The organism is Leifsonia sp. 1010 (genome assembly GCF_031455295.1).
In the GTDB taxonomy this organism is placed as follows: Bacteria; Actinomycetota; Actinomycetes; order Actinomycetales; family Microbacteriaceae; genus Leifsonia.
In genome coordinates this window covers 110,895-226,237 of sequence record NZ_JAVDSL010000003.1, presented here as the reverse complement: position 1 = coordinate 226,237, position 115,343 = coordinate 110,895, and the positions used below count along the sequence as shown (strand labels likewise).

Here is a 115,343-nt window from a genome sequence, read left to right as displayed (position 1 = left end):
ACGGCCACACCCTCGGGCACGCCATCGAGCACGCCGAGCGGTACCAGTGGCGCCACGGGGCCGCCGTCTCCGTCGGGATGGTCTTCGCGGCGGAGCTCGCCCGGCTGAGCGGGCGGCTGAGCGACGAGGTCGTCGACCGGCACCGCCGCATCCTGGAGTCGCTGACCCTGCCGGTGTCGTATCCGCTGGGCCGCTGGCAGACTCTGCTGGCCACGATGCAGCGCGATAAGAAGGCGCGGGGCAGTATGCTGCGGTTCATCGTGCTCGACGACGTCGCCCGGCCCACCGTGCTGGCCGGTCCGGACCAGAGCCTGCTGTTCGCCGCATACCAGGAGGTGGGCTCGTGAGCGAGAAGACCGTGCTGCAGAGGTTCCAGGCGAAGCCCGGCGACGGGATCGCGCTGGTGGTCGCGGAGGACGGCGACCGCGCACTCCTCGGTGCGCTCCCGGACGGGGCGACCGAGGCGCCGGTGGAGTCCGCCGCGATCATCGCCACCGTGGTGCGGACGCGCGACGAGCTGCTGGCGCGCTATGCCGAGCAGCTGCCGGTGGCGTCCGGGGCGCGCGCCGTGTGGGTCGTGTACCCGAAAGGCGGGCGCGCCGACGTCAACCGCGATGTGGTCGCGGGCGAGGCCCGCGCCTACGGCTGGCGCGGCGTGAGCAACATCGCGGTCGACGACACCTGGTCGGCGGTGCGCGTGCGCCCGCTGAAGGACGGGGAGGACTGACATGACGAGCATCCTCGTCCTCAACGGAGCCAACCTCGGGCGCCTCGGAACCCGAGAGCCCGACGTCTACGGCTCGGGCACCCTCGGCGACCTGCGCGCCGTCCTCGCGGAGGACGCGGGCGACGACACGATCGACCTGCGCCAGACCGACGACGAAGGTCAGCTGCTGCGCTGGCTGCACGAGGCGGCCGACACGGGCGCGCCCGTCATCCTGAACGCCGGGGCGTGGACGCACTACTCCTACGCGGTTCGGGATGCGGTGTCGCTCGTGACGAAGGCGGGAGTCACCGTGATCGAGGTGCACCTGTCGAATCCGCACGCCCGCGAGGAGTTCCGCCACACCAGCGTGCTGAGCGCCGTGGCGACCGGCGTCATCGCCGGGTTCGGCTTCGAGTCGTACCGGCTGGCGCTCGCGTTCATTCGCCGAAACGCCCGCTGACGTCTAGAATCTCTGGGGGCCGCCGTGCGCGGCCGACCGTGGGCCGCCTCCCGTAGCGAGAGCGGCACCACCCGAATCTTCACACCGAGCGAACGGAAACATCCCCTTGGCCTCTACCGCTGACATCAAGAACGGCGTCGTCCTCAGCATCGACGGACAGCTCTGGAGCGTTATCGAGTTCCAGCACGTCAAGCCGGGCAAGGGCGGCGCGTTCGTCCGGACCAAGCTGAAGAACGTCACCACCGGCAAGACCGTCGACCGCACGTACAACGCCGGCGCCAAGGTGGAGATCACCAACGTCGACCGCCGCGACTACCAGTACCTGTACCAGGACGGCGCCGACTTCGTGTTCATGGACACCTCGGACTACGACCAGATCACCATCCCGGGCCCGGTCGTCGGCGAGGCCGCCAACTTCATGCTCGAGAACCAGAACGTCACGGTCGCGCTGCACGAGGGCTCGCCGCTCTACGTCGAGCTCCCTGCGTCTGTCGTGCTGGAGATCACCTACACCGAGCCGGGCCTCCAGGGCGACCGCTCTACCGGCGGCACCAAGCCCGCGACGGTCGAGACCGGCTACCAGATCCAGGTCCCGCTGTTCCTCGAGACCGGCACCAAGGTCAAGGTCGACACCCGCACGGGCGACTACCTCGGCCGCGTCAACGACTGAATGAGCGCTCGGACCAAGGCGCGCAAGCGCGCGCTCGACGTGCTCTACAGCGCCGACCTGCGGCAGACACCGCTGCGGCAGGCGCTGGCGACGGAGGCGGAGCGCGCGGCGAACGAGCCGGCGCGTGAGGCGTCCTGGCTGTATGCACGAGAAATCCTCGACGGGGTCATCGAGCACGAGGACGAGATCGACGAACTGATCGAGACGTACGCCCAAGGCTGGACGCTGGCGCGCATGCCCGCCGTCGACCGCGCGATCCTGCGCATCGGCGTGTGGGAGGTGCTGTTCAACGACGAGGTGCCCGAGGGCGTCGCGATCTCCGAGGCCGTCGAGGCGGCCACAGTGCTCTCGACCGACGACTCGGCCGGGTTCGTGAACGGGCTGCTCGCCAAGATCGCCCAAACGAGGTCGGTATGAGCGGCGTGCGGACGAGCCTCCGTCGCCGGATCGCCCGCGCGGCGGCTGCCGCCGTGCTGGCGGTCGGCATCGTCTCCGGCGTCGCGGCGTGCTCGCTGCTGGGCGGAGCATCCAATGTCCCGGTGGCCACCGACAAGCCTCCGACGGGCACGGAGGGCGCTGTCGACTTCGACGGCGGCTTCATCACCGCGGGCGACGGCGAGAAGAAGGTCGACATCTGGTTCGACGCGATGTGCCCGGTGTGCGGTGCGTTCGAGCAGACGAACGGCGAGACGCTGGCGAAGGCGGTCGACGACGGGTCGATCACGCTCCGGCTGCACCCGCTGACGTTCCTCGACCCCGCATCCAACGGCACCGGATACTCGACCAGGGCGGCCGCGGCGCTGACCTGCGTCGCGGTGACGGACCAGAGCGCGGTGCTGCCGTTCTACCAGGCGCTGTTCACCGACCAGCCGGAGGAGAACTCCGACGGGCTCACGGACAAGCAGCTCGCGAAGCGTGCGAGCGACGCCGGCGCGGGGGACATCACCTCCTGCCTGGCCGACAGCGGTCCGTACCAGGCGTGGGCGCAGGCCAACACGGCGAACTCGCAGAAGGGCCCGATCGAGGTCGACGGCACCAAGGTGCTCGACGCGATCAAGGGGACGCCGACCGTGCTCGTGAACGGGAAGCAGTATCCCGGCGGCATCACCGACAAGAAGGCGTTCACGGCGTTCCTCGCCGACCACTGACCGGGATCGTCGGGGCGCTGCTTGCGTCGGACGAAGTGCGCTGAATCTCCGACCGGCCGCGGCCGGGATGGAGATTCGGGCTGAAGTGGCGCAGATTTCCGACGTTCGGAGTGCGATCACCGACGGTACGGCGGCGCCGCGCTACGCCGAAGGAGTACGACCGGCTGATAGGGTGGTCGACGTAGGCATCCTTTAAGAGCCGTCCTGTGAGGCGGGGAAGGAGGTCGGCATGACAGCGCGCACCGTGCTGCAACAGGCTGACATCGCCCGGGCGTTGACTCGGATCTCTCACGAGATCCTGGAGTCCAACCGGGGAACGGACGACCTGGTGATCCTCGGGATCCCGACCCGCGGCGTCGTGCTCGCGCGGCGGATCGCCGAGAACATCCAGCGAATCGAACCGGCGGCCATCGCGTCGCCGGCGGACATCGTGGGCGCGCTCGACGTGACAATGTACCGCGACGACCTCTCGCGGCATCCCACCCGCACGCCGCAGCCCACCTCGCTGCCGGGGCCGATCGACGGGAAGACCGTCGTGCTGGTGGACGACGTGCTGTTCTCGGGCCGGACCATCCGGGCGGCCCTGGATGCCGTGAGCGACCTCGGCCGGCCCCGGGCCGTGCGCCTCGCCGTGCTGGTCGACCGCGGCCACCGCGAGCTGCCGATCCGCGCCGACTTCGTGGGCAAGAACCTGCCGTCGGCCGCGTCGGAGCGCATCTACGTGCGGCTCGCCGATGTCGACGGCGACGAGTCGGTCACCATCGAGGACCCGAACGCCGAACCGAACGCGACGCAGGGGGTCGACGCATGAGGCACCTGCTCTCCACCCGCGACCTCCCGCGTGAGGACGCCATCCGGCTGCTCGACATCGCCGAGGACATGGCGGATGTGCAGGACCGCGAGGTCAAGAAGCTCCCGACCCTGCGCGGCAAGACCGTCGTCAACCTGTTCTTCGAGGACTCCACGCGAACGCGCATCTCGTTCGAGGCCGCCGCGAAGCGCCTCTCGGCCGATGTGATCAACTTCTCGGCGAAGGGCTCCAGCGTCTCGAAGGGCGAGAGCCTCAAGGACACCGCCCAGACGCTGCAGGCGATGGGCGCGGACGCCGTGGTGATCCGCCATGGGTCGTCCGGCGCCCCGCAGACCCTCGCGGCGAGCGGCTGGATCGACGCGGGCATCGTCAACGCCGGCGACGGCACGCACGAGCACCCGACGCAGGCGCTGCTCGACGCGTTCACGATGCGCCGCCGCCTCCACGGCACCTCATCGCGCGGCAAGGACCTCGACGGCGTGAGCGTCGCGATCGTCGGCGACATCCTCCACTCGCGCGTCGCGCGCTCGAACGTGTGGCTGTTGCGCACGCTCGGCGCCCACGTCACGCTGGTCGCACCGCCGACCCTGCTGCCGGTGGATGTGTCCGGCTGGCCGGCCACGGTCGGCTACGACCTCGACGCGGCGATCGCGGAGGGACCCGACGTCGTGATGATGCTCCGCATCCAGGCCGAGAGGATGAACGCCGCGTTCTTCCCGACCACACGCGAATACACGCGACGCTGGGGGCTGGACGAGGAACGGTTGGGCCGGCTGCGGGCCGATAGCATTGTGATGCACCCTGGGCCGATGAACCGCGGGCTGGAGATCTCGGCCGCGGCCGCGGACTCCCCGCGCTCGACGGTCCGGGAGCAGGTCGCGAACGGCGTCTCCGTGCGGATGGCAGCCCTGTACCTGCTGCTGTCGGGTGCAGGTCCCGAACAGGTACGGCCCGGCGGTGTGAGGTGAGTGTGGACGAGAGATTCCTGATCGGCGGCGCGACGCTGGCCGACGGCACCCGAACGGACCTTCTGGTCGAGGGCGGCCGGATCGTGGAGACCGGCACCGGGCTGAGCGCTGCGGGTGCGACGGCGATCGACGCGGACGGGTTGCTGGCGCTGCCCGGGCTCGTCGATCTGCACACGCACCTGCGCGAGCCCGGCTACGAGCAGAGCGAGACCGTCCTGACCGGTACGCGCGCCGCCGCCGCGGGCGGTTTCACGGCGGTGTTCGCCATGGCGAACACGTCGCCGGTGGCCGACACCGCGGGCGTGGTGGAGCAGGTGCTGAGCCTCGGCGAGGCCGCCGGCTACGCGACCGTCCGCCCGATCGGCGCCGTGACGGTGGGCCTGGAGGGCGAGCGCCTCGCCGAGCTGGGCGCGATGGCGCAATCCCGTGCCCGCGTCCGGGTGTTCTCCGACGACGGCAAGTGCGTCTCCGACCCGCTGCTGATGCGCCGGGCGCTGGAGTACGTGAAGGCGTTCGACGGCGTCATCGCCCAGCACGCGCAGGAGCCGCGCCTGACCGAGGGCGCCCAGATGAACGAGGGCGCACTCTCGGGCGAGCTGGGTCTTGCCGGCTGGCCGGCGGTGGCCGAGGAGTCGATCATCGCCCGGGATGTGCTCCTCGCCGAGCACGTCGGCTCGCGCCTGCACGTCTGCCACGTCTCGACGGCCGGCAGCGTCGACGTGATCCGCTGGGCGAAGGCCCGCGGGATCGACGTGACCGCCGAGGTCACGCCGCACCACCTCGCTCTCACCGAGGAGCTGGCGACCGGCTACGACGCGCGCTACAAGGTGAACCCGCCGCTGCGCAGCCGGGAGGACGTCGAGGCGCTCCGCGCGGGCCTCGCCGACGGCACGATCGACATCGTCGCCACCGATCACGCTCCGCATCCCGTCGAGTCGAAGGACTGCGAGTGGGATGCCGCCGCGTTCGGCATGGTCGGCCTCGAGTCGGCGCTCTCGGTGGTGCAGGCATCGGTCGTGGACAACGGGATGCTCGGCTGGGCCGACATCGCGCGCGTCCTGTCCGCCACCCCGGCGAAGATCGGCCGGCTGGACGGCCACGGCGCGCCGCTGGCCGCCGGCGCTGCGGCGAACCTCTTCCTCTACGACCCGACCGCGTCGCGCACGTTCTCGACCGGCGACCTCGCGGGCAAGGGCGTCAACTCGCCCTACCTCGGGCTGACGCTGCCCGGACGTGTCGTGGCGACCTTCCACCAGGGCCGGGCGACCGTGCTCGACGGCACCGTGGTCGACGCCGAGCGGCTGGCCGCCGGAGCGGGGGTGACGGCGCATGGATAAGGTGCTCCCCACCCTCGGGATCCTCGCGGTCGTCGTCATCGTGCTCGCACTGGCGGTCGTCGGCTGGCGCCGGCGCGTGCGGCGCGACGCGGTATCCGGCGGCGGCTACTCGACACCGGGAACGCTGAGCGCGCCGACGGCCTCCACCGAGGTGCTGTACGTCGCGACGACCCGCGCCGGTCAGCCCCTGGAGCGGCTCACCCTGCCCGGGCTGGCGTTCCGCGGGACGGCGACCGTGACCGTCCGGCCGGAGGGAGTCGAGCTCGCGGTGACGGGGGAGCAGCCGGTGTTCATCCCGGCCGCCGTCGTCACCGGCGTCGGCGCCGCGAGTGTGGCCATCGACCGCGTCGTCGAGAAGGACGGTCTGCTCCGGCTCGGCTGGACCACCAGCGGCGGCACCGCCGCCGACAGCTACGTCCGGGTCGTCGACCCGGCCGGCCGCGCGCAGCTCGCCGCGGCCATCGAAGATCTCGTGCCGCGGTCGGACGCCGCAGGCACGGCCGGTGCGGAGACGCCCGGCGCCGACACGACGGGCGTCGACCGCCCGAACGACAAGGAGGTGTGACGTGCTCGCTGCAGAACCCGCAGTGCTCGTCCTCGAAGACGGAAAACGGTACGTCGGCCGGGCCTACGGCGCCCGCGGGCGCACGCTCGGCGAGGCCGTGTTCGCCACCGGGATGACCGGGTACCAGGAGACGCTAACCGACCCGTCGTACGCGGGCCAGATCGTCCTCATGACGGCGCCGCACATCGGCAACACCGGCACGAACGACGAGGACATGGAGTCGCGCCAGATCTGGGTCGCCGGCTACGTCGTGCGCGAGCCCAGCCGCGTCGTCTCCAACTTCCGCGCCCAGCGGAGCCTCGACGACGACCTCGTCGCCCAGGGCGTCGTCGGGATCAGCGGCATCGACACGCGCGCCGTGACCCGTCACATCCGCTCGGCCGGTGCCATGCGCGCCGGCGTCTTCTCGGGCGACGACTTCGCGCTGAGCGACAGCGAGCAGCTGGACCTGGTGCTCGCCGGAGCGCCCATGAAGGGCCGCAACCTGTCGGCCGAGGTGTCGACGATCGAGCCGTACACCGTCCCGGCCGTCGGCGAGAAGGTCGGCTCGGTGGCCGTCCTCGACCTCGGCGTGAAGAAGTCCACGCTGGAGAACCTCGCCGCCCGCGGGCTCGACGTCCACGTCCTCCCGCAGCAGGTGTCCGCGCAGGATGTGCTCGACCTCGGCGTCTCGGCACTGTTCTTCTCGAACGGCCCCGGCGACCCCCAGGCCTCCGACAAGCATGTCGCGCTCCTGCAGGAGACCCTGCGCGCCGGGCTGCCGTACTTCGGCATCTGCTTCGGCAACCAGCTGCTCGGCCGCGCGCTCGGCCTCGACACCTACAAGCTGCCGTTCGGTCACCGCGGGATCAACCAGCCGGTGCTCGACAAGCGCACCGGCCGTGTGGAGATCACCGCGCAGAACCACGGCTTCGCGGTGAAGGCACCGATCGACGCGTCCTTCGACTCGCCCGCCGGCTTCGGCCGCGTCGAGGTGAGCCACTTCTCCCTCAACGACAACGTCGTCGAGGGCCTGAACTGCCTCGACCTGAACGCCTTCAGCGTGCAGTACCACCCCGAGGCGGCCGCGGGCCCGCACGACGCCAACTACCTCTTCGACCGCTTCCTGGACATGGTGCGCGCTCAGCACGCCGACCAGTCCGCCAGCACCGAGAACCAGGAGAACGCCTGATGCCCAAACGCCAAGACATCCAGTCGGTCCTGGTCATCGGCTCCGGCCCGATCGTCATCGGCCAGGCGGTCGAGTTCGACTACTCCGGCACCCAGGCCTGCCGCGTGCTGAAGGCGGAGGGCGTCCGCGTCATCCTCGTCAACTCGAACCCGGCGACGATCATGACCGACCCCGACTTCGCCGACGCGACCTACGTCGAGCCGATCACCTGGCCGGTCATCGAGACGATCATCGCCAAGGAGCGCCCGGACGCGATCCTCCCGACCCTGGGCGGACAGACCGCGCTCAACGCGGCCATGCAGCTGCACGAGCACGGCATCCTCGAGAAGTACGGCGTCGAGCTGATCGGCGCGAAGTTCGAGGCGATCCAGAAGGGCGAGGACCGCCAGATCTTCAAGGAGCTCGTCGTGGAGGCGGGCGCCGAGGTCGCGCGCTCCCACATCGCGCACACGGTGGATGAGGCCCTCGAGTTCGCCGAGGACCTCGGCTACCCGCTCGTGGTCCGGCCCTCGTTCACGATGGGCGGACTCGGCTCGGGCTTCGCGCACACCCCGGAGGAGCTCCGCCGTATCGCCGGCGACGGCATCCACCAGAGCCCGACCAGCGAGGTGCTCCTGGAGGAGTCGATCCTCGGCTGGAAGGAGTACGAGCTCGAGCTCATGCGCGACACGGCCGACAACACGGTCGTCGTCTGCTCCATCGAGAACGTCGACCCGGTCGGCGTGCACACCGGTGACTCGATCACGGTCGCCCCGGCGCTCACCCTGACCGACCGCGAGTACCAGCGGATGCGCGACATCGGCATCGACATCATCCGAGCGGTTGGCGTCGACACCGGCGGCTGCAACATCCAGTTCGCGGTGAACCCGGAGAACGGCCGCATCATCGTCATCGAGATGAACCCGCGCGTCTCCCGCTCCTCGGCGCTCGCGTCGAAGGCGACCGGCTTCCCGATCGCGAAGATCGCGGCGAAGCTCGCTATCGGCTACCGGCTGGACGAGATCCCGAACGACATCACCAAGGTGACCCCGGCGAGCTTCGAGCCGACGCTCGACTACATCGTCGTCAAGGTCCCGCGGTTCGCGTTCGAGAAGTTCCCCGCCGCCGACCCGACGCTGACGACGACCATGAAGTCGGTCGGCGAGGCGATGGCCATCGGCCGCAGCTTCAGCTCGGCGCTGCAGAAGGCGCTCCGGTCGCTCGAGAAGCGCGGCTCGTCGTTCCACTGGGGGCCGCAGACGCGCACCGTGGACGAGCTGCTCGCCTCGATCGCGACGCCGACCGACGGCCGCATCGTCGACGTCCAGCAGGCGCTGCGCCTCGGCGCGACGCCGGAGCAGGTGTTCGAGGCCACGAAGATCGATCCCTGGTTCATCGACCAGATCGTCCTGATCAACGAGGTCGCCGACCAGATCCGCGACGCCCCGACGCTCGACACCGACACGCTGCGCTACGCCAAGGACCACGGGTTCTCGGACGCGCAGATCGGCGAGCTGCGCGGCTTCGGCGAGGCCGACGTGCGCGAGGTGCGTCACATCCTCGGCGTCCGGCCGGTGTACAAGACGGTGGACACCTGCGCTGGCGAGTTCCCGGCGCTCACGCCCTACCACTACTCCAGCTACGACCTGGAGACCGAGGTGGAGCCGAGCGACAAGCGCAAGGTCGTCATCCTGGGCTCCGGTCCGAACCGCATCGGGCAGGGCGTCGAGTTCGACTACTCGTGCGTGCACGCGTCGTTCGCGCTGCACGACGCCGGGTTCGAGACGATCATGATCAACTGCAACCCCGAGACGGTGTCGACCGACTACGACACCAGCGACCGGCTCTACTTCGAGCCGCTGACGCTGGAGGACGTGCTGGAGATCATCCACGCGGAGTCGCAGTCCGGCGAGCTCGTCGGCGTGGTCGTGCAGCTCGGCGGCCAGACGGCGCTGGGGCTCGCGAAGGGCCTCGAGGCCGCGGGCGTCCCGATCCTCGGCACCACGCCGGAGGCCATCGACCTGGCGGAGGAGCGCGGACTGTTCTCCGGGATCCTCGACGACGCCGGCCTGGTCGCGCCGCGCAACGGCACCGCCGTCGACTTCCCGAGCGCCTCGCACGTCGCCGAGCAGATCGGCTACCCGGTGCTGGTACGGCCGAGCTTCGTGCTCGGCGGTCGCGGCATGGAGATCGTCTACGACAGCGCATCGCTCGCCGACTACTTCGAGCGGGTCGCCGGTAAGGGGATCGTCGGCCCGTCGCATCCACTGCTGGTCGACCGCTTCCTCGACGACGCGATCGAGATCGACGTCGACGCGTTGTTCGACGGCGAGCGGCTGTACATCGGCGGCGTGATGGAGCACATCGAGGAGGCCGGCGTCCACTCCGGCGACTCGTCGTGCACCCTCCCGCCGATCACGCTCGGCCGCCGCGAGATCGACCGGGTGCGGGAGGCCACACGGAAGATCGCCGAGGGCATCGGCGTGCGCGGCCTGCTGAACGTGCAGTTCGCGATCGGCGCCGGCGTGCTCTACGTGCTCGAGGCCAACCCGCGCGCGTCGCGGACGGTGCCGTTCGTCTCGAAGGCGCTCGGCATCCCGCTCGCCAAGGCGGCCTCGCGCATCATGGTGGGCGAGACGATCGCCGATCTGGTCGCGGAAGGGCTGCTTCCCGATCAGGACGGCTCGCGCATCCCGATGGACTCGCCGGTCGCCGTGAAGGAGGCCGTGCTGCCGTTCAAGCGCTTCCGCACGAAGGAGGGCACGGTCGTCGACTCGGTGCTCGGCCCGGAGATGCGCTCGACCGGTGAGGTCATGGGCATCGACAAGGACTTCCCGACGGCGTTCGCGAAGAGCCAGTCGGCCGCGTACGGCGGCATGCCGCTCGGCGGGACGGCGTTCGTGTCGGTCTCCGACCGCGACAAGCGCGCGGTGGTGCTCCCGGTGCTCCGGCTGCACCAGCTCGGATTCGAGATCGTCGCGACCGAGGGAACGGCCGAGGTGCTGAACCGCAACGGCATCGCGGCCCGCATCGTGCGCAAGCACAGCGAGGCCCAGGAGAGCGGCGGCGACTCGATCGTCGACATCATCAACCGTGCCGAAGTGGATGTGGTGATCAACACCCCGAGCGGGCGGTCCGCCCGCGCCGACGGGTACGAGATCCGTGCCGCCGCCGTGGCCGCGGACAAGCCGCTGTTCACGACCATCGCCGAGCTGAGCGCGGCCGTCGCGTCGCTGGACGCCATCCGCGAGGGCTTCGACGTGAAGTCCCTCCAGGAGTACGCCGTCGAGAGGGCCGCCCGAGCATGACGAACCCCGCTCCCGCAGCCGACAGCTCCGGAGTTTTTCCGCACGACACGCCGCTGCCGGGCCGAAAAACTCAGGAGTCGTCGGCTGGGCGCGGGGCGCGGTTCGGGGAGCGCCTCGCAGGGGTGTTCGCCGAGGAGGGGCGGCTGTGCGTCGGCATCGACCCGCACGCGCACCTGCTCGAGGCGTGGGGGTTGCCGGCGTCGGCCGACGGCCTCCGCTCCTTCGGGCTGACGGTGGTGGAGGCCGCAGCAGGCCGGGCGGGGATCGTCAAGCCGCAGGTCGCCTTCTTCGAGCGCTTCGGCGCCGCGGGCTACGGCGCGCTGGAGGAGGTGCTGGCGGCCGCTCGTGCCGCCGGTCTCCTGGTGATCGCCGATGTCAAGCGCGGCGACATCGGCACGAGCGTCGCGGCATACGCGGAGGCGTGGCTGACTCCCGGATCCCCGCTGGAGGCCGACGCGATGACCGTCGCCGCCTACCAGGGTGTGGGTTCGCTCGCCGACGCGATGGCGCTGGGGGAGCGCGCGGGCAAGGGCCTGTTCGTGCTGGCCGCGACCTCCAACCCGGAGGCGGCGGATGTGCAGCAGGCGGTCGTGCGCTCCGGGCCGCGGGCGGGACAGTCCGTCGCTCGTGCGATCATCGAAGACGTGCATTCGTTCAATCAGGAGCAGCCGGGCGGCGCGCCCTTCGGATCCGTCGGGCTGGTGCTCGGCGCGACCGTCGAGCTCGCCCACTACGGGATCGATGTGGCCACGGCGGGGGAGCGGACGCCCGCACTGCCGGTGCTCGCGCCCGGATTCGGCCACCAGGGCGCCCGGGTCGAGGATGCGCCGCACCTGTTCGGCTCGCTCGCGACCGGCCTGATCGTCAGCGAGTCGCGCGGGCTCCTCACGGCAGGGCCCGCGGGTCTGGCCGGCGCGATCGCGCGTCGCGCCGAGGAGGTGCGGTCCGCGCATGTCTGAGGCCGCATCCACCCGGGAGGCTGCCTCCCTGCGCCCGGCACCGCCCGAGGTCGACCGTCAGGCGGCCTCGCAGGCCGCCGTCGCCGCGCGCCGCGCACGTGCCGCGGTGAAGGCGGCGATCGCGTCACGCGAGGTGTCGCCGCTCGTCGTGCTCGACCGCGCGACCGCCGACCCGGAGGGCGTCGAGGGGCGGCTGCGGGTAACCGAGTTCCTGCTCAGCGTGCCCGCCATCGGCACGACGAAGATGCAGGAGGCTCTGGACCGCCTCGCCATCTCGCCCGCGAAGCGCCTCGGCGGCCTGGGGCGCCACCAGCGGCTCCGGCTGCGCCAGTACCTCATCGAGCGCGAGAACCGCAGCGCGCGCCAGCGCAACCGGCTGGTCGTGCTGGCCGGTCCGACGGCGGTCGGCAAGGGCACCGTCTCCACCTATATCCGGGAGCACTATCCCGACGTGCTGCTGTCGGTCTCCGCGACCACGCGGGCACCGCGGCCCGGCGAGGTCGACGGGGTCAACTACTACTTCGTCGACGACGCCGAGTTCGACCGGATGATCGCCGCCGGCGAGCTGCTCGAGCACGCCACCGTGCACAACGCCTACCGCTACGGCACGCCGCGCGCCCCGATCGAGAAGGCCCTCGCCGCAGGACGCAGCGTGCTGCTGGAGATCGACCTCCAAGGCGCCCGCCAGGTGCGCGAGTCGATGCCGGAGGCCCGCCTGATCTTCCTCCTCCCGCCGACCTGGGAGGAGCTCGTGCGACGCCTCATCGGGCGCGGCACGGAGGATGCGGCCGAGCAGCAGCGGCGCCTGGAGACGGCGAAGGTCGAACTGGCCGCCCAGGACGAGTTCGACTACAAGGTCGTCAACCACGACGTCGCAGAGGCGGCCCGCGAGGTCGTAGACTTGATGAAGGTCCGTGCGGCGCCAGCGCGTCCATGACCTCTCTCCGCGCCGTCGCCGGCGCGCCCACCGTCCCCGGCCGCCTCTCGCGGTCGTCCGATCCGGCCCAGCGCCCGATCGCCCAGAGCAAGGAGCATCCATGGCCACCAGCAACAACGGCATCATCGACCCGCCCATCGACGACCTCCTGTCGCGCGTCGAGTCCAAGTACGCGCTCGTGATCTTCGCGTCCAAGCGGGCCCGTCAGATCAACGACTACTACGCCGACCTCCACGAGGGCAGCCTGTTCGACAACGTCGGCCCGCTGGTCGACTCCTCCGTCGACGACAAGCCGCTGTCGGTCGCGCTCCACGAGATCAACGAGGACAAGCTCGTCCTGAAGCCGATCGCCGCCGAGTAAGACAGAGGCAGAAGACAACACCGCAGGACGACCGCAGCCGGGAGGCCCCGGCCCAGGAGAGGTGCCGCCGTTGAGCCCACGATTGACCATCGTCGTCGGAGTGACCGGCGGCATCGCTGCGTATAAAGCCGTCGGTGTCATCCGCGCCCTGGTCCTCGAGGGTCACTCGGTGCACGTCGTCGCGACGGAGGCCGCTCTGCGGTTCGTCGGGCGGCCGACGCTCGAGGCCATCAGCCGCAATCCGGTCGCGACCGACCTGTACGAGGGCGTCGCCGAGGTCCGGCACGTGGCGATCGGCCAGTCCGCCGACCTGATCGTCATCGCCCCGGCGACGGCGAACACCATCGCCAAGCTCGCCGCCGGCCTGGCCGACGACCTGCTCGGCAACACCGTCCTCGCCTCCACCGCGCCGCTGGTCATCGCGCCCGCGATGCACACGGAGATGTGGCGGAACCCGGCCACGGTCGCCAACATCGCCACCCTGCGGAGCCGCGGCGTCACGGTCGTCGGGCCGGCCAGCGGTCAGCTGACCGGCGCCGACTCCGGTCCCGGCCGCATGGAGGAGCCGGAGGTCATCGTCCGGGCCGCCCTGCGCGCCGCCGGGGCGATGCCGCGCGCGGTCGAAGCTCCCGCTCACGCGCCCGCCGCCCTCCCCGCGGGGTCCGCGGCCGAGGCCCCCGCGGTGAACGACGTGGTGGTGCTCTCCGAGCGCCGCCGCGCCAACGAGGCCGCCCGGCGCCCGCGTGGCGGCGTGGACCTCGCCGGAAAGCGCGTGGTCATCACCGCCGGGGGGACGCGCGAGCCGCTCGACCCCGTCCGCTTCCTCGGCAACCGGTCGAGCGGTCGGCAGGGCGTCGCCATCGCCAGCGCCGCGCAGGCCCGCGGCGCCGATGTCGTGCTCATCGCCGCGCATCTCGAGGTCGAACCGCCGGAGGGTGTCGAGCTCATCGAGGTGCAGACGGCGCTCGATCTGCAGGAGGCGGTCGAGGAGGCCGCCCGCGCCGCCGACGTCGTCATCATGACGGCGGCCGTCGCCGACTACCGTCCGGCCGAGACCCGCGAGGCCAAGATCAAGAAGTCGGACCACGGCGACACCCTGACGCTGGAGCTGGTGGCCAACCCCGACATCCTCGCCGGGCTCTCCGCGCACAAGCGCGACGACCAGGTCGTCGTCGGGTTCGCGGCCGAGACCGAGCCGGACCCGCAGGCCCTCATCGAACTGGGCCGCACCAAGCTCGCCGCCAAGGGCAGCGACTTCCTCGTGCTCAATCAGGTGGGCTGGTCGCAGGGCTTCGCAACGGAGAGCAATGAGGTCGTGGTCCTGCGCAAGGGCGGCGATATAGTGATGGAGGCCTCGGGCAGCAAGCTGTCGGTGGCCGACCGTATCCTCGACGTCATCGCGTGAACAACGCTCGCGCCGGAGGAATCCGGTCGTGAGACAAGCGCCCCGTCGACCAGGGAGAACAATGGCAGATCTGCGTCTCTTCACGTCCGAGTCCGTCACGGAAGGGCACCCGGACAAGATCTGCGACCAGATCTCCGACAGCATCCTGGATGCGCTGCTCACCGTCGACCCGCACAGCCGCGCCGCCGTGGAGACCCTCGTCACCACCGGTCTCGTGCACGTCGCCGGCGAGGTGACCTCGAACGGCTACGTCGAGATCCCGGCTCTCGTGCGCAACAAGCTGGTCGAGATCGGGTACGACTCGTCCGACGTCAGCTTCGACGGCACCCAGTGCGGTGTCTCCGTGTCGATCGGCGCGCAGTCTCCCGACATCGCGCAGGGCGTGGACAACGCCCTCGAGACGCGCGCCGAGCAGAGCCACGACGACCTCGACCGCCAGGGCGCGGGCGACCAGGGCATCATGTTCGGCTACGCCACCACCGAGACCCCGCAGTACATGCCGCTGCCGATCTGGCTCGCGCACCGCCTGGCGGAGCGCCTCGCGTCCGTCCGCAAGGACGGGACGCTCGATTACCTGCGGCCCGACGGCAAGACCCAGGTGACGATCGGCTACGAGGGCGCGGTGCCGAAGTCGGTGCAGACGGTCGTGCTGTCGACGCAGCACGCCCCGCAGGTCTCCAACGAGCAGCTGCAGGCCGAGGTGATCGAGGAGGTCATCAACCCGGTGATGCACGCCGCCGGGCTCGAGACCTCGCACATCCGCACCCTCATCAACCCGACCGGACGCTTCGAGATCGGCGGCCCCAAGGGCGACGCGGGCCTCACCGGCCGCAAGATCATCGTCGACACCTACGGCGGGGCCTCCCGCCACGGCGGTGGCGCGTTCTCGGGCAAGGACCCGTCGAAGGTCGACCGTTCGGCGGCCTACGCCATGCGCTGGGTGGCGAAGAACGCCGTCGCCGCCGGCCTCGCCGACCGGCTCGAGGTGCAGATCGCCTACGCGATCGGCAAGGCGGCGCCCGTCGGGCTGTACGTCGAGACGTTCGGAACCGCGAAGGTTCCGGAGGAGCGCATCATCGGCGCGATCCGCGACGTCTTCGACCTGCGACCGGCCGCGATCATCCGCGACCTCGACCTGCTGCGTCCGATCTACGCCCGCACGGCCACCTACGGGCACTTCGGCCGCGAGCTCCCCGAGTTCACCTGGGAGCGGCTCGACCGCGTCGACGACCTGCGCTCGGCCGCGGGGATCTAGCGGTGGCGGCGGCCGGACGGGTCGCCCGGGTGGTCCTCGACTCGCCGCTCCCGCAGCTCGACCACCTCTTCGACTACAGCATCCCCGAGGAGCTCGCCGCCGACGCGCAGCCGGGCGTGCGTGTGCGCGTTCCGCTGCGCTCGGCCGGCCGTGTCGCCGACGGCTACCTGGTCGAGGTGGGCGAGCCGGACGACGGGTACGACGGGACATTGAGCCCGCTGGAGGCAGTCGTCTCGCCCGCCCAGGTGCTTACGCCCGGCGTGTGGCGACTGGCGCGGCGGCTCGCGGATCGGAGCGCCGGCACGGCGAGCGACATCCTGCGGCTGGCCGTCCCCGGCCGGATGGTACGTGTCGAGAAGGCGTGGCTCGCGGCCCGCGCCGCCGCCGCCGACGCCGACAGCTCCGGAGTTCTTCCTCCCGACACGCCGTCGCAGGGGCGAAAAACTCCGGAGCCGTCGGCGGCGGTCGTGGCGGTGCGCGGGTACGGAGAGCGGGTGCTGGAGGATGCGGTCGCGCGCGACGAGCGGATAGCGCTCCGCGCCATCCCGCGCCTCGTGCCGCTGCCCGACGGCACCTGGGTCGGCGAGTGGGCGGTCACCCTGGCGGCTCTGGCAGCCGACTGTTGGCGCGGCGGCCGCACCGCGATCGTCGCGGTGCCCGATCACCGCGACCTCGAGCAGCTGGCCGCAGCACTCGCGGTCACCGCTCCCGCGCACGCGGTCGTGCGCGCCGACGCCGGGCAGGCGAACCCCGACCGGTACCGTGGGTTCCTGGAGGCGCTCTCCGGCCCGCGCATCGTCATCGGCAACCGCTCGGTCGTCTACGCCCCCGCCGAGCGGCTCGGCCTGATCGCGGTGTGGGAGGACAGCGACCCTCTGCACGCCGAGCCGCTGAGCCCGTACGTGCACACGCGGGATGCCGCCCTCGTCCGGCAGGAGCTCGAGGGCTGCGCTCTGGTGCTGAGCGGCAACATCCGCAGCGTGGAGGCACAGCGCCTGGTGGAGCTCGGCTGGCTGCGCGACATCGCGCCGGAGCGCATCCAGACCCCGAAGGTGGTGCTCACCGCCAACCAGCAGGCGCCCGAGCCGATGGCCCGCGCCGCGCGCATCCCGTCGACGGCGTGGCGCGCCGCCCGCGAGGCGCTCAACGGCGAGAGCGGACGGCCGCGCGGCCCGGTGCTCGTGCAGGTCGGGCGGCCGGGATACGCTCCGGTGATCGCGTGCGCGAACTGCGGGCAGGCGGCGCGGTGCATGAACTGCAAGGGCGCGCTGCACCAGACGCGGGCGGGCTCGCCGCCGTCGTGCACCGTCTGCGGCCGGCTCGCGACCGACTGGCAGTGCGAGCACTGCGAGCACCGGCGGTTCCGGCTGGTCACGGTCGGCTCGGGCCGCACCGCCGAGGAGCTGGGGCGTGCGTTCCCCGGCACGCGCGTCATCCTCGCCGACGGCGACCACCCCGTGCAGCGTGTCGGGTCGGCGCCCGCGCTCGTCGTCGCGACCCGCGGCGCCGAGCCGATCGCCGAGGGCGGGTACCAGGCGGTGCTGCTGCTCGACGGCGAGCGGATGCTGGCGCGCGAGAGCCTGCACGTCGCCGAGGACTGTCTGCGCTGGTGGCAGAGTGCCGCCGGGCTCGCCGCTCCCGGCGCCCCGACGGTCCTGGTCGGCGTCGGGGGACCGTTGGCGCGCGACTTCGCGACCGGCCGCCTGGTCGAGTTCGCGCACGAGGAGCTGGTGGACCGCCGCGAGCTGCGCTTCCCGCCCGCGGTGCGTCTCGCCTCGGTCACCGGGTCGGAGGCTACCGTGACCGAAGTGCTGGATGCGGTGGATCGCTCCCTCCTCATCGACGTCCTGGGGCCCGCGCCGGTGGAGGCGGAGGGTCCGTCGGCCCGCGCCGCCCGCTCGGGACCCGACCTCGTGCGCGCCGTGCTGCGGTTCGAGTACGCGCATGGCGCCGACGTCGCGGCGTCCGTCCGTGCCGCCGTCGTGAAGAACGCGACGCGCCGTCGCCGCGCCCCGGCCGGACGGCCGGGCTACCGTCCGGCGCCGACGCTGCGGGTGCGCTTCGACGATCCCGAGATCCTCTAAGAGCACCCCCGGCTGCCGCCGCTCGCGGCCGTTCGTGAGCTGCGCAGAGTAGGCTGGGTCGCCGTCCCGAACCGAAAGAACCTTCTCCATGCGCATCGTCTTCGCCGGAACGCCGGCCGTCGCCCTCCCGTCCCTGGAGGCCGTCGCGGCGCGGCACGAGGTCGTCGCCGTCGTCACCCGTGAGGATGCGCCGCTCGGCCGCAAGCGCGTGCTGACGCCGTCGCCCGTCGCGCAGGCCGCAGAGCGTCTCGGGCTGCCGGTGATCAAGGCGAACCGGCTCGGCGACGACGTGACCGAGCGCATCGCCGCCCTTCAGCCCGACCTCGGCGTGGTGGTGGCGTACGGCGGCCTGGTGCGCGAGCCGCTGCTGTCGCTTCCGCGCCTGGGCTGGGTCAACCTCCACTTCTCCCTGCTCCCGCGCTGGCGGGGCGCCGCGCCCGTGCAGCGCGCCGTGATCGCCGGGGACGCCGAGACCGGCGCGGCGGTCTTCCATCTCGTGCCGGAGCTCGACGCGGGGGATGTGTACGCCGAGCTGCGGCGTGCCATCGGCCCGGATGAGACGGCCGGCGAGCTGCTCTCCGCCCTGGCCGAGGAGGGCGCGGCCCTGCTGGCCGACATCGCCGACGCGCTGGCCGCGGGCACGGCCGTCGCAACGCCCCAGGCGGGGGAGGTGACGCTCGCGCCGAAGCTGACGCTCGAGGACGCACGGCTCGACCTGACCGAACCGGCCGAGCGGGTCTACGCGCGGCTGCGTGGCGTGACGCCCGAGCCGGGCGCGTTCGTGCTGCTGGACGGCGAGCGGTTCAAGGTGCACGAAGCGCGGACGACCGACGGTGAGGAGCCCGTGGCGCCCGGCGCGGTCGAGCTGCGCGGCAAGCGGGTGCTCGTCGGGACGGGGACCGCTCCGCTGGAGCTCGTCACCGTCCAGCCGGCCGGCAAGCGCGCGATGCACGCCGCCGACTGGCTGCGCGGAGTCGCCTCCGCGTCCGCCTCCGCCGCTGCCGGATCGACCGGGGTGGTGTTCGCATGAACGCGCCGCGCGACGACCGCAATCGCGACCGCAGCCCGGGCCGCCGGGACGACCGGCGAGACGACCGCCGGCCCCGCCCCCGTTCGGGCCCGCCGCAGACCCGCGTCCAGCCCGCCCGCCAGGTCGCCCTCGACGTGCTGCAGGCCGTCAGCGACTCCGACGCCTACGCCAACCTCCTCCTTCCGACGCGCATCGCCCGCGCCGGGCTCTCCCCGGCAGATGCCGGCCTCGCCACCGAGCTGACCTACGGCACGCTGCGCATGCAGGGCTACTACGACCGGGTCATCGCCATCGCCGCAGGCCGCGAGGTCGACCGGATCGACCCGCCCCTCCTCGACGTGCTGCGGCTGGGCGCGCACCAGCTGCTGTCGATGCGCGTCCCGTCGCACGCGGCGGTCAACGAGTCGGTCGGGCTGGCGCGCACCGTCGGCAGCCGCTCGGGCACCGGCTTCGTGAACGGCGTGCTGCGCGAGATCGGCCGCCACACTCCCGACGAGTGGCGGGAGGAGGTGGCGTCGCGGGCGAAGAACGACGACGACCGCCTGTCGGCGCTGCACTCGCATCCCGTCTGGGTGGTCCGCGCGCTGCGCCGGTCGCTCGACGCCGAGGGCCGGGTGGAGGAGTTGGAGCAGCTCCTGGAGGCCGACAACACCGCGCCGCGGGTCAACCTCATCGCGCTGCCCGGGCTCGTCGACAAGCCGGACGACGCGCGCGACGACCGCTTCTCGCCTCCCGGCTTCACGGTCGGCGGCGGCGACCCGTTCGGGATCGTCGAGAAGACCGAGGGTCGCATCCGCGTGCAGGACGAAGGCTCGCAGCTGGCCGCCCTCGCGCTGACCCGCGCGGAGCCGGTGCGACCGGGGGAGCGCTGGCTCGACCTGTGCGCCGGTCCTGGCGGCAAGGCCGCGCTGCTCGCCGCCGAGGCGCTGAGCGGCGGCGCGAGCCTGGTCGCGAACGAGCTGGTCCCCGCCCGCGCCGAGCTGGTGCGGCGCGCGCTCGCTCCGGTGCCGCTGGAGGTGCCGGTCTGGGAGCTGGACGGCACGGTCGTCGGCGCCGAGCATCCCGAAGCGTTCGACCGCATCCTGCTCGACGCCCCGTGCACCGGGCTCGGCGCGCTGCGTCGTCGACCCGAGGCGCGCTGGCGCAAGAGCCCGCGGGATGTCAGCGAGCTGACCGCGCTGCAATCCGCCCTGCTCGACTCGGCGATCGCCGCGCTGAAGCCCGGCGGCCTGCTCGCCTACGTGACCTGCTCGCCGCACCTCGCCGAGACCCGCGGGGTCGTCGCCGACGCGCGCGAGCGTCATGGCGACCTGCTCGAACCGCAGGCGACCGCCGACACCCTGCAGTCCCTCGCCGTCGACCGGCTCGACCTGGCGAGCGACGGAGACACCGTCCAGCTGTGGCCGCACCGCCACCTCACCGACGGGATGTTCATCGCACTGCTCCGCAAGCGCTCCGCCTAGGCTGGAGCCATGGCTTCGACCCCTTCCGCCGACCGGATCGACCCGCGCGTCCGCATCAACCCCAGCATCCTGGCCGCGGACTTCGTCAACATGCAGAGCGAGGTGGAGCGTATCGCGACCGCCGACCTGGTGCATGTCGACGTGATGGACAACCACTTCGTCCCGAATTTGACGTTCGGGCCGCAGATGGTGGGCCGCATCCAGGATGTGAGCCCCATCCCGCTCGATGTGCACCTGATGATCGACGACCCGGACCGTTGGGCGCCCGGGTATGCGGAGCTCGGGGCGTACTCGGTGACCTTCCACGCCGAGGCCGCGCACGATCCCGTCGCGCTGGCGCGCCGCCTGCGGTCGATCGGCGCGCGGGCGGGCATCGCGGTCAAGCCGGGCACCGGCGTCGAGCCGTACCTCGACCTGCTGGAGGAGTTCGACCAGGTGCTGGTCATGACGGTGGAGCCGGGATTCGGCGGGCAGTCGTTCATGCCGGAGACCATGCCGAAGCTGAACGCGCTGCGGCAGGCCGTCGAGGCGCGCGGTCTCGACGTGTGGCTGCAGGTGGACGGCGGCATCACCGAGGAGACCATCGTCACGGCGGCCGCGGCCGGGGCGGACACGTTCGTGGCGGGCTCCAGCGTCTTCCACGGAGAGCCGGCGGACCGCATCGCGGCCCTCCGTGCCGCCGCGCTGCCGCACCTCCACTGACCCGAAGCCGCCGCGCATTCGTGCCGAATGTGCGGAATCAGCGCGGCATACCGCACATTCGGCACGAATGTCTGACCGGCTCGGGCGGACCGGTACGCTGGAGGGGTGAAAACCTTCGACGACCTCTTCGCCGAACTCGCGCAGAAGGCGCAGGACCGCCCGGAGGGCTCCGGCACCGTCCGCGAGCTCGACGCCGGCGTGCACGCCATCGGCAAGAAGATCGTCGAGGAGGCCGCCGAGGTCTGGATGGCCGCCGAGTACGAGTCCGACGAGGCCACCGCCGAGGAGATCTCGCAGTTGCTCTACCACCTGCAGGTCCTGCTGCTCGCGAAAGGCCTGACGCCGGCCGACGTGTACCGACATCTGTGATGGACCAGCCTTTCCGCCGTACCTAGGCCCATCCACTCGTCCGATCACGTCACGAAAGACCTGCGAATGCTGAAGATCGCCGTCCCCAACAAGGGCTCCCTCTCCGAGACCGCGGCGCAGATGCTGCACGAGGCCGGCTATGTCGGCCGCCGCGACCCGAAGGAGCTCATCGTCACCGACGCCCGCAACGGCGTCGAGTTCTTCTATCTGCGCCCGCGCGACATCGCCACCTACGTCGGCTCCGCCGCGCTCGACGTCGGCATCACCGGCCGTGACCTGCTGCTCGACTCGGGCTCACCCGCCGCCGAGATCAGCGCCCTCGACTTCGCCGCGTCGACGTTCCGGTTCGCCGGCCCCGCCGGCGTGTTCGCCGAGCTGGCCGACCTGGAGGGCAAGCGCGTCGCGACGAGCTACCCGGGCCTCGTCGGTGCGTTCCTTGGCGAGCACGGCGTCAGCACCTCCCTGATCAAGCTGGACGGCGCGGTCGAGTCGGCCGTGCGGCTCGGCGTCGCCGACGCGGTCGCCGATGTCGTCGAGACGGGTTCCACCCTCCGCAAGCAGGGGCTGGAGATCTTCGGACCGGTCATCCTCGAGTCGGAGGCCGTGCTCATCTCGTCCCCGTCGCCGGCCGCCGGGGTCGACACGCTGGTGCGCCGCTTGCAGGGCGTCATGGTCGCCCGGCAGTACGTGCTGATCGACTACAACCTCCCCGTCGCGCTGCTGGAGAAGGCGGTCGCCCTGACGCCGGGCGTCGAGTCGCCGACCGTCTCTCCGCTGGGAGAGCCGGAGTGGGTGGCCGTCCGCGTGATGATCAAGCGCGAGCAGACCAACCACATCATGGACGACCTGTACGAGCTGGGCGCCCGCGCCATCCTGGTCACCTCCATCCACGCTGCGCGGATCTGATGAGCGTCGCGGTCCGGGTGATCCCCTGTCTCGACGTGGCCGCGGGCCGCGTCGTGAAGGGCGTGAACTTCCAGAACCTGCGCGACCAGGGCGACCCGGTCGAGCTCGCCCGGCGGTACTTCGAGCAGGGCGCGGACGAGCTGACCTTCCTGGATGTGACGGCGACCGTCGACGACCGCGCCACCACGTACGACGTGGTGCGGGCGACGGCCGAGCAGGTCTTCATCCCGCTCACCGTCGGCGGCGGCGTGCGCAGCCCCGAGGACGTGGCGAAGCTCCTCGGCCACGGCGCCGACAAGGTGGGTGTCAACTCGGCCGCGATCGCGCGCCCGGAGCTGATCTCCGAGATCGCCGCCCGGTTCGGCGCGCAGGTGCTGGTGCTGTCGCTGGATGTGAAGCGCTCGGCCGCGACGCCGTCGGGTTTCGTGGTCACGACGCACGGCGGCCGAACGGAGACCGACCTCGACGCCCTGGAGTGGGCGGCGCGCGCGATCGAGCTGGGCGCGGGGGAGCTGCTGGTCAACTCCATCGACGCCGACGGCACCAAGGAGGGCTTCGACCTGGAGCTCATCCGCGAGATGCGCGCCCTGAGCAGTGTTCCCGTGATCGCCTCGGGCGGTGCGGGTGCGCTGGAGCATTTCGTTCCGGCCATCCAGGCGGGAGCCGACGCCGTGCTCGCGGCGAGCGTGTTCCACCAGGGTGAGCTGACGATCGAGCAGGTGAAGGACGAACTGGCCGCGGCCGGGATGGAGGTCCGCCGATGAACGCGATGACGACCGATGCGGTGCTGGAGCGCATCCGCTTCACCGACACCGGGCTGGTGCCGGCGATCATCCAGCAGTGGGACACCCGCGAGGTGCTGATGATGGGGTGGATGGACGCGGAGGCGTTCCGCCGCACCATGAGCGAGGGCCGGGTGACGTTCTGGTCGCGCTCCCGCAAGGAGTACTGGCGGAAGGGCGACACGTCCGGGCACGTGCAGTACGTGAAGGGCGCCGCGCTCGACTGCGACGGCGACACCCTGCTGGTCACGGTCGAGCAGGTCGGCGCGGCCTGCCACACCGGCACGCGCACCTGCTTCGACGCGGATGTTCTTGAGCCGGTCGTGGGCGCGAGCCCCGAGATCGAGGCGGCCGACCTGTGATCGACACCGTGGGCGGCACGACGACCCGGAGCGCCTTCGACGGACTCGTCGGCGACCACCGCGTCGTCCCGGTGATCCGCGAGCTGTTCGCCGACGGGGAGACCCCGGTGGGCATCTACCGGAAGCTCGCGGCAGGCCGCCCGGGCACCTTCCTGCTGGAGTCCGCCGAGCAGGGCGGCATCTGGTCGCGCTTCTCGTTCGTCGGCGCGTCGTCGTTCGGCGTGCTGACCCAGGACGGCGACGCCGTGAACTGGCTTGACTACGGCCTGCCCGCCGAGCGCGCGCTCGGCACGGCGGCCTCGCTCCGGCCGCTGGAGGCTCTCGCGGCGCTGCATGCGCGCTGGCAGACCGCCCGCATCCCGGGCCTCCCTCCGCTCACCGGCGGTCTCGTCGGGTTCATCGGCTGGGAGGCGATCCGGCAGATCGAGCGCCTGCCCGACGCCCCGCCTGCCGATGTCGACGTGCCCGGCCAGGCGCTCGCCTTCGTGGCCGACCTCGTCGTCGTGGACCACCGCACCGGCACCGTGAAGCTGGTCGCCAACGCGCTGGCCGACGGCGTCGCCGCCGCGGACGCGCTGTGGGCGGATGCGCAGGCGCGTCTCGACCGCATGCAGCGCGAGCTCGCGCAGCCCTCCGAGGCGTGGTTGGAGGACGTCGACCTCGGCATCCCGGCCGAGCCGATCTCCCGCACGCGCCGCGAGGACTTCCTCTCGTCGGTCGTCACGGCCAAGGAGCGCATCGTCGACGGCGACATCTTCCAGGTCGTCATCTCGCAGCGCTTCGAGTTGGAGTGCACGGCCCCCGCGCTCGACGTCTACCGCGTGCTCCGCGCGCTCAACCCGAGCCCGTACATGTACCTGCTTTCTCTCGAGAAGCCGAGCGGAGAGCCGTACCAGATCGTGGGCTCGTCGCCCGAGGCGCTGGTGAAGGTGCAGGAGGGACGCGCGTTCACGCATCCCATCGCCGGATCGCGTCCCCGCGGTGCGACGCCGGAGCAGGACCTCGACCTGGAGGCGTCGCTGCTCGCCGACGACAAGGAGCGCGCCGAGCACCTGATGCTCGTCGACCTCGCCCGCAACGACCTGCTCAAGGTGTGCGAGGCGGGTACCGTCGAGGTGACGGAGTTCATGCGCATCGAGCGGTTCAGCCACATCATGCACATCGTGTCGTCCGTCGAGGGCGACTTGTTGCCGGACGCGACGGCGATCGACGTGTTCCGCGCGACGTTCCCGGCCGGAACGCTCTCGGGCGCGCCGAAGCCGATGGCGCTGCGGATCATCGACGAGCTGGAGCCCATCCAGCGCGGTGTGTACGGCGGCGTGATCGGGTACTTCGACTTCGCCGGGGATGCGGACCTCGCCATCGCGATCCGCACCGCCACGATCATGGACGGCGTCGCGCGGGTGCAGGCCGGCGGGGGACTGGTGGCCGACTCGATCCCGGAGAACGAGTTCCAGGAGTCGCAGAACAAGGCGGCGGCCCCGCTGCGCGCCGTCGCCGTGGCGAACGCCATGAAGCGCGTGCTGTGAGGGTCGAGAGCGTGAACGGCCGCCGCGTCAAGTACTCCACGATGCTGCTCCTCCTCGTGGGGAGCGGTCTCGCGCTGCTGGCGGCGACCCAGACGTGGTTCACGATCACGCTGACCGACACGGCCGAGCACTCCACCACGATCAGCGTGGCGGGATCGGTCGCCGCTCCCGCGCTGACGGCCCTGTCGCTCGCGGGGCTGGCATTGACGGCCGCGCTGGCGATCGCCGGTCCGGTCTTCCGGATCGTGCTCGCGCTGCTCGGGCTGCTGCTCGGCGTCTCCGTGCTCATCTCGGCGATCAGCGCGGTGTCGGATGCGGTGGGCGCGTCGTCCTCCGCGATCACGACGGCGACCGGCGTGGCCGGCGACTCCTCGATCCGCCGCCTGGTGCACTCGTCCGCGATCGAGCTGTGGCCGTGGGTGGCCCTCGTCGCCGGCGTCGTCATCATCCTGGCGAGCGCAGCGGTCGTCGTCTTCTCGCGGCTCTGGCCCGGCCCGTCGCGCAAGTACCAGACCCGCTTCGCCGGGGAGGACGGGCGCCCCGCCGACGAGCTCTTCGCCGCTGACGAGGAGCCCACCGACGACGCCGAGGCCCGCGCCGCCGCCGAGGCGCCGCCCGCCGACGCGCCCGACTCCGCGACCCCCACCGCCCTCGACCGCGACGCCGCGATCGACAGCTGGGACGACCTCACCCGCGGCGACGACCCGACGCGCTGACATCGGCGGGGGAGGCGCGCCCACTAGACTGGGGGCGTTCCAAATTCCCGTGCGCGCCGGGCGGCGCGCACCCGACGTGCAGGAGTCCCATGAGCAGCGAGTCAGTCGAGCCAGGCCACGGTCACTCGCCGGCGGCGTGGACGGCCGTGATCATCATGCTGGTCGCGTTCACCATCGGCGCTATCGCCTTCTTCTTCGACGCCCCCATCATCGTCTGGGCGGCTGCGGGTCTCGCGGTGATCGGCCTCATCGTCGGCTGGGTCATGAAGCGCGCCGGGTACGGCGTCGGCGGCGACAAGTACACCCCGAAGGGGCACTGATCCGTGCTCGCCGACCTCGTCGCCGGCGCGCTCGAGGACGCTGAGCGGAGACGCGACGAGCGTCCCCTCGCCGAGGTGGAGGCCGCAGCCCTCGCTCGCCCCGCCGCGATCGATGCTCTCGCCGCGCTCGCCCCGGCGGAGCGCGTCAAGATCATCGCCGAGGTGAAGCGCGCCAGCCCGTCCCGCGGCTCGCTCGCCGCCATCCCGGATCCCGCAGCCCTCGCGGTCTCGTACGAGACCGGCGGCGCCAGCGCGATCAGCGTCCTGACCGAGGAGCGCCGCTTCCACGGCTCGCTCGCCGACCTGGAGGCGGTCCGCGAGGCCGTCTCGATCCCGGTGCTGCGCAAGGAGTTCGTCGCCGATCCGTACCAGGTGTTCGAGGCCCGCGCCGCGGGCGCCGACCTGGTGCTGCTGATCGTCGCCGCGCTCGATCAGAAGCGGCTCGTCGAGCTGCACGAGCTGATCACCGAGCTGGGCATGACCTCGCTGGTGGAGGCGCACTCGGCCGACGAGCTGAGCCGCGCCCTCGACACCGGCGCGGGCCTCGTGGGCGTCAACGCCCGCGACCTGACGACGTTCGAGCTGGATCGGGACCTGTTCGGCCGCCTGGCCGGCAGCATCCCCTCCGGCGTCATCCGCGTGGCGGAGTCGGCCGTGAAGACGGCCGACGATGTCGCGCATTACCGAGCGGCGGGCGCCGATGTGGTGCTCGTCGGCGAGGCGCTCGTCACGAGCGACCCCGTCGCGACGCTCGAAGAGTTCTTGGGAGTCTGATGTCCCTCCGCACTGAGCAGGGTCCGTATTTCGGCGACTTCGGCGGCCGGTTCGTCCCCGAGTCGCTGGTCGCAGCGCTCGACGAGCTGTCGGCGGCGTGGGAGGAGGCGAAGGCCGACCCCGCTTTCCATGCCGAGCTGGATGAGCTCCACCGCAGCTACACCGGCCGCCCGTCGATCATCACCGAGGTGCCCCGGTTCGCCGAGCACGCAGGCGGCGCCCGCATCATCCTGAAGCGCGAGGACCTCAACCACACCGGCTCGCACAAGATCAACAACGTGCTGGGCCAGGCCATCCTGACGAAGCGCATCGGCAAGACCCGCGTGATCGCCGAGACCGGCGCCGGCCAGCACGGCGTCGCCACGGCGACGGCCGCCGCCCTGTTCGGGCTCGAGTGCACGATCTACATGGGCGAGGTCGACACCGAGCGCCAGGCGCTGAACGTCGCCCGCATGCGACTCCTCGGCGCCGAGGTCGTCGCCGTCAAGACCGGCTCGCGCACGCTCAAGGACGCCATCAACGACGCCATGCGCGACTGGGTGACGAACGTCGAGCACACCAACTACATCTTCGGAACGGTCGCGGGCCCGCACCCGTTCCCGGCGATGGTGCGCGACCTCCAGAAGATCATCGGCGAGGAGGCGCGCGAGCAGGTGCAGGAACTCACCGGCCGCCTGCCGAACGCCGTCGTCGCGTGCGTCGGCGGAGGCTCGAACGCGATGGGCATCTTCCACGCCTTCCTGGACGACGAGGATGTGCGCCTGATCGGCTTCGAGGCGGGCGGCGAGGGTGCGGACACCCCGCGTCACGCCGCGACGATCACCAAGGGCCGCCCCGGCGTGCTGCACGGCGCGCGCTCCATGCTGCTGCAGGACGAGGACGGCCAGACCATCGAATCCCACTCGATCTCCGCCGGCCTCGACTACCCGGGCGTCGGCCCGGAGCACGCCTGGCTCGCGAAGATCGGCCGCGCCGAGTACCGGCCGGTGTCGGATGCGGACGCCATGGAGGCCCTGCGCCTCCTCAGCCGCACCGAGGGCATCATCCCCGCCATCGAGTCGTCCCACGCCCTGGCCGGCGCCCTGGTCCTCGGGCGCGAGCTCGGGCCGGAGGGCATCATCCTGGTGAACCTCAGCGGCCGCGGCGACAAGGACATGGAGACGGCCGGGCGGTACTTCGACCTGATCGACGCCGACGCGGTGCAGTCGTGAGCGGCGTGGTCACGAGCCGCGTCGCCGAGGCGATCGCCCGCCGCAACACCGAGGCGTCCGGCGCGCTGATCGGCTACCTCCCGGCGGGCTTCCCGGACCTCACGACCAGTGTGGATGCGGCTGTCGCGCTCGCGCAGAACGGGGTCGACGTCATCGAGCTCGGCCTGCCGTACTCCGACCCCGTGATGGACGGCACGGTCATTCAGGCGGCGACGCAGCAGGCGCTCAGCGCCGGCTTCCGCCTGCGTGACGGCTTCACGGCCGTCCGCGAGATCACCGCGCAGGTCGACATCCCCGTGCTCGTCATGACCTACTGGAACCCGGTGCTGCAGTACGGCGTCGACCGCTTCGCGGACGACCTCGCGGCGGCCGGGGGAGCAGGTCTCATCACGCCCGACCTCATCCCGGACGAGGGTGCCGACTGGCTCGCCGCATCCGACCGCGTCGGTCTCGACCGCGTGTTCCTCGCAGCGCCCAGCTCGACCGACGCCCGCCTGAAGCAGGCGGTGGAGGAGAGCCGCGGGTTCGTCTACGCCGTCTCGACCATGGGCATCACGGGCGCGCGCACCGATGTGGATGCGGCGGCGCGCACGCTCGTCGGCCGCCTCCGCGAGGCGGGCGCGACCAGCACGTGCGTCGGACTGGGCATCTCCTCGGCCGCGCAGGTGGCCGAGGTGCTCGAGTACGCGGACGGCGCGATCGTCGGCTCGGCGCTCGTCAAGGCGCTGGCCGACGGCGGCGTGGCGGAGGCCAGGCGCGTGGCGGCCGGGCTCGCCCGCGGCACAGCGGCCTAGCCGGGCGTTCTAGACTATGGTGGCCGCGCGCCTCTCTGCGCCGCGGCATGATCGACACGAAAGGTGAGTCATCGGGTGTTTGCGACGATGAGCGGCTGGATGGCCAGCATCCCGAGTCCTGGGCCCGAGTGGGCGCAGATCCCGCTGCCTTTCTGGCCGTACCGCATCCAGATGTACGCGCTGATCATCCTCGTGGGCATCGTCGTCGCGGCCATGTGGACCTCGCGCCGCCTCACCAAGCAGGGCGCAGAGCCGGGCGTCGTGCTCGACATCCTGCTGTGCGCCGTACCGCTCGGGATCATCGGCGCCCGGTTCTACCACGTCGTGACGCACCCGAAGGACTTCTTCTACCCGGGCGCGAACATCTGGAACCCCTTCCAGCCCGGCAGCATCTGGGCGATCTGGGAGGGCGGCGGCGCCATCTTCGGCGCCCTGATCGGTGGCGCCATCGGTGTGCTCATCGGCTGCCGCTGGACCGGGCTCCGGTTCTGGACGTTCGCGGACGCGCTCGCGCCGGCCCTCCTGCTCGCGCAGGCCATCGGCCGCCTCGGCAACTACTTCAACCAGGAGCTCTTCGGCCTTCCGACCGACCTGCCCTGGGGCCTCCAGATCGACGCGGGCAACAAGGCGATCCCGGTCGGCCTGCCCGCGGACACGCTGTTCCAGCCGCTCTTCCTCTACGAGATGATCTGGAACGTCATCGGCGTCGTCGTCATCGTCTGGCTGCAGCGCCGCTTCCGCCTGCAGTGGGGCAAGGTGTTCGCCGTCTACCTGATCTGGTACGGCGCCGGCCGCTCCTACCTGGAGTCGATCCGCATCGACCCGAGCGAGTTCACGCTGCTCGGCATCCCGAGCAACGTCTGGGCCGCTTTCGGCGCCGTGGTGCTCGGCCTCATCATCTTCCTCGTCCAGTCGCGCAGGCACCCCGGCCTCGAGCCGAGCCCGTACCGACCGGGTCGTGAATGGGTGAACCCGGATGCTGAGGTAGACTCGGACGACACGGACCTGGAGGACGAGGACGCCGCCGACGCAGACGGTGTGCCTGCCGGGTCCGCTTCGGCCAAGGCCACAAGCCCCACGAACGGATAAACCCGACGGCTCGAAGTACCAAAACCGTCGAGGCGATCCCACGCACCTGACCGCTCCACGATTCCGAGCCGCACACGGCCCGGAGGATGCGGCGGAACTCATACGCACCGGGCCGATGGCGTCCCTGCACCCAACATCCCCACATCCACGACACTGTGAGGACGGTCGACAGATGGCGCTCACGCCTCCCCATTCCCGCTTCGGGACCGTGCCTGGCCCGCAGGGCCTGTACGACCCTGCCCACGAGAAGGACGCCTGCGGTCTCGCCATGGTCGCGACCCTCCGAGGCACGGCCGGGCACGACATCATCGACGCCGCGCTCGAGGCGCTGCGTCACCTCGAGCACCGCGGCGCGGTCGGCTCGGACGCCGGCACCGGTGACGGTGCGGGCATCATCACCCAGGTGCCGGATGCGTTCCTGCGCGCCGTCGCCGGCTTCGAGCTCCCGGCGGCCGGTCGGTACGCGGTCGGCAACGCGTTCCTGCCGAGCGCGGAGGACGAGCGCGCCGAGGTCAAGGCGGCTCTCGAATCCATCGCGGCCGAGCACGAGCTGACCGTCCTCGGCTGGCGGTCCGTCCCTGTCCGCCCGGACGAGCTCGGCACGCTGGCCCGCCAGGCCATGCCGGTGATCGAGCAGCTCTATGTCGCGTCCACTCGCGTCGACGAGAACGGCGAGGGTGTCTCCGGCATCGCGCTCGACCGTCAGACCTTCTTCCTGCGGAAGCGGGCCGAGCGGGAGCTCGACCTGTACTTCTCGTCGCTGTCGAGCCGCACGCTCGTCTACAAGGGCATGGTCACCACGCTCCAGCTGGAGCCGTTCTACCCGGACCTGTCGGATGAGCGCTTCGCCTCGAAGCTCGCCCTGGTGCACTCGCGCTACTCGACGAACACCTTCCCGTCGTGGCCGCTCGCGCAGCCGTTCCGGATGATCGCGCACAACGGCGAGATCAACACCGTCCAGGGCAACCGCAACTGGATGCGCGCCCGCCAGTCGCAGCTCGAGAACGAGCTGCTCGGCGACCTGAAGCCGGTGTTCCCGATCGTCACGCCCGGCGCCTCCGACTCGGCCTCCTTCGATGAGGTCGTGGAGCTGCTGTCGCTGAGCGGCCGGTCGCTCCCGCACGCCGTCATGATGATGGTGCCGGAAGCGTGGGAGAACCAGACCGAGATCGACCCGGTCCGCCGCGCGTTCTACGAGTACCACTCGATGCTCATGGAGCCGTGGGACGGCCCGGCGGCGATCGTGTTCACCGACGGCTCGGTCGTCGGCGCGACCCTCGACCGCAACGGCCTGCGCCCCGGCCGGTACGTCGTCACGAACGACGGCCTCGTCGTGCTCGCCTCCGAGATCGGCGTGCTCGACTTCGAGCCCAGCCGCGTCGTCCGCAAGGGCCGCCTGCGCCCCGGCCGGATGTTCCTGGTCGACACGGTCGCCGGCCGCCTCATCGAGGACGAGGAGATCAAGTCCGAGCTCGCCGCCGGCGCGCCCTACGGGGAGTGGCTGGACGAGGGCCGGATCAACCTGAAGGACCTCCCGGAGCGCGAGCACATCGTCCACACCCCGGCGTCGATCACACGCCGCCAGCGGACGTTCGGCTACACGGAGGAGGAGGTCCGCATCCTCCTCCGCCCGATGGCGACCACCGGCGCGGAGCCGCTCGGCGCCATGGGATCGGACACGCCCGTCGCCGTGCTGTCGGAGCGCCCGCGCCTGCTGTTCGACTACTTCACGCAGCAGTTCGCGCAGGTCACCAACCCGCCGCTCGACTCGATCCGCGAGGAGGTCGTCACCTCCCTGAAGCTCGGTCTCGGCCCGGAGCGCAACCTGCTGTCGGCCGGCCCCGAGCACGCCAAGCAGGTCGTGCTCGACTTCCCGGTGATCGACAACGACGAGCTGGCGAAGATCCAGCACATCGACCCGCGGCCGGGCAGCACGCTGACCACGACCGTGCGCGGCCTGTACCGTTCGGACGCCGGCCCCGACGCCCTGGAGCGCCGTCTCGCCGAGATGTGCGACGAGGTCGACGAGGCCATCGCGGCCGGAGCGCAGTTCATCGTGCTCAGCGACCGCGACTCGACGAAGGACCTCGCGCCCATCCCGTCGCTGCTGATGCTCGCCGCCGTGCACCACCACCTCATCCGCTCGGAGACCCGCATGAAGGTGGGCCTGATCGTGGAGGCCGGGGATGTGCGCGAGGTGCACCACGTCGCCCTGCTCATCGGGTACGGCGCCTCGGCGATCAACCCGTACCTGGCGATGGAGACCTGCGAGGAGCTCGTCCGCAGCGGGATGATCACCGGCGTCAGCCCCGAGAAGGCGGTCAAGAACGTCATCAAGGCGCTCGGCAAGGGCGTGCTGAAGATCATGTCGAAGATGGGCATCTCGACGGTGTCCTCCTACGCGGGCGCTCAGGCGTTCGAGGCCGTCGGGCTCAGCCAGGAGTTCGTCGACCAGTACTTCACCGGCACGACGAGCAAGCTGGGCGGCGTCGGGATCGACGTCATCGCGGCCGAGAACCTCGCCCGTCACGAGAGCGCGTACCCCGCCGAGGGCGCCGCGCTCGCGCACGAGCGCCTCGCGACCGGCGGCGAGTACCAGTGGCGCCGCGACGGATCTCCGCACCTCTTCAACCCGGAGACGGTCTTCCGCCTGCAGCACTCCACGCGCACGCGGCGGTACGACGTGTTCCGCGAGTACACGAGGCTCGTCGACGACCAGTCCGAGTCGCTGATGACCCTGCGCGGGATGTTCTCGCTCAAGGAGGGCGAGCGTCCGCCGGTGCCGCTGGAGGAGGTCGAGCCCGTCTCGTCCATCGTCAAGCGCTTCTCCACGGGTGCGATGAGCTACGGCTCCATCTCCAAGGAGGCGCACGAGACGCTCGCAATCGCGATGAACCGGCTCGGCGCCAAGTCGAACACCGGTGAGGGCGGCGAAGACCTCGACCGTCTGCTCGACCCGGAGCGTCGCAGCGCCATCAAGCAGGTCGCCTCCGGCCGCTTCGGTGTGACGTCGATGTACCTGACGCACGCCGACGACATCCAGATCAAGCTGGCGCAGGGCGCGAAGCCCGGCGAGGGCGGGCAGCTGCCGCCGACCAAGGTGTACCCGTGGGTCGCGCGCACCCGTCACGCGACCGCCGGTGTCGGCCTCATCTCGCCGCCGCCGCACCACGACATCTACTCGATCGAAGACCTCAAGCAGCTCATCTTCGACCTGAAGCGCGCCAACCCGGGCGCCCGCGTGCACGTCAAGCTGGTTTCCGAGTCGGGTATCGGCGCGGTCGCGGCCGGCACCGCCAAGGCGCTGGCCGACGTCATCCTGGTCTCCGGCCACGACGGCGGCACGGGCGCATCCCCGGTCAACTCGCTGAAGCACGCCGGGACGCCGTGGGAGCTGGGCCTCGCCGAGACGCAGCAGACGCTGATGCTGAACGGGATGCGCGAGCGCGTCGTCGTGCAGGTCGACGGCCAGCTGAAGACCGGACGCGACGTCATCGTCGGTGCGCTGCTCGGGGCCGAGGAGTTCGGCTTCGCGACCGCGCCGCTGGTCGTCTCCGGCTGTGTCATGATGCGCGTCTGCCACCTGGACACCTGCCCCGTCGGCGTCGCCACGCAGAACCCCGAGCTCCGTGCTCGGTTCTCGGGCAAGCCCGAGTTCGTGGTCAACTTCTTCGAGTTCATCGCGGAGGAGGTGCGCGAGTACCTCGCTGCCCTCGGCTTCCGCACCCTCGACGAGGCGATCGGCCACGCCGAGCTGCTCGACGTCGACCGCGCCGTCGACCACTGGAAGGCGTCCGGTCTCGACCTCGCGCCCATCCTGCACGGTCCGGCCTTCGGTCCGGAGGCTCCTCGCCGCAACGGCCGCGCGCAGGACCACGAGCTGGAGCACCACTTCGACGTGCAGCTGATCGACGCGGCACGCGATGTGCTGGAGAACGGCGGCCGCATCGAGCTGAGCCTCCCGATCCGCAACACGGAGCGCGCCGTGGGCACGATGCTGGGCCACGAGGTGACCGTCCGCCACGGCGAGAACGGCCTCCCCGCCGGCTCCATCGACATCACGCTCACCGGTTCGGCCGGTCAGTCGCTCGGCGCGTTCCTCCCCGCGGGCATCACGCTGCGGCTGGAGGGCGACTCCAACGACTACGTCGGCAAGGGCCTGTCGGGCGGCCAGATCGTCGTGAAGCCCCCGCGCGACAGCGTGTTCGCCGCCGAGCGGAACGTGATCGCCGGCAACGTGATCGGCTACGGCGCGACGCAGGGCAGCATGTTCATCCGCGGGATCGTGGGCGAGCGCTTCCTGGTGCGCAACTCGGGTGCGACGGCGGTCGTCGAAGGCGTGGGCGACCACGCGCTCGAGTACATGACCGGTGGTCTCGCCGTCATCCTCGGCGGCACCGGACGCAACCTCGGTGCCGGAATGTCCGGCGGGACCGCGTACGTGTACGACCTGAAGCGGGAGCGCGTCAACCGCGACTCGCTCGCGACGGGCGAGCTCGAACTCCTGCCGCTCGGCAGCGCAGACATCGAGATCGTCCGCGACCTGCTCGAACAGCACGCCGCCGAGACGGGCTCCGAGCTCGCCGCGCGGATGCTGGAGGACTTCGACGAGACCGTCGCGAAGTTCGTCAAGGTGCTGCCGCGGGACTACGCCGCGGTGATGCAGATGCGCCAGGAAGCCGTCGACGAGGGTCTCGACCCCGACGGCGACATCGTGTGGAACAGAATTCTGGAGGTGACCGGTGGCTGACCCAAAGGGCTTTATGAAGGTGACCGAGCGGGAGCTGCCCAAGCGCCGCCCCGTCTCGGTCCGGCTCATGGACTGGAAAGAGGTCTACGAGGCCCAGGACCCGGCGCAGCTGCGCCGCCAGGCCGGACGCTGCATGGACTGCGGCGTGCCGTTCTGCCACTCGGGCTGCCCGCTCGGCAACCTCATCCCCGAGTGGAACGACCTCATGTGGCGCGGCGAGGGCCGCCAGGCGATCGACCGCCTCCACGCGACGAACAACTTCCCGGAGTTCACCGGGCGGCTGTGCCCCGCTCCCTGCGAGTCGTCGTGCGTGCTCGGCATCAACCAGCCGGCCGTCACGATCAAGCAGGTCGAGGTCTCGATCATCGACCAGGCGTGGCAGCACGGCTGGGTGCAGCCGCAGCCGCCGGAGCGCCTCACCGGCAAGACGGTCGCCGTGGTCGGCTCCGGCCCCGCCGGCCTCGCCGCGGCTCAGCAGCTGACGCGCGCCGGCCACACCGTCGCCGTCTACGAGCGGGACGACCGCATCGGCGGACTGCTGAGGTACGGCATCCCCGACTTCAAGATGGAGAAGAAGCACCTCGAGGCGCGTCTCAACCAGATGATGGCCGAGGGCACCCGGTTCCGCGCCGGTGTCGACATCGGCACGGACATCAGCTGGGACGACCTGCGCGCCCGGTACGACGCGGTCGTCGTCGCGACCGGCGCGATGGTGCCGCGCGACCTGCTCATCCCGGGCCGTGAGCTCTCCGGCGTGCACTTCGCCATGGAGTACCTGGTCCAGCAGAACAAGGCGGGCGCGGGCGACCAGATCGCCGACCAGATCACGGCGGACGGCAAGCACGTCGTCGTCCTCGGCGGCGGCGACACCGGCGCGGACTGCATCGGCACCGCCCACCGCCAGGGCGCCGCGAGCGTCACCAACCTCGCCATCGGCAAGCAGCCGCCTGCCGAGCGCCCCGACCACCAGCCGTGGCCGACCACGCCGACGCTGTTCGAGGTCCAGTCGGCCCACGAGGAGGGCGGGAAGCGCGAGTACCTCGCGTCGACCGTCGAGTTCCTCGCCAACGAGTTCGGAGAGGTGCGCGCCCTGCTCGTGGCCGAGACCGAGTTCCTCGACGGACGCCGGGTGCCGAAGGCCGGAACCGAGCGCGAGATCCCGGCCGACCTGGTGCTGCTGGCCCTCGGATTCACCGGCCCGGAGCAGCAGGACCTGTCCTCGCAGCTGGGCCTGCCGTTCGACGGCCGCGGCAACGTCGCGCGTGATTCCGACTACCAGACGGAGCAGGAGGGCGTGTTCGTCGCCGGCGACGCCGGCCGCGGTCAGTCCCTGATCGTGTGGGCTATCGCAGAGGGCCGGGCAGCGGCGGCCGCTGTTGACCGGTATCTTGAAGGGGAGACGCAGTTGCCGTCTCCGATCCGTCCCACCGACCGCGGCATCCTCGTCTGAGCGAGGCGATGCCCGCACGACCGGGCGCCACCACGAAATCACGCGCCGTCGGCGCAGAATCACGGAGCGAACAGAAAAGCATGAGAAGGGCCAAAATCGTCGCGACCCTCGGGCCGGCGACCTCCAGCTACGACAACATCCGCGCGATCATCGACGCGGGTGTGGACGTGGCCCGCATGAACCTGAGCCACGGCAGCTACGAGGTGCACGAGGGGGTCTACGCCAACGTGCGCAAGGCCGCCGACGACGCCGGGAAGCCGGTCGCCGTGCTCGTCGACCTCCAGGGCCCCAAGATCCGCCTCGGCAAGTTCGAGGCTGGGCCCTACGAGCTCGCCGAGGGCGACATCTTCAAGATCACCACCGAAGACATCATCGGCACGAAGGAGATCTCCTCGACGACGTTCAAGGGCCTGCCCAACGACGTCAAGCCGGGCGACTTCCTGCTGATCGACGACGGCAAGGTGCGCGTTCGCGTCGTCGAGGTCGACGGCCCGGTCGTCACGACCGAGGTGATCGTCGCCGGTCCCGTCTCGAACAACAAGGGCATCAACCTGCCGGGCGTCGCCGTGAACGTCCCGGCGCTCTCCGACAAGGACGAGGCCGACCTGCGCTGGGGCCTCAAGCTCGGCGCCGACCTGATCGCCCTCTCGTTCGTCCGGAACGCCAAGGACATCGAGCGCGTGCACGAGATCATGGCGGAGGAGGGCCGCAAGGTCCCCGTCGTCGCGAAGATCGAGAAGCCGCAGGCCGTGGATGCGCTCGAGGAGATCATCGAGGCGTTCGACGCCATCATGGTCGCCCGCGGCGACCTGGGCGTCGAGCTGCCGCTCGAGGCCGTGCCGATCGTGCAGAAGCGCGCTGTCGAGCTGGCCCGCCGCGCGGCGAAGCCGGTCATCGTGGCGACGCAGATGCTCGAGTCGATGATCTCCAGCCCGGTGCCGACCCGCGCCGAGACCTCGGACGTCGCGAACGCCGTCCTCGACGGCGCCGACGCGGTCATGCTCTCGGGCGAGACCAGCGTCGGGGAGTACCCGACGGTCACCGTGCAGACCATGGCGCGCATCGTCACCTCGACCGAGGAGCACGGCCTGGACCGAATCCAGCCGCTCGGCACCCGCCCCCGCACCCAGTCGGGCGCGATCACGCTCGCCGCGGTCGAGGTCGCCGACTTCGTCGAGGCGAAGTTCCTCTGCGTCTTCACCGAGTCGGGGGAGTCCGCCCGCCGCATGGCGCGTCTGCGCAACAAGATCCCGATCCTGGCGTTCACGCCGGAGGAGTCGGTTCGCCGCCGCATGTCGTTGTTCTGGGGCGTCGAGTCGTTCGTCGTCGGCCGTGTCACCCACACCGACCAGATGGTCGCGCAGGTGGATGAGGCCCTCAAGTCGACCGGCCGCGCCGTAGACGGCGACAAGGTGATCATCATCTCCGGTTCCCCTCCCGGGATCCCCGGAACCACCAACGACATCCGCGTGCACCGGGTCGGCGACGTCCTGTAGCACCGGTCGGAAGGGCCCCGCTTCGGCGGGGCCCTTCTGCGTTCCCGGGCGGCGTCGCTCGATGCGCGCGCACTCCCGCCGGGTCGCGGCGCGGGTTCGGAGGACTTCCGAGCCTTCGCGCCCGCATCCACCTCCCTTTCCCGCGTTCTGAGGCGCGTCGAGTCGGCTTCTCCTCCCTTTCCACCGCCGTGCGAGTCGAGGGGACGCGTCCATTCGGCGTCTCGGAGGCGGCCGGAAAGGGAGGCGATCCCGCGCGACACGCCGAGGATAGAACGGGAACGGAGGGGATCGGAGGGCCGGCCCTGACCGCGTCCTCCGTTCCTGTCGACCGGCGGTTCTGAGCGCGGCGACCGGGTCGGGCATCCGGGCGTCGTCCTCAGGGATGACGCGGGGTACGACCGGGGGATGAAGTCCGGCTTTGCCAGCCAATCCGGAGGGTCCGCGGCGCTCCGGCGCGCGTATCCTCAGGCTATGGAACACCGTTGGATGCGCTGGGCGCCCGCCGTCGTCGCCCCCGTGGCGATCGCCGCCGCCGTCATCGTCTCGCCCCTCGCCGCCGGAGCGTCGGATCTCCCCGTGAAGTCGCCCGCCGACGTGCTGCGGCTGGTCGCCGCGAGCGACACGCGGTCGTTCTCCGGCACGGTCGAGCAGAGCTCCGACCTCGGACTTCCCGAACTCCCCGCGACCACGTCGAAGGGCATGGACGACGGCGATGCCGCGAGCCTGCTCGAACTGGCTCTCGCCGACCACACCGCGAAGGTGTGGGTCGACGGCCCGACGCACGTGCGCGTCCAGGTGCTCGACAAGCTCGCCGAGCGGGATGCGATCCGCAACGGCGACGACCTCTGGCTGTACGAGTCCAACGGCAAGAAGGTCGCGCACGCGACCCTCCCTGACTCCGACGCGAAGGCGACGCCGACGCCGGACGCCACGGCGCTGACCCCGTCGCAGCTGGCACAGCGATTCCTTTCCGCGGTCGACCCGTCCACGAAGGTGACCCTCGGCGACGAGACGAAGGTGGCCGGTCGTGACGCGTACGACCTCGTGCTGACTCCGCGCACCGACGCGACCCTCATCGGCAGCGTCTCCATCGCCGTCGACGGCAAGACCGGCATCCCGCTGAAGGTCGCCGTCACCGCCCGGGGCGCGAGCGCGCCGGCGTTCGAGGCCGGCTTCACCGCGTTCAGCGATCAGAAGCCGGATGCCGGCGTCTTCTCGTTCACGCCGCCGAAGGGCGCCAGCGTGTCCGAGCAGAAGCTTCCGACCGGTGACGAGGCCAAGCAGGTCGCAGGCTCGCACCCGAAGCCCACCGTCTCGGGCGAGGGCTGGGCGACGGTCGTGTCCCTTCCCGCCGGCGCCGCGCCGGCCGGTGTGGCCGACGACCCGCTGTTCCAGCAGCTGACCCAGCCGGTCGACGAAGGCCGCGCTCTGAGCTCCTCGCTGGTGTCGGTGCTCATCACCGCGGACGGCCGTGTCCTGGCCGGGTCCGTCCCGGTCTCGGCTCTGCAGACCGCGGCGGCGCAGGCGTCCGCGCAGTGACCGACGCGGCGATCGCGACCAGCGGGCTCACCAAGCGCTTCCGGTCGCGAGCAGTCGTCGACGGTCTCGACCTGAACGTTCCGCGCGGTTCGGTGTTCGGCTTCCTCGGCCCGAACGGGTCGGGCAAGACCACGACCATCCGGATGCTGCTGGGCCTCGTCTCCCCGTCCGCCGGCTCGATCCGGGTGCTGGGCGAGGCGATGCCCGACCGCGGCGCACGTGTGCTCCCGCGGGTCGGTGCGCTGGTCGAGGGGCCGGCGTTCGCGCCGTACCTCTCGGGCACCGCGAACCTGATGCGACGCGACACCGCCGACCGCTACGCTCCGGGCGCCACCCGCCGCGCGCGGGTGGAGGCCGCGCTCGAACGCGTCGGCCTGTCGCACGCTGCGGGAAAGCACGTGCGCGCCTACTCGCTCGGGATGAAGCAGCGCCTCGGCATCGCCGGCGCGCTCCTGACCGACCGCGACCTCCTGGTGCTCGACGAGCCGACGAACGGACTGGACCCGCAGGGCACCCGCGAGGTGCGCGCGCTGGTGCGGTCGCTCGCCGACGAGGGGACGACGGTGTTCGTCTCCAGCCACCTGCTGGCCGAGATCGAGCAGGTCTGCACGCACGCGGCGATCATGCGCACGGGTCGCCTGGTCGCGCAGGGGTCGCTCGACCAGCTGCGGAGCGCGTCCGGTCCGCGGGTGGCGGTCGAAACGCCGGATGCGGCACAGGCAGTCGGTGTGCTGAGCCGGTTCGGTCTGGACCCCGTCGTGACGGGCAACGGAGTGGAGGCGTCCCTGGGCGACGCTGCTCCGGCGGCCGAAGAGCTGTCGGCGGCACTCGTCGGCGACGGCGTGCGGCTGCGCGGATTCGCTGTGCGCTCCTCCAGCCTGGAGGAGCGTTTCGTGGAGCTCACGGGGGAGGGCTTCGATGTCGAGCAATGAACTGCCGAGCAGTGAACTGCCGAGCAATGACCTGCGGAGTGCGGCGGCCCGTTCCGATGAGGTCGGCGCCGAGCAGGCGATCCAGCCGTCCGTCACGCGCCCGGCGGGCGGCGTCGCCGAACGCCGTGAGCGCCCGAGCGGCGGATGGGCGCTCCTGGGATCGGAGATCTCGGTCATGTTCCGCCGCTGGCGCACCTGGGCGATGCTGGGAGCTCTCGCGGCCATCCCGCTGCTGATCGCCATCGCGGTGCGGGTCACCGGCGGCAGTTCGCGCGGTCCGGCTTTCCTCAGTGAGATCACCTCCAATGGGCTGTTCGTCGCATTCACCGCCCTCGTCGTCTGCGTGCCGCTGTTTCTTCCGTTGACGATCGGCGTCGTCGCCGGTGACACGATCGCGGGCGAGGCGAGCCACGGCACCCTCCGCTATCTCGTCATCGCACCGGCCGGGCGGCTCCGGCTGCTCGCGGTCAAGTACGCCGGGAGCGCGGTGTTCTGCATCGCAGCCGCGTTGGTCGTCGGGCTGGCTGGAGCACTGATCGGCATGCTGCTCTTCCCGATCGGCCCGGTCACTCTGCTGTCCGGGATCCAGGTGAGCATGGGGGAGGCGTACTTCCGTCTGCTGCTGATCGCGCTCTACATCGTGGTGTCGCTGCTCGGACTGTGCGCGATCGGGCTGTTCCTGTCGACGCTGACAGACGTCCCGGTCGGCGCCATGGCAGCGACCGCCGTGCTGGCCGTCGTCTCGCAGGTGCTCGACCAGCTGCCGCAGCTGGAGGGGCTCCACCCCTGGCTGTTCAGCCACTACTGGCTGGGGTTCGGCGACTTCTTGCGCGATCCGATCTCGTGGGACTCCTTCGGCGACAACGCGCTGCTGCAGCTCGGCTACATCGTCGTCTTCGGGGCGCTGGCGGTCGGCCGCTTCACCACGAAGGACATCCTCAGCTGATCTGTGGGTCGCAACACGCCGTTATGCGGCGCGCATAACGGCGTGTCGCGTCCCACAGCGGTCGCGGGTCAGGGCACGGACTCGGCGGTCTGCTCCAGCTCGGAGCGGGGATGGTCGCGCTGCGTCGCGATGGTGATCCCGGCCGCGAGGCACACCACCACGATGCCGACCAGCTGGATGAGCGTGAAGTGCTCTCCCAGCACGATCACCCCGAACACGGTGGCGACCACCGGCCCGAAACTCGCGATGACGGCGTACAGCCGCGGTGTGATCCGGCGCAGGATGAACGTGTCCAGGCTGTACGGGACGGCCGACGACAGCACGCCGAGCGCCAGCAAGAGGAGCAGCACCCGCGCATCCACTCGGCTGTAGTCGATGACGACGAGTGCGATGGGCACGGTCAGGACCGTGGAGACGATGCTCGCCACGCTGAGGCCTTCGAGGCCCGGCAGCCGCATCGCGACCTGGCGGGTGAGCAGGATGTACGCCGCCCAGGCGGCGGCAGCGGTCAGCGCCAGCGCGACGCCGAGAGGGTCGACCGTCCCCTCGGTCGCCGTGAGGAGCAGGACACCCGCCGCTGCGGCCACCGCGCATCCCGCATCCAGCAGGCGCCGGGAGCCGGCCAGCGCGAGAGCGAACGGGCCCAGGAACTCGATGGTGGCGGCGATGCCCAGCCCGAGTCGCCCGACGGCCTCGTAGAAGCTGAGGTTCATGGCGGCGAGCACCACGCCCAGCGCGAGGGCGGGCCAGAGCCGCCGCCAGGTCAGTTCGGCGCGGCGCGGACGGTAGAACGGCAGCACGGCCGCGGCCGTCACGACCTGGCGGGCGGCGACGACGACGACGGATCCGACGATCGGGATGAGCAGGCCGGCCAGCGCCGAGCCGTAGTTGATGCTCACTTCCGTCGCCACCTGGGTGCTCGCGCCGACGAGGCGGTCGCGACGGGTGGAGCTCACCCGGTCGAGCCTACCCGCCGTCGGGGCTCAGACGGTCCGGCGCATGATGGCTCGCGTCGTGCTCGGACGGCGCACCACCTCGAACCCGCCGTCGCGGAACAGCGCGACGGTGCCGTGGTACCGCTCCGCCGCCGACAGCGACGGCCGCACCTCCGGGTCGACCGGGTACCCCTCGACCACCTCCGCGCCCTGGGCCCGGGCGTGCTCGACGGCGCCGTCCAGCAGCACGCGGGCGACGCCCTGACGGCGGAACTCCGAGCGAACCACGAAGCAGGTGACCGCCCAGGGATCGGCGGGGTCGCCCTCCCGCCGCTTGGTGATGGGGGAGCGCGCGAGCGTCGGATACGCCGAGTACGGCTCGACGGCCGCCCACCCGGCGGGCTCGCCGTCGATCCAGGCGATCACCCCTGGGGAGCCCTCCCGCACCTGGTCGTGCAGGAGCTCCCGCCTTTCGTCCACCGAGAGCCGGTCGTTCTGCGACCGCGGCACCTTGAACCACTGGCACCAGCATCCCGATGGGTCTCCCGGTGTGCTGAACACGGTCTCCAGATCGCCCCAGACGGCGTCGTCGACGGGACGGACCACGGTGTCGCTCATGCCTCGACGCTAGCGCGCACGGGTGACACGGACCAGGGGTGGTTCCTCACCGCCTGCCCCACCGGTCACGCCCAGGCAGAGCGCCGTGAGGAGCGAGGGATGCTCCACGTGCGCGAAATGCCCGGTGGCGGGGAGGATGCGCGTGCGCAGCCCCGGGACGACGGCCGCGAGCCCGGCGTCGTCCGCCGCCGTGACGAAGACGTCCCGATCGCCGTGCAGCGCGAGCACCGGGCACCGGATGCGCGCCCAGCGCTCGGCCGCCGGATACCGCCGCGCGCAGGCGACCGCGCGCACGAACGCCGCGGGCCGCAGGTCGCGCGCGAGCTCGTGGGCGGAGCCGGGGAGCGGCGACGAGAACAACGGAGCGATGAGCAGCGGCAGCAACCGCATCCGCTCCAGAGCTCGTACCAGTCGGTGCCCAGCTGGTCCGAGCGCGGCCAGCACGCGCATCCCGGCGAGCAGCAGCATCAAGGGCGCGTGACGGTACAGCAGGGATGCGGTGCTCTGCCCATCCGCCCGCCCGCCGAACGTCGTGGCCGACACCAGTACCACCGACTCCGTGGCGATCGGCTCACGCACCGCGAGCTCGAGCGCGACGAATCCGCCGAGCGAGTGCCCGACCACGCGCCACCGCTCGTACCCGAGCGCGCGGGCGACGATCGCGACGCTCGACGCGAGCACGGCGGCGTCGAGTGACGCCACCTCGGCGGGGGAGTCGCCCCAGCCCGGGAGGTCGGGGACGACCAGGTCGGGGACGGTCGCTCCGCGTTTAGCCTCGGCCGCGGCGATCAGCGGCTCCCACGTGGTCCACGAACCCGCCGCTCCGTGCAGCAGGATGGTCGCCACCGCGGATTCACGCGCCGTTCTGTGCACGGTCACCGGCCCGGCATCCGTCTCCACCATCGTCTGTTCCACTCCTGTTCTTCGGAGCGGACCGGCCGTAGGATTCGCGAGGAGCCCACCCTGCGCCGGGCCCCTCCGCGCGCGGGACACGTCACCGAGCAGGGAGCACCCGATGACCGAGACGACGACAGCCACCGACAGGCCCGCCGACCACCGCGTCCACGACCTCAGCGAGGAGACGCTCGACCGCATCGACGCCTGGTGGCGCGCGGCGAACTACCTCTCGGTCGGGCAGATCTACCTGCTCGACAACCCGCTGCTGCGACGCCCACTCTCGCGGGACGACATCAAGCCGCGGCTGCTCGGTCACTGGGGTACGACTCCCGGTCTCAACTTCATCTACGCGCACCTCAACCGGGTGATCCGGGAGCGCGACCTGAACACGCTCTTCGTCGCCGGCCCCGGCCACGGCGGACCGGGCGTCGTCGCCGGCGCCTACCTCGACGGCACCTACAGCGAGCTGTACAGCGCCATCGACCAGAGCGAGGACGGCCTGCGGCGACTGTTCCGCCAGTTCTCGTTCCCGGGCGGCATCCCGAGCCATGCAGCGCCGCAGACGCCCGGCTCCATCCACGAGGGCGGCGAGCTCGGCTACGCGTTGTCGCACGCGTACGGCGCAGCATTCGACAACCCCGACCTGCTGGTCGCGGCGGTCGTCGGCGACGGCGAGGCCGAGACCGGCCCGCTCGCCACCGCGTGGCACTCGAACAAGTTCCTCAATCCGAAGCAGGACGGCGTCGTGCTGCCGATCCTGCACCTCAACGGCTACAAGATCGCCAACCCGACGGTGCTCGCCCGCATCCCCGAGTCCGAACTGCTCGACCTCATGCGCGGCTACGGCTACACGCCGTACATCGTCTCGGGCGGGTTCGACGGCGAAGACCCGCGCGAGGTGCACAAGCGGATGGCGGCGACGCTGGACGAGATCCTCGACCGGATCGCGCAGATCAAGGCGGAGGCGGATGCCGACGAGCTGGACGGGCGCCCTGCCTGGCCGATGCTGATCCTCCGCACCCCGAAGGGATGGACCTGCCCCGCCGAGATCGACGGGCACCCTGCCGAGAACAACTGGCGCTCGCATCAGGTCCCGCTCGCCAACGCGCGCGACACCGAGGCGCACACGCGCCTGCTGGAGAGCTGGATGGCCTCCTACCGTCCGCACGAGCTGTTCGACGAGGAGGGACGGCCGGTCGAGTTGATCACCGGCCTCGCGCCGGAGGGCGAGCGGCGGATGAGCGCCAACCCGGTCGCGAACGGCGGCCTGCTGCGCCGCGACCTCCGGCTTCCCGACTTCCGCGATTACGCCGTCGACGTGCCGCAGCCCGGCGAGACGGTGGCCGAGGCGACCCGCGTGCTCGGCGAGTGGCTGCGGGATGTGATGATCGCCAACCCGCACGACTTCCGGCTGTTCGGCCCGGACGAGATCGCCTCCAACCGGCTCCAGGCGGTCTTCGACACCACCAGCAAGCAGTGGAACGCCGGCTACCTGCCGATCGACGACGACAACCACCTCGCGCCGACGGGCCGGGCGATGGAGGTGCTGAGCGAGCACCAGTGCCAGGGCTGGCTGGAGGGCTACCTCCTGACCGGCCGCCACGGCGTCTTCACCTCGTACGAGGCGTTCATCCACATCGTCGACTCGATGTTCAATCAGCACGCCAAGTGGCTGAAGTCGGCGAGCGAGGTGTCGTGGCGACGGCCGGTGGCCTCCCTCAACTACCTCCTCAGCTCGCACGTCTGGCGGCAGGACCACAACGGCGCCTCCCACCAGGACCCGGGGTTCATCGACCACGTCGTCAATAAGAAGGCCGACGTCGTGCGCGTGTATCTGCCGTTCGACGCGAACACCCTGCTGTCGACGTATGACCACTGCCTGCGCTCGGTCGACTACGTCAACGTCGTGGTCGCGGGCAAGCAGCCCGCGCCGAACTGGCTGACGATGGAGGAGGCCATCGCGCATTGCACGCGTGGCATCGGCATCTTCCCGTGGGCCGGCACCGAGGTGGAGGGCGAGGAGCCGGATGTGGTGCTCGGCTGCGCGGGCGACATCCCGACGCTCGAAACCCTCGCGGCCGCTGACATCCTGCGCCGCCGCCTGCCGGACCTCAAGGTGCGCGTGGTCAATGTCGTCGACCTGATGCGGCTGCAGAGCGAGGGAGAGCACCCGCACGGCCTCAACGATCGCGAGTACGACGCGCTGTTCACCGCCGACAAGCCGGTGATCTTCGCGTACCACGGCTACCCGTGGCTGATCCACCGCCTCACCTACCGTCGCAACGGCCACGCGAATCTCCACGTGCGCGGATACAAGGAGGAGGGCACCACCACGACGCCGTTCGACATGGTGATGCTCAACGACCTCGACCGCTACCACCTGGTGATCGACGTCATCGACCGGGTGCCCGGGCTGGCGTCGCGCGAGGCGGAGCTGCGGCAGGAGATGCAGGACGCCCGCCTGCGTGCGCGGCAGTACACGCGCGAGCACGGGGAGGACATCCCCGAGGTGGCCGAGTGGACGTGGGCCGGCGGCGAGCGCACCACCCGGTTCGACACGACCGGCGGCGACAACGACTGAGGCCCTGCCTCCCGCGCACTCGAGTTGACGCAACACGCCGTCCGCGCCGTCCGCCGGACGGCGTGTCGCGTCAAATCAGCGGCGGCGCGGGCGGAGAGCGTGGGTCAGAGCGGGTGGGCGGAGGTCGGGTCGACGGGGGTGAGGGTGGCGATCTTCGCCGCGCGGCCGTCGCCGGAGGACCGCCCGGTGAGCCGGCGGCCGATCCACGGCAGCACGAAGCGGCGGTAGTACTCGGCCGTACGGCGCGTGCTCTCGCCGGCAGGCGCGGCGGCGACCTCCTCCACACCCCATTCGCTCGGGACCGGGATACCGAGGGCGGTCAGCACGTTGCTCGCGACCCGCGCGTGACCGAGCGGACCGAGGTGCAGGCGATCCTCCGACCAGTAGCGGATGTCCTCCAGCCCTTGGTCGGCCCAGTTGTCGACGAACGTGATCCCCTCGCGCGGCAGCATCGCCCGCACGGCGGCAGCCAGCTCCTCGCCGCGGCGACGGATGAGACCGCCGAGGGGCAGGTGCGCGCTGGGGTTCGCGCCGCTCAGCAGGAGCATGTGGCTGCCGGATGCGACGACGCGGTCGGCCGCATCCATCAGCGTCCGCGCGACGCCCTCGATGGACACGCGCGGTCGCATGATGTCGTTGCCCCCGCCGTTGAGGCTGACCAGATCGGGATGCTGCGCGATCGCGGGCTCGACCTGCTCGGCCACGATCGGCCCGAGCTTGCGGCCGCGCACAGCGAGGTTCGCGTACCGGAAGGGCCCGTCGGACGCGGCGGCCATCCCGAGCGCGACGAAGTCGGCCCAGCCGCGCACCCGGCCGTCCGGCAGTTCGTCGCCGACCCCCTCCGTGAAGCTGTCCCCGATGGCGATGTAGCTGGCGAATGCAGTGCTCGACACGGGTGCAACGCTACTCCGCGCGGCTACCATGGGCCGCATCGGCACCGACGCCAGAAGGGGGACACCCATGCAGAAGGTCACGTCGTTCCTGTGGTTCGAGAGCGGGGTGGAGGAGGCGGCCCAGCTGTACACGTCCCTCATCCCGGATTCGGAAATCCTCGAGGTGCAGCGTTTCGGCGAGGGGATGCCGGACGGCCTGGTCGTGCTGCGCTTCACGCTCGCCGGCGTCGAGTACCAGGCGATGAACACCGGCCCCGCCGATGGCTTCACCGAGGCGTTCTCGCTGTCGGTGCTGTGCGACGACCAGGCCGAGGTCGACCGGCTGTGGGAGGCGCTCACGGCGGACGGCGGCGAGGAGAGCATGTGCGGCTGGCTGAAGGACCGCTGGGGCGTCAGCTGGCAGATCGTGCCGCGCCGGCTGATCGCGCTGCAGTCGGACCCGGATCGGGCGCGTGCGGCCCGGGCGAATCAGGCCATGCTCGGGATGCGCAAGCTCGACATCGCCGCGCTGGAGGCCGCCGCCGACGGCCGCTGACGCGCGTCGCATGCCCGCGAGGTGCACGTTGTTGCGCCCGCGCACGGCGTGTCGTCCGCAACGACGTGCACCTCGGCGGATGCGGTCAGCCCGCGATGAGGGTCTGCCAGGACAGCAGGTGCTCGACGGTGACGCCGCCGTAGCCGCGCAGGCCGCCGAGGGCCGTGCGCACCTTCGCCGTCTCCGATTCGAGCAGGGCGGCGCTGTCGTCGCCGAAGGTCGCGGCCGGGCCGCCGGCGACCTCGGGCGTGTCGGTCTCCACGCCGATGCTGAACGGGATGCGCTTGTTGGCGGCCGCGGTCGCCGCGGGCTTCGCGAGCGCCACGATCCCGTCGGTGCCCGCCGCGTGGTCGCTGAACGCCACGATCGCGACCGACTTCAGGTGGGGGAGCAGTGCGTCGAACGCGGTGCCGCCTCCCGGCTGCGGCTTGGCGGCGAGCCACCAGGGCAGGTCGGCGCCGATGGGGACGGTCCCGGCGGCCGCGCGGGCCGCGTCGTACATCGCCTGGAGCTGCGCGACGACGGCGGGAAGCTGGTCGTCGGAGGACACCACCCACGGCTCGACGTCGAACTGCACGGCGTCGAAGGGGGCGGCGCGGAGAGCTGCGGAGGTCCAGGTCGCCGCGAGCGACGGGTCGTCCGCCCACGCCGGATCGCCGCCCAGGGCCGCGACCTTGGTCACGCCGGCGGCGTGCAGAGCGTTGACCGCATCCGTGAGCCAGACCCCGAACGGTCCCTCGTCAGCCGCCCACGGCACGGAGAGGAAGACGGTACGGAGGTGGTGGGTCGCGGCGAAGTCGGCGAGCGCCTGCGGCTCGAACTGCGGCAGCCCTTCGCCGCGCGCATCCGCGGCCGGGTCGATGGGGTTGCCCCACGCCCACATGCCGGTGATCGCCGAGGTCGACGTGGTGGCGTCCACGCGCTGGGTCACGGCCGTGGCCGGCGCAGCGGCGACCAGGGAGCCGCCGATGACGACCGCGAGCGCGGCCGAGGTGATCGCTGAGCGGAGAGTCGGAGCTCGCATGGCACACCCTTGGATCGCGGAACGGTACGGTCACCGCAGATTCGGGTGTGCGGTACGACCATCATTGCAGTATCCCGGGATACGTCTATGCCGCATTCGGGGTACATCGTCCGCGCCGTGCGCCCCGCTTCGTCAGTCGCGCCAGCCCAGCGCCGGAGCGATCTGGGTGACGATCGTCTCCAGCAGGTGGGCGTTGTACTCGACGCCCAGCTGGTTCGGCACGGTCACCAGCAGGGTGTCCGCGTCGGCGACCGCCGCATCCTCGCGCAGCTCCTCCACGATCCGCTCGGGCTCGCCCACGTAGCTCTTGCCGAAGCGCGCCAGCCCGCCGTCGAGGTGGCCGACCTGGTCGTGACGGTCGGCGATCGCTGAGGCGCCGAAGTAGCGACGGTCGAGGTCGGTCGTGATCGGCAGGATGCTGCGGCTGACCGACACGCGCGGTTCGCGCTCCCAGCCCGCGGCCTTCCACGCGTCGCGATACTGCTGCAGCTGCTCCGCCTGGAGGTCGGAGAACGGCACACCGGTGTCCTCCGTCAGCAGCGTCGAGCTCATCAGGTTCATGCCCTGCTCGGCGGCCCACACGGCGGTAGCGCGGGTGCCGGCGCCCCACCAGATCCGGTCAGGGAGTCCGGGCGACTGCGGCTCGATCGCCAGCGCGCCGCGCTGTCCGCCCGTCATCGCCGGGTTCGCCTCGGCGACACCCGCGCCGGAGATGGCCGCGCGGAACAGCTCGGTGTGGCGCCGCGCCATGTCCGCATCCGACTCGCCCTCCGCGGGCACGTACCCGAAGGACTCGGAACCGCGCAGCGCGGTCTCAGGTGACCCGCGGCTGACGCCGAGCTGCAGCCGGCCGTCGGCGATCAGGTCGGCCGCGGCCGCATCCTCCGCCATGTAGAGCGGGTTCTCGTACCGCATGTCGATCACCGCCGTGCCGATCTCGATGCGCGACGTGCGCGCGCCGATAGCGGCGAGCAGCGGGAACGGCGACGCCAGCTGCGGCGCGAAGTGGTGCACGCGGAAGAAGGCGCCGTCGGCCCCCAGCTCATCCGCGGCGACGGCGAGGTCGATCGCCTGATGGAGGGCGTCCGCGGCGGTGCGCGACACGGAGCCGGGGATGGGCTGGTAGTGCCCGAAGCTGAGGAACCCGATGCGTTTCACATCCACTCCAATCGGTCCTGGTCGCAGCCTATTCCGTCGGGCTAGAGTCGCGGACGTGGCGGAGTGGCTGTGTGCGACCTGTGCCGTGGAGACGGTGCCCGTGATGACGGCGTCGGGGGAGGAGCCCCCGGAGCGCTGCCCGATCTGCGAGGACGAGCGGCAGTACGTGCCGCCGACCGGCCAGGAGTGGACGACGCTGCAGCGGTTGCAGCGCGAGGGCGAGCGCGTCGTGGTCGTCGAACTGGAGCCCGACCTGTACGGGCTGCGCAGCGAGCCGAAGGTCGGGATCGGGCAGCAGGGCATCCTGCTGCGCACCCCCGACGGCAACCTGCTCTGGGACCCGCCGGGCTACGTCGACGAGGCGGCGGCAGCCGCCGTGCAGGACCTGGGCGGGGTCGCCGTCATCGCGACCAGCCACCCGCACATGTTCGGCGCGCAGGTGACCTGGTCTCGGATGCTCGGCGACCCGCCGGTGCTGGTCAACGCGGCCGACCGCCACTGGGTGCAGCGGGAGGATCCGGCCATCCAGTCCTGGACCGGAGAGGAGGAGGTGCTCCCCGGCGTCCTGCTGCGGACGGTCGGCGGCCACTTCCCGGGGAGTGCGGTCGTGCACTGGGACCGCGGGGTCGTGCTCAGCGGCGACACGGTGTTCCCCGGGCCGTCGCAGCGGTGGGTGACCTTCCAGCGCAGCTTCCCCAACGACATCCCGCTGTCGGCAGCGGTCGTCCGACGGATCGCCGACATGCTCTGCGACCGGCCGTTCGAGCGGATGTACGGCAACCTCGGCAACGTCATCCCGCGGGATGCGCGCGACGCGGTGCTGCGATCGGCCGACCGCTACATCGGGTGGGTGAGCGGGGCGTTCGACCACCTCACCTGACGCTCCCGCACGCGGCGGTTGGCGTCAGGTCACAGGAACGGCGCGAGCTCCATCTCCATCGCAGGCTTCGGCTTCGCCCCGATGATCGTCTTCACCACCTCGCCGTCGCGGAACACCTTCATCACCGGCAGCGCGAGCGCCTTGTAGGCGACCGTGCTCTCCATGTTCTCGTCCGCGTTGATCTTGACGATGCGGATGCGGTCGGCGTGCTCCTCCTGCAGCTGCTGCAGGATCGGGCTCAGCGCCCGGCACGGACCGCACCATTCCGCCCAGAACTCGACGACGGTGGTGCCCGGGGCGGCGAGCACGGCCTCCTGGAAAGTGGCGTCGGTGACGCTCTCGATCGTGGTCATGCGAGCACGCTAAGCCCTGACCACGGGGGCAGGGTCAAGCGGTGCTTCCCCGATCCTGTGCGAGCATGGGAGGAGGAGGTGCGCATGGAGATCCTGAGCCCGCAGCAGATCCGCGAGTCGTTCGTCAACTGCTCCCGCAGCGAAGCAGAAGAGCTTCCGCTTCCCCCGGGGCTGCACGAGGTGGATTGGGCCAGACGCGAGTACCTCGGCTGGCGCGACCCGCGGCTCCCGCAGCGCGGGTTCGTGGTCATCCCGACGGCGGACGGACCGGTCGGCATCGTGCTCCGCGCTTCTGAGGCCTCCATGCGGTCACATGTGCCGTCGATGTGCGGCTGGTGCCAGGACGTGCACCTCACCAACGACGTCTGGTTCTGGTCGGCGCGCCGCGCCGGTCAGCCGGGCCGCAACGGCGACACCGTGGGGACGCACGTCTGCGGCGCCTTCGAGTGCAGCGCCAACGTGCGGCGCACCCCGCCGCCGTCGTACGTGGGATTCGACGCCGACCAGGTGGTCGAGGACCGCATCGCCGGCCTCGCCGAGCGCGCCCGGCGGTTCGCCGCGACCGTGGTCGGCGCCCGCATCTGAAGTCGTGCCGCTGGTGGGACTCGAACCCACACGCCCTTTCGGACAAAGCATTTTGAGTGCTCCGCGTCTGCCATTCCGCCACAGCGGCGCACAACAACCCCTGAAGAATACCGTAGGCTTTCGGACGTGACTGACCAGGAATCCACCACCACCGCACCCCGCCGCGTCGTCGTGGCGGAGGACGAATCGCTCATCCGCCTCGACATCGTCGAGATCCTGCGCGACAACGGTTTCGAGGTCGTCGGAGAGGCCGGAGACGGCGAGACGGCGGTCGCCCTCGCGACCGAGCTGCGGCCCGACCTGGTCATCATGGACGTCAAGATGCCGCAGCTCGACGGCATCTCCGCGGCCGAGCGCCTGTCGAAGGACCACATCGCGCCCGTCGTGCTGCTGACCGCGTTCAGCCAGAAGGAGCTCGTCGAGCGCGCGACCGAGGCCGGTGCGCTCGCCTACGTGGTGAAGCCGTTCACGCCGAACGACCTGCTGCCCGCCATCGAGATCGCTCTCGCGCGCTACCAGCAGATCATCGCGCTCGAGGCCGAGGTCTCCGACATGGTGCAGCGCTTCGAGACCCGTAAGCTGGTCGACCGCGCGAAGGGCCTCCTCAACGAGAAGATGGGCCTCAGCGAGCCGGAGGCGTTCCGCTGGATCCAGAAGGCGTCGATGGACCGCCGCCTCACCATGCACGATGTCGCACAGGCGATCATCGAGCAGCTCGCGCCCAAGAAGTAACGGCACGATTTGCGCCAAATCTCGGTTATGCGCAGTTCATAACGACGATTTGGCGCAAATCTTCAGCGGCGGGGTCCGCTAGAGGTCTTTGATCAGGTTCGTGATGCGGATCGTGGAGCAGCGGCGCCCGCGGTCATCGGTGACGGCGATCTCGTGCGTCGTCAGCGTCCGGCCCAGATGGATGGGCGTGCACACGCCGGTCACGTAGCCACTCGTCGCCGAGCGCGTGTGCGATGCGTTGATCTCGATCCCGACCGCCAGGCGTCCTTCGCCGGCGTAGAGGTTGGCCGACATCGAGCCGAGCGACTCGCCGAGGACGACGTACGCACCGCCGTGCAGGAGGTCCGCGGGCTGGGTGTTCCCCTCGACCGGCATGCGCGCGACGGAGCGCTCGATGCTGAACTCGACGATCTCGATCCCCATCTTCTCGGCCAGCCGGCCGAGCCCCCTCTGCTGCACGTACGCGAGCGCGTCTTCGGTCATCCTCGGCCTCTCTCGACGGGTCGTCTGGACTGTCACCGGCCCCTTGTAGGCTGTCCTGGTGTCAGACTCCGAAAAGCCTACCCTCCTCGTCGTCGACGGCCATTCGCTCGCTTTCCGGGCCTTCTACGCACTGCCGGTGGACAGCTTCGTCAACCGCGAGGGTCAGCACACCAACGCGATCCACGGCTTCATCGCGATGTTCATCAACCTGCTCCAGCAGCAGAAGCCGACCCACCTCGCGGTAGCGTTCGACATCTCCCGCTACTCGTTCCGCACGCGCGAATATCCGGAGTACAAGGGCACCCGCGGCGAGACGCCGTCGGAGTTCGCCGGCCAGGTCCCGCTGCTCGAAGAAGCCCTCCACGCGATGAACGTCACGACCATCGCGAAGGAGGATTACGAGGCCGACGACATCCTCGCCACGCTCGCCCGCCGCGGTGTGGAGGAGGGCTACAAGGTCCTCCTCGTCTCGGGCGACCGCGACACCATCCAGCTGGTCAACGACGACGTGACCCTGTTGTACCCGAACGTGCGGGGAGTCTCCGAGCTGAAGGTCTACGACCCCGCTGCCGTGCGCGAGAAGTACGGCATCGAGCCGAACCAGTACCCCGAGATCGCCGCCCTGGTGGGCGAGACGAGCGACAACCTCATCGGCATCGACAAGGTCGGCGAGAAGACCGCCGTCAAGTGGGTGCAGCAGTACGGCACGGTCGAGAACATCGTCGCGCACGCCGACGAGATCAAGGGCGTCGTCGGGCAGAACCTGCGCGACCAGAAGGAGAACGCTCTCCGCAACCGGAGGCTGAACCAGCTGCTCGACGACGTCGAGCTGCCGATCGCGCTCGACGACCTGGAGCGCAAGCCGCTCAACGAGAACGCCGTGCGCGACATCTTCGCGCGCCTGCAGTTCAAGACCCTCCTCGACCGTCTGATGAAGATCGCGGGGGAGGAGGGGATGCTCGACGGCGCCATGTCCGTCGCCGAGGTGGGCGACGCCGGTGCGGTCAGCGCCCCGGTCGTGCGCACGATGGTCGACGAGGAGCTCGCGAACTGGCTGGCGAAGGCGTCGGCGGACGACACGGCGGTCGCCGTCCAGCTCGAGGTCGGTCCGGCCGGCATCACGGGCTTCGGCCTCGCCGCGGCCGACGACACCGTGTACGTGCCGTGGGTCGCGGGCCGCAAGGACTACGAAGCGCTCGAGCAGTGGCTGGCGAGCAGCGCGCCCAAGTACTTCTTCCACGCGAAGCCGCAGTTCAAGGCGCTCAGCCGTGCCGGGTTCGTGGTCGACGGTCTGGCGTTCGACACGCGGATCGCGTCGTGGCTCGTGAAGCCGGGAGCCGCGCCGCAGTCGTTGGCCGAGCAGGTGTACGAGGTGCTCGGCGAGACGCTGCCGGTCTCGGACCCGAACCAGCTCGTCCCGATCAACGACGCCGTGAGCCCCGCGACCGAGGCGTGGTACATCCGCCGGGTCGCCGAGGGGCAGATGATCGCGCTCGACGAGGGCACCCGCGCAGTTCTCGACGACATCGAGTTGCCGCTCGTCGCCGTGCTCGCCGAGATGGAGCTCAACGGCGTCGCGATGGACTCCGAGGTGCTCGCGCGCCTTCGCGGGCAGCTGACCGACAAGGCCAACGACTACGCCGCGCAGGCATACGCGCAGATCGGCCACGAGATCAACCTCGGCTCGCCGAAGCAGCTCCAGCAGGTGCTCTTCGAGGAGCTCGGGATGCCGAAGACGCGGGCGACGAAGACCGGCTACTCGACCGACGCCGGCTCGCTGGCCGACCTGCAGGAGAAGAACCCGCATCCGTTCCTCGGGCTCCTGCTGCAGCACCGTGACGCCACGAAGCTCAAGCAGATCGTGGAGACGCTGGAGCGCTCGGTCGAGGTGGATGGACGCATCCACACCACCTACGACCAGACCGGGACGAGCACCGGCCGCATCTCCTCGAACGACCCCAACCTCCAGAACATCCCGATCCGCACGGAGGAGGGCCGCGAGATCCGCTCGGCGTTCCGCCACGGCGAGGGATTCGAGACGCTGCTCACCGCCGACTACTCGCAGATCGAGATGCGGATCATGGCGCACCTGTCGGAGGACCCGGGCCTCATCGAGGCCTTCAACGCGGGGGAGGACCTGCACCGCTTCGTCGGCGCGCGCGTCTTCGGCGTCGACCCGTCCGAGGTGACGTCCGCGATGCGCACGAAGGTCAAGGCGATGTCGTACGGCCTCGCGTACGGCCTCAGCGCGTTCGGCCTCTCCAAGCAGCTGCGCATCGAGACCTCCGAGGCGCGGCAGCTGATGACCGACTACTTCGAGCGCTTCGGCGCGGTGCGCGACTACCTGCGCAACGTCGTCGAGCAGGCGCGCGTCGACGGCTTCACCGAGACGATCTTCGGCCGTCGCCGTCCGTTCGCCGACCTCACCTCCACCAACCGGGTGCTCCGCGAGAACGCGGAACGGCAGGCGCTGAACGCGCCCATCCAGGGTTCCGCGGCCGACATCATGAAGGTCGCGATGCTCGGGATCGCCGGCGACATCATCGATCAGAGCCTCGAGTCGCGCATGCTGCTGCAGGTGCACGACGAGCTCATCTTCGAGGTGGCCCCCGGCGAGTGGGATGCGCTGGAGGCGATCGTGCGCGCCCGCATGGCCGGGGCGGCCGACCTCCGGGTGCCGCTCGACGTGCAGGTGGGCCGGGGTTCGAACTGGGACGCCGCCGCTCACTGATCCGGGGACGCACTGATCGCCGCGGGGCGTAGTCTCCGGGTGTGAGCGAGCTGGAGCCGCGGAAGCGCCGGAAGAAGGCGGTCGTTCCGCGGCGCATCCCGAGCGAGGTCCTTCCCGTGCCTCCGGCGCAGGCGCGCGACTTCGTCCGCGACGCGTTGAAGGGCACGAGTCTGCGGGATCCGTTCGCACAGCTGCTCTCGCTCGAGCTCGTCTTCGAGCAGCGTGTCCGCTTCGTGCCGGTGGACGAGACGCACACGCGGTTCGAGTTCGACGCGGTGGGCCAGATTCCCGGGGCGGATGTGCTGATGTACACGCGTCGTCTGGGCGAGATCGACCGCTTCTTCGTCGCCCTGCACGATGAGCTCGACCGTCGGGAGCGACATCGTCGCCCGGACTCAGGCGACAGGCCGATCGGCGAGGCTCACTGAACGCCGCCCGGTGGGATGTGCCCACAGGTCGCGGCGACGGCGAGTTGTCCCCAATCCCGGTCGCACCGTGCCGGGGTCGCCCCCTCCTGGGTAGGGTCGGATCATGACCAACGATCAGAAGCGCGAACCCACTCCGGTCGACACGATCGCCGAGGAGTGGGTCGACACCCAGCTCGAGTTGTACCCGGAGTTCCACGTGTGGCTCGGCCGCCCCGGCCGCGAGGGCGAGTACGCCGATTACTCGCCGGCCGGCGCCGAGCACGCCATCGGCAAAGTCCGCGAGACCCTCGCCCGCATCGAAGCGGCCGAGCCCGTCGACGACATCGACCGGGTGACGAAGATGGATCTCACGCGAGAACTGCAGCTCACCGTCGAGAAGCACGAGGCGGGTTTCGCCCAGCGCGACCTCAACGTGATCGCCTCGCCGCCGCAGGAGCTCCGCGACATCTTCGACCTGGTGCCGACCGACACCGAAGACGACTGGGCCAACGTCGCCAAGCGTCTCCACAACCTCCCGGCCGCAATGAACGGCTATATCGAGACCCTGCGCAGCGGCATCGCAGCCGGCAACGTGCCGGCGATCCGCCAGGTGCGCGAGGTGCTCGCCCAGGCGCGCAAGCAGGTGGCCGACACGGGCTTCTTCTACGAGTTCACCGCCGACGCGAAGCCGCTGAACGGCGCACTCCCCGAGTCGCTCAAGGGCGATCTGGCCGACGGCGCGAAGGAGGCCGCGCAGGCGTACGCCACGCTGGCCGACTTCTTCGAGAACGAGCTCGCGCAGCACGCCCCCGAGAAGGACGCCGTCGGGCGCGAGCTCTATGCGCTCGCCTCCCGCAGCTTCCTCGGCGCCACCGTCGACCTCGACGAGACATACGAGTGGGGCATCGAGGAGCTCGCCCGCATGCGTGCGGAGCAGGAGTCGATCGCGCGCGAGATCAAGCCGGGAGCGACCGTCCTCGAGGCCATCGAGTTCCTCGACGGCGACGCGAGCCGCAAGCTGCACGGGACCGACGCGCTGCAGCGCTGGATGCAGGAGACGAGCGACCGGGCCATCGAAGAGCTCGGCAAGTCGCACTTCGACATCCCCGCCGAGATCCGCCGTCTCGAGTGCATGATCGCGCCGACGCAGGAAGGCGGCATCTATTACACCGGTCCGAGCGACGACTTCTCGCGCGCGGGGCGGATGTGGTGGAGCGTCCCCGAGGGCGTTACCGAGTTCGACACCTGGCGCGAGCTGACGACCGTCTATCACGAGGGCGTTCCCGGCCACCACCTGCAGATCGCGCAGGCGACCTACAACAAGGCGCAGCTCAACTCGTGGCGTCGCATCGCCGGCACCTCGGGGCACGCGGAGGGCTGGGCGCTCTACGCCGAGCGGCTGATGGAGCAGCTGGGCTACCTCGACGACCCGGCGGACCGGCTCGGGATGCTCGACGGGCAGCGCATGCGCGCGGCGCGCGTCGTGCTCGACATCGGCGTGCACCTCGAGAAGCCGCTGCCGGACGGCTCGCGTCCGTGGACCGGAGAGGACGCCTTCCCGTTCCTCCGCGAGAACGTCAACATGAACGACGGGTTCGTCCGCTTCGAGGTCAACCGCTACCTGGGCTGGCCCGGGCAGGCTCCGTCGTACAAGATCGGTCAGCGCATCTGGGAGCAGCTGCGCGACGAGTACGCCCGCCGCGAGGGCGCCTCGTTCGACATCAAGGCGTTCCACAAGAAGGCCCTCGACATCGGCGGCGTCGGCCTCGACACGCTGAAGGCTGCGCTGCTCGACTGAGCGGCACGTCCTTCCACCGGTGACCTCCCCGTACCGTGCCGCGCTGGGCGCGGCGTTCGATGAGCTGCATCCGCGACTGCGGGCGTACTTCGACGCCATCCCGGCCGGCGCGGTCGGGCGGGGGAGCGGCGTGTTCGAGACGGTGGGCACGCCGCGCCGGTGGCTGTGGCCGGTACTGGCGGTGTTCGCCCGATCGCACGTCATGTTCCCCGTGTGGGAGCGCGAGGTGCCCTTCACCGTCGAGAACCGCGCGGTCACCGCGCCCGACGGTTCGCCCGCCGTCGCGGCCACGCGATGGTTCGCACTCCGGTCCGGTGCGGCGACCATGGTGGACGAGATCGGCGTCCGTCGAGGAGTGGTGATCGACCGGCTCGGCGATCCGGTGCGTGCAGAGGCGCGGTTCGCCGCCACCGTGCGGGACGGCGGACTCCGGCTCCGCTCCACCGCGGTCTGGCTGGTGCTCGGAGGGCGGCGCCTGCGCATCCCGAACCCGTTCGCTCCGGTCGTCGTCCTGACCGAGCGGTGGGACGACCAGCACGAGCACCAGCGGGTCTCGATCACCGTGCACGCGCCGCTGATCGGGCGGATCTACCAGTACCGCGGCCGGTTCCGCTACGCGATCGAGCCGGGCGGTCCGGCGGATGTTGCGGGGCGAGCAACGCAGACAGATACACCAGAGAAGAAAGAAGGGGGGGAGCGGTCGGAGTGAACGAACGCATCGTCATAGCCGGGGCATCCGGATTCGTCGGGCAGTACCTGGAGGAGCACTACCGCTCGGTGGGTTCGGAGGTCATCCTGGTCGGCCGCAGCGGGCCCGACGTGCGCTGGGACGACGCCGACGGCCTGCGCAGAGCGGTCACCGGTGCCGTCGCGGTGATCAACCTCGCGGGCAAGAGCGTGAATTGCCGCTACGGCGATGCCAACCGGGCCGAGATCTTCCGCTCCCGGCTCGCCACCACCCGGGCGATGCGGGAGGCGATCGCCGCGAGCGACGCACCGCCGCCGGTCTGGTTCAACGCCTCCACGGCGACCATCTACCGCCACGCGGAAGACCGCCCGATGACCGAGTCCACCGGCGAGCTCGGCTCCGGCTTCTCTGTCGAGGTCGCGAAGGCCTGGGAGCACGAGCTGTTCGAGGGCGACCTCCCGGGCACCCGTCGCGTCGCGCTGCGCATGGCCATCGTCCTCGGCGACGGCAGCGCACTCACGCCGCTCGTCAACCTCACCCGGTTCGGGCTGGGCGGCCCCCAGGTGGACGGCCGCTGGTTCGCCACGACCGCACGCCGGAACGCCGGAACGTTCCACGAGTTCCGGGCGCGCGGCGGACGGCAGCGGTTCAGCTGGGTGCACATCGCCGACGTGCTCGGCGCGATCGAGTTCCTGCGCGGCCGGCCCGACCTCGACGGGCCGGTCAACATCGCGGCGCCGCACCCCACCGACAACCGCACGCTGATGGCGGAGCTGCGCCGTCTGCTCGGCCGTCCCATCGGTCTCCCGGCCCACCGGTGGATGCTCGAACTCGGCTCGATCGCGATCCGCACGGAGACCGAACTGGTGCTGAAGAGCCGCTGGGTCGTGCCCGAACGGCTGCTCGACGCCGGCTACGAATTCGCCTACCCCGAGCTCGGGCGGGCCCTGCGCGACATCCTCTCCGACCGCGGCTTGCTGCACGCCTCCGCGGCCGGGTAGACTAGAACGTCACTTGTGTGACATCCCTATCCGCCTGCCGTTCGCGGAAACACATCAGAAGAACAACGCGACCGGCCTGATTCCTGTCCATTACGGAGCACCCACTACATGACAACCGCAACGACCGACAAGGCACCCAAGCAGGTCGCCGTCAACGACATCGGATCTGCTGAGGACTTTCTTGCCGCGGTCGAAAAGACGCTGAAGTTCTTCAACGACGGAGACCTCATCGAAGGCACCGTCGTCAAGATCGACCGCGACGAGGTCCTCCTCGACGTCGGTTACAAGACGGAGGGCGTCATCCCCTCCCGTGAGCTTTCCATCAAGCACGACGTCGACCCCAGCGAGGTCGTCGAGGTCGGCGACACCGTCGAGGCCCTCGTTCTCCAGAAGGAGGACAAGGAGGGTCGCCTCATCCTGTCCAAGAAGCGTGCGCAGTACGAGCGCGCCTGGGGCGATGTGGAGAAGATCAAGGAGGCCGACGGTGTCGTTACCGGTACGGTCATCGAGGTCGTCAAGGGCGGCCTGATCGTCGACATCGGCCTGCGCGGCTTCCTGCCCGCGTCGCTCATCGAGCTGCGCCGTGTCCGCGACCTCACCCCCTACCTGGGTCAGGAGATCGAGGCCAAGATCCTCGAGCTCGACAAGAACCGGAACAACGTGGTGCTCTCGCGCCGCGCGCTGCTGGAGCAGACCCAGTCGGAGTCCCGCACCACGTTCCTCAACAACCTGCACAAGGGCCAGGTCCGCAAGGGCGTCGTCTCGTCGATCGTCAACTTCGGTGCGTTCGTCGACCTCGGCGGCGTCGACGGTCTCGTCCACGTGTCGGAGCTCTCCTGGAAGCACATCGAGCACGCCTCCGAGGTCGTCGAGGTGGGCCAGGAGGTCACCGTCGAGATCCTCGAGGTCGACCTCGACCGCGAGCGCGTCTCGCTGTCGCTCAAGGCGACGCAGGAAGACCCGTGGCAGGTCTTCGCCCGCACCCACGCGATCGGTCAGGTCGCACCGGGCAAGGTCACCAAGCTGGTTCCGTTCGGTGCGTTCGTCCGCGTCGCCGATGGCATCGAGGGCCTCGTGCACATCTCGGAGCTGTCCGGCAAGCACGTCGAGCTGGCCGAGCAGGTCGTCTCGGTGGGCGACGAGGTGTTCGTCAAGGTCATCGACATCGACCTGGAGCGCCGCCGCATCTCGCTGTCGCTCAAGCAGGCGAACGAGGGCGTCGACCCCGAGGGCACCGAGTTCGACCCGGCGCTCTACGGCATGGTCACCGAGTACGACGAGCAGGGCAACTACAAGTACCCGGAGGGCTTCGACCCGGAGACCAACGAGTGGAAGGAAGGCTTCGAGTCGCAGCGCGACGAGTGGGAGCAGCAGTACGCTGCCGCCCAGGCTCGTTGGGAGGCGCACAAGCGCCAGGTTGCGAAGGGCCTCGAGGAGGCTGCCGCCGACAGCGGCACGTCGACCTACTCCTCCGACTCCGGTGCCGGCGGAACGCTCGCCGACGACGAGTCGCTCGCGGCACTGCGCGAGAAGCTCAGCTCCAACTCCTGAGTATCTGAGTACGAGCGGCCGGTCCTTCGGGGCCGGCCGCTTCGTCGTTTCCGGGAGGTCCCGCCTCGTGCCGCGGTTAGACAGCGTCGTGGCTAGGCTGGGCAGGTGCAGCTGATCGGACTCACGGGCGGGATCGCGTCCGGAAAATCGACCATCGCCTCCCGTCTCGCCTCCCACGGCGCCGTCGTGGTGGATGCCGACCGGATCGCCCGCGAGGTGGTGGAGCCGGGAACCCCGGCGCTGGCGGAGATCGCCCGCCGCTTCGGCGACGGCGTCATCGCCCCGGACGGCAGCCTCGACCGCCCAGCTCTCGGGGCGATCGTCTTCGGTGACCCGGAGGCACTGCAGGCTCTCAACGGAATCACCCACCCGGCCGTCCTCCGGGAGTCGACGGCCCGGTTCCGGGCGGCCGCCGAGCGCGACCCCGACGCCATCGTCGTCTACGACGTCCCGCTGCTGGTCGAGTCCGCCAACGAGTACCCGTTCGACCGCGTGGTCGTCGCCCACGCCGACGAGCAGACCCGCGTCTCCCGGCTGGTGGAGCTGCGCGGGATGGATCGTGCCGAGGCCGAGCGCCGCATCCACTCCCAGGCGTCCGATGCCGAGCGGCTGGCCGTCGCCGACGTCGTGATCGAGACCGGTGGCACCCTGGAGCACACGCTCGAGCAGGTCGACGCCCTCTGGGAGGAGCTGCGCGCGCGGCCGTGACCCGCGCCGTTCCGCTGTGAGCGAGAGCCCACCGCACTGTCGGTGGTCCTTCCTAGACTGGAGACATGCTTCCCACGCGCTCCGTCCGTCCCTTCGAGGTCGTCAGCGAATACAGTCCGAGCGGCGACCAGCCGCAGGCGATCGCCGAACTGTCCGCCCGCATCAACGCGGGTGAGACCGACGTGGTGCTGCTGGGTGCGACGGGTACCGGAAAATCCGCGACGACCGCCTGGCTGATCGAGCAGGTGCAGCGCCCGACGCTGGTGCTCGCGCACAATAAGACGCTCGCGGCGCAGCTGGCCAACGAGTTCCGCGAGCTTCTGCCCAACAACGCGGTCGAGTACTTCGTGTCGTACTACGACTACTACCAGCCGGAGGCGTACGTTCCGCAGACGGACACCTTCATCGAGAAGGACTCGTCGATCAACGCCGAGGTCGAGCGGCTGCGCCACTCCACCACCAACTCGCTGCTCAGCCGGCGCGACGTCGTCGTCGTCTCGACCGTCTCGTGCATCTACGGCCTCGGTGCCGCTGAAGAGTACCTGGAGGCCATGGTCGCCCTCCAGGTCGGCCAGAACGTCGGCCGCGACGCGCTGATCCGCCGCTTCGTCAACATGCAGTACGAGCGCAACGACGTCGACTTCTCGCGCGGCAAGTTCCGCGTGCGCGGCGACACGATCGAGATCATCCCCGTCTACGAAGAGAACGCGATCCGCATCGAGCTGTTCGGCGACGAGATCGAGGCGCTGTACTCCCTGCACCCGCTGACCGGCGACGTCATCAAGAAGATGGATGCCGTTTCGGTCTTCCCGGCGACGCACTACGCCGCGAGCCCCGCGACGATGCAGCGTGCGATCGGAACCATTCAGGAGGAGCTTCAGGAGCGCCTGCAGGAGCTGGAGCGTGAGGGCAAGCTGCTCGAGGCACAGCGGCTGCGGATGCGCACCCAGTTCGACCTCGAGATGATGGAGCAGATCGGTTTCTGCTCGGGCATCGAGAACTACTCGCGCCACATCGACGGTCGCGCGCCGGGGGAGGCCCCGAACTGCCTGCTCGACTACTTCCCCGACGACTTCCTGGTCGTGATCGACGAGTCGCACGTCACCGTTCCGCAGATCGGCGCCATGTACGAGGGCGACGCGTCGCGGAAGCGCACGCTGGTCGAGCACGGGTTCCGGTTGCCGAGCGCGCTGGACAACCGTCCGCTCAAGTGGAACGAGTTCAAGGACCGCGTCGGCCAGACCGTGTACCTCTCCGCCACCCCGGGCAAGTACGAGATGGGTATCGCGGACGGCGTGGTCGAGCAGATCATCCGACCGACCGGCCTCATCGACCCCGAGATCGTGGTCAAGCCCACCAAGGGGCAGATCGACGACCTGCTGGAGGAGATCCGCCTGCGGGTGGAGCGCGACGAGCGTGTGCTCGTCACCACGCTCACCAAGAAGATGGCGGAAGAGCTCACCGACTTCCTCGCGGAGGCGGGGGTGAAGGTGCGGTACCTCCACTCGGACGTCGACACGCTGCGCCGGGTGGAGCTGCTCAGCGAGCTCCGCGCGGGCGTCTACGACGTGCTGGTCGGCATCAACCTGCTGCGCGAGGGACTCGACCTTCCGGAGGTGTCGCTGGTCGCCATCCTCGACGCCGACAAGGAGGGCTTCCTGCGTTCGTCGACCTCACTGGTGCAGACGATCGGACGAGCGGCTCGAAACGTGTCCGGACAGGTCCACATGTATGCGGACGTGCTCACGGACTCCATGAAGAGCGCGATCGAGGAGACCGACCGGCGGCGCGAGAAGCAGATCGAGTACAACCGCGTCAACGGCATCGATCCGACGCCGCTCCGCAAGCGCATCGCCGACATCACCGACGTGCTGGCGCGTGAGGAGGCGGACACCGCGCGGATGCTCGCCGGGCGCGAGCAGAAGCGCAAGAGCCCGACGCCCAACTTGCGCAACGGCGGCATCGCGGCGCAGGGCGCGGCGGAACTCGAAGGACTCATCGCCGACCTCAATCAGCAGATGCTGGCGGCGGCGGGCGAGCTGAAGTTCGAGCTGGCGGCCCGCCTGCGCGACGAGCTCTCCGACCTGAAGCGCGATCTGCGGCAGATGGAGAAGGCCGGGCACCTGGGCTGACCGACGGCACCGCTGGGCGTCCGCGCGGGTTACGGTGGCAGGGTGACCACGAAGGCGGGCGGACGGCGGCGATGGACCCTCGCCGCGTGCGTCGTGCTCGCTGCGGTCGCCCTCGTCGCCGTGGCGTTCCAGGGAGCGCCGCAGTTCAGCGGGCCGCGGATGTTCCTGCCGCCCGGCCCCGTCCGGACGCAGGCGCCGGCGCCGCAGCAGTCGGGCAGCCCGGCGCCGCGCGGGACCGCGCACGAGGTCCGCATCGACCTCTCGTGGCTGCTGGTCGCGCTCGTCGTGCTCGCCGTCATCATCGGCCTGGCGCTGCTCTGGCGCCTGCGTCGCCGTCCGTCGCGGCCGCTCGAACTTCCTCCGCTCGACACGGTCGGCGTGGCGGATACCTCCGAGGTGCACGCCGACCAGGGGCCGGAGCCCGAGCCGGAGCAGGTGCGCCGCGGACTCGACCGCGCCGCTGAGGTTCTCGCAGAACCGCGCGAGCCGCGCGACGCGATCGAGGCCGCCTGGGTGGGGCTGGAGGAGGGCGCCGCCGATTCCGGCGTCCGTCGCCTCCCCGCCGAGACGCCCGCCGAGTTCGCCGCGCGCGTCGTCGCCCGCGTGGCGGCCGACCGCGACGCCGCAGCCCGGCTGCTCGCCCTGTACCTGCGCGCGCGGTTCAGCAGCGCGCCCGTGACCACCGACGACGTCGCAGCCGCCCGGGACGCGGTCGAGGCGCTGCGGGCATCCTGGAGCGTCGCGTCCGGCGGCCGGTCGAGCACCCGGGAAGGCGGCCGGCGATGAGCACACGAGACGGCCGCCGAACGCCCCACTCGGAGCGGCTTGCCCGGCGCGGCGACGGCCGGCAGCGGGTCGCGCCGCGCCCGAAGCGCCTCCCGCCGCGCCTACTGCGCCGTCTGATCCTGAGCGCCCTGCTGGGGGTCGCGGTCGGTCTGGCGGCCTGGTCGCTCGGGATGGACGAAGCCCACGCAACCGGCCTCGGGGCGGCGGCCCTGGCGTTCGCGGCCTGTCTGTCGGCCCTCGGCGAGGCGGCCGATCTGACCTGGGCGCCGGCCGCGCCGCCGCTCCGCCCCGGGTCGCGACGGGATGTCGTCGCCCTCGGCTGGTCGCTCAGCTCGCGCGGCGGCCGCGCGTCGCCGGAGGGGCTGCGCGCCCTCCGTTCGGTCGCCGAGCGCGCCCTCGCCCTGCGCGGGCTCGACCTGGAGGATCGCGCGGCGGATGCGCAGTTGGAAGCGCTCCTCGGCCCCGACATCCTCGCGCTCCTCCGTCGCGGGTCCGTCGTCACGTCGCCGCGGACCTCGCAGATCTCCGCCGTGCTCGACCGCCTCGAGCAGCTCGTGCCTCAACACAGTCTGTCCACCGCTCGTACCCCCACCGCCCACTCGCCCGAGGAGCCGACCCGTGCCCGCTGACCCCCGCACCGCATCCACCACCACCGCATCCCCGTCGGACGCATCCGCTTCGCTGCCGGTCGACGAGGTCGCCCGGCTCGGCGCGGCCGTGCTCGATCGGGTCGGGAGCGTCGTGGTCGGGATGCGCGAACCGCTGCGGATCGCCTTCGCCACGATCCTGGCGGGCGGCCACGTGCTGTTCGAAGACGTGCCCGGCCTCGGCAAGACCCTCGCCGCCCGCAGCATCGCGGCGGCCGTCGGACTCGACTTCCGCCGCCTCCAGTGCACGCCCGATCTGCTTCCGTCCGACATCACCGGGTCGTTCGTGTACGTGCCGAGCAGCGGCGACTTCGAGTTCCGGCCAGGACCGGTGTTCACGGGCCTGTTCCTCGCCGACGAGATCAACCGCACCTCGCCCAAGACGCAGTCCGCGCTGCTGGAGGCCATGGCCGAGGGGCAGGTGTCGGTCGAGGGCCGCAGCTTCCTCCTCCCGTCGCCCTTCCACGTCGTCGCGACGGCGAACCCGATCGAGTCGGAGGGCACGTACGCGCTTCCCGAGGCGCAGCTCGACCGGTTCATGGTGCGGCTCGGCGTCGGCTACCCGGACGAGGCGGGGGAGTCGCGCGTCCTGCTCTCCCGCGTGGCGCGGCGGCATGAGGTCGCCACGGTCGAGGCGGTCATCGACGCGGCGACGCTCGCGGCCATGCAGGCGGGCGTCGAGGCGGTGGATGTGGATGCGGACATCGCCGCGTACTGCGTCCGCCTCGCCGCAGCCACCCGCCGGCACCGGTCCGTCGAGGTCGGGGCGTCCCCGCGCGGTTCGCAGGGCCTCCTCCTCGTCGCGCGAGCACTGGCCGTGCTCGATGGGCGCGACTTCGTCATCCCCGACGACGTGAAGGCGGTCGCCATCCCGGTGCTCGCGCACCGGCTCACCTTGACGGTGCAGGCGTGGACGGGCGGCGTTCGTGCGGAGCAGGTCGTCATGGAGGTGGTCAACACCGTGCCGGGACCGCCCGCGGTCGGGACGGCGCAGCGCTCGGCGGCGGAGTCGCGCGCGTGACCGCCCCGGCACACGGCGCGAGGTTCCGGTGACCGAGCGAGCAGCGACCGCCACGCGGGTCCGGTGGATGCCCAGCCCGGCGCTGGCGGGCGCGATCGTGGTCGGAGTGATCGGCGTCGTCGCCGCCTTCGTCATGTCCCGGCTCGAACCGGCGCTGATCGGCATCCCGCTGCTGCTCTCCGCGGCGTGGGGATGGGACCGCCGGCCGGCCGGGTCCGTCGACCCGGTCGAGATCACCACGGCTGTGACCGTTGAGGAGGCCGCCCGCGGCGCCGTCGGCGACGCGACTCTCGGCGTCCACGTCGCCGTCTCCGCCGGCCAGCGTCCGGACGCCGCGCACCTCCGCCTGGGCCTGGGCGGCGCCACACCCGTCGAGGCGGTCGTCACCCCGCGGACGGCCGCCGACCTCCGGAGCGAGGTTCCCATCGTGCACTCCGGTCCGCAGCGCGTCGCCGCGGTCGAGGCGCGCGCCCTCGGCGCGGACGCGGCCTGGGCGAGCGCACCCACGGACGAGGCCGCGGTCGAACGGGTGGTGCGGCCCCGGCGCGCGCCCCTCCGCAGCCTCCCCCTGCCCGCGCGGCTGCTCGGGCTGACGGGGCAGCACATCTCCACGCGTCCGGGCGACGGCGGCGAGTTCCGCGACATCGACCTGTTCCATCCCGGCGACCGGCTGCGGCGCATCGACTGGAAGGCCACGGCGCGCGCCGGTCGCGGAGTCGACCTGTACGTCCGGCGCACGACGGCGACCTCGGACGCGGCCGTCCACCTCGTGCTCGACGCCCGCGATGATGTCAGCGCGGTCGTCGCCGACTGGTCGCGTGCGTACCCGCGGCCGGCCGTGTCGTCGCTCGACCTCGCGCGCGAGGCCGCTTCCTCGCTCGCCGCCGCCTACGCGGGCGCGGCCGACCGGATCGGGTTCGACGACCTGGGGGAGTCGCGCCGCGTGCTCCCTCCGCGGGCCGGCGCTCGGCACCGGGAGCGTGTGCTGCGGGCGATCGAGGCGACCGCCGCGAACGGGGCGCCGTTCACGCGGGTCCGTTCTCCGCGGCTCGCCCCCGGCTCGATCGTGTTCGTCCTGTCGACCTTCCTCGACGATCAGCCCGTGACGCTCGCGCTCACCTGGCGTGCCGCCGGCCACCGGGTGATCGCGGTCGATGTGCTCCCGGCTCGGGATGGGCGCGAGCTGCCCGCCCGCGACCGCCTGGCCCTGCGCACCATCGAGCTCGAGCGCTCCCTCCGCCTCGAGCAGCTGCAGTCGGGCGGTGTCGAGCTGCTCGTCTGGCAGGACGCTGCGCTGCGCGAGGCGGCGCTGCGGGTGCTGGCCTCCGCACGGGCCCGACGGTGAGCCGCGACGACGCGCGGCCGGTGAACAGGCCCGCGACCCTGGTCGGCACACCATCCGGGTCGTCGACGCCGGCGCCGGTGCTCGGCGTACGGACCGTCCCCGCCTGGTCGGTGCGCGTGCTCTTCGCCGCGATCGCGCTGGTGCTCGTGCTGGTGGGCGTGCCCGAGGGCCCGTGGACGGGCATCGCCGCCCTCCTGGTCGGGGTCTCGGTGTGGCGGCCGCGCTGGCTGACCGCCTGGGTGCTCATCGGGGTGCTGCTGCTGTCCTCCCTCGTCGAGCCGGGCACGCTGACTCCGCGAGTGCTGGGCCTGATCGCTGGTGCCCACGCCCTCCACCTGCTGGGCGGATGGATGCTGGCGCTGCCCGCCGCCGCCCGCCTCCAGCCCGCGGTGCTGCTTCCTTCTCTGCGTCGCTTCGTGCTCATTCAGGTGCCGGCCCAACTCGCCGCCGTCGTCCTGTTCGTGGTCCGTGGCGCGGGCACCGCGTCGAGCGTGCCTGTCCTCGCGGCCGTTTCCGGCATCGCCCTCGCCGCGCTGGTCGGCCTGCTGCTCCCCGTTCTGCTCCGCCGCGCGCCGCGCTGAGCAGCGTGAGCCCGCTCATCCAGCCGTCGAGGGTTGGAATGTCGGTGGTCGCGCCTAGGCTCGAGCCTGCACGGGATGACCGCGCCATCCAGGGTAGAATCGAACACACGTTCGACCTGGCGAACGGGTGCGCGGTGGGCGAACAGCCCCGATTTCCCAGCATGGATGGCGGAGAATAGAGCGAGTGAGCAGCGGGCGAGTGAACAGCGATCGGGTCGGCGAATCCGGCAACATCAGCAGGGTGACGGGGTCGCACCTCAGCGTGCGCGGGGCACGCGTGCACAACCTGCACAACGTCGACCTCGAGATCCCGCGCGACTCGATGGTGGTCTTCACGGGCCTGTCCGGATCCGGCAAGTCGTCGCTCGCGTTCGACACGATCTTCGCCGAGGGGCAGCGCCGTTACGTCGAGTCGCTGTCCGCCTACGCCCGGCAGTTCCTGGGCCAGGTGGACCGCCCGGACGTCGACTTCATCGAGGGCCTCAGCCCTGCCGTGTCGATCGACCAGAAGTCGACCAACCGCAACCCGCGGTCGACGGTCGGCACGATCACCGAGATCTACGACTACATGCGTCTGCTGTGGGCGCGCATCGGCGTCCCGCACTGTCCGATCTGCGGGGAGCGCATCCAGCGTCAGACCGTCCAGCAGATCGCCGACCAGCTCATGGAGCTCGAGCCCGGCACCCGCTACATGGTCGTCAGCCCGGTGGTGTCGCAGAAGAAGGGCGAGTTCGTCGACCTCTTCAAGGAGCTCGCGGCGAGCGGGTACTCCCGCGCCCTGGTCGACGGCGAGCAGATCCAGCTCTCCGACCCGCCGACGCTGAAGAAGCAGTACAAGCACGACATCTCGGTCGTCGTCGACCGCCTCGTCGCCGGCCCGGACATCCTCGGCCGGCTGACCGACTCCCTCGAGACGGCGCTGCGCCTGACCGACGGTCTCGTGCAGGTCAACTACGTCGATCGTGAGGGGCCCGCGGCCTGGCAGAACTTCAGCGAGAAGCTGTCGTGCCCCAACGGCCACCCGATCCAGCTGACCGAGATCGAGCCGCGCACCTTCTCGTTCAACGCCCCGTTCGGCGCGTGCCCCGAGTGCTCCGGCCTCGGCACGCGCATGTCGGTGGATGACGAGCTCCTGCTCGGCGACGACGAGCTCAGCATCGCCGAGGGCGTCATCGTGCCGTGGACCACGCAGGGCAAGGGTCTCTTCAACTACTACGAGAAGCTGCTCGACGGCCTCGCCCGCGACCTCAAGTTCTCGCTCAAGACGCCGTGGAAGAAGCTGCCCCAGAACGTCCGGGACGCGGTGCTGCACGGCGACAACTTCGAGGTCAAGGTGCGGTGGAAGAACCGCTACGGCCGCGAGATGTCGTACACCTCCGGCTTCGAGGGCGTCGTGCCGTACATCGAGCGCCAGTACCTGCAGGCCGAGACGGACACGCAGCGCGCCCGCTGGGCCGAGTACCTGCGCGAGGTGCCGTGCCCCGTCTGCGGCGGCAAGCGGCTCAAGCCCGAGGTGCTCGCCGTGCTGGTCCACGGCAAGAGCATCGCCGATGCGTCGCTGCTCAGCCTGAGCGACGCCCGCAACTTCATGGAGAAGCTGCACCTGACGGAGCGCGAGCAGAAGATCGGCGCCCAGGTCCTGCGCGAGATCAAGGTCCGGCTCGACTTCCTCATCCAGGTCGGCCTCAGCTACCTCGACCTGGCCCGCGCGGCGGGCACCCTCTCCGGCGGCGAGGCGCAGCGCATCCGCCTGGCGACCCAGATCGGCTCCGGCCTGACCGGCGTGCTGTACGTGCTCGACGAGCCCAGCATCGGCCTGCACCAGCGTGACAACCGGCGTCTCATCGACACGCTCGTCGCCCTGCGCGACCTCGGCAACACGCTGATCGTGGTCGAGCACGACGAGGACACCATCCGCACCGCCGACTGGATCGTCGACATCGGCCCCGGCGCCGGTGTCAACGGCGGCCACGTCGTGCACTCCGGCTCCTACGACGACCTGCTCACGAACACGGACTCGCTGACCGGCGACTACCTCGCGGGCCGGCGCGAGATCGCCATCCCGTCCAAGCGCCGCAAGGTCGACAAGAAGCGGATGATCCGCGTCGTGGATGCGGAGGCCAACAACCTGAAGAAGGTCACGGTCGACTTCCCGCTCGGCACGTTCGTAGCGGTGACCGGTGTCTCCGGTTCGGGCAAGTCGTCGCTGGTCAACGACATCCTGTACCGGGTGATGGCCAACAAGCTCAACGGCGCCCGCAAGGTGCCGGGGAAGCACCGGACCGTCACCGGTCTGGAGAACCTCGACAAGGTCGTCCACGTCGACCAGGCGCCCATCGGCCGCACCCCACGGTCGAACCCGGCGACCTACACCGGCGTCTTCGACCGCATCCGCAACCTGTTCGCCGAGACGCCGGAGGCGAAGACCCGCGGCTACCTGCCCGGCCGGTTCAGCTTCAACGTCAAGGGCGGACGCTGCGAGGCGTGCTCGGGTGACGGCACGATCAAGATCGAGATGAACTTCCTGCCCGACGTCTACGTCGCGTGCGAGGTGTGCGGGGGAGCGCGGTACAACCGCGACACCCTGTCCGTGCACTACAAGGGCAAGAACATCGCCGAGGTGCTCGACATGCCGATCAGCGAGGCGGCGGAGTTCTTCCGCCCGATCTCGGCCATCCACCGCTACCTTCAGACCCTCGTCGACGTGGGCCTCGGCTACGTCCGGCTCGGGCAGAGCGCGACGACCCTCTCCGGCGGCGAGGCGCAGCGCGTGAAGCTCGCGACCGAGCTGCAGCGCCGGTCGAACGGCCGCAGCGTGTACGTGCTCGACGAGCCGACGACGGGTCTCCACTTCGAGGATGTGCGCAAGCTGCTGCTGGTGCTGAACGGCCTGCTCGACAAGGGCAACACGGTGATCGTCATCGAGCACAACCTCGACGTCATCAAGTCGGCCGACTGGATCATCGACATGGGTCCGGAGGGCGGCGCCGGCGGCGGAGAGGTCATCGCGACCGGCACACCCGAGAAGGTCGCCGAGACCCCGGGCAGCCACACCGGCTTCTTCCTCAAGGAGATCCTGCAGGGCGAGTCCGCCCGGGGCGCCGCGTAAGAGGCGCGATGGCAGACACGGTCAGCTACCGGCCGAAGGCCGGCGAGATCCCCACGCAGCCGGGGGTGTACCGGTTCCGTGACAAGAACCGGCGCGTGCTCTACGTGGGCAAGGCGAAGAACCTGCGCGCGCGGCTGAGCAACTACTTCCAGCCGCTGCGCAGCCTCCACGAGCGGACCCGCCGCATGGTCACCACCGCGGCGAGCGTCGAGTGGACGGTCGTCGGCACCGAATACGAGGCGCTCCAGCTGGAGTACACCTGGATCAAGGAGTTCAACCCGCCCTTCAACGTCAAGTTCCGCGACGACAAGACGTACCCGTACCTGGCGGTGACGCTCGGCGACCGCATCCCGCGGGTCATGATCACGCGCAACCGCAACATCAAGGACGCGCGCTACTTCGGCCCGTACACGAAGGTCTGGGCGATCCGCGAGACGGTCGACCTGATGCTGAAAGCGTTCCCGATGCGGAGCTGCTCGGACGGCGTCTACCGTCGCGCGGAGCTCACCGGGCGTCCCTGCCTGCTCGGTGACATCGGCAAGTGCGCTGCGCCGTGTGTCGGCAGGATCTCGCCCGGCGACCACAAGTCGCTCGCGATCGACTTCGCCTCCTTCATGGCGGGCAACGACAGCGGCTACCTGCGCGACCTGAACGAGAAGATGAAGCAGGCGGCCAGCACGATGGACTACGAGTCCGCCGCGCGCCACCGCGATGCCATCCAGGCGCTCGAGGGAGTGCTCGGCAAGAGCGCCGTCGTGCTGCCGGAGACCATCGACGCCGACGTCTTCGGTATCGCCCACGACGAGCTGGCCGCGGCCGTGCAGCAGTTCATCGTGCGTGGCGGCCGTGTCCGCGGTGTGCGCAGCTGGGTGGTCGACAAGGAACTCGACATGGACCTCGGCGAACTGGTCGAGACGGTCGTGCAGAACGCGTACGACGGGCCCGACGCCCCGCCGCGCGAGATCATCGTGCCCGAGCTGCCGGACGACACGGCGGAGCTCGAGCAGTGGCTGACCCAGCGTCGCCGCGAGACGCCCGACCCGTCCGCCGCCCGCGGCCGCCTCACGGGGCGTGTCGAGCTGCGCACAGCGCAGCGCGGCGACAAGGCCGCCATCGCGCAGACGGTCGAGATGAACGCAAAGAACGCGCTCATCCTGTACAAGACCCGGCGGAGCTCGGACTTCGTCGCACGGTCGAAGGCGCTGAACGACATCCAGGACGCCCTCGGCATGGACGACGCCCCGCTCCGGATGGAGTGCTACGACGTCTCGCATCTCAGCGGCACGAACATCGTGGCGTCCATGGTGGTCTTCGAGGACGGCCTGCCGCGCAAGGACCAGTACCGCCGGTTCAGCATCCCTGAGTCGACCGATGACACGGAGTCGATCTACCAGGTCATCACGCGCCGTCTGGCGTACCTGAAGGATGCGCCCGCCGCGGCGGGCACCGCACCCGCCGTCGACGAGGAGACCGCCCTCGACGCAGAAGGTGCGGCCGGTGCGGATGAGATCGTGGATGCCGCCGAGAGCCGCCGCCGCAAGTTCTCGTACCCGCCGAACCTGCTGATCGTCGACGGTGGCCAGCCGCAGGTCGCCGCGGCGAAACGCGCGCTCGACGAGTCCGGCGTGACCGGCATCCAGCTCGCGGGCATCGCGAAGCGCCTGGAGGAGATCTGGCTGCCGGACTCCGACTTCCCGGTGATCCTTCCGCGCAACAGCGACGCGCTGTTCCTCATCCAGCGGCTCCGCGACGAGGCGCACCGGTTCGCGATCACGTACCAGCGGGCGCGCCGCAAGCGCGACATCGGGACGGTGCTGGGCGAGATCCCGGGCCTCGGCCCGTCGCGGGTGAAGGAGCTGCTCAAGCACTTCGGCTCGGTCGCCCAGCTGCGCAAGGCCACGCCCGAGCAGATCGCCGAGGTGCGCGGGGTCGGTCCGACCCTCGCGACGGCGATCTTCGAGCGGCTCGCGGAGGGCGGCAGTCGCTAGGCTGGGGGCACACCACAACGGAGGAGACCGGACGATGGCCACCGACGGCGACACAGTCGCGAAAAACGCCGAGCAGCAGGAAGTCCTCATCGTCACCGGGATGTCGGGCGCCGGCCGCTCGACGGTCGCCAATGCGCTGGAGGACCTCGACTGGTACGTCGTGGACAACCTCCCGCCGCAGATGCTGCGCCCGCTGATCGAGCTCGCCAACAGGGCCGAATCGGGGCTGCCGCGTATCGCCGCGGTCGTCGACGTCCGGGGGCGCAACTTCTTCGTCGATCTGCGCGACATGATCCAGAGCCTGCGCGAGGGCACCAAGGTGCGCGTGCTGTTCCTGGAGGCGTCCGATGCCGTGCTCGTCCGCCGGTTCGAGCAGGTGCGCAGGCCGCACCCGCTGCAGGGTGACGGCACGATCCTCGACGGCATCTCGGCGGAGCGTACGCGGCTGCGCGAGATCCGGGAGTCGAGCGACATCATCGTCGACACCACCGACCTCAACATCCACCAGCTCGCGACCAACATCACCGACACCTTCGCGGCCGAGGACGCGGCCGACGTGCAGGTGACGGTGATGAGCTTCGGGTTCAAGTACGGGCTCCCCGCCGACGCCGACATGGTCGCCGACGCGCGCTTCCTGCCCAACCCGTTCTGGAATCCCGAACTGCGGCCGCACACGGGCCTCGAGGAGATCGTCAGCGACTACGTGCTCGCGCAGGACGGCGCCGACGAGTTCATCCAGGGATACGTCTCGGCGCTCCGCCCGATCATGTCCGGCTACCAGCGCGAGAACAAACGGCACGCTCTGATCGCGATAGGCTGCACTGGCGGAAAGCACCGGTCCGTCGCGATTGCGGAAGAGCTCGCGGCGCGGTTGCGGAGTTTCCCCGGTCTGTCGGTCAACACCAAGCACCGCGACCTCGGCCGTGAATGATCCCGGCCGCCCCATCCACGGCATCACCCCCGCCTTGAGACAGTAAGGAATCCGATTGGCTCTCACCGCCGACGTCAAGGACGAGCTCACGAAGGTCGAGGTCAGCAAGACCACGGTCCGGGCAGCAGAACTGGCCACCATCCTCCGGTTCTCGGGCGGTCTGCACCTCATCGGCGGCCGGATCGCGGTCGAGAGCGAACTCGACACCCCGGAACTCGCCCGGCGGGTGCGGAAAGACCTCGCCGAGCTGTACGGCGTCCGCAGCGAGGTCTCCGTCATCTCCGCGTCCGGGCTGCGTCGCAGCAGCCAGTACCTCGTCCGCGTGCTCGAGGGCGGCGAGACGCTCGCCCGGCAGACCGGCCTGCTGGATGCGCGGCGCCGCCCGATCCGCGGCCTCCCGAACCGCCTGACCACCGGCTCCCGCGACGAGCTCGCCGCCGTCTGGCGTGGAGCATTCCTCGCCCACGGCTCGCTCACCGATCCGGGCCGCTCCGCCGCCCTCGAGGTGACCTGCCCCGGCAACGAGGCCGCCATGGCGCTCGTCGGCGCCGCCGGCCGCCTGGGCATCGCGGCCAAGGCCCGAGAGGTGCGCGGCGTGCACCGCGTCGTCATCCGCGACGGCGAGGCCATCAGCGCCATGCTCGTCGCGATGGGCGCCCTCCAGACCGTCACCAACTGGGAGGAGCTGCGGCAGCGCCGTGAGGTGCGCGCCAACGCCAACCGCCTGGTCAACTTCGACGACGCCAACCTGCGCCGCTCGGCCCAGGCCGCCGTCGCCGCGTGCGCGCGCGTGGAGCGGGCGCTCGAGATCCTCGGTCCCGACGTCCCGCAGCACCTGCGCTACGCGGGGGAGCTGCGTCTCGCCCACCGCGACTCCAGCCTGGACGAGCTGGGTCACCACGCCGACCCGCCCATGACCAAGGACGCGGTCGCCGGCCGCATCCGCCGCCTGCTCGCGATGGCGGACAAGCGCGCGAGCGACCTCGGCATCCCCGGCACGGAGGCGAGCCTCCCCGCCGATCTGGACGAGGTGTAAGTTTCGACGGGGAACGTGCGGCCGGAAGGAAGCATCCGACGGCCGCCCGGGTTGCCCTTACTAGACTCGACGAGTCGCTCGAATCACAACAACAGTGGAGATGAGTAATGGCTGACTACACGCTGCCGGACCTTCCGTACGACTACTCGGCTCTTGAGCCGAACATCAGCGGCCGGATCATGGAGCTGCACCACGACAAGCACCACAAGACGTACGTCGACGGCGCGAACACCGCCCTCGCGAAGCTGGCCGAGGCGCGCGACGCCGACGACCTGACCTACGTCAACAAGCTCGAGAAGGACCTCGCGTTCAACCTCGCCGGCCACGTCAACCACACCGTGTTCTGGAACAACCTCTCCCCGGACGGCGGCGACAAGCCGGTCGGCGAGCTGGCCGCAGCGATCGACGAGTTCTTCGGGTCGTTCGACAAGTTCCGCGCCCACTTCACGGCGTCGGCGCTCGGCATCCAGGGCTCCGGCTGGTCGATCCTGGCCTGGGACTCGCTCGGGCAGAAGCTCATCATCGAGCAGCTGTACGACCACCAGGGCAACCTCGCCGCGGCGACCGTCCCGCTCCTCATGCTCGACATGTGGGAGCACGCCTTCTACCTCGACTATGTCAACGTGAAGGCCGACTACGTGAAGGCGTTCTGGAACATCACCAACTGGGGCGATGTCAATGACCGCTTCGTCCGCGCGCGCGAGAAGACCGCGGGTCTGCTGCTACTGTCGTAGGCGGGTGGGCGTCCCGGGAGGGAGCCTCCCGGGACGCCGCCGTCCGCAATCAACACCTGACAAAGCGCGCCGTCCGGCGCCCATCGAGTAACTGGAGACATCTGTGTCCGTAAAGATCGGAATCAACGGGTTCGGTCGCATTGGTCGTAACTACCTGCGCGCCGCCCTGGCGAAGGGCAGCGACCTCGAGGTCGTCGCGGTGAACGACCTCACCGACAACAAGACGCTCGCACACCTGCTCAAGTACGACTCCATCACGGGCCGTCTCGACGCGACGGTGGAGCTCGACGGCGACAACATCGTCGTCAACGGCAACCCGATCAAGGTCCTCGCGGAGCGCGACCCCGCCAACCTCGGCTGGGGCGACCTGGGCGTCGACATCGTCATCGAGTCGACCGGCCGCTTCACCAAGGCCGACGACGCGCGCAAGCACATCGAGGCGGGCGCCAAGAAGGTCATCATCTCGGCTCCGGCCACCGGCGAGGACGCCACGTTCGTCATGGGCGTGAACGAGCACCTGTACGACCCGGCGTCGCACAACATCATCTCCAACGCGTCCTGCACCACGAACTGCCTCGCGCCGCTCGCCAAGGTGTTCAACGACGAGTTCGGCATCGAGCGCGGTCTGATGACCACGGTCCACGCCTACACCGCCGACCAGAACCTCCAGGACGGCCCGCACTCCGACCTGCGCCGCGCCCGCGCCGCCGCGATCAACATCGTCCCGACCTCCACTGGTGCGGCGAAGGCCATCGGCCTCGTCCTGCCGGAGCTCAAGGGCAAGCTCGACGGCTTCGCGCTCCGCGTCCCGGTCCCCACCGGCTCCATCACCGACCTCACGGTCACCGCTTCGCGTCCGGTCACGGTCGACGAGGTCAAGGCGGCCTACAAGAAGGCGGCGGAGGGCCCGCTGAAGGGCATCCTCAAGTACACGGAGGACGAGATCGTCTCCTCCGACATCGTCTCCGACCCGCACTCCTCGATCTTCGACTCGGGTCTGCTGCGCGTCATCGGAGACCAGGTGAAGCTCTCGAGCTGGTACGACAACGAGTGGGGCTACTCCAACCGTCTCGTCGACCTGACCGAGTACGTCGCCGAGCGCCTCTAAGCGCAGGGAACCGACGTGACGCTCCGCACTCTCGACTCACTCGGTTCGCTCGCCGGCAAGCGGGTCGTCGTCCGCTGTGATCTCAACGTGCCCCTCGATGGCTCGAAGATCACGGACGACGGTCGCGTGCGAGCGTCGATTCCCACGCTGAACGCCCTGATCAACCAGGGCGCGAAGGTGGTCGTGATCTCCCACCTGGGACGCCCCGAGGGCGCCCCGGATGCGAAGTACAGCCTGGCGCCGGTCGCCCAGCGGCTCTCGGAGCTGCTGGGCGCGCCGGTGACCTTCGCCAAGGACACCGTCGGCGGCGGTGCCGAGGAGGCCGTGAACGGCCTCGACGACGGCGACGTCGCCCTGCTGGAGAACCTCCGGTTCAACCCGGGGGAGACCTCGAAGGACGAGGCGGAGCGCCGTGCCTTCGCCGAGAAGCTGGCCGCCTTCGGCGACGCCTTCGTCTCGGACGGCTTCGGCGTCGTGCACCGCAAGCAGGCGAGCGTCTACGAGCTCGCCCAGCTGCTGCCGAGCGCGGCCGGGACGCTGATCCAGGCCGAGCTCGAGGTGCTCGACCGTCTGACCGAGAACCCGGAGCGTCCCTACGCGGTCGTCCTCGGCGGATCAAAGGTCTCGGACAAGCTCGGCGTCATCGGTCACCTGCTCCCCAAGGTGAACTCGCTGCTGATCGGCGGCGGGATGCTGTTCACCTTCCTGGCGGCCAAGGGCCTGAAGGTCGGGTCGAGCCTCCTCGAGGCCGACCAGATCGACACCGTGAAGGGCTACCTGGCGAAGGCCGAGGAGCTCGGCGTGGAGCTGGTCCTCCCGCGCGATGTCGTGGTGGCCTCGAAGTTCGGCGCCGACGCGGAGCACGTGGTGCGCCCGGTCGACGCGATCGAGGACACCGACTGGGGCGACAAGGGCCTGGGGCTCGACATCGGCCCGGAGACCGCCGAGCTGTTCTCGGAGTACGTCCGCGGAGCGCGCACGGTGTTCTGGAACGGCCCGATGGGCGTGTTCGAGCTGGCGCCGTTCGCGGCGGGCACGAAGGCGGTCGCGCAGGCTCTCACCGAGGTCGACGGCCTGAGCGTCGTCGGAGGTGGCGACTCCGCAGCGGCCGTGCGTGCGCTCGGATTCCGCGACGACCAGTTCGGTCACATCTCGACGGGCGGAGGCGCGAGCCTCGAGTTCCTCGAAGGCAAGCGACTCCCCGGACTGGAGGTCCTCGGATGGCAGCAGTGAGCCCCACGGTGCGGCGCGTCCCGCTCATCGCCGGCAACTGGAAGATGAACCTGGACCACCTCCAGGCGATCGCGTTCGTGCAGAAGCTCGCGTGGACGCTGAAGGACGCCAACCACGACTTCTCGGCGGTGGAGGTGGCGGTCTTCCCGCCGTTCACCGACCTGCGGAGCGTGCAGACGCTGGTGGCGGCCGACAAGCTGCCGCTCGCCTTCGGCGGACAGGACGTCTCGGAGCACGAGTCGGGTGCGTACACCGGCGAGATCTCGGCCGCGTTCCTCGCGGCCCTGGAGTCGCGGTACGTCATCATCGGTCACTCGGAGCGGCGCACGCTGCACGCCGAGACCGACGAGCAGGTCGCCGGAAAGGTGGCCGCCGCGCTGAAGCACAACATCGCCCCGATCATCTGCGTCGGCGAGACGGCGGAAGACCTCGAGACCCACGGCGCGAGCGCCGTGCCGGTCGCGCAGCTCCGCGCCGCGCTGTCGCGCGTCGACTCGGCCGCCGACTTCGTCGTGGCGTACGAGCCGGTCTGGGCCATCGGCTCCGGCCAGGCGGCGACGCCCGAGCAGGCGGAGCAGGTGGCGGCTGCGCTGCGTGCGGTCATCGCCGAGGTGCTGGGCGACGATGTCGCGGCCAAGACGCGCATCCTCTACGGTGGTTCGGTGAAGTCGGGCAACATCGCCGGCTTCATGCGCGAGCCGAATGTGGACGGCGCCCTGGTCGGCGGTGCGAGCCTCGACGTGAACGAGTTCGCCGCGATCGTCCGGTATCAGAAGCACGTCGGTCTCTGAGGGCTCCTGCCGGTTATACTGGTCGTTGGTCTTCCCGGGCACGGCCCGGACGCTTCCCGAAAGGTTCCACGTGCTGATTCTCCAGGTCGTCCTGCAGGTGCTGCTCGGCATCACCAGCCTCCTGCTGACGCTGCTCATCCTGCTGCACAAGGGTCGCGGCGGCGGTCTGTCCGACATGTTCGGCGGCGGCGTCACGTCCAACCTGGGTGCGTCGGGTGTCGCCGAGCGCAACCTGAACCGCATCACCGTGATCCTGGGTCTGATCTGGATCACCTGCATCGTCGTGCTCGGTCTGATCACGAAGTTCAGCGCGTAAGCGCACACTGAAGAAGGAGAGACTGCATGGCATCCGGAGGCAGTGCAATCCGCGGCTCGCGCGTCGGCGCGGGTCCCATGGGCGAGCAGGACCGCGGTTTCCACGCGGACCGCGTCGCGATCTCGTACTGGGACGCTCTCGGCAACGAGACGGTCCGCTACTTCGCGGCGAACCTCCCCGAGGAGGAGATCCCCGACATCATCGACTCGCCGTCGACCGGTCTCCCGGCCGGCCGCGACAAGGAGAACCCGCCGTCGGTCGCGAAGACGGAGCCCTACAAGACGCACCTCGCGTACGTGAAGGAGCGCCGCAGCGAAGAGGAGGCGGAGCAGCTGCTCGAGGACGCCCTCAACCAGCTGCGCGCCCGTCGGGGTCGTCCGACCACGAACTGAGCGTTCACGCACACGAAGGCCGCCCACCCTCACGGTGGGCGGCCTTCGTGCGTCACCCCCACCCCATCCCATCCCCACGATTTGCGCCAAATCTCGGTTATCGCCCTCCCATAACCACGATTTGGCGCAAATCTCGGTCATTGCGGGCGTACAGCGACGATGTGGGGCAGGCCCCGGGGCTACACTGCGGGCATGCGGGGAGCACGGGATGATCGGGCGGACACTCCGCGTGCGCTCGGCGACGAAGTCAGCCGGCTCAGCCTGCTCGCGTTGCTGGACGAGGCCGTCGGCGCTGCCGAGAAGGCGGACCTGCTGCTCGCGCGCTGCGACGACATCGATGTGACGACGGCGGCGGATGCTCGCCAGGCGCTCCGGCTCCGGGTGACGTTCGCCGAGCTGCAGCGCTGGGTGGACGAACTCGACCTCGACGCCCGGGAGGCGGAGGTGCGAGACGAAGCGGCTCGCCTGCTGGCGTTCTACCTGCACCTGCTGACGCACGCGTTCGACCGCCGCATCGCCGCGGCAGGGCACGACCGGCGTGCGATCCGCAGTCGCGGACCATTGACCGGCGCGCCCTGCGCGCGGCTGACGACGCTGCGGGAGCGGGTCAGTAGCTGGGTGCGATGAGGTTCTCGGGCACGTCGACCGCGGCATCCTTGTCCACGAAAAACACGGTGCGCTTACGGCCCTTGGCACCCGCGACCGGGACCTCGGTGTAGCTGGCGCCGGCGAGGGCGAGCCCGAGGGCGCTGGCCTTGTCGGTACCGGAAAGCACCAGCCAGATACGGTCGGACGAGTTGATCACCGGGCGGGTGAGGCTCAGCCGCTGCGGCGGCGGCTTCGGCGAGTCGCGCACGGCGATCACCGACGCCTTCTCCTCGCGGATGCCGGGGCGGTCGGGGAACAGCGACGCGATGTGGCCGTCGGGACCGACGCCGAGGAAGGTGATGTCGAACTTCGGCACCGGCCAGCCTTCGTGCGCGAACGCCTCGAGCTCGGCTGCGTACAGGCGGGCGGCCTCGTCGATGTCCGGCGTCTCGTCCGACGACGGGAAGGGGTGCACGTTCTCCGGCGGGACCGCGATGTGGTCGAGCAGGGCCTCGCGGGCCTGGCGCTCGTTGCGGTCGGGGTCGTCGCGCGGCACGAACCGCTCGTCTCCCCACCAGAAGTGCACCTTCGACCAGTCGATGGTGTCGCGGGCGGGGGAGGCGTTGACCGCCTCCAGCACCGCGATGCCCATCGTCCCTCCCGTGAGAGCGATGTTCGCCGCTCCCAGGTCGTCGACGATGTCGATCGTCTTGGTGAGGAAGCGTGCGGCCACCGACGCGGTCAGGGCCTCCTTGTCGGGGTGGACGAGCACCCGCCGTTCGTTCGTCATGCCCTGGCGCCTGCTCCTTCGTCGGAGGTCTCCAGCAGTGCGAGACCCTTGGTGATGACCTCGCCGTAGAGGTCGTCCGGGTCCAGCCTACGCAGTTCTTCCGCCAGGCAGTCACGAAGACTGCGGCGTGGCAGGGAGAGGTCGTGCGAGGGCTGACCCGGCTGCGACAGACGAGCGACGTTCGGGATCTCGCGCTGCAGCTCGATCACGCCGGACGCGCGCTCCATCTTGACACCGTGGATGCCGCCGGAACCGATCGCACGCGAGGCGAGGTCGTACTGCACAGGCACCTGCAGCTGGAGCCGCAGCCAGGCGGCGAGGAGCAGCGTGGACGGCGAGTCGGCCGCGCCGGCCACGTCGACGCCGGTGATCGGCTCGTACGGCGGCTGGTCGAGCACCGCGGCGAGCTGGGCGCGCCACAGCGTCAACCGGGTCCAGGCGAAGTCCGTGTCGCCGGGGGCGTACGTCTGCCCCAGGTGGAACAGGAACTCCTGCGGGTTCGGCTGCGCGGAGGCGTCCGTGATCCGACGGGTCGCGATGCGGCCCAGGGGAGAGGTGGATGCCTTCTCGGGCGCGATGCCCGGCCACCAGACCACGACGGGGGCGTCGGGGAGGAGGAGGCCGGTGACCAGTCCCTCCTCGTCGCTCGCCGTCTCGCCGTAGGCGCGGAGCACGATGACCTCGCTGGCCCCGGCGTCGCCGCCGACGCGGATCTGCGCGTCGAGGCGGCCGTCACCGTTGTGGGTGCGCTCCTCCTCGGTCGACACCACGATCACGCGCATCGGGTGCTCGCGGGAGGCGTCGTTGGCGGCCTCGATGGCCTCCTCCTCCTGCCCGAGGTGCGTCGCGATGATGAGCGTCAGGACGCGGCCGAGGGCGACGGCGCCGCCCTCCTCGCGGATCTTGACGAGCGCCTTCGAGATGTTGCTGACGGTCGTCGCGGGAAGGTCGACGATCATGGACGCCTCCAGACGCGGCCGTCGCGGGCGAGGAGCTCGTCGGCCGATTTCGGGCCCCAGGTTCCGGGGCGGTACTGCTCGGGCTGGCCCTGCGTGGCCCAGAAGTCCTCGATCGGGTCGAGGATCTTCCAGGAGAGCTCGACCTCCTCGTGGCGGGGGAACAGCGGCGGGTCGCCGAGGAGCACATCCAGGATGAGTCGCTCGTACGCCTCGGGGCTGGCCTCGGTGAAAGCGTGGCCGTAGCCGAAGTCCATGCTGACGTCGCGCACCTGCATGCCGGCGCCGGGGACCTTCGAGCCGAAGCGGATGGTCACACCTTCGTCCGGCTGGACGCGGATGACGAGCGCGTTCTGGCCGAGCGCACTCGTCTGCGACTCCGCGAAGAGCTGCTGCGGAGCGCGCTTGAAGACGACCGCGATCTCGGTCACGCGGCGGCCGAGGCGCTTGCCCGCGCGCAGGTAGAATGGGACGCCCGCCCAGCGGCGCGTGCCGATCTCCAGCTTGATGGCCGCGTAGGTCTCCGTGGTGGACTGGGGGTTCATCCCGTCCTCCTCCAGGAAGCCCGGGACCTTCTCGCCGCCCTGCCAGCCGCTGCCGTACTGTCCGCGGGCCGTCGACTTGGCGAGGTCCTTGGGCAGACGGACGGCGGCGAGGACCTTCTCCTTCTCGGCGCGCAGGTCTGCGGCGTTGAACGAGATGGGCTCCTCCATCGCCGTGAGGGCGAGGAGCTGCAGCAGGTGGTTCTGGATGACGTCGCGCGCCGCGCCGATGCCGTCGTAGTAACCGGCACGGCCGCCCACTCCGATGTCCTCGGCCATGGTGATCTGCACGTGGTCGACGTAGTTGGCGTTCCAGATCGGCTCGTACAGCTCGTTGGCGAAGCGCAGCGCCAGGATGTTCTGGACCGTCTCCTTGCCGAGGTAGTGGTCGATGCGGAACACCGAGTCCGGCGGGAAGACCGTCTCCACGACCGCGTTCAGCTCGCGAGCCGACTGCAGGTCGTGGCCGAACGGCTTCTCGATGACGACGCGCCGCCAGCCGTCGCCGGACTGGTCGGCGAGACCGGACCGCTTCAGCTGCTCGGTGACGATCGGGAACGCCTTCGGCGGGATGGACAGGTAGAACGCATGGTTGCCCATGGTCCCGCGCTCCTTGTCCAGGTCCTCGACGGTCTGCTTGAGGCGCTGGAACGCGTCGTCGTCGTCGAACTCGCCCGGAACGAAGCGGATGCCCTGTGCGAGCTGCTGCCACACGTCGTCGTCGAACGGCGTGCGGGCGTACTGCTTGACCGCGTCGTACACGACCTTCTCGAAGTCCTGGTCCTCCCAGTCACGCCGGGCGAACCCGACGAGCGAGAACCCGGGCGGCAGGAGGCCGCGGTTCGCGAGGTCGTACACCGCGGGCATCAGCTTCTTGCGCGACAGGTCGCCTGTCACGCCGAAGATGATGAGGCTGCTGGGCCCGGCGATGCGATTCAGACGGCGGTCGGAGGGCAACCGCAACGGGTTGAACTCCGGGGTGATTTCCACCGGTGACACGTGGGTGATCTCCTTTATCGACGGCTCAGTTGACGGCCTCGAACAGCGAGACGACATCCGCCTCGGGGTTCGTGAGCGTCAGCGTCAGCACCGGGCGGCCGTGCTCGCCGAGGACGCTGGCGTCGCCGGCGGCCTGGGCCTGGATGAGCTGCCCGAAGGTGAAGGGACGGCCGGGGATCTCGAGATCCTCGGAGGGCGTCGCCGTGATCTGCAGGAACACGCCGACCGCCGGACCGCCCTTGTGGAACTGACCCGTCGAGTGCAGGAAGCGCGGCCCCCAGCCGAAGGTGACCGGGCGGTTCGCCTTCGCCGCCAGCAGGTCGCGGATGCCCGCGAGCTGGGGGAGCGCGAGGCGGTCCACGTAGGCCTGGACCGCGACGTAGCCGTCGGGCCCGAGCTGGGCGAGCAGGGCATCCACGGCGGCGTCGAGCGTGTTCGCCTCGCCGAGGAAGGACCCGGTGCTGCGTACCTCGATGCCGCCCGCGGTGAACGCGGGGGTGACGGGCTCCGGCCGGTTGTCGAGCAGCGAGCGTGCGGCGACCTTGGCGGCCTCCACATCCGGCTGGTCGAACGGGTTGATGCCGAGCAGGCGTCCGGCGACGGCGACCGCGTACTCCCAGACGATGAGCTGGGCGCCGAGGCTGCCGGAGACCAGGATCTCGCCCTCGTGGCGGTCGGCCGGGAACAGGTGGTGCGCCTCGGCGTTGGCGACGAGGCGGACGACCTGCAGATCGGCCGGCTTCGACTCGAGCTCGGGGGCGAGCTTGTCGAGCACGACCGGCAGCAGGCCGGTGCCCTCCTTGCCGGTCGACTCGGCGATCAGCTGCTCCGCCCAGTCGGCGAAGCCCACGATGTGGGTTCCGTCGGCGACGATGCCCAGCTTGTCCTTCAGCGGGCTCGTGCCGGCGATGGCGGCGCCGAGCACGAGTCCCGGGTTCTGCTCGTTGTCGACGGCGAGCTCGATGGACGTGGCGTCGGCCTCGTCGAGGAGCTCGGAGATGTCGACGCCGGCGAGGCCGGAGGGGACGAGGCCGAACGCCGTGAGTGCCGAGTAGCGGCCGCCGACGTTCGGGTCGGCGTTGAACACGCGGTATCCGGCCTCACGGGCGGACTGGTCGAGCGGCGAGCCCGGGTCGGTGACGACGACGATCCGCTCGCGCGGGTCGATCCCGGCGTCCTCGAACCACTTCTCGTAGACGCGCTTCTGGCTGTCCGTCTCGAGCGTCGAGCCCGACTTGGACGAGATGACCACCGCGGTGGCCTCCAGCCGGTCGCGGAGCGCCGAGAGCACCTGGCCGGGGTCGGTGGAGTCGAGCACGGTCAGCTCGGCCTCCGCCGTCCGGGTGATGACCTCCGGCGCGAGCGACGAGCCGCCCATGCCGCCGAGGACGATGTGGTTCACGCCCTTGGCGCGCAGCTCGTCGCGCAGGGCGACGATCTCGGGGACCAGCGGGCGCGAGATGGCGACCGCTTCGGTCCAGCCGAGGCGCTTGCTCGCCTCGGCCTCGGCGGCGGGGCCCCAGAGGGCCGGGTCGAGCGCCGTGATGCCGGACGCCACCTTGTCGGCGACGAGCTGCGGCACCACGGTGCGGACGGCCTCCGCCGCCGGACCGGTGACGTGGATGCGGAACGTCACTTGGCGGCTCCCTCGAGGGCGTTCTTCACGGTCTCGACGAGCTCGCCCCACGAAACGTTGAACTTCTCGACGCCTTCGCGCTCGAGGGTCTCGGTCACGTCGTCGTAGCTGATGCCGAGGTCGGCCAGCTTGTTGAGCACGTCGTTCGACTCGGCGTAGGTGCCGGTGACGGTGTCGCCGGTGATGTGTCCGTGGTCGAAGGTCGCGTCGAGCGTCTTCTCGGGCATCGTGTTGACGACGTTCGGGGCGACGAGCGCCTCGACGTACAGCGTGTCGGGCAGGCTCGGGTCCTTCACGCCGGTGGAGGCCCACAGCGGGCGCTGCTCGTTGGCGCCGGCCTCGACGAGGAGCTTCGCACGCTCGGTGGCGAACTGCTGCTCGTACACCTCGTAGGCGAGGCGGGCGTTGGCGATGCCGGCCTTGCTCTTGAGGCCCTCGGCCTCGTCCGTGCCGATGGCGCTGAGGCGCTTGTCCACCTCGGTGTCCACGCGCGAGACGAAGAACGAGGCGACCGAGTGGATGCCGGAGAGGTCGATGCCCGCCGCCTTGGCCTTCTCGAGGCCGGTGAGGTACGCGTCGATGACCTGGCGGTAGCGCTCGAGGCTGAAGATCAGCGTCACGTTGACGCTGATGCCGGCCGCGATGGTCTCGGTGATGGCCTCGAGGCCCTCGACCGTCGCCGGGATCTTGATCATGACGTTCGGCTTCTGGATCTTGTCCGAAAGCTTCTTCGCGGCATCGATGGTGGCCTTCGTGTCGCGGGCGAGCGCCGGGGCGACCTCGATGGACACGCGGCCGTCGACGCCGTTCGAGCGCTCGTAGACGCTGTGGAAGATGTCGCTCGCCTTGGCGACGTCGTCGGTGGTGATCTCGAAGATCGCGTCGTCGACGTCCACGCCGGCGGCGGCCAGCTGGCGGACCTGCTCGTCGTAGGCCTCGCCCTTGGCGAGGGCGGCCGCGAAGATCGTCGGGTTCGTGGTCACGCCGACCACGTTCTTCTCGGCGATCAGCTTCTCGAGGTTGCCCGTGTTGATGCGCTCACGCGACAGGTCGTCCAGCCAGATGCTGACGCCCGCTGCGGACAGTGCGGCCGTGGGGGTCGCGGCGGTGGCGGTTGTGTCGGTCATTTTCTCTTATCTCCTCTTGTGCCCGCGCTCAGAGCGACGCGAGCGATTCCTTCGCTGCGGACACGGCGTGCTCGGTGGTCATACCGAACTCGCGGAACAGCGTCTTGTAGTCGGCCGATGCACCGAAGTGCTCGATCGAGACGCTCCGGCCGTGGTCGCCGACGATCTTGTCCCAGGCGAGCGCCAGGCCGGCCTCGATCGAGACGCGGGCCTTGACGGCCTCGGGGAGCACCTTCTCGCGGTACTCGGCGGGCTGCTCGGCGAACCACTCGAGGCTGGGGGCGGAGACGACGCGGGCGTTGATGCCCTCGCCGCGCAGCTCCTCGCGGGCCTCGAGCGCGATCTGGACCTCGGATCCGGTCGCGATGAAGATCACGTCCGGCGTGCCGCCCGGCGCCTCGGCCAGGATGTACGCGCCCTTCGCGACGTTCTTCGCCGACGCGAGGGTGTCGCCCTCGGCGTCGCCGTCTCCGCGCTCGAACACCGGGATGTTCTGGCGCGTCAGCGCGATGCCGGCGGGGCCGTTGCGGCGCTCGAGGATGGTCTTCCACGCCCAGGCAACCTCGTTGGCGTCACCCGGGCGGACGACGGCCAGGTTCGGGATGGCGCGCAGGGTCGAGAGCTGCTCGATCGGCTGGTGCGTCGGGCCGTCCTCGCCGAGCGCGACCGAGTCGTGCGTCCAGACGAAGATCGACGGGACGTTCATCAGCGCGGCGAGACGGATCGACGGACGCTGGTAGTCGCTGAAGATCAGGAACGTGCCGCCGAAGGGGCGCGTCGGGCCGTGCAGCACGATGCCGTTCAGGATCGCGGCCATGGCGTGCTCGCGGATGCCGAAGTGCAGGACGCGCCCGTACGGGTTGCCCGTCCACTCGTGGGTCGAGCGCTCGCTCGGCACGAAGGACGCGGCGCCCTCGATCGTGGTGTTGTTCGACTCGGCGAGGTCGGCCGAGCCGCCCCACAGCTCCGGCATGACCGGTGCGATGGCGTTGAGCACCTTGCCGCTCGCGGCGCGGGTCGAGACGTCCTTGCCCGGCTCGAAGACGGGGAGCACGCTCTCCAGCTCTTCCGGCGCGGCGCCGCTCAGCAGACGGTCGAGCAGCTGCTTGCGCTCGGGGTTCGCCTCGGCCCAGGCGTCGAAGCCCTTCTGCCACTCGGCGCGCTCCTCGGCACCGCGCTCGATGGCCTTGCGCGTGTGCTCGATGACCTCGTCGGCGACCTCGAAGGTCTGCTCGGGGTCGAAGCCGAGCACCTCCTTGACCGCGCGGAGCTCGTCGGCGCCCAGTGCCGAACCGTGGATCTTGCCGGTGTTCTGCTTCTTCGGCGCCGGCCAGCCGATGATCGTCTTCAGGATGATGAGCGACGGCTTGTCGGTCACCTCCTGGGCGTTCTGGATGGCCTGGAAAAGCTCCTGGACGTCCTCTTCGTAGACGCCGGTCTTCTTCCAGTCGACCACCTGCACGTGCCAGTGGTAGGCCTCGTAGCGGGCCTTCACGTCCTCCGTGAAGGCGATGTCGGTGTCGTCCTCGATCGAGATCTGGTTGCTGTCGTAGATCGCGATCAGGTTGCCGAGCTCCTGGTGGCCGGCGAGCGAGGACGCCTCGGAGCTGACGCCCTCCTCGAGGTCGCCGTCGGACGCGATCACGTACACGTGGTGGTCGAACGGGCTGGTGCCGGGAGCGGCGTCCGGGTCGAACAGTCCACGCTCGAAACGCTGCGCATAAGCGAAACCGACGGCGGAGGAGATGCCCTGGCCCAGGGGACCGGTGGTGATCTCCACGCCGTCGGTGTGTCCGTACTCGGGGTGGCCGGGGGTGAGGGAGCCCCACGTGCGCAGCTTCTTGAGGTCGTCGAGCTCGAGACCGTAGCCGCCCAGATACAGCTGGACGTACTGGGTCAGGGACGAGTGGCCCGCCGAGAGGATGAAGCGGTCGCGACCGAGCCAGTGCTGGTCGCGCGGGTCGCGGCGCATCACCTTCTGGAACAGCAGGTAGGCCGCGGGGGCGAGGCTCATGGCGGTGCCGGGATGCCCGTTGCCCACCTTCTCCACCGCGTCGGCCGCGAGAACGCGAGCCGTGTCTACTGCCTTGTTGTCAATGGGATCCCACTGCAGTGCTGCCACGTGAAAACTGACCCTTCGTCGATGTGGTGAGGGTCGTCGTGGAACCCGCACCGGTTGAGGTAGTGCGCGCCGTGGACGTCATCGGCGCCGAGCCATTCCTCCGTCACCGTCCTACAAAGAGTGCGGCCGGAACAGGGCTTCGGCTGGCGAGCACCTCCAAGTATAGGTAACGCGCAAGAAACATGGGGTGTTCCCCCAGACGGTTGTGTCATGGACGGTCACGGGGTAATCGGGAAGCCCCGTCCTCGACGTGACGTAGAATCGGATACCGTCTGAGTACATCGCCGACACATCACGAGGAGCAATGGACGTCGCTGTAGAGAGCCGTGTCGAACCGGGCCGCATCGGCGTCGCTCGCAAGGTGAAGGCGTACGTCGCCCTCACCAAACCGCGGGTGGTCGAGCTGCTGCTGGTCACCACGGTCCCGACGATGATCCTCGCGGCGAACGGCATCCCCAACCTGTGGCTTGTGCTGGCCACGGTCGTCGGCGGCTACATGAGCGCGGGCTCCGCAGGCGCCTTCAACTGCTACATCGACCGCGACATCGACCGCGTCATGCGGCGCACGAAGAACCGCCCGCTCGTCACCGGCGAGCTGTCCGACCGCGAGGCGCTGGTCTTCGCCTGGGCTCTCGGCATCGCCTCCGTGGTGGTGCTCGGCTTCTTCACCAACTGGCTCGCCGCCGCGCTGTCCGTCGCGGCCATCCTGCTGTACGTCGTCTTCTACACGCTCATCTTGAAGCGCCGCACCCCGCAGAACATCGTCTGGGGCGGCGTCGCCGGCTGCATGCCCGTGCTCATCGGCTGGGCGGCCGTGACCGGCTCGCTCGACTGGGCGCCGTTCATCCTGTTCGGCATCATCTTCCTGTGGACCCCGCCGCACTACTGGCCGCTGTCGATGAAGTACCGCTCCGACTACCAGGAGGCCGGCGTACCGATGCTCGCGGTCGTCCGCGGTCGCGCTGTCGTGGGCCTCCAGGTCGTCCTGTACGCGTGGGCCATGGTCGCGTGCTCGCTGCTCCTCATCCCGGTCGCGCACATGGGGCTGCTGTACACGGCGGTCTCGCTGGTGGCCGGCGGCTGGTTCATCTACGAGTCGCACCGCCTGTACAACCTCGCGATCCGTCACGAGACGGTGTCACCGATGCGCGTCTTCCACGGCTCGATCGCGTACCTGACGCTGATCTTCCTCGCCGTCGCGATCGACCCGCTGCTGCCGTTCTGATCCCGGGCCGGGCACAGGTTCCGGCCACGAAGTCGTGCCACGAGGCCCCCTGCGGCTCTACCATGTGCGCATGACGGCACCGGTGCTGACTCTGCGTCTCACGACGCCCCGCCTCGTGCTGGACGTGCCGACGGACGACGACATCCCGGACGTGCTGGAGGCCTGCCAGGACGCCGAGACGCGGCGCTGGGTTCCGCTCCCGTCTCCGTACACCCGCGAGAGCGCGGAGTTCTTCGTGCGCAGCTACTGCCCGCACGGCCTGGCGAGCCGCCGGTACACGGTCTGGGCGCTGCACGCGCGCGGCGGCGGCCGCCTCCTCGGAGCGCTGGAGGTCCGCAAGGACGAGCGCGCCGGGTCCGCCTCGCTGGGCTGCTGGTCGGGCCCCTGGGCGAGAGGCCAGGGCTACATGCGGGAGGCGCTCGGAGCCGTCGCCCGCTATGCGCTCGACCCGGAGGGGCTGGGATTCGACCGGCTGAACTGGGAGTACGTACACGGGAACGAGTCCAGCAGGCGTCTGGCCGAGGCTGCGGGTTTCGATTTCGGCGACGGGATGCGCACGGTCGTCAGCTTGCACGGCGAGACGCTCGAGGCGCGCGTCGGGCGGCTAGGCCGCGACGACGTCCGCGGCTGAGCCCTCGGTCTCGCGCGCGGCGGACACGGGGGAGTAGAGCGACAGCATGACCGCCGTCATCATGGCGGCGAGCAGTGCGGCGAGGGTCATGTGGATGCCCACGAGGACTCCCGGCAGGCCGGTGTTGGCCTGGATCAGCCCGACGACGATCTGCAGCAGCTCGACCGCGAGCAGGTACTGCGTGAAGCGGCGCACGGCCGGGCCGCCGACGCGGAACGCCGCCACGACCAGCACCAGCGTCAGCGCGAACGTGACATAGGCCGGGATGGCGTGCACGTGCTGCAGGATCTCGGGGTTCAGGCCGCTGCGGGGAGTGTGGTCGTCGCCCGCGTGCGGTCCCGCTCCTGTGGTGACGATCCCCACCAGGATCGTGATGAGCACGACGACGGCGGTCACCGCGGCGACGGCGCGGTACCAGGCCGGGACGGCCCGGTAGCGCGGGCCGGGGACGGCGTAGACGCGGACGAGGTACGAGGTGGTCAGCGTGACGAGCACGACGGAGGCGACGAAGTGCATCCCCACGACCCACCAGGTGAGACCGGTGAGCACCGTGATCCCGCCGAGGATCGCCTGGAACGGCACGCCGAGACCGGCGATCAGGGTCAGCCAGAACAGATCGCGGCGCGAGCGGTACAGCTTCACGACCTGCAGGAAGGCCACGATCGCGAGCACGGCGAGCACCCCGCCCAGCACCCGGTTGCCGAACTCGATGACGCCGTGGATGCCCATCTCGGGCGTGTTGACGAGGGAGTCCGCCGTGCACTTGGGCCAGGTGGGGCAGCCCAGTCCGCTGCCGGTGAGCCGCACAGCGCCGCCGGTCGCGACGAGCATGATCTGCGCGGCCAGGTAGATCCACGCGACGACGCGGGTGCGCCCGTCCACACGGTCCGGCAGCCAGGCGATGATGCGCTTCATGGTTCGGGGCTCTCTCGGTCGGATCGGCGGGGCCGGGTGCGGATACTCGGGCAATGCGCAGGCGCGCCTCTACTAATACCGCGCCGCACCTGTAGAATTGGTGGGTTCGAGGAACGCGCATCCCAGCGCGTGCGCGCGGCCGGTTTCTCCGTCCGTGGCCGGGGCATCGTGGCCCGTCTCCACGAACAGTCTAGGTACGCACGTGTTGGTACGCAGTCACCGCCACCCGCACAATCAGGACGCTCCGCAGCGACCGGCGAAAGCCGTGCTTGCGGAGGGGAATGAGCCGGACTGATATCCGGTTACGAGTGGAAGGAAACGAGGTAGATTATGTCAGACATCCTGATCGATCGGCCTGAGCTCGCCTCTTTGGGGCAGTACGAGTTCGGCTGGTCCGATTCCGACGCCGCGGGTTCCATCGCCCGCCGCGGTCTCTCGCCCGAGGTGGTGAAAGACATCTCGGCTCTGAAGAAGGAGCCCGAGTGGATGCTGCAACGCCGCCTCAAGGCCCTCCAGCTCTTCGAGCGCAAGCCGATGCCGACCTGGGGCGCCGACCTGTCGGAGATCGACTTCGACAACATCAAGTACTTCGTCCGCTCCACCGAGAAGCAGGCGCAGAGCTGGGAAGACCTGCCGGAGGACATCCGGAACACCTACGAGAAGCTCGGCATCCCGGAGGCGGAGCGCCAGCGTCTCGTCGCCGGCGTCGCCGCGCAGTACGAGTCCGAGGTCGTCTACCACCAGATCCGTGAAGACCTCGAGCAGCAGGGCGTCATCTTCCTCGACACCGACACCGCGCTCCGCGAGCACCCCGAGATCTTCGAGGAGTACTTCGGAACGGTGATCCCGGCCGGCGACAACAAGTTCGCCGCGCTGAACACCGCCGTGTGGTCGGGCGGATCGTTCGTCTACGTCCCGAAGGGCGTCCACGTCGAGATCCCGCTGCAGGCCTACTTCCGCATCAACACCGAGAACATGGGTCAGTTCGAGCGGACGCTGATCATCGCCGACGAGGGCAGCTACGTCCACTACATCGAGGGCTGCACCGCTCCGATCTACAAGTCGGACTCGCTCCACTCCGCGGTCGTCGAGATCATCGTGAAGAAGAACGCCCGCGTTCGCTACACGACCATCCAGAACTGGTCCAACAACGTCTACAACCTCGTCACGAAGCGGGCCACCGCGGCCGAGGGCGCGACGATGGAGTGGATCGACGGCAACATCGGCTCCAAGGTGACGATGAAGTACCCGTCGATCTACCTGATGGGGGAACACGCCAAGGGCGAGACCCTGTCCGTCGCCTTCGCCGGTCCTGGTCAGCACCAGGACGCGGGCGCCAAGATGATCCACATGGCGCCGTACACGCAGTCGTCGATCGTCTCCAAGTCGATCGCGCGCGGCGGCGGCCGTGCCGGCTACCGCGGCGAGGTGCGGATGGATGCGAACGCGCACCACTCCGCCAACACCGTCCGCTGCGACGCGCTGCTCGTCGACACGATTTCGAGATCCGACACGTATCCGGCGATCGACATCCGCGTCGACGACGTGCAGCTCGGCCACGAGGCGACCGTGTCGCGCGTGAGCGAGGAGCAGCTGTTCTACCTCATGTCGCGTGGGCTCCCGGAAGATGAGGCCATGGCGATGATCGTCCGCGGCTTCATCGAGCCGATCGCCCGCGAGCTCCCGATGGAGTACGCACTGGAACTCAACAAGCTCATCGAGATGGGCATGGAAGGCTCTGTCGGATGACGCAGATCGAGACGACGCAGACCACCGCGCCCGCCCCGACCCACATGCGAGCACCTGTCCCGGTGCAGAGCCGCGCCGAGCGGTTCACCTCGACCGAGGTGTCGGACTTCCCTGCGGTCACCGGCCGCGAGGCGATGTGGAAGTACACGCCGGTGACGCGCATCCAGGAGCTCATCACGGGCGACCTGGACGGCTCGCCGTACGTGTACGACGCCACGACGGCCCCCGGTGTGACCACCGCGTGGATCGGCCGTGACGACGCCCGCATCGGCGCTGCAGGAAAGCCCGAGGACCGCGCCTCCGCCAACGCCTGGACGGCCTTCGAGCAGGCGCTGCTCGTGACGATCGGCGCCGACCTCAGCGGTGACCGCCGCGAGGTCACGCTGACCCGCTCCGCCCTCGGCGGACCGGCGCGTGCCGCGCACACGGTCGTCGAGGTCGCCCCGGGAGCCGTGGCGACCCTCATCCTGCAGAACACCGGATCGGCGCACCTGACCGAGAACGTCGAGTTCCTCCTGGGTAAGGACGCCGACCTCACGGTCGTGTCGCTCCAAGAGTGGGACGACGACGCCCTCCACGTCGCCGCACACTTCGCCGAGCTCGGCGAGGGCGCGCGCATCAAGCACGTCGCCGTCACTCTCGGCGGCGGTGTCGTCCGGCTCAACCCGTCGGCCCACTTGGCCGGCGCGCGAGCGGACGCCGAGCTGCTCGGCGCCTACTTCGCCGACGCCAGCCAGCATCTCGAGCAGCAGGTGTACGTCCACCACGACGGCCCCGAGACCCGCAGCCGCGTGACCTACAAGGGCGCGCTGCAGGGCCAGGGCGCCCGCACGGTGTGGATCGGCGACGTGCTCATCGGCCCGAAGGCCGTCGGTACCGACACCTACGAGCAGAACCGCAACCTCGTCCTCACCGACGGGGCCCGCGCCGACTCCGTGCCGAACCTCGAGATCGAGACCGGCGACATCGTCGGCGCCGGTCACGCGAGCGCCACCGGCCGTTTCGACGACGAGCAGCTCTTCTACCTCCAGTCCCGCGGGATCCCGGAGGAGGAGGCGCGCCGCCTGGTCGTGCGCGGCTTCCTCGCCGAGATCGTCCAGCAGATCGGCTCGCCGGCGCTCCAGGAGCGCCTGCAGGCCAAGATCGAGGACGAGCTGGAATCGGCGTCGGTCACCGCGTCGGCGCCCTCCGCGCCGGCTGCCGGGGCCGAGAACTGATGGCGGGCCAGCGCGTCGCAGCCGTCGCGGAGCTGGTCGAGAACCAGGCCACCCGCGTCGTGCTCGACGGCGTCCCCATCGCCGTCGTCAAGGACTCGTCCGGTGCGGTGCACGCCATCGGCGACACCTGCACCCACGGCGAGATCTCGCTGTCCGAGGGTTTCGTCGAGGACGAGACCCTGGAGTGCTGGGCGCACGGCTCCCAGTTCTCCCTCGTGACCGGCAAGCCCCTCAACCTCCCGGCCTACGAGCCGGTCCCCGTGTTTCCCGTCGAGATCATCGACGGAGACGTCTTCATCGACCCCAGCGCCCCGAAAGTGAACAACTAACCATGTCAGTCCTCGAGATCCGCGACCTCCACGTCACCGTCGAGACGGACCAGGGCACGAAGCCCATCCTGAACGGCGTCGACCTCACCATCAACGAGGGTGAGATCCACGCGATCATGGGCCCGAACGGCTCCGGCAAGTCGACCCTCGCCTACACGATCGCCGGTCACCCGAAGTACACCGTGACCCAGGGCTCGATCACGCTCGACGGCGAGGACGTCCTCGCGATGACCGTCGACGAGCGTGCGCGTGCCGGCCTCTTCCTCGCGATGCAGTACCCGGTCGAGATCCCCGGTGTCACCAACACCAACTTCCTCCGCACCGCCAAGACGGCGATCGACGGCCAGGCGCCGTCCATCCGCACCTGGGTGAAGGATGTCCGCGAGTCGATGGGCGCCCTACGCATGGATTCGTCGTTCGCCGAGCGCAACGTCAACGAGGGCTTCTCGGGCGGCGAGAAGAAGCGCAACGAGATCCTCCAGCTCGAGCTGCTCAAGCCGAAGTTCGCCGTGCTCGACGAGACCGACTCGGGCCTCGACGTGGATGCGCTCAAGATCGTCTCCGAGGGCGTCAACCGGGCGAAGGCCAACACCGGTCTCGGCATCCTGCTGATCACGCACTACACGCGCATCCTCCGCTACATCAAGCCGGACTTCGTGCACGTGTTCGTCGCCGGCCGCGTGGCCGAGCAGGGCGGACCCGAGCTCGCCGACCGCCTGGAGGAGGAGGGCTACGACCGTTACGTCGACGCCCCCGAGCCCGCAGCGGCCTCGGCGGCCGAAGTCGCCGGATCCTGAGAGAGGTAGAATCCTCACATGCCCGCCACTTTGAGCCCAGCGCTCTTCGACCAGGTCGAGGAGGCGCTGAAGGACGTCATGGATCCCGAACTCGGGATCAACGTCGTCGACCTGGGCCTCATCTACGACCTGGCCTGGGATGACGAGAACAACGCGCTCATCATCTCGATGACGCTCACCAGTGCCGGCTGCCCGCTGACCGACGTGCTCGAAGAGCAGACCGCCGAGGCGCTCGACGGCATCGTCGAGGCATTCCGCATCAACTGGGTGTGGATGCCGCCGTGGGGTCCCGAGCGGATCACCGACGACGGCCGCGACATGATGCGCGCCCTCGGCTTCGCAATCTAAGACATCCCCTCCAACAGTTCCGGACTTTTTCGACCGCGCCGTGGCGTGTCGGGCCGAAAAAGTCCGGAACTGTTTGCTGAGAACCGAGTAGAGAAGAGATCGACGTGCTTGCCGTGCAGGGGCTGGAGCTGCGCGTTGGCGCACGCCTTCTGATGGAGGACGTGAGCTTTCGCGTCGCCGACGGGGACAAGATCGGACTCGTCGGCCGCAACGGCGCCGGCAAGACGACACTCACCAAGGTGCTCGCCGGCGACCTGCTCCCGACGGCCGGCAAGGTCGACCGCTCCGGCGACCTCGGTTACCTTCCGCAGGACCCGCGCTCCGGCAATCTCGACGACCTGGCGCGCACGCGCATCCTCGACGCCCGGGGCCTCGGCTCGATCGTGCTCGGGATGCAGCAGGCGACCGTCGACATGGCGAGCACCGACTCCGCCGTGTCCGAGGCCGCGATGAAGAAGTACGGCCGGCTGGAGGAGCGCTTCCATCTGCTCGGCGGGTACGCGGCCGAGGCCGAGGCCGCATCCATCGCGTCCAACCTCAACCTGCCGGATCGCATCCTCGACCAGCCGCTGAAGACCCTCTCGGGCGGTCAGCGCCGCCGGATCGAGCTGGCGCGCATCCTGTTCTCCGACGCCCGCACGATGATCCTCGACGAGCCGACGAACCACCTGGATGCGGACTCGGTCATCTGGCTGCGCGAGTTCCTGAAGAACTACACCGGCGGCTTCATCGTCATCTCGCACGACGTGGAGCTGGTCGGCGAGACGGTTAACCGCGTCTTCTACCTGGATGCGAACCGCCAGGTCATCGACATCTACAACATGGGCTGGAAGAACTACCAGCGCCAGCGCGCCGCCGACGAGGAGCGCCGCAAGAAGGAGCGCGCCAACGCCGAGAAGAAGGCGGGCGCCCTGCAGCTGCAGGCGGCGAAGTTCGGCGCGAAGGCGACGAAGGCGGCCGCGGCGCACCAGATGGTCGCGCGCGCCGAGAAGCTGCTCGCGGGCCTCGAAGAGGTGCGCCAGGTCGACCGGGTCGCGAAGCTGCGGTTCCCGACGCCGGCGCCGTGCGGTCGCACGCCGCTGCAGGCGAGCGACCTCTCCAAGAGCTACGGCTCGCTCGAGATCTTCACCGCCGTCGACCTCGCGATCGACCGCGGCTCGAAGGTCGTCGTGCTCGGACTGAACGGTGCGGGCAAGACCACGCTGCTGCGGATGCTCGCGGGCGTCGACAAGCCGGACACCGGCCAGGTCGAGCCCGGCCACGGCCTGCGCATCGGGTATTACGCGCAGGAGCACGAGACCATCGACGTCGAGCGCAGCGTGCTCCAGAACATGGTGTCGTCCTCGCCGTCACTGACCGAGACCGAGGCCCGCAGGGTGCTCGGCTCGTTCCTGTTCACGGGCGACGACGCGCACAAGCCGGCCGGCGTGCTCTCCGGCGGCGAGAAGACCCGGCTCGCACTGGCCATGATCGTCGTGTCGGGGGCGAACGTCCTGCTGCTCGACGAGCCGACCAACAACCTCGACCCGGCGAGCCGCGAGGAGATCCTGGATGCGCTGGCGCACTACGAGGGCGCCGTCGTGCTGGTCAGCCACGACGAGGGCGCGGTGGAGGCGCTGAATCCCGAGCGGGTCCTCATCCTCCCCGACGGCGTCGAGGACCACTGGTCGCGCGACTACCTCGACCTCATCTCCCTCGCCTAGCCCCTCCGCCCCCCGGCACGATTTGCGCCAAATCTCGGTTATGGGGCGCTCAGAACCGCGATTTGGCGCAAATCTCGCCGCGGACTGGGGGTTCGGCGCGAGGGGTCAGCGGGCGGCGTCGAGGAGTTCGTCCTCGACGTCGGCGTCGGTGCGCTTGGCGCGGCGGCGACGCTCGCGTGCGGCAGCGCGCTCGCGCTCGGCGGGGTCGTCCGAGTTGCGCTTGCGGTACTCCGTCACGAGCGCGTAGCCGAGGCCGAAGAAGCCGATCAGGGCGAAGATGATCCACTGGATCATGTACGACCAGTGCAGCCCCTCATCCTGCGTCGGCGGGCTGGTCACGGTCGGCGTGGGCGCGGTCGCGGGCGCCGGGTCCTCGCTGTCGAGCAGCCCGTACGCGCCCGTGTAGACGTCGGCGCCGCCGAGCTTCTGCTTCACCACCGACAGCTGGATGGTGCCCACCTGATCACCGGTCGCCGTACGCCCGGCGATGGCCGGTTCACTGGCCTTCAGCCGCGCGACCACCGTCACGGTACCCGCGGGTGCAGCCGGCACGTGGTCGGGGGAGTCCGTCGTGTTTCCGGTCGGCACCCAGCCGCGATCCACGATGAACAGGGCGCCGTCGGCGGTGCGCAGCGGCGTGAGCACCTCGAAGCCGGGACTCCCGTTGAATGGTCGGTTGCGGACGAGCAGCTGCTTGTCGCGCTCGTACGTCCCGGTCACGGTGACGCGCTTCCACTCCTGCTTCGGCGAGTACGCGCCGAGCGACGGCAGCTCCTCGGCGAGCGGGACGGGGGACTGGTCGAAGTTCGCCGTCACCAGGGCGTTCGCGGCCGCCGCCTCCTTGCTGCGGGCGAGCTGCCAGTTCGACAGGAAGCCGCACGCGATCGCGAACACGATCGCGAACGCGAGGTAGCCCAGCCAGCGGCGGGAGAACGCGAAGCGCCACCCGTCGGTCGTCGATCGGGTCACGCGATCGGCCCCCCGGCGGCGACCTCGGCCGCCGGCACGACGCGCAGGGGGAAATCGCGGGCGGCCAGGAACTCGCGAAGGAAGTCGACGTGCTCATCGCATGCCAGCCACACCTTCACGCGGTCGGCCGAGTGGATGCGCGGGTTGCGCCACTCGATGCGCCAGGACGCGGTGTCGCGGCAGCCGGCGCGCGAGCACGTGAGCGGCTCCGGCTCGCCCATCCCGATCACTGGCCCTCCCGAGGCTCGTCCTTCTGCGCCGGCGGAGGCGGCGCAACTGGAACGATACTGCCTGGACGCTGAACATCCACTCGACCCTGCTCCACGGAGACGTTGGCGATGACGACTGCGAAATAGGGGAGGAAGATCGCTCCGACGAGCGGGATGGCGGCCCACCAGCCGGGCACGATGACCGCGGCGATGAGGCACAGCACGCGCACTCCCATGGCGACCGAATACTTGATCATCCGGTGCCGTCGCTCCTCATCGGGAGAGAGGGGGAGACTCGTGATCGACGGTGCTGAGGGCTTCTTCATGTGCGTTGAGTCCAGCGTACGTCCATAAACTTGGGTTCGGCCCTGCTGGGGTCGAATCTGCAGAAAGCCGTCTTCCTGAAGGGAATCGCATGACCACGCCACGCACCGTCCTCGTCACCGGAGGCAACCGGGGGATCGGCTTCGCCATCGCCGAGGAGTTCGTCGCCCAGGGGCACCGCGTCGCGGTCACCGCGCGGTCGGGCGAGGGCCCGGAGGGCGCGCTGACGGTGCGGGCGGACGTCACCGACGCCGCCTCGGTCGACGCCGCGTTCACCGAGGTCGAGGAGAAGCTCGGCCCGGTGGAGGTCGTGGTCGCGAACGCGGGCATCACCAAGGACACCCTCCTGATGCGCATGACCGACGAGGAGTTCGACTCGGTCATCGAGACGAACCTCGGCGGCGCCTTCCGCGTCGTCAAGCGCGCGAACAAGGGGATGCTGAAGGCGCGGTTCGGCCGCATCGTCCTGATCTCGAGCGTCGTGGGGCTGTTCGGCGGCGCCGGGCAGGTCAACTACGCGTCGTCGAAGGCCGGACTCGTCGGCATGGCGCGCTCGATCACGCGCGAGCTGGGCGCCCGCGGCATCACGGCGAACGTGGTCGCTCCCGGCTTCATCGAGACCGACATGACGGCGGCGCTGCCCGAGGCGCAGCAGGCCGAGTACAAGAAGAGCATCCCGGCCGGACGGTTCGCGTCGGCGTCCGAGGTCGCGAAGGTCGTGACGTGGATCGCCGGGGACGACGCCGGCTACATCTCCGGCGCGGTCATCCCGGTCGACGGCGGCCTCGGGATGGGTCACTGACCCCTGCCGAGGTGCACGTTGTGGCGGCAAAAACGACGGAATTGCCGCCACGACGTGCACTTCGGCGCGCGTTCAGCCGCGGAGGCCGAGGAGCGGGAGCACCTGGGAGAGGTCCGGCCGGTCGATGACGAGGTCGGCCTCCGCGCGCACCCGCGGCTTGGCGTTGAAGGCGACGGACAGGCCGGCCTCCGCCATCATCCGCAGGTCGTTCGCGCCGTCGCCGATGGCTACGGTCTGGCGCAGGTGGACTCCTGCGTCAGCCGCCCAGAACAGCAGCGCCTGAGCCTTGGCGGCCGCATCCACCACCGGTCCGTCGACCTCGCCGGTCAGCTGTCCGTTCGCGACGACCAGCCGGTTTGCGCGCCAGTGGTCGAGGCCGAGGCGTTCGCCGATCGGGTCGAGCAGCTCGTGGAAGCCGCCGGAGACCACGCCGACGACGCCACCGGCCGCCTGTACTCCGGCGATGAGCTCCGGGACGCCCTCGGTCACCCGGATGCGCTCGCCCACGTGCTGGAACACGGAGGCGGGGAGGCCGGCGAGGGTGCGGACGCGTTCGCGGAGGCTCTCCTCGAAATCGAGCTCGCCGCGCATGGCGCGCTCGGTGATCTCGGCGACCTCCGGACGTGACCCCGCCTCATCGGCGAGCAGTTCGATGACCTCGTCCTGGAGCAGCGTGGAGTCGGCGTCGAGGACGACGAGGACGGAAGCGGACCTGGAGTGCTGTGCGGTGGTCGTCATGGAACGACGTGCACGCCCTTGCCGACGACGGTGATGCCCGAGTCGGTCACGGTGAAGCCTCTGGCGCGGTCGCGGTCGGGGTCGACGCCGATCTGCGCGCCCTCGGCGACCACCACATCCTTGTCGAGGATGGCGCGGCCGACGAACGCGTTCGGCTCGATGATCGCGCGCTCGAAGACGACCGAGTCGACGACCTTCGCACCGGAGTCGACCTTGGCCCACGGGCCGAGGACGCTGCGCTCGAGGTGGGCGCCGGAGATCACGGAGCCGAGCGAGACGATGGAGTCGATGGTCGTGCCGAGCGCGCCGCGGCCGTCGCGCACGATCTTCGCCGGCGGCGAGTTGAGCACCTGGCTGAAGATCGGCCAGGAGCGGTTGTAGAGGTTGAACACCGGCAGGGCCGAGATGAGGTCCTGGTGCGCCTCGAAGAACGAGTCGATGGTTCCGACATCCCGCCAGTAATAGCGGTCACGTTCGGTCGAGCCGGGGACGTCGTTGTTGTTGAAGTCGTAAACTCCCGCCTCGCCGCGCGCGACGAAGTCGGGGATGATGTCGCCGCCCATGTCGTGGTTGGAGTCCGGGCGGTCGCCGTCGCGCACCACGGCGTCGATGAGCGCATCGGCGTCGAAGACGTAGTTGCCCATGGAGGCGAGCACTTCGTTCGGGGAGTCCGGGAGTCCCATCGGGTCGCGCGGCTTCTCGCGGAAGGCGCCGATGCGGTCGGGGCGCTCCGGCTCGACCTCGATGACGCCGAACTGATCCGCGAGGCCGATCGGCTGGCGGATTGCGGCCACCGTCGCGGGAGCCCCCGAGGCGATGTGCGCCTCGATCATCTGGCCGAAGTCCATCCGGTAGACGTGGTCGGCGCCGACGACGACCACGATGTCCGGCTTCTCGTCGCGCAGCAGGTTGAGGCTCTGCAGGATGGCGTCCGCAGACCCCGAGAACCACCGCTTCCCGAGGCGCTGCTGCGCGGGAACCGATGCGATGTAGGAGCTGGTGATGCCGTCGAGTCGCCAGGTCTGCGACACGTGGCGGTCGAGGCTGTGCGACTTGTACTGGGTGAGGACGACGATCTGGCGCAGCTGCGAGTTGATCAGGTTCGAGAGGGCGAAGTCGATGAGGCGGTACTGGCCGCCGAACGGGACGGCGGGCTTCGCCCGGTCCGCCGTCAACGGCATCAGCCGCTTTCCCTCTCCGCCCGCGAGGACGATGCCGAAGATCTTCTTGCCTGATGCCATGTCCACAACAGTAGAGGCGAACTGATCGCTGTACTAGCGTTTCGGTCATGCGCGTCGATCTGCTCACCCGGGAGTATCCGCCGGACATCTACGGCGGGGCCGGGGTCCATGTGACCGAGCTCGTGAAGGCTCTGCGGACCGACACCGAGGTGATCGTCCGCGCCTTCGGCGAGCCCCGGGACGAGCCGGATACCGCGTCGTACCGCGTGCCCGCAGAGCTCGCCGACGCGAACGGGGCGATCGCCACGCTGGGTGTCGACCTGCAGATGGCGCAGGACTGCGGGGGAGCGGACGTCGTCCACTCGCACACCTGGTATGCGAACGGCGCCGGTCACCTGGCGAAGCTGCTGCACGGCGTCCCGCACGTCGTCACGGCGCACAGCCTGGAGCCTCTGCGGCCGTGGAAGGCCGAGCAGCTGGGCGGCGGCTACCGCGTGTCCAGCTGGATCGAGAAGACCGCATTCGAGGCCGCGGACACCGTGATCGCGGTGAGCGACGGGATGCGCCGAGACATCCTCGCCTCCTACCCGGAGCTCGACCCGACGAAGGTCGTCACGATCTACAACGGCATCGACCTGGAGCGCTGGCAGCCGCTGCGCGACGACGACCGCGCACGTGCGCTCGGGATCGACCCCGAGCGTCCCGCGGTCATCTTCGTCGGCCGCATCACCCGGCAGAAGGGGCTGCCGTACCTGCTGCGCGCGGCCAGGATGCTGCCGCCCGAGGTGCAGGTCATCCTGTGTGCCGGAGCGCCGGACACGCCGGAGATCCTGGCCGAGGTGAGCGGGCTCGTCGAGGAGCTGCAGGGCGAGCGGGACGGCGTGGTCTGGATCGACCGTCTGCTCCCGAACGACGAGCTGCGCATCGCGCTGACCGCATCCACCGTCTTCGTCTGCCCCTCGATCTACGAGCCGCTCGGGATCGTCAACCTCGAGGCCATGGCCTGCGGGCTGCCCGTGGTCGGAACGGCGACCGGCGGCATCCCCGAGGTCATCGTGGACGGGGTCACGGGACGGCTGGTGCCCATCCAGCAACTCCAGGACGGGACGGGCACCCCGACCGATCCCGAGGCGTTCGTCAGGGACCTCGCAGCCGCCCTCACCGAGGTGGCCGGCGACCCTGCGCGCGCGGCCGAGATGGGTCGCGCGGGGCGCGAGCGGGCGGAGACCTCGTTCAGCTGGACGGCCATCGCCGAGCAGACGCGGGACGTGTACCGGTCCCTCGCCGGTCGTCACTGACCCGTGTCCGGCGACGGTAGGCTGGAGGGCATGGCCGACAGCGTTCTCCGACTTTCCGACGTGTCCGTTGTGCGGGACGGCAACCCCGTCCTGAAGGGTATCGACTGGGCGGTCGAACCGGACGAGCGGTGGGTCATCCTGGGCCGGAACGGCGCAGGGAAGACGACCCTGCTGCAGATCGCCGCGGCGGCCCTGCACCCGAGTTCGGGCGAGGCCGTCGTGCTGGGCGAGTCGGTCGGCCACACCGACCTCGCCGAGCTGCGTCCGCTCCTCGGTTTCGCATCCAGCGCGCTCGCCCGCCGCATCCCGCGCAACGAGCGGGTGCTGGATGTCGTGATGACGGCCGCCTACGCGGTGACCGGCCGCTGGAACGAGCTCTACGAGGACATCGACGAGCGCCGGGCGCACCGCGTGCTCTCCGAGTGGCACCTCGACCACCTCGCCGACCGCACGTTCGGGAGCCTGTCCGACGGCGAGCAGAAGCGCGTTCAGATCGCCCGCTCGGTGATGACCGATCCCGAGATCCTGCTGCTCGACGAGCCGGCGGCCAGCCTCGACCTCGGCGGCCGCGAGGAGCTGCTGCAGCTGCTCGGCGGGTACGCCAGCGATCCGAAGTCGCCCGCGATCGTCATGGTCACGCACCACGTCGAGGAGATCCCGCAGGCGTTCAACCGCGCACTGCTGCTGAAGGACGGCGAGATCACCGCTCAGGGCCCGATCGGCGAGGTGCTGACGAGCGAGAACCTCAGTGCCACCTTCGACATCGACGTCGAGATCACCGAGTCCGACGGCCGCTACACCGCCCGGGCGCGCCAGGGTGTCGAGGGCTGATCGGCCGCCGCCGATCTGCTAGACTCGATAGCTGGCCCCCGAACCGATCGTGCCTTCTTGGCTGCGATCCATGGCTCTCGGGTCTGAAGCTTCCCGTCCACGCGGTCTGCGCGGACACGACCGAACCGACTACTAGCTGCAACAAGGAAGTCCTGATGAAGACTGGCATCCACCCCGACTACGCCCCGGTGGTTTTCCGCGACCTGGCCTCGGGTGCGACGTTCCTCACCCGCTCCACCGTGTCGAGCGACAAGACGATCGAGTGGGAGGACGGCAACACCTACCCGGTGATCGACGTCGAGATCTCGTCCGAGTCGCACCCGTTCTACACCGGCAAGCAGCGCATCATGGACTCGGCCGGCCGCGTCGAGAAGTTCAACTCGCGCTACAAGAGCTTCGGCAAGTAAGCCGTTTCGCGAAGGCCCCCGTCGATTCGACGGGGGCCTTCGTCGTTCCCGCGGGTGCTTGCCGTCGGAGAATCGCCGCCCTCCGTCGGAGTTCCGGCCGGAACGGCGTCAGATCTCCGTCCGCACCGCGGTCCGTCGGAGATTCGGCGGGGTTTTACCTACGCAAGCCGCGACGGCGTCAGCGCGGCTCGACGGCTCCTCACCCGCGGGAACACCGGACGCACGAAGGCCCCCGTCCGCAGGACGGGGGCCTTCGACGTCGCGAGAAGAGCTCAGTTGTAGTTGTAGTTGTTCATCGCGGCGCCGAGCGACGCGAAGAAGATGATGCTGAAGATGATGCCGAAGGCGACCGACACGAAGCCGATGATGATGGCGGCGATCGCGAGGCCGCGGCCCTGCTCACCCGTGCGCTTGATCTGGTTCAGGGCGATGAAGCCCAGGATGATGCCCACGATGTTGACGATGAAGGACAGGATGAAGGCCACGATCGACATCGTGTTCCAGCCGGGCTGCGCGCCCTGGTACTGCTGCTGGTAGCCGGCGGGCTGCTGCTGCGGCGGGAGGGGCTGCGGGTTCAGGTTGGAGTCGCTCATGCGCCACAATCTAGCGGGCCAGCGCCCGGAACAGTAGCCCCCGCATGCGGGGGAAGTGCGCGGGCGGTGCTCAGCGGATGGGCCAGGCGCCCGACGTCGTGAATTCGGGGTCGCGCTCGCGCCGCATGTACTCCTGGAAGTCGGCGGCCTGCTCGCGGCACCAGTCGACCTGGCGGCGGTGCAGTTCGGCGGCCTCCAACGCCAGGGCCTCGGCGTGGATGCGCGCGAGCGCCTGCGCAACGCGGCCGGCCGCGATGGCGTCGGCTCCCGCATCGTGCGCGGCGAGGAGGTCGACACCATAGTGGGTCGCGGTGACGGTGAGTGTGCGCTTGCCACGGCGGTACTTGTCCACCGCCTTGTCGATCACGAGCGGGTCGATGATGGGGCCGGGGGAGACGAGCGGGGCGACGCCGTGGCGGCGTGCCTCGCGGTCGAGGAGCGTGAAGTCGTAGGGCGCGTTGTAGGCCACGACGGGGATGCCGCGATCGAACAGGCTGCGCAGCTGCGCGACGATCGCGGCGACCGCTCTGGCCGCATCCATCCCGTGCTCACGAGCCCGCTCGGTGGTGATGCCGTGCACCGCTGTGGCCTCGGAGGGGATCTCGACCTGCGGGTCGATCAGCCAGTCGCGGCGGTGAAGCACCTCACCGGTCTCGTCGAGGAGACCGACGTGGGCGGTGACGATCCGGGCCGATTCGACGTCGATTCCGGTGGTCTCGAGGTCGAACACCCCGAGTCGCTGGTGCCACGTGCTCATGCCCTCACGCTAAGCCGAGCCACCGTCATCGCCCGGGAACGGCACGCCGAGGTGCACGTAGTTGCGCTCGACACGCCGAAGGAGGGCGCAACAAGGTGCACTTCGGCGAACCGCCGAAGGGGCGAGGGGGCGCTCAGTCGCGGCGCGGCTCCATGTGCAGCCAGTAGAAGTTCTGCGTGCCGAGGGTGAGCGTGAAGCGGCCGTCGTCGGCGACGGTCGGGAACTCCGCACCGCCGAACAGGTCGTACAGGGTGCGGCCGGCGAACTCCGGCGCCTCCAGCGTGACCGACACGGGATTGTGCGCGAACGAGAACACGCACAGCACGTCCTCCGGCTGGTCGCCGAAATGCGTGCCGCTGCCCGCATACGAGCGCACGAACGCCAGGACGGACTCGTGGTCGGTCGGCAGCACGCGGATGTCGCCCAGCCCGAAGACGGGATGCGCCTTCCGCACGTGGATCACGTTGCGGATCCAGTGCAGCAGCGACCGCGACTGCGCGAGCTGCGCCTCGACGTTCACCTGGTTGTAGTGGAACACCAGCGACTGCACGACGGGCAGGTACAGCTTGCCCGGGTCTGCGCTGGAGAAGCCGGCGTTGCGGTCCGGCGTCCACTGCATCGGGGTGCGGGAGCTGTCGCGGTCGGGCAGCCAGATGTTGTCGCCCATCCCGATCTCGTCGCCGTAGTACAGGAACGGGCTGCCGGGGAGCGAGAAGAGCAGCGCGTGGGCGAGCTCCAGCTCGGCACGGGAGTTGTCGAGCAGCGGTGCGAGGCGGCGCCGGATGCCGATGTTGGCGCGCATGCGCGGGTCGTAGGCGTACCAGCCGTACATCGCCTGCCGGTACTCCTCGCTGACCATCTCGAGGGTCAGCTCGTCGTGGTTGCGGAGGAACACGCCCCAGGCGGCGCCGTCGGGCACGTCCGTGGTCTCGGAGAGCACCCGCACGAGCTCGCTCGCCTGCTGCGACCGGAGCGCGTAGAAGATGCGCGGCATCACCGGGAAGTCGAACGCCATGTGGCACTCCGGCTCCTCCTCGCTGCCGAAGAACGCGGCGACCTCGCGGGGCCACTGGTTGGCCTCGGCGATCATGATGCGGCCGGGGTACTCGCGGTCCACCCATTCGCGCAGCTTGATGATGAACTCGTGGGTCTTCGGCTCGCCCTCGCCGTTGCCCTCGTCGGACTCGTACAGGTACGGGATGGCGTCGAGCCGGAAGCCGTCGACGCCCAGGTCGAGCCAGAACCGGACCACGTCGTACATGGCCTCGTGCACGGCCGGGTTCTCGAAGTTGAGGTCCGGCTGGTGCGAGAAGAAGCGGTGGAAGTAGAACTGGCGCCGTGCCTCGTCGAAGGCCCAGTTGGAGTCCTCGGTGTCGACGAAGATGATGCGGATGTCCGGCCACTTGTCGTCCGTGTCGTTCCACACATAGAAGTCGCCGTACGGGCCCTCCGGGTCGGAACGCGACTGCTGGAACCACTCGTGCTGATCGGAGGTGTGGTTGATCGGCAGGTCGATGATGATGCGCATGTTGCGCTCGTGCGCCTTGGTGACGAGCTCGCGGAACTCGTCGATCGTCCCGAACTCGGGGAGGATCGACGTGAAGTCGGAGACGTCGTAGCCGCCGTCGCGCAGAGGCGACCGGAAGAACGGCGGGAGCCAGAGCGCGTCGATGCCGAGCCACTGCAGGTAGTCGAGCTTGGAGGTGAGCCCGGCGATGTCGCCGGAGCCGTCGCCGTTGCTGTCGACGAAGGATCGGACCATGACCTCGTAGAAGACCGACCGGCGGTACCACTGGGGGTCGAGGGCGAGCCCGGGCAGCGTGATGGGCGCGGTGAAACTCACGGTTCTCCTTCAGCAGGGTGGATCGGGGGTGGTGCCGGGAGCGGATCAAGTGGGGAGGTGCGGGGGCGGAGCGTGTGCTGGGCCGGGCGGCCGCCGGGGGAGCGGCATCCGGTGCAAGCGGTTACATCCAGAGAAGTCTAGGACGTGCGGGCGGTGCCATGTCCAGTCCTGTCCGGACCCTGCCTAGACTGGGGAGCGATGACTGTCTCCTCACCCTACGCCGCCGCCCTGGAGCGGGTGCCCGTGCGCGAAGAGGCGGTCGCTGTCCTCGGCTCGACCACCCGGTACTGGGACTACGGCGAGCGGGATGCGACGACCACCCTGGTGCTCGTCCACGGCTTCCGCGGCGATCACCACGGCCTCGAGCCGGTGGTCGCCCAGCTCGACGGAATCCGCATGATCTCGCCCGACCTCCCGGGCTTCGGCGCATCGACGCCGATGAGCGAGGCGGCGCACGACATCGTCGGCTACGGCCGCTGGCTGCGCGCGTTCGTCGACGGGCTCGAGCTGACCGGTCGAGTGGTGCTGCTCGGCCACTCGTTCGGGTCGATCGTCGTGTCCGGAGCGCTGGCGGAGGCGGCCGGCGGGGGCGGCGCGGACAGCGCGGCCGAGCGCCCGGCCGGCGTCGTGCTCGTCAACCCGATCGGCCAGCCCGCGCTGGAGGGTCCGCGCGGTGTGTTCACCCGGCTCGCGATCTTCTATTACTGGTTGGCGGCGGTGCTCCCCGAGCGGCTCGGATTCGCGCTGCTGCGCAACCGGGTGATCGTGCGCGTGATGAGCATGGCCATGGCGAAGACGAAGGAGCCGGCGCTTCGGCGCTGGATCCACGACCAGCACGACCGCTACTTCTCGGCGTTCAGCGACCGGGGGGTGGTGCTGGAGGCGTTCCGCGCCTCGGTGTCGCACGATGTCAGCGAGTACGCGGGACGCATCCCGGAGCGCGCGCTGCTCGTCGCCGCCGAGAAGGACGACATCACGCCCATCGCGGCCGAGTACCGCCTGCAGACGCTGTTCCCGGATGCGGAGCTCGTCGTCATCCCGGACGTCGGCCACCTCATCCACTACGAGACGCCGGCGGCGGCCGCCCGTGCCATCCAGCGCTTCGTCGCGGAGCTGCCGGGGGAGCGCTCGTGAGGATCCTGTTCGACTGCCGCTACACGCGCATCGGCCGGCACGATGGCATCAGCCGCTACACGGCCGGCCTCGTCACCGCCCTCGCGAAGCGGCACCCGGTGACGATGTTGATCAGCGACCACCGCCAGCTGGAGATGCTGCCCGATCTGCCGTGGGAGCTCATCCCGTCGCCCACGTCGGTGGGCGAGCCGTGGGTCGCGCGGACGGTCAACCGCCTCAAGCCTGACGTCGTGTTCACGCCGATGCAGACGATGGGCGGCTTCGGGCGCAAGTACCGGCTTGTGCTGACCGTGCACGACCTCATCTACTACCGCCACCCGACGCCGCCGCGCGACCTGCCGGCGTTCGTGCGGGGGCTGTGGCGGCTGTACCACCTGGCGTGGTGGCCGCAGCGCCTGCTCCTGAACCGCTCCGACGCGGTCGTGACCGTGTCGGAGACGACCAAGGGGCTCATCGCCGAGCACCGCCTGACCAAGCGACCGGTGCACGTCGTGCCCAATGCGGCCGACATGCCCGAGCTCGCACCCGGACGGGCCGAGCGCGCGGCGGCGGAGAGCAAGAGCCTCGTCTACATGGGCTCGTTCATGCCGTACAAGAACGTGGACACGCTGGTGCGTGCCGCCGCGCTGCTGCCCGAGTACACGCTCCACCTGATGAGCCGGGTGTCGGATGCGGAGCGGCGGCGCCTGACGGAGCTCGCGCCGGGTGCGCGCATCGTCTTCCACGACGGCGCCAGCGACGAGGAGTACGCGGAGACGCTCGCCGCGGCGACCGCCCTGGTGACGGCGTCGCACGACGAAGGGTTCGGCATCCCGCTGGTGGAGTCGATGACGCTCGGCACGCCGGTGGTCGTCAGCGACATCCCGATCTTCCGGGAGATCGGCGGGGAGGCTGCACTGTACTTCGACGCGGATGCGCCGGAGCAGGTGGCGGCGCGGGTCCGGCACCTCGAGGAGGACGGCGTGTGGGCGGCCCGGTCGGCGGCCGCGCGTGCTCAGGCGGCGCGGTACACGTGGGACGGTTCGGCGGAGCGGCTGCTCGCGGTGCTCGAGGGCGTCGCGTCGCGCTGACGACCATCTGTGGGTCGCGACTCGCCGTTATCGGCGGGCCGTAACGGCGTGTTGCGACCCCTGGATGCGCGGGCCGCGTCCGTCACATCACGGAGGCGGTGAACAGGTCGCGGTCCTCCGGGCCGAGGTTGAAGCGGTCGAGCGTGAGGTCGCCGTCGTCGTAGCGGAAGCGGTGGACGGACCCGTTCGGGATCAGCTCGCCCGGGCCCGGCAGCGCGTGATCGGTGACGTGGCGCACCAGCGACGAGATGACGCCGCCGTGGCTGACGACGATGACGTTCTCACCGGGATGCCGCTCGCCAAGGTCACGGAGCGCGGGAAGGGCGCGGGCGACGACCTCGTCGCGGGTCTCGCGACCCGGCACGGGCATCCCGTCGGGCCAGCGGGCCAGGATCTGCTCGCCGGTCAGGCCCTCGGCCTCGCCGTACTGCCGCTCGGCGACTGCCGGAAGGCGCTCCGGCTCGCCCAGGCCGACATGACCGGCGATGATGCGCGCGGTGTCGAGAGCGCGTGAGAGCGGGCTGGCGTAGATCGCGTCGAACCGTCCGCCCGCGAGCGCGCGTCCCGTCGCCTCCGCCTGGTCGCGTCCCGTCGCGTTGAGCGGGATGTCGCTGGAGCCCTGGATGCGTTTCGCGAGGTTCCAGTCGGTCTGGCCGTGCCGCACCAGCGAGATGAAGGTCACACGCGTCCTTTCGTCACCGGGACGCGCGGGCGGTCGGGTCAGGCCAACCGTTCGGCCAACTCGACCAGTGTCTCCGTCGTCCCACCGTCCAGCTTAATGGTCGCGCGACCGTCGCCCTTGGTCGCGCCCCGGTTGACGATGACGATGGGGAGCCGGCGGCGCCGAGCCTCTTCGAGGAGCCGGATGCCGGAGTTGACCACCAGCGACGAGCCGGCGATCACGAGGGCGTCGGCCGAACGGACCAGCGCGCTGGCCTCGCGGTACTTCTCGGCGGGCACGAACTCGCCGAAGAAGACCACATCCGGCTTCAGATGGCCGCCGCAGACGGTGCAGTCCGGGACGACGAAGGCGTCGATGTCCGTGACGATGGCATCGCCGTCCGGCGCGATCTCGACGGCGCCCTCGGTGTCCAGCCACGGGTTCGCGGCGTCGATGCGGGCAGTGATCGCCTCGCGGGCGAAGATCTGGCCGCACACGAGGCAGAGGACGCGGTCCATGGCGCCGTGGAGGTCGACGACCTTGCGCGACCCGGCTTGCTTGTGCAGGCCGTCCACGTTCTGGGTGATGACCCCGTTGGCGGCGCCCGCGGCCTCCAGCGCCGCCAGAGCGCGGTGGCCGTCGTTGGGATGCGCGGCCGCGAACCGGCGGTAGCCCAGGTGGCTGCCCGCCCAGTAGCGCTTGCGGAAGCGGTCGTCGGAGAGGAACTGCTGGAACGTCATCGGCGTGCGCTTCGGAGCGCCCTCGCCGCGGTAGTCCGGGATGCCGGAGTCGGTGGACACGCCCGCGCCGGTCAGAACGGCGAAGCGGCGGCCGGAGAGCAGCTCGACGGTCTGGTCGATCCCGCGGGCGAGCTCCGGCGGGAGCTCGGTCGTCAGCGTGGTCACAGGCACCTCCAGATCCCTCTTGAGTCTAAACACCCCAGTTTTCCGATTTGTTTCGTGCGGCTGGCAGTGTTGACGTCATGCTCCTGCACCGCATCGACGACCTGGAGGCCGACGGCCTCGCCGACTACTCGCGCCTCACCGACGTGGCGCTGCGACGGGTGACCGAGCCGGCGGGCGGCCTGTACATCGCCGAGTCGACGAAAGTGATCACGCGGGCCCTGGCCGCCGGGCACCGACCGCGCTCCGTGCTGCTGCAGGAGCAGTGGCTCCCGGACATCGAGCCGCTGCTGGAGCCGTATCCCGATGTCCCGGTCTTCGTGGGCGACGCGGCCGTGCTCGAGCGGCTCACCGGGTACCACCTGCACCGGGGCGCGCTGGCGGCGATGCACCGCCCCGAGCTGCCCGATCCCGCCGACCTGCTGCGGGATGCGCGGCGCGTGGTGGTGCTGGAGGACATCGTCGACCACACCAACGTCGGGGCGATCTTCCGCGCGGTCGCCGGCCTCGGCGCGGACGCCGTGCTGGTCACGCCGCGGTGCGCCGACCCGCTCTACCGGCGCAGCGTGCGCGTCTCCATGGGCACCGTGCTGCAGGTGCCGTGGACACGACTGCCCGAGTGGGATGAGGCGGTGCCGTTGCTCCACGACGCCGGGTTCGACATCGCCGCGCTCGCGCTCTCCGACGACGCCGTGACCCTCGACGCGTACGCGGCCGACCCGCCGGAGCGCGTGGCCATGGTGTTCGGAGCGGAGGGCGACGGGCTCAGCAGACGCGCGCTGGCCGCGGCGGATACGGTGGTCACCATCCCGATGCTGCACGGCGTCGACTCGCTCAACGTGGCCTCCGCGTCCGCCGTGGCGTTGTGGGCGTTGCGCGCGCGTTCTCAGCCGTCGCAGGGATAGCCGCCGCTAAAATCCGAGGGTGCCCCAGCAAGTTCTCGTCGATCCGCCGCGCCGTGTCTCCCGGAAGGTATATCGCCGGCGCCGCATCGTGGTCTTCGGCACGCTGATCGCCATCCTCGTCGCCTTCGTCTACGTGGTGGGATCTCTTGTCGCGCCTGTCCCGGCGACCGCAGCGGTCACGGCGCACGGCAAGCAGCTCGTGCAGCCGGCCGTGCAGCTGGCCTGGCCGGGGTACGGCTCGGCTGCGATCGTCGCGCCCGACTATCCGGGGGCCTCGGCATCGCACGGGAGCGACGCCAGCGTGCCGATCGCGAGCATCACGAAGACGATCACCGCGCTCGTCGTGCTCGAGAAGAAGCCGCTGAACGGCAACGACCAGGGGCCGGACATCTCGTTCACGCAGCGGGATGTCGACATCTGGAACGACGTCGTCGCGGCGGGCGGGTCGTGGGCGCCGGTGGTCGCGGGCACGTCCATGACCGAGAAGCAGGCGCTGGAGGCGATGCTCCTGCCGTCGGCGAACAATTACGCGATCTCGCTGGCGAACTGGGCGTACGGGTCGACGAGCGCCTACGTGTCGGCCGCCAACGACTGGCTGGCGAAGAACGGCTTCACCGGCACGAAGATCACCACTCCCGACGGCCTCGACCCGGGGAACGTGAGCACGACGAAGGACCTGATCGGCATCGGGAAGCTCGTGCTCGCGTCGCCCGCGCTGTCGTCGATCGTGTCGCAGAAGAACGCCAACCTCCCCGGCGCCGGTTCGCAGGACAACACCAACACGCTGCTCGGGTTCGAGGGCATGGACGGGATCAAGACCGGGAACACCGACGAGGCCGGCAACTGCCTGCTGTTCTCGGCGGAGCTGCCGGTCGGCTCAACCAAGGTGCGGGTGCTCGGCGTGGTGCTGGGTGCGCCGACCCACGACGATCTGTGGGCCGGTGTGCAGGCGCTGATGACCAGCATGAAAAGCGGGTTCCACCAGGTGACGCCGGTCGAGAAGGGTCAGGTGTTCGGCACCTACACGACGGCGTGGGGCGCCTCGTCGAAGCTCATCGCGACCGAGACGAAGTCGTTCCTGGTGTGGTCGGACACGCCGATCACCGTGGATCTGCAGACGCGACCCCTGTCGTCCGGGTTCAAGGGCGACATCCTCGGTCAGGGGACGTTCACGCTCAACGGGACGACCGCGACGGTGCCGCTGGCGCTCGCGCGGGATGTGCCCGACCCGGGATTCGGGTGGCGGCTGGCGCATCCGGGCGGGCTCGGGGCGTAGGGTCGCGCGTCTGTGGGACGCGACTCGCCGTTATGGGGTGGCCGTAACGGCGTGTTGCGACCCACGGGCTGTGCTGGTGCTGGCGCTGGTGCGCTGGTGCGCTAGTCGCGGCTGAGGAGGAACGGGCCGGCCTGCGGTCGCTTCGGGGTGACGTGGTCTCCGGAGGACTGGTGGCGGATGCGGCGGATCACCCACGGCACGAGGTACTCGCGAGCCCAGGAGAGGTCCTCGGCGCGGGCGCGACGCCAGGTGCGCGGAGGGAGCGGCTCGGGCTGGAGCGGCTGCAGGTCGTTCTCGACGTTGAGCGCCGCGAGGACCATCCGCGCGACGGTGTGGTGGCCGAGGGGTGCGAGGTGCAGCCGGTCGGGAGCCCACATCCGCTGGTCCTGGATCTCGGTCAGCGACCACTGGTCGGCGACGATGCAGTCGTAGCGGGCGGCGATCGCGCGCACGTTCTCGTTGTAGATCGCGACCTTGCCGCGGATGCCGCGGAAGACCGGCGAGAAGCCGACATCGACGCCGGTGAACACGACGATCGTCGCGCCGTCGACGCTGAGCCGCGAGACGGCCTCGTCGAACAGCAGCGCGATCTGGTCGGGATCGGTGCCGGGGCGGATCACATCGTTGCCACCCGCCGAGATGGTGATGAGGTCGGGGCGGAGGGCGACCGCCGCATCCACCTGCTCGTCCAGGATCTGGCGGATCAGCTTGCCGCGCACAGCGAGGTTCGCGTACGCGAAGTCGTCGGTCTGCTGGCTGAGGACTTCGGCGACACGGTCGGCCCAGCCGCGGTGGCCTCCGGGGCTGCCGGGCTCCGGATCGCCGATACCTTCGGTGAACGAGTCTCCGAGTGCGACGTAGCGGGACCAGGGATGCCGTGCTTCTGCCATTGCTCCATTCTGCATCGGACTCCGCTGTCGGCGGGCTCCGGTAGATTTGATCCAAGTGGAGACGTCAGCAACACCCGAGCCGGAAGAGGCCCCCGGTGACCCCGAACTCAGTGGTCTCGAGCGTCCCGGCGTGCACGCGGGAAGCTTCGCGGCCGAGCATCTCTCGCCGTCCTTCCCGGAGCGCGCGGCCTGGGGGACCGCGGGCAAACTGCGTGCGTGGCAGGCGGAGGCACTCGACGCGTACTTCGTCCACGAACCCCGCGACTTCCTCGCAGCGGCGACGCCGGGCGCCGGTAAGACGACGTTCGCGCTGAGGCTCGCGACCGAGCTGCTGTCTCGGCGCGTCGTCGAACGCGTGACCGTCGTTGCGCCGACCGAGCACCTCAAGCGCCAGTGGGCGGAGGCCGCCGCTCGGGTCGGTCTGCACCTCGATCCGGACTTCAAGAACTCCGACGGGCGCTACGCGCGGCACTATCGCGGTGCGGCGGTCACCTACGCGCAGGTGGCCATGCGCCCGAGCCTGCACAAGGACATCACCGAGGCGTACAAGACGCTGGTGATCCTGGACGAGGTGCATCACGGCGGCGACGCGCTCAGCTGGGGCGACGGCATCCGGGACGCCTTCGAGCGCGCGACCCGACGGCTGTCGTTGACCGGTACGCCGTTCCGCTCCGACACGGCTCCGATCCCGTTCGTGACGTACCTGCCGGACAGGCAGGGCATCCGCACCTCGGTCACGGACTACAACTACGGCTACGGCCGGGCGCTCGAGGACGGCGTCGTCCGTCCTGTGATCTTCATGGTCTACGCCGGCCACATGCGGTGGCGGACCAAGACCGGCGACGAGATGGAGGCACGTCTCGGCGAGGGCAACACGAAGGACATCA

At 70.2% G+C, this 115,343-nt stretch carries 110 protein-coding genes and 1 tRNA gene (2 of these 111 cut by a window edge); 84 read left to right on the top strand and 27 right to left on the bottom strand.

What is annotated here, in order from left to right; genetic code table 11:
- From aroB to J2Y42_RS14460, 38 genes are all read left to right on the top strand, one after another.
- On the top strand, window positions 1-347 hold the 3' portion of the coding sequence (gene aroB / locus J2Y42_RS14645; RefSeq protein ID WP_309859992.1) for a 3-dehydroquinate synthase. 733 nt of this gene lie to the left of the window's left edge; only the last 347 of its 1,080 coding nucleotides appear in the window; the start codon falls outside the window, past its left edge; the stop codon is at window positions 345-347.
- Window positions 344-727: a hypothetical protein gene (locus tag J2Y42_RS14640; RefSeq protein ID WP_309859990.1), complete on the top strand. Its 384-nt coding sequence runs from the start codon at window positions 344-346 to the stop codon at window positions 725-727. Before aroB ends, J2Y42_RS14640 begins: the two co-directional genes overlap by 4 nt.
- 1 nt (window position 728) lies before the next feature.
- Window positions 729-1,166, top strand: coding sequence for a type II 3-dehydroquinate dehydratase (locus tag J2Y42_RS14635; RefSeq protein WP_309859988.1), 438 nt, complete (start codon window positions 729-731; stop codon window positions 1,164-1,166).
- A gap of 106 nt (window positions 1,167-1,272) precedes the next feature.
- A complete protein-coding gene (gene efp / locus J2Y42_RS14630; protein ID WP_309859986.1) occupies window positions 1,273-1,836 on the top strand; it encodes an elongation factor P in 564 nt (187 codons plus the stop codon).
- The gene (gene nusB, locus J2Y42_RS14625; protein ID WP_020077487.1) at window positions 1,837-2,253 is read left to right on the top strand and encodes a transcription antitermination factor NusB; all 417 of its coding nucleotides are present in this window, start codon (window positions 1,837-1,839) and stop codon (window positions 2,251-2,253) included. It begins immediately after the preceding gene.
- Complete coding sequence (locus tag J2Y42_RS14620; RefSeq protein ID WP_309859984.1) at window positions 2,250-2,984, top strand: thioredoxin domain-containing protein; 735 nt, start codon at window positions 2,250-2,252, stop codon at window positions 2,982-2,984. Before nusB ends, J2Y42_RS14620 begins: the two co-directional genes overlap by 4 nt.
- A gap of 229 nt (window positions 2,985-3,213) precedes the next feature.
- Entirely contained in the window at window positions 3,214-3,795 is a 582-nt protein-coding gene (pyrR, locus tag J2Y42_RS14615; protein ID WP_309859982.1) for a bifunctional pyr operon transcriptional regulator/uracil phosphoribosyltransferase PyrR, read from the top strand.
- Window positions 3,792-4,763 carry an aspartate carbamoyltransferase catalytic subunit gene (locus J2Y42_RS14610; protein ID WP_309859980.1) on the top strand — a complete coding sequence of 324 codons (972 nt, stop codon included), beginning with the start codon at window positions 3,792-3,794 and terminating at the stop codon, window positions 4,761-4,763. Before pyrR ends, J2Y42_RS14610 begins: the two co-directional genes overlap by 4 nt.
- A gap of 2 nt (window positions 4,764-4,765) precedes the next feature.
- Window positions 4,766-6,100, top strand: a complete 1,335-nt coding sequence (locus J2Y42_RS14605; protein WP_309859978.1) for a dihydroorotase — start codon at window positions 4,766-4,768, stop codon at window positions 6,098-6,100.
- The gene (locus tag J2Y42_RS14600; RefSeq protein ID WP_309859976.1) at window positions 6,093-6,665 is read left to right on the top strand and encodes a hypothetical protein; all 573 of its coding nucleotides are present in this window, start codon (window positions 6,093-6,095) and stop codon (window positions 6,663-6,665) included. The genes J2Y42_RS14605 and J2Y42_RS14600 overlap by 8 nt, the downstream gene beginning before the upstream one ends.
- A gap of 22 nt (window positions 6,666-6,687) precedes the next feature.
- A complete protein-coding gene (gene carA, locus J2Y42_RS14595) occupies window positions 6,688-7,836 on the top strand; it encodes a glutamine-hydrolyzing carbamoyl-phosphate synthase small subunit (RefSeq protein ID WP_396427163.1) in 1,149 nt (382 codons plus the stop codon).
- Window positions 7,836-11,123 carry a carbamoyl-phosphate synthase large subunit gene (carB, locus tag J2Y42_RS14590; RefSeq protein WP_309859974.1) on the top strand — a complete coding sequence of 1,096 codons (3,288 nt, stop codon included), beginning with the start codon at window positions 7,836-7,838 and terminating at the stop codon, window positions 11,121-11,123. Before carA ends, carB begins: the two co-directional genes overlap by 1 nt.
- A complete protein-coding gene (pyrF, locus tag J2Y42_RS14585) occupies window positions 11,120-12,082 on the top strand; it encodes an orotidine-5'-phosphate decarboxylase (RefSeq protein WP_396427159.1) in 963 nt (320 codons plus the stop codon). Before carB ends, pyrF begins: the two co-directional genes overlap by 4 nt.
- A complete protein-coding gene (gene gmk, locus J2Y42_RS14580; protein ID WP_309859973.1) occupies window positions 12,075-13,019 on the top strand; it encodes a guanylate kinase in 945 nt (314 codons plus the stop codon). Before pyrF ends, gmk begins: the two co-directional genes overlap by 8 nt.
- 100 nt (window positions 13,020-13,119) lie before the next feature.
- The gene (gene rpoZ, locus J2Y42_RS14575) at window positions 13,120-13,380 is read left to right on the top strand and encodes a DNA-directed RNA polymerase subunit omega (RefSeq protein ID WP_018191197.1); all 261 of its coding nucleotides are present in this window, start codon (window positions 13,120-13,122) and stop codon (window positions 13,378-13,380) included.
- An 82-nt stretch (window positions 13,381-13,462) separates the two neighbouring features.
- Window positions 13,463-14,785: a bifunctional phosphopantothenoylcysteine decarboxylase/phosphopantothenate synthase gene (locus J2Y42_RS14570; protein WP_309860362.1), complete on the top strand. Its 1,323-nt coding sequence runs from the start codon at window positions 13,463-13,465 to the stop codon at window positions 14,783-14,785.
- A gap of 61 nt (window positions 14,786-14,846) precedes the next feature.
- Window positions 14,847-16,040 (top strand): methionine adenosyltransferase, encoded by a 1,194-nt coding sequence (gene metK / locus J2Y42_RS14565; RefSeq protein WP_018191195.1) that lies wholly within the window; start codon window positions 14,847-14,849, stop codon window positions 16,038-16,040.
- A gap of 2 nt (window positions 16,041-16,042) precedes the next feature.
- The gene (locus J2Y42_RS14560) at window positions 16,043-18,124 is read left to right on the top strand and encodes a primosomal protein N' (RefSeq protein WP_309859968.1); all 2,082 of its coding nucleotides are present in this window, start codon (window positions 16,043-16,045) and stop codon (window positions 18,122-18,124) included.
- A gap of 88 nt (window positions 18,125-18,212) precedes the next feature.
- Window positions 18,213-19,154, top strand: a complete 942-nt coding sequence (fmt, locus tag J2Y42_RS14555) for a methionyl-tRNA formyltransferase (protein ID WP_309859966.1) — start codon at window positions 18,213-18,215, stop codon at window positions 19,152-19,154.
- Entirely contained in the window at window positions 19,151-20,617 is a 1,467-nt protein-coding gene (locus tag J2Y42_RS14550; RefSeq protein WP_309859964.1) for a transcription antitermination factor NusB, read from the top strand. The genes fmt and J2Y42_RS14550 overlap by 4 nt, the downstream gene beginning before the upstream one ends.
- A gap of 9 nt (window positions 20,618-20,626) precedes the next feature.
- Window positions 20,627-21,319 carry a ribulose-phosphate 3-epimerase gene (gene rpe / locus J2Y42_RS14545; RefSeq protein ID WP_309859962.1) on the top strand — a complete coding sequence of 231 codons (693 nt, stop codon included), beginning with the start codon at window positions 20,627-20,629 and terminating at the stop codon, window positions 21,317-21,319.
- Between the two features lie 105 nt (window positions 21,320-21,424).
- Window positions 21,425-21,688: a phosphoribosyl-ATP diphosphatase gene (locus J2Y42_RS14540; protein ID WP_018191190.1), complete on the top strand. Its 264-nt coding sequence runs from the start codon at window positions 21,425-21,427 to the stop codon at window positions 21,686-21,688.
- A gap of 66 nt (window positions 21,689-21,754) precedes the next feature.
- Entirely contained in the window at window positions 21,755-22,594 is an 840-nt protein-coding gene (gene hisG, locus J2Y42_RS14535; RefSeq protein WP_309859959.1) for an ATP phosphoribosyltransferase, read from the top strand.
- Complete coding sequence (gene hisF / locus J2Y42_RS14530; protein WP_018191188.1) at window positions 22,594-23,358, top strand: imidazole glycerol phosphate synthase subunit HisF; 765 nt, start codon at window positions 22,594-22,596, stop codon at window positions 23,356-23,358. The genes hisG and hisF overlap by 1 nt, the downstream gene beginning before the upstream one ends.
- Window positions 23,355-23,738, top strand: coding sequence for a phosphoribosyl-AMP cyclohydrolase (gene hisI / locus J2Y42_RS14525; RefSeq protein ID WP_309859957.1), 384 nt, complete (start codon window positions 23,355-23,357; stop codon window positions 23,736-23,738). Before hisF ends, hisI begins: the two co-directional genes overlap by 4 nt.
- On the top strand, window positions 23,735-25,267 hold the full coding sequence (locus tag J2Y42_RS14520; protein ID WP_309859955.1) for an anthranilate synthase component I: 1,533 nt from the start codon (window positions 23,735-23,737) through the stop codon (window positions 25,265-25,267). Before hisI ends, J2Y42_RS14520 begins: the two co-directional genes overlap by 4 nt.
- Window positions 25,264-25,983, top strand: a complete 720-nt coding sequence (locus tag J2Y42_RS14515) for a Trp biosynthesis-associated membrane protein (protein ID WP_309859953.1) — start codon at window positions 25,264-25,266, stop codon at window positions 25,981-25,983. The genes J2Y42_RS14520 and J2Y42_RS14515 overlap by 4 nt, the downstream gene beginning before the upstream one ends.
- Before the next feature lie 89 nt (window positions 25,984-26,072).
- Window positions 26,073-26,303, top strand: coding sequence for a DUF6704 family protein (locus J2Y42_RS14510; RefSeq protein ID WP_018191184.1), 231 nt, complete (start codon window positions 26,073-26,075; stop codon window positions 26,301-26,303).
- Between the two features lie 3 nt (window positions 26,304-26,306).
- The gene (gene trpC / locus J2Y42_RS14505; protein WP_309859950.1) at window positions 26,307-27,077 is read left to right on the top strand and encodes an indole-3-glycerol phosphate synthase TrpC; all 771 of its coding nucleotides are present in this window, start codon (window positions 26,307-26,309) and stop codon (window positions 27,075-27,077) included.
- Window positions 27,077-28,288, top strand: a complete 1,212-nt coding sequence (gene trpB / locus J2Y42_RS14500; protein ID WP_309859948.1) for a tryptophan synthase subunit beta — start codon at window positions 27,077-27,079, stop codon at window positions 28,286-28,288. Before trpC ends, trpB begins: the two co-directional genes overlap by 1 nt.
- Window positions 28,285-29,082, top strand: coding sequence for a tryptophan synthase subunit alpha (trpA, locus tag J2Y42_RS14495; RefSeq protein WP_309859946.1), 798 nt, complete (start codon window positions 28,285-28,287; stop codon window positions 29,080-29,082). Before trpB ends, trpA begins: the two co-directional genes overlap by 4 nt.
- 87 nt (window positions 29,083-29,169) lie before the next feature.
- Window positions 29,170-30,171 (top strand): prolipoprotein diacylglyceryl transferase, encoded by a 1,002-nt coding sequence (gene lgt, locus J2Y42_RS14490; protein WP_309860361.1) that lies wholly within the window; start codon window positions 29,170-29,172, stop codon window positions 30,169-30,171.
- Window positions 30,172-30,343: 172 nt separating this feature from the next.
- Window positions 30,344-34,921 carry a glutamate synthase large subunit gene (gltB, locus tag J2Y42_RS14485; protein WP_309859944.1) on the top strand — a complete coding sequence of 1,526 codons (4,578 nt, stop codon included), beginning with the start codon at window positions 30,344-30,346 and terminating at the stop codon, window positions 34,919-34,921.
- On the top strand, window positions 34,914-36,371 hold the full coding sequence (locus J2Y42_RS14480) for a glutamate synthase subunit beta (RefSeq protein ID WP_309859943.1): 1,458 nt from the start codon (window positions 34,914-34,916) through the stop codon (window positions 36,369-36,371). The genes gltB and J2Y42_RS14480 overlap by 8 nt, the downstream gene beginning before the upstream one ends.
- An 80-nt stretch (window positions 36,372-36,451) precedes the next feature.
- Window positions 36,452-37,867, top strand: coding sequence for a pyruvate kinase (gene pyk / locus J2Y42_RS14475; RefSeq protein WP_309859941.1), 1,416 nt, complete (start codon window positions 36,452-36,454; stop codon window positions 37,865-37,867).
- Window positions 37,868-38,338: 471 nt separating this feature from the next.
- A complete protein-coding gene (locus J2Y42_RS14470; protein WP_309859938.1) occupies window positions 38,339-39,406 on the top strand; it encodes an outer membrane lipoprotein carrier protein LolA in 1,068 nt (355 codons plus the stop codon).
- On the top strand, window positions 39,403-40,338 hold the full coding sequence (locus J2Y42_RS14465; RefSeq protein WP_309859937.1) for an ABC transporter ATP-binding protein: 936 nt from the start codon (window positions 39,403-39,405) through the stop codon (window positions 40,336-40,338). The genes J2Y42_RS14470 and J2Y42_RS14465 overlap by 4 nt, the downstream gene beginning before the upstream one ends.
- Window positions 40,325-41,284 carry an ABC transporter permease gene (locus J2Y42_RS14460; RefSeq protein WP_309859935.1) on the top strand — a complete coding sequence of 320 codons (960 nt, stop codon included), beginning with the start codon at window positions 40,325-40,327 and terminating at the stop codon, window positions 41,282-41,284. Before J2Y42_RS14465 ends, J2Y42_RS14460 begins: the two co-directional genes overlap by 14 nt.
- Window positions 41,285-41,352: 68 nt before the next feature.
- Here J2Y42_RS14460 and J2Y42_RS14455 read toward each other — a convergent pair whose 3' ends face one another.
- Genes J2Y42_RS14455 through J2Y42_RS14445 form a run of 3 tightly spaced genes read right to left on the bottom strand, consistent with a single transcriptional unit; the run spans window position 41,353 to window position 43,752 of the window.
- Window positions 41,353-42,240, bottom strand: a complete 888-nt coding sequence (locus J2Y42_RS14455) for an EamA family transporter (RefSeq protein ID WP_309859933.1) — start codon at window positions 42,238-42,240, stop codon at window positions 41,353-41,355.
- Window positions 42,241-42,267: 27 nt separating this feature from the next.
- Window positions 42,268-42,837 (bottom strand): GNAT family N-acetyltransferase, encoded by a 570-nt coding sequence (locus J2Y42_RS14450; RefSeq protein ID WP_309859931.1) that lies wholly within the window; start codon window positions 42,835-42,837, stop codon window positions 42,268-42,270.
- Between the two features lie 9 nt (window positions 42,838-42,846).
- Entirely contained in the window at window positions 42,847-43,752 is a 906-nt protein-coding gene (locus J2Y42_RS14445; RefSeq protein WP_309859930.1) for an alpha/beta hydrolase, read from the bottom strand.
- Between the two features lie 100 nt (window positions 43,753-43,852).
- Here J2Y42_RS14445 and J2Y42_RS14440 point away from each other — a divergent pair, with 100 nt between their 5' ends.
- Complete coding sequence (locus tag J2Y42_RS14440; RefSeq protein ID WP_309859929.1) at window positions 43,853-46,315, top strand: phosphoketolase family protein; 2,463 nt, start codon at window positions 43,853-43,855, stop codon at window positions 46,313-46,315.
- Between the two features lie 104 nt (window positions 46,316-46,419).
- Here J2Y42_RS14440 and J2Y42_RS14435 read toward each other — a convergent pair whose 3' ends face one another.
- Window positions 46,420-47,208: an SGNH/GDSL hydrolase family protein gene (locus J2Y42_RS14435; RefSeq protein WP_309859927.1), complete on the bottom strand. Its 789-nt coding sequence runs from the start codon at window positions 47,206-47,208 to the stop codon at window positions 46,420-46,422.
- A 67-nt stretch (window positions 47,209-47,275) separates the two neighbouring features.
- Between J2Y42_RS14435 and J2Y42_RS14430 the strand changes: the two genes are divergently transcribed.
- Complete coding sequence (locus J2Y42_RS14430) at window positions 47,276-47,743, top strand: VOC family protein (protein ID WP_309859926.1); 468 nt, start codon at window positions 47,276-47,278, stop codon at window positions 47,741-47,743.
- Between the two features lie 85 nt (window positions 47,744-47,828).
- Here J2Y42_RS14430 and J2Y42_RS14425 read toward each other — a convergent pair whose 3' ends face one another.
- Complete coding sequence (locus J2Y42_RS14425; protein WP_309859924.1) at window positions 47,829-48,767, bottom strand: hypothetical protein; 939 nt, start codon at window positions 48,765-48,767, stop codon at window positions 47,829-47,831.
- A 132-nt stretch (window positions 48,768-48,899) separates the two neighbouring features.
- Entirely contained in the window at window positions 48,900-49,931 is a 1,032-nt protein-coding gene (locus J2Y42_RS14420) for an LLM class flavin-dependent oxidoreductase (RefSeq protein ID WP_309859922.1), read from the bottom strand.
- Between the two features lie 97 nt (window positions 49,932-50,028).
- Between J2Y42_RS14420 and J2Y42_RS14415 the strand changes: the two genes are divergently transcribed.
- Entirely contained in the window at window positions 50,029-50,805 is a 777-nt protein-coding gene (locus tag J2Y42_RS14415; protein ID WP_309860358.1) for a hydrolase, read from the top strand.
- Window positions 50,806-50,834: 29 nt separating this feature from the next.
- Here the strand turns inward: J2Y42_RS14415 and J2Y42_RS14410 are convergent, their stop codons facing one another.
- The gene (locus J2Y42_RS14410; protein ID WP_020077522.1) at window positions 50,835-51,158 is read right to left on the bottom strand and encodes a co-chaperone YbbN; all 324 of its coding nucleotides are present in this window, start codon (window positions 51,156-51,158) and stop codon (window positions 50,835-50,837) included.
- An 84-nt stretch (window positions 51,159-51,242) separates the two neighbouring features.
- On the opposite strand from J2Y42_RS14410, the gene J2Y42_RS14405 reads away from it, so the two are divergent.
- Entirely contained in the window at window positions 51,243-51,743 is a 501-nt protein-coding gene (locus tag J2Y42_RS14405; protein ID WP_309859919.1) for an FBP domain-containing protein, read from the top strand.
- Window positions 51,744-51,748: 5 nt separating this feature from the next.
- Here J2Y42_RS14405 and J2Y42_RS14400 read toward each other — a convergent pair.
- Window positions 51,749-51,831, bottom strand: a tRNA-Leu gene (locus J2Y42_RS14400).
- Window positions 51,832-51,869: 38 nt separating this feature from the next.
- Here J2Y42_RS14400 and J2Y42_RS14395 point away from each other — a divergent pair.
- Window positions 51,870-52,475, top strand: a complete 606-nt coding sequence (locus tag J2Y42_RS14395; protein ID WP_020077523.1) for an ANTAR domain-containing response regulator — start codon at window positions 51,870-51,872, stop codon at window positions 52,473-52,475.
- 78 nt (window positions 52,476-52,553) lie between these two features.
- Here J2Y42_RS14395 and J2Y42_RS14390 read toward each other — a convergent pair whose 3' ends face one another.
- Window positions 52,554-52,958 carry a hotdog fold thioesterase gene (locus J2Y42_RS14390; RefSeq protein WP_309859916.1) on the bottom strand — a complete coding sequence of 135 codons (405 nt, stop codon included), beginning with the start codon at window positions 52,956-52,958 and terminating at the stop codon, window positions 52,554-52,556.
- 58 nt (window positions 52,959-53,016) lie between these two features.
- On the opposite strand from J2Y42_RS14390, the gene polA reads away from it, so the two are divergent.
- The 24 genes from polA to J2Y42_RS14270 all read left to right on the top strand — a co-directional run bounded on the left by polA (window position 53,017) and on the right by J2Y42_RS14270 (window position 80,619).
- A complete protein-coding gene (polA, locus tag J2Y42_RS14385; RefSeq protein WP_309859914.1) occupies window positions 53,017-55,689 on the top strand; it encodes a DNA polymerase I in 2,673 nt (890 codons plus the stop codon).
- Window positions 55,690-55,730: 41 nt separating this feature from the next.
- Window positions 55,731-56,117, top strand: coding sequence for a hypothetical protein (locus J2Y42_RS14380; RefSeq protein ID WP_309859912.1), 387 nt, complete (start codon window positions 55,731-55,733; stop codon window positions 56,115-56,117).
- Between the two features lie 103 nt (window positions 56,118-56,220).
- Window positions 56,221-57,894 carry a DUF885 domain-containing protein gene (locus J2Y42_RS14375; protein ID WP_309859910.1) on the top strand — a complete coding sequence of 558 codons (1,674 nt, stop codon included), beginning with the start codon at window positions 56,221-56,223 and terminating at the stop codon, window positions 57,892-57,894.
- A 19-nt stretch (window positions 57,895-57,913) separates the two neighbouring features.
- Window positions 57,914-58,603, top strand: a complete 690-nt coding sequence (locus tag J2Y42_RS14370; RefSeq protein ID WP_309859908.1) for a DUF4166 domain-containing protein — start codon at window positions 57,914-57,916, stop codon at window positions 58,601-58,603.
- Window positions 58,600-59,583, top strand: coding sequence for a DUF1731 domain-containing protein (locus J2Y42_RS14365; RefSeq protein ID WP_309859907.1), 984 nt, complete (start codon window positions 58,600-58,602; stop codon window positions 59,581-59,583). The genes J2Y42_RS14370 and J2Y42_RS14365 overlap by 4 nt, the downstream gene beginning before the upstream one ends.
- A 108-nt stretch (window positions 59,584-59,691) precedes the next feature.
- Window positions 59,692-61,134 (top strand): 30S ribosomal protein S1, encoded by a 1,443-nt coding sequence (gene rpsA, locus J2Y42_RS14360; protein WP_309859905.1) that lies wholly within the window; start codon window positions 59,692-59,694, stop codon window positions 61,132-61,134.
- A 105-nt stretch (window positions 61,135-61,239) separates the two neighbouring features.
- The gene (gene coaE, locus J2Y42_RS14355) at window positions 61,240-61,842 is read left to right on the top strand and encodes a dephospho-CoA kinase (protein WP_309859903.1); all 603 of its coding nucleotides are present in this window, start codon (window positions 61,240-61,242) and stop codon (window positions 61,840-61,842) included.
- Window positions 61,843-61,907: 65 nt separating this feature from the next.
- Window positions 61,908-63,974, top strand: coding sequence for an excinuclease ABC subunit UvrB (gene uvrB, locus J2Y42_RS14350; RefSeq protein WP_309859901.1), 2,067 nt, complete (start codon window positions 61,908-61,910; stop codon window positions 63,972-63,974).
- A 42-nt stretch (window positions 63,975-64,016) separates the two neighbouring features.
- Window positions 64,017-64,760 carry a DUF4129 domain-containing protein gene (locus J2Y42_RS14345; protein WP_309859899.1) on the top strand — a complete coding sequence of 248 codons (744 nt, stop codon included), beginning with the start codon at window positions 64,017-64,019 and terminating at the stop codon, window positions 64,758-64,760.
- A complete protein-coding gene (locus tag J2Y42_RS14340; protein WP_309859897.1) occupies window positions 64,757-65,389 on the top strand; it encodes a hypothetical protein in 633 nt (210 codons plus the stop codon). The genes J2Y42_RS14345 and J2Y42_RS14340 overlap by 4 nt, the downstream gene beginning before the upstream one ends.
- Window positions 65,379-66,428: a MoxR family ATPase gene (locus J2Y42_RS14335; RefSeq protein ID WP_309859895.1), complete on the top strand. Its 1,050-nt coding sequence runs from the start codon at window positions 65,379-65,381 to the stop codon at window positions 66,426-66,428. The genes J2Y42_RS14340 and J2Y42_RS14335 overlap by 11 nt, the downstream gene beginning before the upstream one ends.
- Before the next feature lie 28 nt (window positions 66,429-66,456).
- Window positions 66,457-67,773, top strand: coding sequence for a DUF58 domain-containing protein (locus J2Y42_RS14330; RefSeq protein ID WP_309859893.1), 1,317 nt, complete (start codon window positions 66,457-66,459; stop codon window positions 67,771-67,773).
- Window positions 67,770-68,354, top strand: a complete 585-nt coding sequence (locus J2Y42_RS14325) for a hypothetical protein (RefSeq protein WP_309859891.1) — start codon at window positions 67,770-67,772, stop codon at window positions 68,352-68,354. Before J2Y42_RS14330 ends, J2Y42_RS14325 begins: the two co-directional genes overlap by 4 nt.
- A gap of 199 nt (window positions 68,355-68,553) precedes the next feature.
- The gene (uvrA, locus tag J2Y42_RS14320) at window positions 68,554-71,463 is read left to right on the top strand and encodes an excinuclease ABC subunit UvrA (RefSeq protein WP_396427162.1); all 2,910 of its coding nucleotides are present in this window, start codon (window positions 68,554-68,556) and stop codon (window positions 71,461-71,463) included.
- Window positions 71,464-71,471: 8 nt separating this feature from the next.
- Entirely contained in the window at window positions 71,472-73,451 is a 1,980-nt protein-coding gene (gene uvrC / locus J2Y42_RS14315; RefSeq protein WP_309859889.1) for an excinuclease ABC subunit UvrC, read from the top strand.
- A 34-nt stretch (window positions 73,452-73,485) separates the two neighbouring features.
- Window positions 73,486-74,382, top strand: a complete 897-nt coding sequence (gene rapZ / locus J2Y42_RS14310) for an RNase adapter RapZ (RefSeq protein ID WP_309859886.1) — start codon at window positions 73,486-73,488, stop codon at window positions 74,380-74,382.
- 55 nt (window positions 74,383-74,437) lie between these two features.
- A complete protein-coding gene (gene whiA, locus J2Y42_RS14305; RefSeq protein WP_018191144.1) occupies window positions 74,438-75,418 on the top strand; it encodes a DNA-binding protein WhiA in 981 nt (326 codons plus the stop codon).
- Window positions 75,419-75,525: 107 nt separating this feature from the next.
- Complete coding sequence (locus J2Y42_RS14300) at window positions 75,526-76,152, top strand: superoxide dismutase (protein ID WP_309859884.1); 627 nt, start codon at window positions 75,526-75,528, stop codon at window positions 76,150-76,152.
- A gap of 103 nt (window positions 76,153-76,255) precedes the next feature.
- Window positions 76,256-77,260: a type I glyceraldehyde-3-phosphate dehydrogenase gene (gene gap, locus J2Y42_RS14295; RefSeq protein ID WP_309859882.1), complete on the top strand. Its 1,005-nt coding sequence runs from the start codon at window positions 76,256-76,258 to the stop codon at window positions 77,258-77,260.
- A gap of 15 nt (window positions 77,261-77,275) precedes the next feature.
- On the top strand, window positions 77,276-78,493 hold the full coding sequence (locus tag J2Y42_RS14290) for a phosphoglycerate kinase (protein ID WP_309859879.1): 1,218 nt from the start codon (window positions 77,276-77,278) through the stop codon (window positions 78,491-78,493).
- Window positions 78,481-79,284 carry a triose-phosphate isomerase gene (gene tpiA / locus J2Y42_RS14285; protein WP_039731453.1) on the top strand — a complete coding sequence of 268 codons (804 nt, stop codon included), beginning with the start codon at window positions 78,481-78,483 and terminating at the stop codon, window positions 79,282-79,284. Before J2Y42_RS14290 ends, tpiA begins: the two co-directional genes overlap by 13 nt.
- 70 nt (window positions 79,285-79,354) lie before the next feature.
- Window positions 79,355-79,600 carry a preprotein translocase subunit SecG gene (secG, locus tag J2Y42_RS14280; RefSeq protein WP_018191139.1) on the top strand — a complete coding sequence of 82 codons (246 nt, stop codon included), beginning with the start codon at window positions 79,355-79,357 and terminating at the stop codon, window positions 79,598-79,600.
- Window positions 79,601-79,626: 26 nt separating this feature from the next.
- The gene (locus J2Y42_RS14275; protein ID WP_018191138.1) at window positions 79,627-79,992 is read left to right on the top strand and encodes an RNA polymerase-binding protein RbpA; all 366 of its coding nucleotides are present in this window, start codon (window positions 79,627-79,629) and stop codon (window positions 79,990-79,992) included.
- A gap of 192 nt (window positions 79,993-80,184) precedes the next feature.
- Window positions 80,185-80,619 carry a hypothetical protein gene (locus tag J2Y42_RS14270; RefSeq protein WP_309859871.1) on the top strand — a complete coding sequence of 145 codons (435 nt, stop codon included), beginning with the start codon at window positions 80,185-80,187 and terminating at the stop codon, window positions 80,617-80,619.
- Here J2Y42_RS14270 and pgl read toward each other — a convergent pair.
- From pgl to tkt, 6 genes are read right to left on the bottom strand one after another with little or no spacing between them, the layout of a single operon-like run.
- Window positions 80,600-81,370, bottom strand: coding sequence for a 6-phosphogluconolactonase (gene pgl / locus J2Y42_RS14265; protein WP_309859869.1), 771 nt, complete (start codon window positions 81,368-81,370; stop codon window positions 80,600-80,602). The two genes, J2Y42_RS14270 and pgl, sit on opposite strands and share 20 nt — an antisense overlap.
- A complete protein-coding gene (locus J2Y42_RS14260) occupies window positions 81,367-82,329 on the bottom strand; it encodes a glucose-6-phosphate dehydrogenase assembly protein OpcA (protein ID WP_309859867.1) in 963 nt (320 codons plus the stop codon). Before J2Y42_RS14260 ends, pgl begins: the two co-directional genes overlap by 4 nt.
- Window positions 82,326-83,867 (bottom strand): glucose-6-phosphate dehydrogenase, encoded by a 1,542-nt coding sequence (zwf, locus tag J2Y42_RS14255; RefSeq protein WP_309859865.1) that lies wholly within the window; start codon window positions 83,865-83,867, stop codon window positions 82,326-82,328. Before zwf ends, J2Y42_RS14260 begins: the two co-directional genes overlap by 4 nt.
- Before the next feature lie 25 nt (window positions 83,868-83,892).
- Window positions 83,893-85,503, bottom strand: a complete 1,611-nt coding sequence (locus J2Y42_RS14250) for a glucose-6-phosphate isomerase (protein ID WP_309859863.1) — start codon at window positions 85,501-85,503, stop codon at window positions 83,893-83,895.
- Window positions 85,500-86,630: a transaldolase gene (gene tal, locus J2Y42_RS14245; protein WP_309859861.1), complete on the bottom strand. Its 1,131-nt coding sequence runs from the start codon at window positions 86,628-86,630 to the stop codon at window positions 85,500-85,502. Before tal ends, J2Y42_RS14250 begins: the two co-directional genes overlap by 4 nt.
- Before the next feature lie 28 nt (window positions 86,631-86,658).
- Window positions 86,659-88,752 (bottom strand): transketolase, encoded by a 2,094-nt coding sequence (gene tkt / locus J2Y42_RS14240; RefSeq protein ID WP_309859859.1) that lies wholly within the window; start codon window positions 88,750-88,752, stop codon window positions 86,659-86,661.
- Window positions 88,753-89,056: 304 nt separating this feature from the next.
- Here tkt and J2Y42_RS14235 point away from each other — a divergent pair, with 304 nt between their 5' ends.
- Complete coding sequence (locus J2Y42_RS14235) at window positions 89,057-89,977, top strand: heme o synthase (RefSeq protein ID WP_309859858.1); 921 nt, start codon at window positions 89,057-89,059, stop codon at window positions 89,975-89,977.
- A gap of 70 nt (window positions 89,978-90,047) precedes the next feature.
- Complete coding sequence (locus J2Y42_RS14230; RefSeq protein WP_309859856.1) at window positions 90,048-90,608, top strand: GNAT family N-acetyltransferase; 561 nt, start codon at window positions 90,048-90,050, stop codon at window positions 90,606-90,608.
- Here the strand turns inward: J2Y42_RS14230 and J2Y42_RS14225 are convergent.
- Entirely contained in the window at window positions 90,582-91,523 is a 942-nt protein-coding gene (locus J2Y42_RS14225; RefSeq protein WP_309859854.1) for a COX15/CtaA family protein, read from the bottom strand. The two genes, J2Y42_RS14230 and J2Y42_RS14225, sit on opposite strands and share 27 nt — an antisense overlap.
- A 330-nt stretch (window positions 91,524-91,853) precedes the next feature.
- On the opposite strand from J2Y42_RS14225, the gene sufB reads away from it, so the two are divergent.
- From sufB to J2Y42_RS14195, 6 genes are all read left to right on the top strand, one after another.
- Window positions 91,854-93,272 (top strand): Fe-S cluster assembly protein SufB, encoded by a 1,419-nt coding sequence (gene sufB / locus J2Y42_RS14220; protein ID WP_309859852.1) that lies wholly within the window; start codon window positions 91,854-91,856, stop codon window positions 93,270-93,272.
- A complete protein-coding gene (sufD, locus tag J2Y42_RS14215; protein ID WP_309859851.1) occupies window positions 93,269-94,489 on the top strand; it encodes a Fe-S cluster assembly protein SufD in 1,221 nt (406 codons plus the stop codon). The genes sufB and sufD overlap by 4 nt, the downstream gene beginning before the upstream one ends.
- On the top strand, window positions 94,489-94,818 hold the full coding sequence (locus tag J2Y42_RS14210) for a non-heme iron oxygenase ferredoxin subunit (protein WP_018191125.1): 330 nt from the start codon (window positions 94,489-94,491) through the stop codon (window positions 94,816-94,818). The genes sufD and J2Y42_RS14210 overlap by 1 nt, the downstream gene beginning before the upstream one ends.
- A gap of 2 nt (window positions 94,819-94,820) precedes the next feature.
- Window positions 94,821-95,615 (top strand): Fe-S cluster assembly ATPase SufC, encoded by a 795-nt coding sequence (gene sufC, locus J2Y42_RS14205; RefSeq protein ID WP_018191124.1) that lies wholly within the window; start codon window positions 94,821-94,823, stop codon window positions 95,613-95,615.
- Window positions 95,616-95,633: 18 nt separating this feature from the next.
- Window positions 95,634-95,963, top strand: coding sequence for a metal-sulfur cluster assembly factor (locus J2Y42_RS14200; RefSeq protein ID WP_018191123.1), 330 nt, complete (start codon window positions 95,634-95,636; stop codon window positions 95,961-95,963).
- A 104-nt stretch (window positions 95,964-96,067) separates the two neighbouring features.
- Window positions 96,068-97,666, top strand: coding sequence for an ABC-F family ATP-binding cassette domain-containing protein (locus J2Y42_RS14195; RefSeq protein ID WP_029043033.1), 1,599 nt, complete (start codon window positions 96,068-96,070; stop codon window positions 97,664-97,666).
- Between the two features lie 105 nt (window positions 97,667-97,771).
- Here the strand turns inward: J2Y42_RS14195 and J2Y42_RS14190 are convergent, their stop codons facing one another.
- The 3 genes from J2Y42_RS14190 to J2Y42_RS14180 are packed head-to-tail and all read right to left on the bottom strand — an operon-like array spanning window position 97,772 to window position 99,170.
- A complete protein-coding gene (locus J2Y42_RS14190; RefSeq protein WP_309859846.1) occupies window positions 97,772-98,635 on the bottom strand; it encodes an SURF1 family protein in 864 nt (287 codons plus the stop codon).
- Entirely contained in the window at window positions 98,632-98,856 is a 225-nt protein-coding gene (locus tag J2Y42_RS14185) for a hypothetical protein (RefSeq protein WP_172823194.1), read from the bottom strand. The genes J2Y42_RS14190 and J2Y42_RS14185 overlap by 4 nt, the downstream gene beginning before the upstream one ends.
- Window positions 98,857-98,861: 5 nt before the next feature.
- The gene (locus J2Y42_RS14180) at window positions 98,862-99,170 is read right to left on the bottom strand and encodes a DUF3099 domain-containing protein (protein WP_309859844.1); all 309 of its coding nucleotides are present in this window, start codon (window positions 99,168-99,170) and stop codon (window positions 98,862-98,864) included.
- Between the two features lie 89 nt (window positions 99,171-99,259).
- Between J2Y42_RS14180 and fabG the strand changes: the two genes are divergently transcribed.
- Window positions 99,260-99,970, top strand: a complete 711-nt coding sequence (fabG, locus tag J2Y42_RS14175; protein WP_309859842.1) for a 3-oxoacyl-ACP reductase FabG — start codon at window positions 99,260-99,262, stop codon at window positions 99,968-99,970.
- A gap of 72 nt (window positions 99,971-100,042) precedes the next feature.
- Here the strand turns inward: fabG and serB are convergent, their stop codons facing one another.
- Complete coding sequence (gene serB, locus J2Y42_RS14170) at window positions 100,043-100,708, bottom strand: phosphoserine phosphatase SerB (protein WP_309859840.1); 666 nt, start codon at window positions 100,706-100,708, stop codon at window positions 100,043-100,045.
- On the bottom strand, window positions 100,705-101,949 hold the full coding sequence (locus tag J2Y42_RS14165; RefSeq protein WP_309859838.1) for a glucose-1-phosphate adenylyltransferase: 1,245 nt from the start codon (window positions 101,947-101,949) through the stop codon (window positions 100,705-100,707). Before J2Y42_RS14165 ends, serB begins: the two co-directional genes overlap by 4 nt.
- Window positions 101,950-101,996: 47 nt before the next feature.
- Between J2Y42_RS14165 and glgA the strand changes: the two genes are divergently transcribed.
- The 3 genes from glgA to J2Y42_RS14150 all read left to right on the top strand — a co-directional run bounded on the left by glgA (window position 101,997) and on the right by J2Y42_RS14150 (window position 104,425).
- Entirely contained in the window at window positions 101,997-103,187 is a 1,191-nt protein-coding gene (gene glgA / locus J2Y42_RS14160; protein ID WP_309859836.1) for a glycogen synthase, read from the top strand.
- Between the two features lie 30 nt (window positions 103,188-103,217).
- Complete coding sequence (locus J2Y42_RS14155; protein WP_309859834.1) at window positions 103,218-104,018, top strand: ABC transporter ATP-binding protein; 801 nt, start codon at window positions 103,218-103,220, stop codon at window positions 104,016-104,018.
- Window positions 104,019-104,173: 155 nt separating this feature from the next.
- Entirely contained in the window at window positions 104,174-104,425 is a 252-nt protein-coding gene (locus tag J2Y42_RS14150) for a type B 50S ribosomal protein L31 (RefSeq protein ID WP_018191113.1), read from the top strand.
- Between the two features lie 272 nt (window positions 104,426-104,697).
- Here J2Y42_RS14150 and J2Y42_RS14145 read toward each other — a convergent pair whose 3' ends face one another.
- The 3 genes from J2Y42_RS14145 to treS form a co-directional block, all read right to left on the bottom strand.
- Window positions 104,698-105,018 carry a DUF4190 domain-containing protein gene (locus J2Y42_RS14145; protein WP_309859832.1) on the bottom strand — a complete coding sequence of 107 codons (321 nt, stop codon included), beginning with the start codon at window positions 105,016-105,018 and terminating at the stop codon, window positions 104,698-104,700.
- 70 nt (window positions 105,019-105,088) lie between these two features.
- The gene (locus J2Y42_RS14140; RefSeq protein WP_018191111.1) at window positions 105,089-105,775 is read right to left on the bottom strand and encodes an exonuclease domain-containing protein; all 687 of its coding nucleotides are present in this window, start codon (window positions 105,773-105,775) and stop codon (window positions 105,089-105,091) included.
- A gap of 133 nt (window positions 105,776-105,908) precedes the next feature.
- Window positions 105,909-107,618 carry a maltose alpha-D-glucosyltransferase gene (gene treS, locus J2Y42_RS14135; RefSeq protein WP_018191110.1) on the bottom strand — a complete coding sequence of 570 codons (1,710 nt, stop codon included), beginning with the start codon at window positions 107,616-107,618 and terminating at the stop codon, window positions 105,909-105,911.
- A gap of 198 nt (window positions 107,619-107,816) precedes the next feature.
- On the opposite strand from treS, the gene J2Y42_RS14130 reads away from it, so the two are divergent.
- Window positions 107,817-108,752, top strand: coding sequence for an alpha/beta hydrolase (locus tag J2Y42_RS14130; protein WP_309859829.1), 936 nt, complete (start codon window positions 107,817-107,819; stop codon window positions 108,750-108,752).
- Window positions 108,749-109,822, top strand: a complete 1,074-nt coding sequence (locus J2Y42_RS14125; RefSeq protein ID WP_309859827.1) for a glycosyltransferase family 1 protein — start codon at window positions 108,749-108,751, stop codon at window positions 109,820-109,822. Before J2Y42_RS14130 ends, J2Y42_RS14125 begins: the two co-directional genes overlap by 4 nt.
- A gap of 82 nt (window positions 109,823-109,904) precedes the next feature.
- On the opposite strand, the gene J2Y42_RS14120 is transcribed toward J2Y42_RS14125, so the two are convergent.
- Both J2Y42_RS14120 and J2Y42_RS14115 read right to left on the bottom strand, forming a co-directional pair.
- The gene (locus tag J2Y42_RS14120) at window positions 109,905-110,504 is read right to left on the bottom strand and encodes a histidine phosphatase family protein (protein WP_018191107.1); all 600 of its coding nucleotides are present in this window, start codon (window positions 110,502-110,504) and stop codon (window positions 109,905-109,907) included.
- A 38-nt stretch (window positions 110,505-110,542) separates the two neighbouring features.
- Window positions 110,543-111,388 (bottom strand): Sir2 family NAD-dependent protein deacetylase, encoded by an 846-nt coding sequence (locus J2Y42_RS14115; RefSeq protein WP_018191106.1) that lies wholly within the window; start codon window positions 111,386-111,388, stop codon window positions 110,543-110,545.
- Between the two features lie 77 nt (window positions 111,389-111,465).
- On the opposite strand from J2Y42_RS14115, the gene J2Y42_RS14110 reads away from it, so the two are divergent.
- Both J2Y42_RS14110 and J2Y42_RS14105 read left to right on the top strand, forming a co-directional pair.
- Window positions 111,466-112,290 (top strand): RNA methyltransferase, encoded by an 825-nt coding sequence (locus tag J2Y42_RS14110; RefSeq protein ID WP_309859822.1) that lies wholly within the window; start codon window positions 111,466-111,468, stop codon window positions 112,288-112,290.
- A 19-nt stretch (window positions 112,291-112,309) separates the two neighbouring features.
- Complete coding sequence (locus J2Y42_RS14105) at window positions 112,310-113,566, top strand: D-alanyl-D-alanine carboxypeptidase (protein WP_309859820.1); 1,257 nt, start codon at window positions 112,310-112,312, stop codon at window positions 113,564-113,566.
- A gap of 101 nt (window positions 113,567-113,667) precedes the next feature.
- On the opposite strand, the gene J2Y42_RS14100 is transcribed toward J2Y42_RS14105, so the two are convergent.
- Window positions 113,668-114,456, bottom strand: coding sequence for an SGNH/GDSL hydrolase family protein (locus J2Y42_RS14100; protein WP_018191103.1), 789 nt, complete (start codon window positions 114,454-114,456; stop codon window positions 113,668-113,670).
- A gap of 130 nt (window positions 114,457-114,586) precedes the next feature.
- On the opposite strand from J2Y42_RS14100, the gene J2Y42_RS14095 reads away from it, so the two are divergent.
- Window positions 114,587-115,343, top strand: the beginning of a protein-coding gene (locus J2Y42_RS14095) for a DEAD/DEAH box helicase (protein WP_089875997.1). It continues 1,016 nt past the right edge of the window; the window shows 757 of its 1,773 coding nt (coding positions 1-757); its start codon is at window positions 114,587-114,589; the stop codon falls past the right edge of the window.

Coding starts and splice junctions, on each gene's coding strand:
- J2Y42_RS14635 (WP_309859988.1), top strand. CDS start 729: ATGACGAGCATCCTCGTCCTCAACGGAGCCAACCTCGGGCGCCTCGGA.
- nusB (WP_020077487.1), top strand. CDS start 1,837: ATGAGCGCTCGGACCAAGGCGCGCAAGCGCGCGCTCGACGTGCTCTAC.
- J2Y42_RS14620 (WP_309859984.1), top strand. CDS start 2,250: ATGAGCGGCGTGCGGACGAGCCTCCGTCGCCGGATCGCCCGCGCGGCG.
- pyrR (WP_309859982.1), top strand. CDS start 3,214: ATGACAGCGCGCACCGTGCTGCAACAGGCTGACATCGCCCGGGCGTTG.
- J2Y42_RS14610 (WP_309859980.1), top strand. CDS start 3,792: ATGAGGCACCTGCTCTCCACCCGCGACCTCCCGCGTGAGGACGCCATC.
- J2Y42_RS14600 (WP_309859976.1), top strand. CDS start 6,093: ATGGATAAGGTGCTCCCCACCCTCGGGATCCTCGCGGTCGTCGTCATC.
- carB (WP_309859974.1), top strand. CDS start 7,836: ATGCCCAAACGCCAAGACATCCAGTCGGTCCTGGTCATCGGCTCCGGC.
- pyrF (WP_396427159.1), top strand. CDS start 11,120: ATGACGAACCCCGCTCCCGCAGCCGACAGCTCCGGAGTTTTTCCGCAC.
- gmk (WP_309859973.1), top strand. CDS start 12,075: ATGTCTGAGGCCGCATCCACCCGGGAGGCTGCCTCCCTGCGCCCGGCA.
- rpoZ (WP_018191197.1), top strand. CDS start 13,120: ATGGCCACCAGCAACAACGGCATCATCGACCCGCCCATCGACGACCTC.
- metK (WP_018191195.1), top strand. CDS start 14,847: ATGGCAGATCTGCGTCTCTTCACGTCCGAGTCCGTCACGGAAGGGCAC.
- fmt (WP_309859966.1), top strand. CDS start 18,213: ATGCGCATCGTCTTCGCCGGAACGCCGGCCGTCGCCCTCCCGTCCCTG.
- J2Y42_RS14550 (WP_309859964.1), top strand. CDS start 19,151: ATGAACGCGCCGCGCGACGACCGCAATCGCGACCGCAGCCCGGGCCGC.
- rpe (WP_309859962.1), top strand. CDS start 20,627: ATGGCTTCGACCCCTTCCGCCGACCGGATCGACCCGCGCGTCCGCATC.
- hisG (WP_309859959.1), top strand. CDS start 21,755: ATGCTGAAGATCGCCGTCCCCAACAAGGGCTCCCTCTCCGAGACCGCG.
- hisF (WP_018191188.1), top strand. CDS start 22,594: ATGAGCGTCGCGGTCCGGGTGATCCCCTGTCTCGACGTGGCCGCGGGC.
- hisI (WP_309859957.1), top strand. CDS start 23,355: ATGAACGCGATGACGACCGATGCGGTGCTGGAGCGCATCCGCTTCACC.
- J2Y42_RS14510 (WP_018191184.1), top strand. CDS start 26,073: ATGAGCAGCGAGTCAGTCGAGCCAGGCCACGGTCACTCGCCGGCGGCG.
- trpB (WP_309859948.1), top strand. CDS start 27,077: ATGTCCCTCCGCACTGAGCAGGGTCCGTATTTCGGCGACTTCGGCGGC.
- lgt (WP_309860361.1), top strand. CDS start 29,170: ATGAGCGGCTGGATGGCCAGCATCCCGAGTCCTGGGCCCGAGTGGGCG.
- gltB (WP_309859944.1), top strand. CDS start 30,344: ATGGCGCTCACGCCTCCCCATTCCCGCTTCGGGACCGTGCCTGGCCCG.
- pyk (WP_309859941.1), top strand. CDS start 36,452: ATGAGAAGGGCCAAAATCGTCGCGACCCTCGGGCCGGCGACCTCCAGC.
- J2Y42_RS14470 (WP_309859938.1), top strand. CDS start 38,339: ATGGAACACCGTTGGATGCGCTGGGCGCCCGCCGTCGTCGCCCCCGTG.
- J2Y42_RS14460 (WP_309859935.1), top strand. CDS start 40,325: ATGTCGAGCAATGAACTGCCGAGCAGTGAACTGCCGAGCAATGACCTG.
- J2Y42_RS14450 (WP_309859931.1), bottom strand. CDS start 42,837: ATGAGCGACACCGTGGTCCGTCCCGTCGACGACGCCGTCTGGGGCGAT.
- J2Y42_RS14440 (WP_309859929.1), top strand. CDS start 43,853: ATGACCGAGACGACGACAGCCACCGACAGGCCCGCCGACCACCGCGTC.
- J2Y42_RS14430 (WP_309859926.1), top strand. CDS start 47,276: ATGCAGAAGGTCACGTCGTTCCTGTGGTTCGAGAGCGGGGTGGAGGAG.
- J2Y42_RS14425 (WP_309859924.1), bottom strand. CDS start 48,767: ATGCGAGCTCCGACTCTCCGCTCAGCGATCACCTCGGCCGCGCTCGCG.
- J2Y42_RS14415 (WP_309860358.1), top strand. CDS start 50,029: ATGACGGCGTCGGGGGAGGAGCCCCCGGAGCGCTGCCCGATCTGCGAG.
- J2Y42_RS14410 (WP_020077522.1), bottom strand. CDS start 51,158: ATGACCACGATCGAGAGCGTCACCGACGCCACTTTCCAGGAGGCCGTG.
- J2Y42_RS14405 (WP_309859919.1), top strand. CDS start 51,243: ATGGAGATCCTGAGCCCGCAGCAGATCCGCGAGTCGTTCGTCAACTGC.
- J2Y42_RS14390 (WP_309859916.1), bottom strand. CDS start 52,958: ATGACCGAAGACGCGCTCGCGTACGTGCAGCAGAGGGGGCTCGGCCGG.
- J2Y42_RS14375 (WP_309859910.1), top strand. CDS start 56,221: ATGACCAACGATCAGAAGCGCGAACCCACTCCGGTCGACACGATCGCC.
- rpsA (WP_309859905.1), top strand. CDS start 59,692: ATGACAACCGCAACGACCGACAAGGCACCCAAGCAGGTCGCCGTCAAC.
- uvrB (WP_309859901.1), top strand. CDS start 61,908: ATGCTTCCCACGCGCTCCGTCCGTCCCTTCGAGGTCGTCAGCGAATAC.
- J2Y42_RS14340 (WP_309859897.1), top strand. CDS start 64,757: ATGAGCACACGAGACGGCCGCCGAACGCCCCACTCGGAGCGGCTTGCC.
- uvrC (WP_309859889.1), top strand. CDS start 71,472: ATGGCAGACACGGTCAGCTACCGGCCGAAGGCCGGCGAGATCCCCACG.
- rapZ (WP_309859886.1), top strand. CDS start 73,486: ATGGCCACCGACGGCGACACAGTCGCGAAAAACGCCGAGCAGCAGGAA.
- J2Y42_RS14300 (WP_309859884.1), top strand. CDS start 75,526: ATGGCTGACTACACGCTGCCGGACCTTCCGTACGACTACTCGGCTCTT.
- tpiA (WP_039731453.1), top strand. CDS start 78,481: ATGGCAGCAGTGAGCCCCACGGTGCGGCGCGTCCCGCTCATCGCCGGC.
- J2Y42_RS14275 (WP_018191138.1), top strand. CDS start 79,627: ATGGCATCCGGAGGCAGTGCAATCCGCGGCTCGCGCGTCGGCGCGGGT.
- J2Y42_RS14270 (WP_309859871.1), top strand. CDS start 80,185: ATGCGGGGAGCACGGGATGATCGGGCGGACACTCCGCGTGCGCTCGGC.
- pgl (WP_309859869.1), bottom strand. CDS start 81,370: ATGACGAACGAACGGCGGGTGCTCGTCCACCCCGACAAGGAGGCCCTG.
- J2Y42_RS14260 (WP_309859867.1), bottom strand. CDS start 82,329: ATGATCGTCGACCTTCCCGCGACGACCGTCAGCAACATCTCGAAGGCG.
- tal (WP_309859861.1), bottom strand. CDS start 86,630: ATGACCGACACAACCGCCACCGCCGCGACCCCCACGGCCGCACTGTCC.
- J2Y42_RS14235 (WP_309859858.1), top strand. CDS start 89,057: ATGGACGTCGCTGTAGAGAGCCGTGTCGAACCGGGCCGCATCGGCGTC.
- J2Y42_RS14230 (WP_309859856.1), top strand. CDS start 90,048: ATGACGGCACCGGTGCTGACTCTGCGTCTCACGACGCCCCGCCTCGTG.
- J2Y42_RS14225 (WP_309859854.1), bottom strand. CDS start 91,523: ATGAAGCGCATCATCGCCTGGCTGCCGGACCGTGTGGACGGGCGCACC.
- sufB (WP_309859852.1), top strand. CDS start 91,854: ATGTCAGACATCCTGATCGATCGGCCTGAGCTCGCCTCTTTGGGGCAG.
- sufD (WP_309859851.1), top strand. CDS start 93,269: ATGACGCAGATCGAGACGACGCAGACCACCGCGCCCGCCCCGACCCAC.
- J2Y42_RS14210 (WP_018191125.1), top strand. CDS start 94,489: ATGGCGGGCCAGCGCGTCGCAGCCGTCGCGGAGCTGGTCGAGAACCAG.
- sufC (WP_018191124.1), top strand. CDS start 94,821: ATGTCAGTCCTCGAGATCCGCGACCTCCACGTCACCGTCGAGACGGAC.
- J2Y42_RS14200 (WP_018191123.1), top strand. CDS start 95,634: ATGCCCGCCACTTTGAGCCCAGCGCTCTTCGACCAGGTCGAGGAGGCG.
- J2Y42_RS14185 (WP_172823194.1), bottom strand. CDS start 98,856: ATGGGCGAGCCGGAGCCGCTCACGTGCTCGCGCGCCGGCTGCCGCGAC.
- J2Y42_RS14180 (WP_309859844.1), bottom strand. CDS start 99,170: ATGAAGAAGCCCTCAGCACCGTCGATCACGAGTCTCCCCCTCTCTCCC.
- fabG (WP_309859842.1), top strand. CDS start 99,260: ATGACCACGCCACGCACCGTCCTCGTCACCGGAGGCAACCGGGGGATC.
- serB (WP_309859840.1), bottom strand. CDS start 100,708: ATGACGACCACCGCACAGCACTCCAGGTCCGCTTCCGTCCTCGTCGTC.
- J2Y42_RS14165 (WP_309859838.1), bottom strand. CDS start 101,949: ATGGCATCAGGCAAGAAGATCTTCGGCATCGTCCTCGCGGGCGGAGAG.
- glgA (WP_309859836.1), top strand. CDS start 101,997: ATGCGCGTCGATCTGCTCACCCGGGAGTATCCGCCGGACATCTACGGC.
- J2Y42_RS14155 (WP_309859834.1), top strand. CDS start 103,218: ATGGCCGACAGCGTTCTCCGACTTTCCGACGTGTCCGTTGTGCGGGAC.
- J2Y42_RS14150 (WP_018191113.1), top strand. CDS start 104,174: ATGAAGACTGGCATCCACCCCGACTACGCCCCGGTGGTTTTCCGCGAC.
- J2Y42_RS14145 (WP_309859832.1), bottom strand. CDS start 105,018: ATGAGCGACTCCAACCTGAACCCGCAGCCCCTCCCGCCGCAGCAGCAG.
- J2Y42_RS14140 (WP_018191111.1), bottom strand. CDS start 105,775: ATGAGCACGTGGCACCAGCGACTCGGGGTGTTCGACCTCGAGACCACC.
- J2Y42_RS14130 (WP_309859829.1), top strand. CDS start 107,817: ATGACTGTCTCCTCACCCTACGCCGCCGCCCTGGAGCGGGTGCCCGTG.
- J2Y42_RS14110 (WP_309859822.1), top strand. CDS start 111,466: ATGCTCCTGCACCGCATCGACGACCTGGAGGCCGACGGCCTCGCCGAC.
- J2Y42_RS14100 (WP_018191103.1), bottom strand. CDS start 114,456: ATGGCAGAAGCACGGCATCCCTGGTCCCGCTACGTCGCACTCGGAGAC.